This is a genomic window from Streptomyces sp. yr375, from assembly GCF_900110755.1.
Lineage (GTDB): Bacteria > Actinomycetota > Actinomycetes > Streptomycetales > Streptomycetaceae > Streptomyces.
The window spans coordinates 1-114385 of sequence record NZ_FOFF01000012.1 but is presented as its reverse complement, the minus strand read 5'-3'; the positions used below and the strand labels follow the sequence as shown (position 1 = coordinate 114385).

Annotated in this window: 101 protein-coding genes, 1 tRNA gene and 1 riboswitch; of the genes, 18 read left to right on the top strand and 84 right to left on the bottom strand. The window is 71.2% G+C overall.

Features of this window, described 5'->3' with window-relative positions:
- Window positions 1-96: 96 nt before the first annotated feature.
- Window positions 97-1713: an amidohydrolase gene (locus BMZ82_RS15435; RefSeq protein ID WP_093775947.1), complete on the bottom strand. Its 1617-nt coding sequence runs from the start codon at window positions 1711-1713 to the stop codon at window positions 97-99.
- Window positions 1714-1773: 60 nt separating this feature from the next.
- Window positions 1774-2214 carry an Lrp/AsnC family transcriptional regulator gene (locus tag BMZ82_RS15430; RefSeq protein WP_093775945.1) on the bottom strand — a complete coding sequence of 147 codons (441 nt, stop codon included), beginning with the start codon at window positions 2212-2214 and terminating at the stop codon, window positions 1774-1776.
- A 229-nt stretch (window positions 2215-2443) separates the two neighbouring features.
- Here BMZ82_RS15430 and BMZ82_RS15425 point away from each other — a divergent pair, with 229 nt between their 5' ends.
- A complete protein-coding gene (locus tag BMZ82_RS15425; protein WP_093775943.1) occupies window positions 2444-2905 on the top strand; it encodes a hypothetical protein in 462 nt (153 codons plus the stop codon).
- Between the two features lie 412 nt (window positions 2906-3317).
- Here the strand turns inward: BMZ82_RS15425 and BMZ82_RS15415 are convergent, their stop codons facing one another.
- From BMZ82_RS15415 to BMZ82_RS15405, 4 genes are all read right to left on the bottom strand, one after another.
- Window positions 3318-4490, bottom strand: a complete 1173-nt coding sequence (locus BMZ82_RS15415; protein ID WP_093775939.1) for an acyl-CoA dehydrogenase family protein — start codon at window positions 4488-4490, stop codon at window positions 3318-3320.
- Between the two features lie 97 nt (window positions 4491-4587).
- The gene (locus BMZ82_RS15410) at window positions 4588-5247 is read right to left on the bottom strand and encodes a TetR/AcrR family transcriptional regulator (protein ID WP_093775937.1); all 660 of its coding nucleotides are present in this window, start codon (window positions 5245-5247) and stop codon (window positions 4588-4590) included.
- A gap of 74 nt (window positions 5248-5321) precedes the next feature.
- Window positions 5322-5480 (bottom strand): SCO1431 family membrane protein, encoded by a 159-nt coding sequence (locus BMZ82_RS39415; protein ID WP_107487668.1) that lies wholly within the window; start codon window positions 5478-5480, stop codon window positions 5322-5324.
- Window positions 5481-5603: 123 nt separating this feature from the next.
- The gene (locus BMZ82_RS15405; protein WP_093775935.1) at window positions 5604-7004 is read right to left on the bottom strand and encodes a peptidase C39 family protein; all 1401 of its coding nucleotides are present in this window, start codon (window positions 7002-7004) and stop codon (window positions 5604-5606) included.
- Between the two features lie 278 nt (window positions 7005-7282).
- On the opposite strand from BMZ82_RS15405, the gene BMZ82_RS15400 reads away from it, so the two are divergent.
- Window positions 7283-7903: a uridine kinase family protein gene (locus BMZ82_RS15400; RefSeq protein ID WP_093775933.1), complete on the top strand. Its 621-nt coding sequence runs from the start codon at window positions 7283-7285 to the stop codon at window positions 7901-7903.
- 461 nt (window positions 7904-8364) lie between these two features.
- Window positions 8365-10251: an AAA family ATPase gene (locus BMZ82_RS15395; protein ID WP_093775931.1), complete on the top strand. Its 1887-nt coding sequence runs from the start codon at window positions 8365-8367 to the stop codon at window positions 10249-10251.
- A gap of 82 nt (window positions 10252-10333) precedes the next feature.
- Here the strand turns inward: BMZ82_RS15395 and BMZ82_RS15390 are convergent, their stop codons facing one another.
- From BMZ82_RS15390 to BMZ82_RS15350, 9 genes are all read right to left on the bottom strand, one after another.
- The gene (locus BMZ82_RS15390; RefSeq protein ID WP_093775929.1) at window positions 10334-11425 is read right to left on the bottom strand and encodes a hemolysin family protein; all 1092 of its coding nucleotides are present in this window, start codon (window positions 11423-11425) and stop codon (window positions 10334-10336) included.
- A complete protein-coding gene (locus tag BMZ82_RS15385; protein ID WP_093775927.1) occupies window positions 11422-12747 on the bottom strand; it encodes a hemolysin family protein in 1326 nt (441 codons plus the stop codon). Before BMZ82_RS15385 ends, BMZ82_RS15390 begins: the two co-directional genes overlap by 4 nt.
- A 206-nt stretch (window positions 12748-12953) precedes the next feature.
- The gene (locus BMZ82_RS15380) at window positions 12954-13436 is read right to left on the bottom strand and encodes a PH domain-containing protein (protein ID WP_093775925.1); all 483 of its coding nucleotides are present in this window, start codon (window positions 13434-13436) and stop codon (window positions 12954-12956) included.
- A 75-nt stretch (window positions 13437-13511) separates the two neighbouring features.
- Window positions 13512-14369, bottom strand: a complete 858-nt coding sequence (gene hisG / locus BMZ82_RS15375) for an ATP phosphoribosyltransferase (RefSeq protein ID WP_093775923.1) — start codon at window positions 14367-14369, stop codon at window positions 13512-13514.
- 66 nt (window positions 14370-14435) lie between these two features.
- Window positions 14436-14708: a phosphoribosyl-ATP diphosphatase gene (locus BMZ82_RS15370; RefSeq protein ID WP_093775921.1), complete on the bottom strand. Its 273-nt coding sequence runs from the start codon at window positions 14706-14708 to the stop codon at window positions 14436-14438.
- A 33-nt stretch (window positions 14709-14741) separates the two neighbouring features.
- On the bottom strand, window positions 14742-15227 hold the full coding sequence (gene ribH / locus BMZ82_RS15365; protein ID WP_093775919.1) for a 6,7-dimethyl-8-ribityllumazine synthase: 486 nt from the start codon (window positions 15225-15227) through the stop codon (window positions 14742-14744).
- Between the two features lie 69 nt (window positions 15228-15296).
- Complete coding sequence (locus BMZ82_RS15360) at window positions 15297-16586, bottom strand: bifunctional 3,4-dihydroxy-2-butanone-4-phosphate synthase/GTP cyclohydrolase II (RefSeq protein WP_093775917.1); 1290 nt, start codon at window positions 16584-16586, stop codon at window positions 15297-15299.
- Window positions 16583-17224, bottom strand: coding sequence for a nicotinamide riboside transporter PnuC (gene pnuC, locus BMZ82_RS15355; RefSeq protein ID WP_093775915.1), 642 nt, complete (start codon window positions 17222-17224; stop codon window positions 16583-16585). Before pnuC ends, BMZ82_RS15360 begins: the two co-directional genes overlap by 4 nt.
- Window positions 17221-17826: a riboflavin synthase gene (locus tag BMZ82_RS15350; protein ID WP_093775913.1), complete on the bottom strand. Its 606-nt coding sequence runs from the start codon at window positions 17824-17826 to the stop codon at window positions 17221-17223. The genes pnuC and BMZ82_RS15350 overlap by 4 nt, the downstream gene beginning before the upstream one ends.
- A gap of 146 nt (window positions 17827-17972) precedes the next feature.
- Window positions 17973-18103: riboswitch (FMN riboswitch) on the bottom strand.
- A 279-nt stretch (window positions 18104-18382) separates the two neighbouring features.
- Here BMZ82_RS15350 and BMZ82_RS15345 point away from each other — a divergent pair.
- Window positions 18383-19126: an SDR family oxidoreductase gene (locus BMZ82_RS15345; RefSeq protein ID WP_093776034.1), complete on the top strand. Its 744-nt coding sequence runs from the start codon at window positions 18383-18385 to the stop codon at window positions 19124-19126.
- An 82-nt stretch (window positions 19127-19208) separates the two neighbouring features.
- Here BMZ82_RS15345 and BMZ82_RS15335 read toward each other — a convergent pair whose 3' ends face one another.
- Window positions 19209-20396: an ROK family transcriptional regulator gene (locus tag BMZ82_RS15335; protein ID WP_093775911.1), complete on the bottom strand. Its 1188-nt coding sequence runs from the start codon at window positions 20394-20396 to the stop codon at window positions 19209-19211.
- Between the two features lie 140 nt (window positions 20397-20536).
- Between BMZ82_RS15335 and BMZ82_RS15330 the strand changes: the two genes are divergently transcribed.
- The 3 genes from BMZ82_RS15330 to BMZ82_RS15320 all read left to right on the top strand — a co-directional run bounded on the left by BMZ82_RS15330 (window position 20537) and on the right by BMZ82_RS15320 (window position 24120).
- Window positions 20537-21769, top strand: coding sequence for an MFS transporter (locus BMZ82_RS15330; protein WP_177244507.1), 1233 nt, complete (start codon window positions 20537-20539; stop codon window positions 21767-21769).
- Between the two features lie 164 nt (window positions 21770-21933).
- Complete coding sequence (locus BMZ82_RS15325) at window positions 21934-23313, top strand: uracil-xanthine permease family protein (protein ID WP_093775907.1); 1380 nt, start codon at window positions 21934-21936, stop codon at window positions 23311-23313.
- Between the two features lie 87 nt (window positions 23314-23400).
- Entirely contained in the window at window positions 23401-24120 is a 720-nt protein-coding gene (locus BMZ82_RS15320; protein WP_177244506.1) for a DUF5995 family protein, read from the top strand.
- Window positions 24121-24122: 2 nt separating this feature from the next.
- Here BMZ82_RS15320 and BMZ82_RS15315 read toward each other — a convergent pair whose 3' ends face one another.
- The 8 genes from BMZ82_RS15315 to rpe all read right to left on the bottom strand — a co-directional run bounded on the left by BMZ82_RS15315 (window position 24123) and on the right by rpe (window position 32514).
- On the bottom strand, window positions 24123-25823 hold the full coding sequence (locus BMZ82_RS15315; RefSeq protein ID WP_093775905.1) for a flavin monoamine oxidase family protein: 1701 nt from the start codon (window positions 25821-25823) through the stop codon (window positions 24123-24125).
- Window positions 25824-25864: 41 nt separating this feature from the next.
- Window positions 25865-26653, bottom strand: coding sequence for a carbon-nitrogen hydrolase family protein (locus BMZ82_RS15310; protein WP_093775903.1), 789 nt, complete (start codon window positions 26651-26653; stop codon window positions 25865-25867).
- A 188-nt stretch (window positions 26654-26841) separates the two neighbouring features.
- Window positions 26842-27996 (bottom strand): MFS transporter, encoded by a 1155-nt coding sequence (locus tag BMZ82_RS15305; RefSeq protein WP_305729209.1) that lies wholly within the window; start codon window positions 27994-27996, stop codon window positions 26842-26844.
- Window positions 27997-28100: 104 nt separating this feature from the next.
- Complete coding sequence (locus BMZ82_RS15300; RefSeq protein ID WP_093775899.1) at window positions 28101-28553, bottom strand: Lrp/AsnC family transcriptional regulator; 453 nt, start codon at window positions 28551-28553, stop codon at window positions 28101-28103.
- Between the two features lie 170 nt (window positions 28554-28723).
- Entirely contained in the window at window positions 28724-30166 is a 1443-nt protein-coding gene (locus BMZ82_RS15295) for a GuaB1 family IMP dehydrogenase-related protein (RefSeq protein ID WP_218159034.1), read from the bottom strand.
- Window positions 30167-30297: 131 nt separating this feature from the next.
- Window positions 30298-30603, bottom strand: a complete 306-nt coding sequence (locus BMZ82_RS15290; RefSeq protein WP_093775895.1) for a barstar family protein — start codon at window positions 30601-30603, stop codon at window positions 30298-30300.
- Between the two features lie 90 nt (window positions 30604-30693).
- Window positions 30694-31737, bottom strand: a complete 1044-nt coding sequence (locus BMZ82_RS15285; RefSeq protein WP_093775893.1) for a sugar-binding transcriptional regulator — start codon at window positions 31735-31737, stop codon at window positions 30694-30696.
- Window positions 31738-31827: 90 nt separating this feature from the next.
- A complete protein-coding gene (rpe, locus tag BMZ82_RS15280) occupies window positions 31828-32514 on the bottom strand; it encodes a ribulose-phosphate 3-epimerase (RefSeq protein ID WP_093775891.1) in 687 nt (228 codons plus the stop codon).
- A 134-nt stretch (window positions 32515-32648) separates the two neighbouring features.
- On the opposite strand from rpe, the gene BMZ82_RS15275 reads away from it, so the two are divergent.
- Together BMZ82_RS15275 and argG are read left to right on the top strand one after the other, a co-directional pair.
- Window positions 32649-34784 carry an MMPL family transporter gene (locus tag BMZ82_RS15275; protein ID WP_093775889.1) on the top strand — a complete coding sequence of 712 codons (2136 nt, stop codon included), beginning with the start codon at window positions 32649-32651 and terminating at the stop codon, window positions 34782-34784.
- A gap of 65 nt (window positions 34785-34849) precedes the next feature.
- Window positions 34850-36304: an argininosuccinate synthase gene (gene argG / locus BMZ82_RS15270; RefSeq protein WP_093775887.1), complete on the top strand. Its 1455-nt coding sequence runs from the start codon at window positions 34850-34852 to the stop codon at window positions 36302-36304.
- Window positions 36305-36405: 101 nt separating this feature from the next.
- Here the strand turns inward: argG and BMZ82_RS15265 are convergent, their stop codons facing one another.
- Window positions 36406-37833 (bottom strand): RsmB/NOP family class I SAM-dependent RNA methyltransferase, encoded by a 1428-nt coding sequence (locus BMZ82_RS15265; RefSeq protein ID WP_093775885.1) that lies wholly within the window; start codon window positions 37831-37833, stop codon window positions 36406-36408.
- A 200-nt stretch (window positions 37834-38033) separates the two neighbouring features.
- On the bottom strand, window positions 38034-38966 hold the full coding sequence (gene fmt, locus BMZ82_RS15260) for a methionyl-tRNA formyltransferase (RefSeq protein WP_093775883.1): 933 nt from the start codon (window positions 38964-38966) through the stop codon (window positions 38034-38036).
- A gap of 313 nt (window positions 38967-39279) precedes the next feature.
- Here fmt and BMZ82_RS15255 point away from each other — a divergent pair, with 313 nt between their 5' ends.
- Complete coding sequence (locus BMZ82_RS15255) at window positions 39280-39828, top strand: hypothetical protein (RefSeq protein ID WP_093775881.1); 549 nt, start codon at window positions 39280-39282, stop codon at window positions 39826-39828.
- Between the two features lie 132 nt (window positions 39829-39960).
- On the opposite strand, the gene BMZ82_RS15250 is transcribed toward BMZ82_RS15255, so the two are convergent.
- The 14 genes from BMZ82_RS15250 to pyrR form a co-directional block, all read right to left on the bottom strand.
- Window positions 39961-42150, bottom strand: a complete 2190-nt coding sequence (locus tag BMZ82_RS15250) for a primosomal protein N' (protein ID WP_093775879.1) — start codon at window positions 42148-42150, stop codon at window positions 39961-39963.
- 116 nt (window positions 42151-42266) lie between these two features.
- The gene (metK, locus tag BMZ82_RS15245; protein ID WP_093775877.1) at window positions 42267-43475 is read right to left on the bottom strand and encodes a methionine adenosyltransferase; all 1209 of its coding nucleotides are present in this window, start codon (window positions 43473-43475) and stop codon (window positions 42267-42269) included.
- 240 nt (window positions 43476-43715) lie between these two features.
- Window positions 43716-44918 carry a bifunctional phosphopantothenoylcysteine decarboxylase/phosphopantothenate--cysteine ligase CoaBC gene (coaBC, locus tag BMZ82_RS15240; RefSeq protein WP_093775875.1) on the bottom strand — a complete coding sequence of 401 codons (1203 nt, stop codon included), beginning with the start codon at window positions 44916-44918 and terminating at the stop codon, window positions 43716-43718.
- A 121-nt stretch (window positions 44919-45039) separates the two neighbouring features.
- Window positions 45040-45312 (bottom strand): DNA-directed RNA polymerase subunit omega, encoded by a 273-nt coding sequence (gene rpoZ / locus BMZ82_RS15235; protein ID WP_003988945.1) that lies wholly within the window; start codon window positions 45310-45312, stop codon window positions 45040-45042.
- Window positions 45313-45384: 72 nt separating this feature from the next.
- Window positions 45385-45978: a guanylate kinase gene (gene gmk, locus BMZ82_RS15230; protein WP_093775873.1), complete on the bottom strand. Its 594-nt coding sequence runs from the start codon at window positions 45976-45978 to the stop codon at window positions 45385-45387.
- Window positions 45979-46039: 61 nt separating this feature from the next.
- Complete coding sequence (locus tag BMZ82_RS15225) at window positions 46040-46363, bottom strand: integration host factor (RefSeq protein WP_093775871.1); 324 nt, start codon at window positions 46361-46363, stop codon at window positions 46040-46042.
- 277 nt (window positions 46364-46640) lie between these two features.
- The gene (gene pyrF, locus BMZ82_RS15220) at window positions 46641-47483 is read right to left on the bottom strand and encodes an orotidine-5'-phosphate decarboxylase (protein WP_177244505.1); all 843 of its coding nucleotides are present in this window, start codon (window positions 47481-47483) and stop codon (window positions 46641-46643) included.
- Window positions 47480-48586 (bottom strand): quinone-dependent dihydroorotate dehydrogenase, encoded by a 1107-nt coding sequence (locus tag BMZ82_RS15215; RefSeq protein ID WP_093775869.1) that lies wholly within the window; start codon window positions 48584-48586, stop codon window positions 47480-47482. The genes pyrF and BMZ82_RS15215 overlap by 4 nt, the downstream gene beginning before the upstream one ends.
- A 65-nt stretch (window positions 48587-48651) precedes the next feature.
- Window positions 48652-51963 carry a carbamoyl-phosphate synthase large subunit gene (gene carB / locus BMZ82_RS15210; RefSeq protein WP_093775867.1) on the bottom strand — a complete coding sequence of 1104 codons (3312 nt, stop codon included), beginning with the start codon at window positions 51961-51963 and terminating at the stop codon, window positions 48652-48654.
- A complete protein-coding gene (carA, locus tag BMZ82_RS15205) occupies window positions 51956-53110 on the bottom strand; it encodes a glutamine-hydrolyzing carbamoyl-phosphate synthase small subunit (protein ID WP_093775865.1) in 1155 nt (384 codons plus the stop codon). Before carA ends, carB begins: the two co-directional genes overlap by 8 nt.
- Window positions 53107-53691 (bottom strand): PH-like domain-containing protein, encoded by a 585-nt coding sequence (locus BMZ82_RS15200; RefSeq protein WP_093775863.1) that lies wholly within the window; start codon window positions 53689-53691, stop codon window positions 53107-53109. The genes carA and BMZ82_RS15200 overlap by 4 nt, the downstream gene beginning before the upstream one ends.
- A complete protein-coding gene (locus BMZ82_RS15195) occupies window positions 53688-54974 on the bottom strand; it encodes a dihydroorotase (RefSeq protein WP_093775861.1) in 1287 nt (428 codons plus the stop codon). Before BMZ82_RS15195 ends, BMZ82_RS15200 begins: the two co-directional genes overlap by 4 nt.
- Before the next feature lie 5 nt (window positions 54975-54979).
- A complete protein-coding gene (locus tag BMZ82_RS15190; protein ID WP_093775859.1) occupies window positions 54980-55957 on the bottom strand; it encodes an aspartate carbamoyltransferase catalytic subunit in 978 nt (325 codons plus the stop codon).
- 98 nt (window positions 55958-56055) lie between these two features.
- Window positions 56056-56640 (bottom strand): bifunctional pyr operon transcriptional regulator/uracil phosphoribosyltransferase PyrR, encoded by a 585-nt coding sequence (gene pyrR / locus BMZ82_RS15185; RefSeq protein WP_093775857.1) that lies wholly within the window; start codon window positions 56638-56640, stop codon window positions 56056-56058.
- 239 nt (window positions 56641-56879) lie between these two features.
- On the opposite strand from pyrR, the gene bldD reads away from it, so the two are divergent.
- On the top strand, window positions 56880-57380 hold the full coding sequence (gene bldD, locus BMZ82_RS15180; RefSeq protein WP_009313753.1) for a transcriptional regulator BldD: 501 nt from the start codon (window positions 56880-56882) through the stop codon (window positions 57378-57380).
- Window positions 57381-57598: 218 nt separating this feature from the next.
- Here the strand turns inward: bldD and nusB are convergent, their stop codons facing one another.
- From nusB to BMZ82_RS15085, 18 genes are all read right to left on the bottom strand, one after another.
- Window positions 57599-58027 (bottom strand): transcription antitermination factor NusB, encoded by a 429-nt coding sequence (nusB, locus tag BMZ82_RS15175; protein WP_093775855.1) that lies wholly within the window; start codon window positions 58025-58027, stop codon window positions 57599-57601.
- 2 nt (window positions 58028-58029) lie between these two features.
- Window positions 58030-58596, bottom strand: coding sequence for an elongation factor P (gene efp, locus BMZ82_RS15170; RefSeq protein WP_093775853.1), 567 nt, complete (start codon window positions 58594-58596; stop codon window positions 58030-58032).
- A gap of 49 nt (window positions 58597-58645) precedes the next feature.
- Window positions 58646-59752: an aminopeptidase P family protein gene (locus BMZ82_RS15165; protein ID WP_093775851.1), complete on the bottom strand. Its 1107-nt coding sequence runs from the start codon at window positions 59750-59752 to the stop codon at window positions 58646-58648.
- A 165-nt stretch (window positions 59753-59917) separates the two neighbouring features.
- Complete coding sequence (locus tag BMZ82_RS15160; RefSeq protein WP_093775849.1) at window positions 59918-60784, bottom strand: Pro-rich N-terminal domain-containing protein; 867 nt, start codon at window positions 60782-60784, stop codon at window positions 59918-59920.
- A 186-nt stretch (window positions 60785-60970) separates the two neighbouring features.
- Entirely contained in the window at window positions 60971-62065 is a 1095-nt protein-coding gene (aroB, locus tag BMZ82_RS15155; RefSeq protein WP_093775847.1) for a 3-dehydroquinate synthase, read from the bottom strand.
- The gene (locus BMZ82_RS15150) at window positions 62062-62577 is read right to left on the bottom strand and encodes a shikimate kinase (protein WP_093775845.1); all 516 of its coding nucleotides are present in this window, start codon (window positions 62575-62577) and stop codon (window positions 62062-62064) included. The genes aroB and BMZ82_RS15150 overlap by 4 nt, the downstream gene beginning before the upstream one ends.
- The gene (gene aroC, locus BMZ82_RS15145) at window positions 62574-63758 is read right to left on the bottom strand and encodes a chorismate synthase (RefSeq protein ID WP_093775843.1); all 1185 of its coding nucleotides are present in this window, start codon (window positions 63756-63758) and stop codon (window positions 62574-62576) included. The genes BMZ82_RS15150 and aroC overlap by 4 nt, the downstream gene beginning before the upstream one ends.
- A gap of 206 nt (window positions 63759-63964) precedes the next feature.
- A complete protein-coding gene (locus BMZ82_RS15140; RefSeq protein WP_093775841.1) occupies window positions 63965-64804 on the bottom strand; it encodes a shikimate dehydrogenase in 840 nt (279 codons plus the stop codon).
- Window positions 64785-66590: an endolytic transglycosylase MltG gene (mltG, locus tag BMZ82_RS15135; protein ID WP_093775839.1), complete on the bottom strand. Its 1806-nt coding sequence runs from the start codon at window positions 66588-66590 to the stop codon at window positions 64785-64787. Before mltG ends, BMZ82_RS15140 begins: the two co-directional genes overlap by 20 nt.
- A gap of 126 nt (window positions 66591-66716) precedes the next feature.
- Window positions 66717-67181, bottom strand: coding sequence for a Holliday junction resolvase RuvX (gene ruvX, locus BMZ82_RS15125; protein ID WP_093775835.1), 465 nt, complete (start codon window positions 67179-67181; stop codon window positions 66717-66719).
- An 8-nt stretch (window positions 67182-67189) separates the two neighbouring features.
- Entirely contained in the window at window positions 67190-69862 is a 2673-nt protein-coding gene (alaS, locus tag BMZ82_RS15120) for an alanine--tRNA ligase (RefSeq protein WP_093775833.1), read from the bottom strand.
- Window positions 69862-70188 carry a hypothetical protein gene (locus tag BMZ82_RS15115; RefSeq protein ID WP_093775831.1) on the bottom strand — a complete coding sequence of 109 codons (327 nt, stop codon included), beginning with the start codon at window positions 70186-70188 and terminating at the stop codon, window positions 69862-69864. Before BMZ82_RS15115 ends, alaS begins: the two co-directional genes overlap by 1 nt.
- 7 nt (window positions 70189-70195) lie before the next feature.
- Window positions 70196-70636 carry a DUF948 domain-containing protein gene (locus BMZ82_RS15110; protein ID WP_093775829.1) on the bottom strand — a complete coding sequence of 147 codons (441 nt, stop codon included), beginning with the start codon at window positions 70634-70636 and terminating at the stop codon, window positions 70196-70198.
- 177 nt (window positions 70637-70813) lie between these two features.
- Window positions 70814-71428, bottom strand: a complete 615-nt coding sequence (rpsD, locus tag BMZ82_RS15105) for a 30S ribosomal protein S4 (protein ID WP_093775827.1) — start codon at window positions 71426-71428, stop codon at window positions 70814-70816.
- A 321-nt stretch (window positions 71429-71749) separates the two neighbouring features.
- Entirely contained in the window at window positions 71750-73105 is a 1356-nt protein-coding gene (locus tag BMZ82_RS15100) for a replication-associated recombination protein A (RefSeq protein ID WP_093775825.1), read from the bottom strand.
- Between the two features lie 61 nt (window positions 73106-73166).
- Entirely contained in the window at window positions 73167-73835 is a 669-nt protein-coding gene (locus tag BMZ82_RS15095) for a vitamin K epoxide reductase family protein (protein ID WP_093776028.1), read from the bottom strand.
- A gap of 155 nt (window positions 73836-73990) precedes the next feature.
- Complete coding sequence (gene hisS / locus BMZ82_RS15090) at window positions 73991-75253, bottom strand: histidine--tRNA ligase (protein WP_093775823.1); 1263 nt, start codon at window positions 75251-75253, stop codon at window positions 73991-73993.
- Between the two features lie 12 nt (window positions 75254-75265).
- Complete coding sequence (locus tag BMZ82_RS15085; protein WP_093775821.1) at window positions 75266-75982, bottom strand: MBL fold metallo-hydrolase; 717 nt, start codon at window positions 75980-75982, stop codon at window positions 75266-75268.
- A gap of 177 nt (window positions 75983-76159) precedes the next feature.
- Here BMZ82_RS15085 and BMZ82_RS15080 point away from each other — a divergent pair, with 177 nt between their 5' ends.
- Both BMZ82_RS15080 and BMZ82_RS15075 read left to right on the top strand, forming a co-directional pair.
- Entirely contained in the window at window positions 76160-76981 is an 822-nt protein-coding gene (locus tag BMZ82_RS15080; RefSeq protein WP_093775819.1) for a peptidylprolyl isomerase, read from the top strand.
- A 179-nt stretch (window positions 76982-77160) separates the two neighbouring features.
- The gene (locus tag BMZ82_RS15075) at window positions 77161-78390 is read left to right on the top strand and encodes a DUF349 domain-containing protein (RefSeq protein ID WP_093775817.1); all 1230 of its coding nucleotides are present in this window, start codon (window positions 77161-77163) and stop codon (window positions 78388-78390) included.
- Window positions 78391-78467: 77 nt separating this feature from the next.
- Here BMZ82_RS15075 and BMZ82_RS15070 read toward each other — a convergent pair whose 3' ends face one another.
- The 15 genes from BMZ82_RS15070 to pgsA all read right to left on the bottom strand — a co-directional run bounded on the left by BMZ82_RS15070 (window position 78468) and on the right by pgsA (window position 93769).
- Complete coding sequence (locus BMZ82_RS15070) at window positions 78468-80978, bottom strand: RelA/SpoT family protein (protein WP_093775815.1); 2511 nt, start codon at window positions 80976-80978, stop codon at window positions 78468-78470.
- A gap of 202 nt (window positions 80979-81180) precedes the next feature.
- On the bottom strand, window positions 81181-81729 hold the full coding sequence (locus BMZ82_RS15060; protein ID WP_093775813.1) for an adenine phosphoribosyltransferase: 549 nt from the start codon (window positions 81727-81729) through the stop codon (window positions 81181-81183).
- Entirely contained in the window at window positions 81726-82838 is a 1113-nt protein-coding gene (secF, locus tag BMZ82_RS15055; protein ID WP_093775811.1) for a protein translocase subunit SecF, read from the bottom strand. Before secF ends, BMZ82_RS15060 begins: the two co-directional genes overlap by 4 nt.
- Before the next feature lie 3 nt (window positions 82839-82841).
- Window positions 82842-84647 (bottom strand): protein translocase subunit SecD, encoded by a 1806-nt coding sequence (gene secD, locus BMZ82_RS15050; RefSeq protein WP_177244504.1) that lies wholly within the window; start codon window positions 84645-84647, stop codon window positions 82842-82844.
- A 140-nt stretch (window positions 84648-84787) separates the two neighbouring features.
- Window positions 84788-85306, bottom strand: a complete 519-nt coding sequence (yajC, locus tag BMZ82_RS15045; RefSeq protein ID WP_093775809.1) for a preprotein translocase subunit YajC — start codon at window positions 85304-85306, stop codon at window positions 84788-84790.
- A gap of 251 nt (window positions 85307-85557) precedes the next feature.
- On the bottom strand, window positions 85558-86628 hold the full coding sequence (gene ruvB, locus BMZ82_RS15040; protein ID WP_093775807.1) for a Holliday junction branch migration DNA helicase RuvB: 1071 nt from the start codon (window positions 86626-86628) through the stop codon (window positions 85558-85560).
- A gap of 10 nt (window positions 86629-86638) precedes the next feature.
- Window positions 86639-87244: a Holliday junction branch migration protein RuvA gene (ruvA, locus tag BMZ82_RS15035; RefSeq protein ID WP_093775805.1), complete on the bottom strand. Its 606-nt coding sequence runs from the start codon at window positions 87242-87244 to the stop codon at window positions 86639-86641.
- Complete coding sequence (gene ruvC / locus BMZ82_RS15030; protein ID WP_093775803.1) at window positions 87241-87807, bottom strand: crossover junction endodeoxyribonuclease RuvC; 567 nt, start codon at window positions 87805-87807, stop codon at window positions 87241-87243. The genes ruvA and ruvC overlap by 4 nt, the downstream gene beginning before the upstream one ends.
- Before the next feature lie 120 nt (window positions 87808-87927).
- Window positions 87928-88680 carry a YebC/PmpR family DNA-binding transcriptional regulator gene (locus BMZ82_RS15025; protein ID WP_093775801.1) on the bottom strand — a complete coding sequence of 251 codons (753 nt, stop codon included), beginning with the start codon at window positions 88678-88680 and terminating at the stop codon, window positions 87928-87930.
- Window positions 88681-88728: 48 nt separating this feature from the next.
- Window positions 88729-89334 (bottom strand): pyridoxal 5'-phosphate synthase glutaminase subunit PdxT, encoded by a 606-nt coding sequence (gene pdxT, locus BMZ82_RS15020; RefSeq protein WP_093775799.1) that lies wholly within the window; start codon window positions 89332-89334, stop codon window positions 88729-88731.
- Window positions 89335-89340: 6 nt separating this feature from the next.
- A complete protein-coding gene (pdxS, locus tag BMZ82_RS15015; RefSeq protein ID WP_093775797.1) occupies window positions 89341-90252 on the bottom strand; it encodes a pyridoxal 5'-phosphate synthase lyase subunit PdxS in 912 nt (303 codons plus the stop codon).
- Between the two features lie 145 nt (window positions 90253-90397).
- The gene (locus BMZ82_RS15010; RefSeq protein WP_177244503.1) at window positions 90398-90949 is read right to left on the bottom strand and encodes a LemA family protein; all 552 of its coding nucleotides are present in this window, start codon (window positions 90947-90949) and stop codon (window positions 90398-90400) included.
- Window positions 90950-90984: 35 nt separating this feature from the next.
- The gene (locus BMZ82_RS15005) at window positions 90985-92172 is read right to left on the bottom strand and encodes a glycosyltransferase family 4 protein (protein ID WP_093775793.1); all 1188 of its coding nucleotides are present in this window, start codon (window positions 92170-92172) and stop codon (window positions 90985-90987) included.
- Window positions 92169-93086 (bottom strand): phosphatidylinositol mannoside acyltransferase, encoded by a 918-nt coding sequence (locus tag BMZ82_RS15000; RefSeq protein WP_093775791.1) that lies wholly within the window; start codon window positions 93084-93086, stop codon window positions 92169-92171. The genes BMZ82_RS15005 and BMZ82_RS15000 overlap by 4 nt, the downstream gene beginning before the upstream one ends.
- Window positions 93083-93769: a phosphatidylinositol phosphate synthase gene (pgsA, locus tag BMZ82_RS14995; RefSeq protein WP_093775789.1), complete on the bottom strand. Its 687-nt coding sequence runs from the start codon at window positions 93767-93769 to the stop codon at window positions 93083-93085. The genes BMZ82_RS15000 and pgsA overlap by 4 nt, the downstream gene beginning before the upstream one ends.
- 316 nt (window positions 93770-94085) lie before the next feature.
- Here pgsA and BMZ82_RS14990 point away from each other — a divergent pair, with 316 nt between their 5' ends.
- Together BMZ82_RS14990 and BMZ82_RS14985 are read left to right on the top strand one after the other, a co-directional pair.
- The gene (locus BMZ82_RS14990) at window positions 94086-96281 is read left to right on the top strand and encodes an elongation factor G-like protein EF-G2 (RefSeq protein ID WP_093775787.1); all 2196 of its coding nucleotides are present in this window, start codon (window positions 94086-94088) and stop codon (window positions 96279-96281) included.
- A 187-nt stretch (window positions 96282-96468) separates the two neighbouring features.
- Window positions 96469-98133, top strand: a complete 1665-nt coding sequence (locus BMZ82_RS14985) for a hypothetical protein (RefSeq protein WP_093775785.1) — start codon at window positions 96469-96471, stop codon at window positions 98131-98133.
- A gap of 150 nt (window positions 98134-98283) precedes the next feature.
- On the opposite strand, the gene BMZ82_RS14980 is transcribed toward BMZ82_RS14985, so the two are convergent.
- A complete protein-coding gene (locus tag BMZ82_RS14980; protein WP_093775783.1) occupies window positions 98284-98847 on the bottom strand; it encodes an HIT family protein in 564 nt (187 codons plus the stop codon).
- A 67-nt stretch (window positions 98848-98914) separates the two neighbouring features.
- Between BMZ82_RS14980 and BMZ82_RS14975 the strand changes: the two genes are divergently transcribed.
- Window positions 98915-99577, top strand: coding sequence for a potassium channel family protein (locus tag BMZ82_RS14975; protein WP_093775781.1), 663 nt, complete (start codon window positions 98915-98917; stop codon window positions 99575-99577).
- Between the two features lie 28 nt (window positions 99578-99605).
- On the opposite strand, the gene thrS is transcribed toward BMZ82_RS14975, so the two are convergent.
- From thrS to BMZ82_RS14960, 3 genes are all read right to left on the bottom strand, one after another.
- Window positions 99606-101582: a threonine--tRNA ligase gene (gene thrS / locus BMZ82_RS14970; protein WP_093775779.1), complete on the bottom strand. Its 1977-nt coding sequence runs from the start codon at window positions 101580-101582 to the stop codon at window positions 99606-99608.
- A gap of 99 nt (window positions 101583-101681) precedes the next feature.
- Window positions 101682-102899, bottom strand: coding sequence for a hypothetical protein (locus BMZ82_RS14965; RefSeq protein WP_093775777.1), 1218 nt, complete (start codon window positions 102897-102899; stop codon window positions 101682-101684).
- Window positions 102896-103462 (bottom strand): DUF4365 domain-containing protein, encoded by a 567-nt coding sequence (locus BMZ82_RS14960; RefSeq protein WP_093775775.1) that lies wholly within the window; start codon window positions 103460-103462, stop codon window positions 102896-102898. The genes BMZ82_RS14965 and BMZ82_RS14960 overlap by 4 nt, the downstream gene beginning before the upstream one ends.
- A 168-nt stretch (window positions 103463-103630) precedes the next feature.
- Here BMZ82_RS14960 and BMZ82_RS14955 point away from each other — a divergent pair, with 168 nt between their 5' ends.
- Window positions 103631-104356: a 3'-5' exonuclease gene (locus BMZ82_RS14955; RefSeq protein ID WP_093775773.1), complete on the top strand. Its 726-nt coding sequence runs from the start codon at window positions 103631-103633 to the stop codon at window positions 104354-104356.
- 38 nt (window positions 104357-104394) lie between these two features.
- On the opposite strand, the gene BMZ82_RS14950 is transcribed toward BMZ82_RS14955, so the two are convergent.
- Both BMZ82_RS14950 and BMZ82_RS14945 read right to left on the bottom strand, forming a co-directional pair.
- A tRNA-Val gene (locus BMZ82_RS14950) sits at window positions 104395-104466 on the bottom strand.
- A gap of 39 nt (window positions 104467-104505) precedes the next feature.
- Window positions 104506-104952, bottom strand: coding sequence for an SRPBCC family protein (locus BMZ82_RS14945; RefSeq protein WP_093776024.1), 447 nt, complete (start codon window positions 104950-104952; stop codon window positions 104506-104508).
- A 135-nt stretch (window positions 104953-105087) separates the two neighbouring features.
- Here BMZ82_RS14945 and BMZ82_RS14940 point away from each other — a divergent pair, with 135 nt between their 5' ends.
- A complete protein-coding gene (locus tag BMZ82_RS14940; protein ID WP_093776022.1) occupies window positions 105088-107439 on the top strand; it encodes an SCO7613 C-terminal domain-containing membrane protein in 2352 nt (783 codons plus the stop codon).
- A gap of 7 nt (window positions 107440-107446) precedes the next feature.
- On the opposite strand, the gene BMZ82_RS14935 is transcribed toward BMZ82_RS14940, so the two are convergent.
- The 5 genes from BMZ82_RS14935 to BMZ82_RS14915 form a co-directional block, all read right to left on the bottom strand.
- Window positions 107447-110182 (bottom strand): exo-rhamnogalacturonan lyase family protein, encoded by a 2736-nt coding sequence (locus BMZ82_RS14935; RefSeq protein WP_093775771.1) that lies wholly within the window; start codon window positions 110180-110182, stop codon window positions 107447-107449.
- Between the two features lie 101 nt (window positions 110183-110283).
- Window positions 110284-110901 (bottom strand): hypothetical protein, encoded by a 618-nt coding sequence (locus BMZ82_RS14930; RefSeq protein WP_093775769.1) that lies wholly within the window; start codon window positions 110899-110901, stop codon window positions 110284-110286.
- 13 nt (window positions 110902-110914) lie between these two features.
- Window positions 110915-111835, bottom strand: coding sequence for a carbohydrate ABC transporter permease (locus tag BMZ82_RS14925; protein WP_093775767.1), 921 nt, complete (start codon window positions 111833-111835; stop codon window positions 110915-110917).
- Window positions 111832-112797, bottom strand: a complete 966-nt coding sequence (locus BMZ82_RS14920; RefSeq protein WP_093775766.1) for a carbohydrate ABC transporter permease — start codon at window positions 112795-112797, stop codon at window positions 111832-111834. Before BMZ82_RS14920 ends, BMZ82_RS14925 begins: the two co-directional genes overlap by 4 nt.
- A gap of 21 nt (window positions 112798-112818) precedes the next feature.
- Window positions 112819-114105 carry an ABC transporter substrate-binding protein gene (locus tag BMZ82_RS14915; RefSeq protein WP_093775765.1) on the bottom strand — a complete coding sequence of 429 codons (1287 nt, stop codon included), beginning with the start codon at window positions 114103-114105 and terminating at the stop codon, window positions 112819-112821.
- Window positions 114106-114385: the final 280 nt, after the last annotated feature.

Below are 114385 nucleotides of genomic sequence, written 5' to 3'. Positions count from 1 at the left end.
TGCAGGTCTTTCGTCAATGCGCTGGTCAGCGGGGAGGAGACGCAGGTCGCGCGACGGCGGGCGGACGGGTGATCTTCGCCGCGCCGCCCCGGGAGATCACTCGCTCGGCCGTACGAACACGGTCCGGCCGCCCACCACCGTGCGCAGGCACACCGGGAGGTCGTTGCCGGGGGTCAGGTCGGGCAGTCCTGGGGTGCCGGAGCGGGGGTCGGTGGACCAGCGGGCGACCCGGTCGTCGGGGGCCTGGACGACCAGTTCGGCCGTGTGCCAGAGCGCGTAGTCGGCGGGTGCGCCCGGGACCAGGACGCCCGCGTCGTCGCGGCCGACCGCCCGCCAGCCGCCGCGGGTGTGGGCCGTGAACGCGGCGCGTACGGAGACCCGGTGCTCGGGGGTGCGGTGGAAGGCGGCGGCGCGGACCGTGCCCCACGGGTCGAGCGGGGTGACCGGGCTGTCGGAGCCGAAGGCGAGCGGGACGCCGGCCCGCAGCAGGGCCGCGAACGGGTTCAGGGTGCGGGCCCGCTCGCCGCCCAGCCGCTGGGCGTACATACCGTCCGCGCCGCCCCACAGGGCGTCGAAGGCGGGCTGGACGGAGGCGGTGAGGCCGAGTTCGGCGAAGGCGGCGATGGTCTCGGGCGTGAGCATCTCGGCGTGCTCCACGCGGTGCCGGGCGGCGCGGATCCGGCCGAGGCCGACCTTCTCCGCGGCGGCGCGGATGCCGTCCACGACAGCGGTCACGGCGGCGTCGCCGATGGCGTGGAAGCCCGCCTGGAGGCCGGCCTCGGTGCAGGCCGCGACGTGCGCGGCGACCTCGGCGGCGCCCAGGTAGGCGGTGCCGGTGTGGTCGGCGTCGGTGTACGGGGCGTGCAGGCAGGCGGTGTGCGAACCGAGGGCGCCGTCGACGAACAGGTCGCCGGCCGCGCCGAGCGCGCCCAACTGCCGTGCCTTGTCGACGTCCTGCTCGGCCCAGTAGCCGACGACCCGCGGCCCCGGCTCCCCGGCGGCGAGCCGCAGCAGGTCCGTGAAGTCGTCCTCGGAGGAGATCTCCGGGCCCGCGCACTCGTGGACGGAGCCGATGCCCAGGGAGGCGGCGTGCGCGAGGGCGGTCCGCTGCGCCTCGGCGCGCTGGGCGGGCGTCACGGCTGCGAACGCGGCGGCGCGCACGGCGTGGTGGGCGTCGCGGGTGAGCGGCTCCCCGTCCGTGTGGCCGGGAGCGGTCCGGGCCCGGGGCGCCAGGTCCAGCAGGGCGGTGGTGACCGCGGCCGAGTGGACGTCGATCCGGCTGAGGTAGAGCGGCCGGCCGCCGGTGGCCTCGTCGAGTTCGTCGCGTCGGGGCGGGCGGCCCTCCGGCCAGCGGGAGGCGTCCCAACCGTGTCCGAGCAGCACTTTGTCGTGCGGTCGGGCCGTCGCGAAGGCCCGTACGCGGGCCAGGGCCGCGCCCAGGGAGGGGGCGGCGGACAGGTCGAGGCCGGTCAGCGCGAGGCCGGTGGAGGTGGTGTGCACATGGGCGTCGGTGAACGCCGGGGTGACCAGCGCGCCGTCCAGGTCGACCACCTCGTCGACGCCGTCCGCGAAGGCGTCGGCGGCGCCCTCGGAGCCGACCCAGGCCACCTGGCCCCGCTCGACGACCATCGCGGTCGCGAACGGGTCGGCGGGGCTGTGGACCTCTCCTCGGCGGAGCAGGACGGTCTTCGGCTCGGGGGCGCGCTCACTCATGGGGAACAGTCTCGCGCCTCGCCCCGGCCGCCCCGCACCGGACCCCCGGCCCGGGGCCCCTCAGATCCGCGGCGGCCGGGCCTCGTACGGGGTGGACAGGACGACCGTCGTGCGCGTCGACACGCCCGCGAGCGCCCGGAGCCGCCCGAGCAGTTCCTCCAGCTCGTGCGGGGTGGAGACGCGCACCTTGAGGATGTAGTTCTCGTCGCCGGCCACGCTGTGGCAGGCCTCGATCTCGGGTACGTCGGCCAGGCGTTCGGCGATGTCGTCGGGGGCGCTGGGGTCGAACGGTTTCACCGAGATGAAGGCAGTCAGGGGCAGCCCGATGGCCTCGGAGTCGACGACGGCCGCATACCCGCGGATGACGCCCCGCTGTTCCAGCCGGCGCACCCGTTGGTGCACGGCCGACGTGGACAGGCCCGTCGCCTTGCCCAGATCGGTGTAACTCATGCGCCCGTCCTTGACGAGCCGCTGCACAATTTGTCGGTCCAGCTCCTCCATGACGCAAGAACCTACCGTGCGGTCGATCGTCGCGTATACCTATGCAGCGCAGGTCATAGCCGGTTCGTAGGGTTGCCGCCACGGGCACCTGCATGCGGCATGTGACGAAGGCCACAGCACTCGTCAAGGCTTCGTGATGTCCTCGTGATTACCGCCGAGACGGGGTGGGAAGTGCTTGCTGTGGTCGAGGCCGCAGTGCCTTACGGCCCAGCCCGAGGGGGAGAATCCCATGCAGAGTCTTAAGCGCCCTGGTCGCACCGCGCCCAAGCGGCTCCAGTCGGTCGTCGATCCCGAGCCGGAGGGTGTCGAACCCGCCGATCTGGACTACTCCGACAGCTTCGACGCCGACGAGGGCGACGGCTTCGACGCGTACGACACCTTCGAGATGTACCGGGTGATCTGCCCGGACTGCGCGCAGCCCATCGCACTGCTGGCGGACGAGGAGATCCTGCCGGAGCACGCGCTGTGCGCCTCGCCGTGGAACCCGTTCGGGCTCACGGTCTGCGCCGGGACGGGACGCGGCGCGTCCGAGGCGCGGCCCGCGGACGAGTCCGTGGAGCCCCAGGAGCAGGACACCGCGCTCCTGTTGACGCTTCCTCAGGGACTGGACTGGCGTACCCAGCCCTTCTCGCACGTCGGCGGCCCGGCCTCGCGCCCGATGCGCGTGCCGGCGATGCGCCGCGCCGCCTGAGCCCCGTTCCGGCGCTCACTTCAGCGGCTCGACTCCGGTGACTCCGGTGACTGTCCTGCGCCATGGCCCGCAGACCGCCATGGCGCAGGGCGGTTGCGCGCGCTCGTCCAGGTTGCACACCCCGAACTGACGCTCGGCCGCGCCCGCCGGTGACGTGTCGTCGCGTCTCCGCGTTGCCCCGGTATGACCCCCATCTCTTCGGTTGCGCCCGGGCGTCACCGCCAGCACTTCGGCGCTCCGCGCCCGGGATCCGGCTACGCAGAATCGGTTCCGCCGGCTCCGTCGCCCCCGCAGGATCCGCCCATCTACCGTGACCTGCTGCGCACGTGGGCCGACCGGGGCCGCACCCTGCCGGGGCGTCACGACGCGGAGTGGGTGCGGCTGGTGGCCCCGCAGGTGCGGCCGGGGCAGTTCAGCGGGTTTGCGGACCCAGCAGGTGACGGGCGATGACCATCCGCTGGATCTGGTTCGTGCCCTCGACGATCTGCAGGGCCTTCGCCTCGCGCAGGTAGCGCTCGACGGGGAAGTCGGCGGAGTAGCCGTACCCGCCGAGGACCTGGACGGCGTCGGTGGTGACCCGCATGGCGGCGTCGGTGCAGTGGAGCTTGGCCATGGCGGCCTGCGGGGCGAACGCCCGGCCGGCGTCCCGCAGCCGCGCGGCCGCGAGGTAGAGCGCCCGGCCCGCCTCGATCCGGGTCGCCATGTCGGCGAGCAGGAAGCGCAGCCCCTGGAAGTCGGCGATCGGCCGCCCGAACTGCCGTCGCCGCCGCGCCCAGGCAACGGCCTCGTCCAGGGCCGCCTGGGCGACACCGACCGCGCAGGCGGCGATGCCGAGCCGCCCGGAGTCCAGCGCGGCCAGGGCGATCGCGAAGCCCTGCCCTTCGTCCCCGATGCGGCGCGCGTCGGGGATCCGTACGCCGTCGAAGTGGATCTGGGCGGTGGGCGAGCCCTTGAGGCCCATCTTGCGTTCCGGGGGCGCGGCGCTGAGGCCCTCGGCGTCGCCGGGCACCAGGAACGCCGTGATCCCCGCCGGGCCCGCGCCGCCGGTGCGGGCCATGACGGTGTAGAAGTCGGCGATCCCGCCGTGGGTGGTCCAGGCCTTCGTGCCGGTGATCACCCAGTGGTCGCCCTCCCGTACGGCCCTGGTACGCAGCGCGGCCGCGTCCGAGCCTGCGGACGGCTCGGACAGGCAGTACGCGCCGAGCAGCCCGCCGCCGAGCATGGCGGGCAGGTGCGCGGCCCGCTGCTCCCGCGTGCCGTGGGCGGCGAGGGCATGGACGGCCAGGGTGTGCACGCTGACACCGAGCCCGACGGTGAGACGGGCCGCGGCGAGCTCTTCGAGAACCTGGAGGTAGACCTCGTACGGCTGGTCGCCGCCGCCGTACGCGGAGTCGTACGGCAGACCGAGCAGCCCGGATGCGGACAGCAGGGTGAACAGCTCACGCGGGAAACGGCCCGCTTCCTCTTCCTCGGCGGCGGACGGCACGATCTCGCGGCGGGCGATGGCGCGGACGAGCGTCATGAGGTGCCGGGCCTCGGCCGTGGGCAGCGAGCGGTCCACCGGGGTCGGCGGGCGATCGGGCATGACGGCTTCCTCCTCCCTGACCGGTCGGCGGCTCCGCGCTGTGAGTATGCGCGCGGGACGCCGTCGCCGCACGGGCGGAAGGAGGGGAGAGCGGGCGTCAGTCCTCGCGGCGGGCCGGCTTCGGGGCCGGGAAGGAGGGGTCGATCTCCTCGATGGCTCGCATCGAGCCGCCCAGGGTCTTCACCAGCAGGTCGCCCATGACCTCGCGGGAGAGTTCGGGGCGGTCGATCCATTCGAGGGTGGCCCCCTCGACGCTGCACAGCCAGGCGAGCAGGCCCATCCTCGGCAGCGGCGGAATGTCGCTGTGGCCGTACGCGCCCTCGGCGATGGTCGCGACGATCGCCGCACGCACCCCGTCCCGGATCGCGTGCACCTCGGTGTCGAAGCCGACGCCGCCGCTGACGATCGTGCGGTAGGCGGCCTGGTTGTGCTCGGCGTAGCGCAGATAGCTGTCGATGGTGCGGTGCACCCGGTCCACCTGGGGCAGTTCGATGCCGCTCGCCGCGAAGGTGACCAGGTCGGCGACGGCGTCCTGGATGATCGCCAGGTAGTAGCCGCGCTTGGACTGGAAGTAGTAGTAGATCAGCCCCTTGGCGACGTGCGCCTGCCGGGCGATGTCGTCCATCGACAGCGCGTCGTAGGACGTGTCGGCGAACAACTTCCGTCCGATGGAGATGAGTTCGGCGCGGCGCGCCAGTGAGCGCTCGGTGCCGCGTGCCCGGGGACGGGCAACTTCGCGCTGTTCGCTGATATTCAATTTCGACCCTGGTCTCGGGCGGTCTGCGGGATGTTCGCAGTATGTCAGGTCAACCGTGCGTCAGGTCACGCCCGTCACAGCAGCCCAAGCCGGGTGACCAGCATCGCGACGACCGCGACGAGGACCCAGCCCATGACGTGCTCGATGATCTTCGGGCCGTCGGTCTCGGGGCCGCCGGTGCGGGTGGCGCCGCGGGTGCGGGTGGCGGTGGCTATGGCTGTCTGTACGGTCATGGTTTCTCGCTGAGGTCGGATGTCTGGGTGGAATTGCCCCACCGATCCGTCCACCTTGCCACCCGCCGGGGCTTTTGCGGCCGAGATCTTGCTCACATGACCTTGGTCAGCGGGCCGCCCTGCTCACGCGCGGACGCCCACCGCCTGGAGCGCCGTGCACTGGCGTGCGGTCGGACGCGCCGGGAAGTAGAGGTAGCAGACGCCGCCGGTGCCGGACGTGACCTTGCCGCTCGCGTTGTACCGCTTGGTCCTGAGCCAGATGTTCTCGAACTCCCGCCGCGCGTACACGCGCCGCACCGCGCCGTCGTCCGCCGAGAACGGATCGTTGGCGATCACGTCGCCCTCGGCCGTGAAGCCGATCACGGTCATCAGGTGCCCGGAGGTGCCGTACCCCGCCCCCGTCAGCTCCCCCTTGAGGAAGGACTGCGAGGTCATGGCCGGGATCCCGGCCGCGATCAGCGTCTCCAGGTCGGTGAGGGAGCCGAGCCGGGTGACCACGCCCTGGAGGTCGGCGAAGGTGGCCGCGTAGGCGGCGTTGAACGGCCAGTTGCCGCAGCCTGCGTACTGGTGGTCGTAGGTGTGCCTGGCCGCGTGGCACACCTGCGGGTCGGCGTAGGACGGGTCGACCCACGCCAGTTGCTTCGGCGTGAGCCGGCCGCCCCAGTACTCGATGATCATCTGCGAGGAGGTGGGGCTGCACCAGGCCTCGCCGCCGCTGTCGTACTCGGGGTACTGGCCCCGGTGGATCTCCTGCGAGTAGCGCGGCACGGCCAGCTCGCCCGCGAGGCCGGGCACGGAGGCCGGGACGGTGAAGCGGTCCGGGACGTCGGAGCCCGTCGCGCCCAGCCGCCACACCGTCGGGGTGAGCTCGGTGCCGGGGCGCCGGTACAGGGTGAGGCGCAGGCGGTACGCGGCGAGGCGCAGGCCCGTCGAGGCGTCGTCGATCGCGAAGGTGTCGGTCCAGACGGTGCTTCTGCCGTCGGTCTGGCCGTCGACCGAGGTCCGTTTGATGTCCTGGTCGCCGGAGGCCCAGCGGCCCATCACGTACCAGGGGGCAGCTGCGCCGTCGGAGTACGTGCCCGTCAGCTCGACCTGGAGCCAGGTCCCGGCCGGGGTGCTCGCGTTCCAGGAGGCGATGACCTCGGTCGCGGGGACGGCGAGCGGCTGGAGCGGGGACGTCCAGGTCGCGTACTCCCAGGCCGCGGTGGTCTTGGTGTGCGGGTCGGTGTAGTCGACGGTGCCGAGCGGGGCGGCGACGGCGACGCCCGGGCGGACGCCCGCCACGGCACGGGTGCCCTGGGTGGTGCCGGCGCGCCAGTCGTCGTACGTGGTCCAGGCGTGGTGGTCGACGGGGCGGGCGGCCGGGGCCGGGGCCGATTCGCCGTCCGTGGTGTCCACCGTGTCCGTGGTGTCCGTGGCGGCAGCCACGGCGGCCGGGGCCGAGCCCCCTGCCATCGCTGCGGCGACCGCGGTGACCGCGGCGGCGAGGACCGTTCTGCGGGACGACTGATCGGCTCTGCTCATGGGCGGAGGCCCCCAAGGTGTCGGCGCAACTGTGCGCCCACTATGAACGGCGGCGACCACGCCTTCCAGCACCTCCGCCCGTGCCACGCCCACGACTACCGGTCTGCGCCACTGGGACGGGCACGGTGAGCGGCGAGCGGTGAGGGGCGAAGGACGAGCGGCGAGCGGCGAGCGGCGTCCGGCCGTAGACTTTCGCGCCGAACAGATGCCCCCCCTTCTCCGTCCCCCTCCATCCCTCTCCGTCCTTCTTTGTCCTTCTCCGCACCCCGGGACCCGTCATCCGCCAGCTCGCCGCCCGGCTCCGCCGTCTGCCACCGTCCTGTGGGCCGGTGCGTCTGATCGGGGTCGACGGGCATGCCGGGTCGGGGAAGTCCACGTTCGCCGGGAAGCTGGCCGAGGCGCTGGGGGGCGTGCCGGTGCTGCGCCTCGACGACATCGCGAGCCACGACGAGCTCTTCGGGTGGACCGGGCGTCTGCTGACCCAGGTGATCGAGCCGTTCCGCCGCGCCGAGACCGCGCACTACGCCCCCTACGACTGGCGCGCCCGCCGCTTCGGCCCGCCCGTGCCGCTGCCCGCCGCCCCCGTCGTCCTGGTCGAGGGGGTCGGCGCGGGCCGTCGCGCCCTGCGGCCGTTCCTGGCGTGCCTGCTGTGGATGGACGTGCCGCCAGAGGAGGCCTGGGCACGGGGACGGTCGCGGGACGGGGAGGAGCAGCGGGAGTTCTGGGACGGGTGGGTTCCGGCGGAAGTCCGCCATTTCGCCGAGGATCCCTCGCGCCCCCATGCGGCCCTGCTGGTACGGCAGTTGAAGCCGGGGTACGAGGTGCTGCCGGGGCCGGCGGGAGAGCTTGGTCCGCACCGGGATGTCACCCACCGTGAGGGTCCACCCGCGGTGTGGTGAACCCGTGAAGGGCCGTGCACGCGAACTTCGCCGAGTGCTTCAACTGCGCTTGACCGACTGCCCGTACAGGACTTACGTTCTGAATGTGCGGCAATGGAAGCCGCCCTCGGACGCGAAGCCCCCGGTTGTTCCCCCGTGATCGGGGGCTTCGTTCTGCCCTCGACGCGCTTTCCGGCCCTCGCGCGGCCCTTTTCCGGCCGTTTTCCGGACGCGACGCGACACGAATCGCTCACCCAGGGTCACCGTGCGGGATGCGCCCCGTCTGCTCCCACCTCACCGGACGACCGATACGGCACCCTACGGCAGGCACCGCTCACGCAGGTACGATGCCCTCGGTGCGACCTGGAAAGTTGCTGCGCGCACCTTGCAACTCCGGTCCGCGGCACAGCGGTTCGACCAAGGCAGCCGACGGGCGACGACTCGGCGGCATACCGACGGGGGCACGGTTTGTGGGGGACGTGATGGACTTCGGCACGCAGGGTCCCGAGGCCCCGGCCGACGCGGCCGACCTCGCCTGGCTGCGCGGCGTGGACGCCTACACGATGGGCGCCTATCCACAAGCGGAGGACGAGTTCCGCGCCGCGGTGCGGATCGATCCCGGGATGGCCGACGGCTGGCTCGGGCTGCACGCGCTGCGCGTCGACACGACGACCGCGCTGCTGCGGATGTTCCGGCACCGCGAGCGCTTCGGCGAGCAGCGCACCCGGCACCGCCGCACGCTCAACTCCTGGTACTGGCTGGGCTGGTGGGTGCAGCCGGTGCTGGAGAGCCCGCGCGATCTGCTCCTCGCGCACGCCTCGCACTGGCTGGACGGCCGCCATGTGCCCGAGCTGGACCGGGCGCTCGCGGGGCTGCCGCCCGTCGACACCGATCACCAGGTCCGCTTCCTGCACGCCTGCCGCTCCTACCTGGTCAAGGACTGGGAGCAGTTGGTCCGGCACACCGACCCGCTGCTCGACGACGCGCTGCTGGGCATCGAGGCCGGCCTGTTCGGCGGGATGGCCCGGGTGCGGCTGGAGATGTACGGGCAGGCCGAGCCGCTGCTCGCGGCGGCCCTGATGCGCTGCCGCAGCGAGCAGCCGCAGCGCAAGGAGCTGCGGTACTGGCTGGCCCGGGCCCATGAGGGCACCGGCCGCTCGGCGGCGGCCCTCCCCCTGTACCGGGCGGTGCACCGCGTCGACCCCGCCTTCATGGACACCTCGGCCCGGCTGGCCGCGATCGCCGAGAGCGACGGGTACGACGACACGGCCGACCTCGCGGCGATCACGCTCACCGGGGTCGGGCAGGACATGGTGGACGGGCCGGACGGCTTCGATCCGCTGTTCGGCACGGAGGGCCGGGACCTGCGGCTCAGCGAGCCCGCCGAGCTGCCGCCGGACCTGCCGCCCGTCGTGCCGCTGCCGTCGGTGACCGACCCGGCGGTGCGGGAGAAGTTCGTCGTCCCCTCGGTGCTGCCTGCCGGACCCACCGACCCCGTGTTACTCGAGGAGGCACTCGCCGAGCTGGAGCGCATGGTGGGGCTGGAGCCGGTGAAACGCCAGGTCAAGGCCTTGTCCGCGCAGCTCAACATGGCCCGGCTGCGGACCGGGCAGGGCCTTCCGGTGCAGCCGCCGAAGCGGCACTTCGTGTTCTCCGGGCCCTCCGGCACCGGCAAGACGACGGTGGCCCGCATCCTGGGCCGCGTGTTCTACGCCCTCGGGCTGCTGGGCGGGGACCATCTCGTGGAGGCCCAGCGGGCCGACCTGGTCGGCGAGTACCTCGGCCAGACGGCCGTCAAGGCCAACGAGCTGATCGACTCCGCCCTCGGCGGCGTGCTCTTCGTCGACGAGGCGTACTCGCTCTCCAACTCCGGTTACGGCAAGGGCGACGCGTACGGCGACGAGGCGTTGCAGGTGCTGCTGAAGCGGGCCGAGGACAACCGGGACCATCTGGTGGTGATCCTGGCCGGCTATCCGGAGGGCATGGACCGCCTGCTCACCGCGAACCCCGGACTGTCCTCCCGCTTCACGACCCGCGTCGACTTCCCCTCCTACCGGCCGCTCGAACTCACCTCCATCGGCGAGGTGCTGGCCGCGGAGAACGGTGACGTGTGGGACGAGGAGGCCCTCGACGAGCTGCGCTCGATCGCCGGGCACGTCGTCGACCAGGGGTGGATCGACGAGCTGGGCAACGGGCGGTTCCTGCGGACGCTGTACGAGAAGAGCTGCGCGTACCGCGATCTGCGGCTGTCGACCTACCCGGGCACGCTGACCCGGGACGACCTGTCGACACTGCGGCTGGCGGATCTGATGCAGGCGTACGGCGAGGTGCTGTCGGGGCGGGGGCCGCAGGGTCCGTCGTCGATGTGACGGACCCCGCGGACCCAACGAGTCCCAGAAGTCCCAGGAGTCCCATGGCTCACGCCGGTCCCACGGCTTCCCCGGGCCCGGGTCAGCGTGCCAGCGCCTCCTCCGGTTCGTCGCTGGCCCTCGGCTCCGCGAGCCGGACCTCGGGCTCGGACAGCTCCCGGTGCGCGGGGTCGGTGACCTCGCCCACCAGCAGCTCCAGGACGTCTTCCAGCGCGACCAGGCCGAGCACCCGGCCGGACGCGTCGGCGACCTGCGCCAGATGGGTCGCCGCCCGGCGCATCACCGTCAGCGCGTCGTCCAGCGGCAGTTCAGAGCGCAGCGTCGTCATCGGACGCCATACCTGCTGCGGCACCGCCCGCTCGGAGTTCTCCACGTCGAGGACGTCCTTCACGTGCAGGTAGCCCATGAAGGCGCCGTTCTCCGCGGCGACCGGGAAGCGGGAGTAGCCGGTGCGGGCGGTCAGCTCGACGATCTCGCCGGGGGTGACCGCCGGGCTGACCGTGACCAGTGACTCGCGCTTCAGCAGGACGTCCGTCACCGGGCGGGAGCCCAGCTCCAACGCGTCCTCCAGCCGCTCCTGCTCCTCGCGGCCGAGAAGACCGGCCTGGCCGGAGTCCTCCAGCAGCCGGTTGAGCTGCTCGCTGGTGACGACGGCCTCCACCTCGTCCCTCGGCTCGACGTGGAAGAGCCGCAGGATGCCCCGGGCGCAGGCGCCGAGGGCCACGGTGATCGGCCGGCACACGCGGGCGAAGGCGACCAGACCGGGGCTGAGCCACAGCGCGGCCTTCTCCGGGGCCGCCATGGCGAGGTTCTTCGGGACCATCTCGCCGATGACGAGGTGGAAGAAGACCACCGCGGCCAGGGCTATGACATAGCCCAGGGGATGGATCATGCCCTCCGGGAGGTGGATCCACTCGAAGAGCGGTTCCAGCAGCTCGGCGACCGTCGGTTCGGCGACCGCGCCCAGGGTGAGCGAGCAGACGGTGATGCCGAACTGCGCCGCCGCCATCATCTGGGGCAGCCGCTCCAGGCCGTAGAGGACCTGGCGGGCGCGGGCGGTGCCCAGGGGTTCGATCTGGCTGCGGCGGACGGAGACGAGCGCGAACTCGGCGCCGACGAAAAAGCCGTTGGCGAGCACGAGGAGCGAGGCGAAGGCGAGTTGGAGGACGCTCATCGGGCGGCCTCCACGACCGCGGCGGTCCGCACCAGGCGGATCCGTTCGGCCCGGTAGTGGCCGACCCGGCGCACCGAGAGCCGCCAGCCGGGCAGCTCGGTCCGGTCGCCGACGGCCGGGATCCGGCCGAGCAGGTCGGCGACGAGGCCCGCGACCGTCTCGTACGGGCCCTCGGGGACCTCCAGGCCTATGCGCTGGAGGGTGTCGACGCGGCAACTGCCGTCCACGTCCCAGGCGGGCTTGCCGTCCTCGGGCGGGGCCGCGGCGAGTTCGGGCGTGTCGTGGCCGTCGTGTTCGTCGCGGACCTCGCCGACGAGTTCCTCGACGATGTCCTCCAGGGTGACCACGCCGGCCGTGCCGCCGTACTCGTCGACGACGACGGCGATGGGCTGTTCGCTGCGCAGCCGGGCCAGCAGGGGCTGGACGGGCAGGGTCTCGGGGACCAGCAGCGCGGGGCGGGCGATCCGGCCGAGCGGGGTGCGCAGCCGGTCGTGGACGGGGATCGCCAGGGCGTCCTTGAGGTGGACCATGCCGACGATCTCGTCGATCTTCTCGCGGTAGACGGGGAACCGGGACAGGCCGGTGGCGCGGGTCAGGTTGACGACGTCCTCGGCGGTGGCCGACGACTGCAGGGCGCTGACCTTCACGCGCGGGGTCATGACGTGCTGCGCGGTCAGCTCGGCCAGCGACAGGGTGCGGACGAACAGGTCGGCCGTGTCCTGTTCGAGGGCGCCGGCGCGGGCCGAGTGGCGGGCCAGGGAGACGAGCTCGCCGGGGGTGCGGGCGGAGGCCAGCTCCTCGGTGGGCTCGACGCCCAGGGCGCGCACCAAGCGGTTGGCGACCGTGTTGAGGGCCGAGATCACCGGCCGGAAGAGGCGGGAGAAGGCGGCTTGCGGGCCCGCGACGACCCGCGCGACCTGCAAGGGCTTGGACACCGCCCAGTTCTTGGGCACGAGCTCGCCGATCACCATCTGCACGGCGGACGCCAGCAGCATGCCGACGACCACGGTGACACCGGAGACGGCGCCCTCGGGGATGCCGATCGCGGTGAACGGGCCGTGCAGCAGCTCCGCGAGCGCCGGCTCGGCGAGCATGCCGACGACGAGGGAGGTGATGGTGATGCCGAGTTGGGTGCCGGAGAGCTGGAAGGACAGTTCCTTCAGCGACTCGACGACCGTGAGGGCTCGCTTGTCGCCCTCGGCGGCGGCCTTCTCGGCCTCCGGGCGTTCGACCGTGACGAGGCCGAACTCGGCGGCGACGAAGAAGCCGTTGGCGAGGATGAGCAGGAACGCGGCTGCCAGGAGCAGCAGGGGGATGGTCATGATGCCGCCGCCTCCGAACCAGGTCGGGTGGGGGCGGCGCAGGTACTACAGGACGAACCGTCCATCGCCGGAGGGAGTCACTCCTCGGGTAGCAGGAACCCCTGTGCACCGGGCAGGGCACATCAGGGGCGGAGGCGGCAAGGGGACGCCTCCGTCACCAGATTAATCAAGACATGGGCTCCAGCGGCAGGGTGGACGGCCCTGAGTCAGCCCTGATCTTGCCCTGTGGACGCTTCGGGGTCCCGGACGGACCGGGTTTCCACGAGGGCGTGCAGGGTGCGCGCGTCGGTGATGGCCTGCTGCACGTCCATGCCCGGCTGGATGCCGAGCGCGGGCAGGCTGGTGCCGTCGCTGAGGTCGAGGAACACCCAGGGGTCGCCGGTGCGGAGGTTCACCTGGAGGATCTCAGCCCATTCCAGGCGCCGTCGGCTCGCGATGTTCACGACGGTGACGCCGGAGTCCTCGGCGACGACCCGCACCCGGGCGAGCCGGGTCAGCACCCAGAAGAGGAGGGCGCCGGTGAGGACGAAGGTGAGCCGCTCCCCCGGGCCGAGCTGTTCGAGCAGCATGGCCACGGCGGAGATGACGAGGAAGATCGCCGCTCCGGCCGTGAGCAGCACCGCGCGGGTGCGGCCCGGCCGGAGGGTGACGGGGAGGGTGGGCAGGTCGCTGCCCTGCTGCTCGGACATGTTCCCGGAGGTTTCTCGGCTGGGGCTTCGGAGGCTTGCGGCTTCAGAGGCCTTGGGCTTCGGAGGCCTTGGGCTTCAGAGGCGGCAGGCGTGGATGGCCGTGGTGAGGATGGCGCGGGCGCCGATGTCGTACAGGTCGTCCATGATCCGCTGGGCCTCCTTGGCGGGGACCATGGCGCGGACGGCGACCCAGCCCTCGTTGTGCAGCGGGGAGACGGTCGGCGACTCCAGGCCCGGGGTCAGCGCGACGGCCTTCTCGAGCTGCTCGACGCGGCAGTCGTAGTCCATCATCACGTAGGTGCGGGCGACCAGGACGCCCTGGAGGCGGCGCAGGAACTGCTGCACCTTCGGTTCGGCGGCCTCGTCGGTGTCCGCGCCGGTGCGGCGGATGACGACGGCCTCGGACTTCATGATGGGGTCGCCGAACACCTCCAGGCCCGCGTTGCGCATCGAGGTGCCGGTCTCGACGACGTCGGCGATGACCTCGGCGACGCCCAGTTCGATCGCGGTCTCGACGGCGCCGTCGAGGTGGACGACGGCGGCGTCGATGCCGTGCTCGGCGAGGTACTTGGCGACGATGCCCTCGTAGGAGGTGGCGATCGTCTTGCCGGCCAGGTCGGCGAGGCCGGTGGCCGTGCCGGGCTTGGCGGCGAAGCGGAAGGTGGAGCGGGCGAAGCCGAGCGGCAGGATCGTCTCGGCGTGGGCGCCGGAGTCGATGAGCAGGTCGCGGCCGGTGATGCCGATGTCGAGCTTGCCGGAGGACACGTAGATCGCGATGTCGCGGGGGCGGAGGTAGAAGAACTCGACCTCGTTCACCGGGTCGACGATCCGCAGTTCCTTGCTCTCCCGGCGCTGCTGGTAGCCGGCCTCATGCAGCATGTCCGCCGCAGGTCCGGACAGGGAACCCTTGTTGGGGACGGCGATGCGCAGCATGAGGCGAGCTTCCTTCGCGTGGAACGTGGAACGTGGGAAAAGGGGGCGGCTTTGTCTGGAAACGGTTTACAGGTGGGCGTACACGTCGTCCAGCGAGATTCCGCGGGCGACCATCATCACCTGGACGTGGTAGAGCAACTGCGAGATCTCCTCGGCGGCTGCTTCCTTGCCCTCGTACTCGGCGGCCATCCAGACTTCGGCGGCCTCTTCGACGACCTTCTTGCCGATGGCATGGACGCCCTTCCCGACCAGTTCGGCGGTGCGGGACGTGGTGGGGTCGCCGGTGGCGGCCTTCTGCTGGAGCTCTGCGAAGAGCGCCTCGAAAGTCTTGTTCGACATGGTGAGGTCAGACTAGTTCAAATGGCGGCTTCGTCAGCGCCAGGGTTCAGATACTGAGCGGAGGGTGGCCGCGGTCGCCACCGCCGCCGTCACCGCCTCGTGTCCCTTGTCCTCGTGGGAGCCCTCGATGCCCGCCCGGTCCAGGGCCTGTTCCTCGGTGTCGCAGGTCAGGACGCCCATGCCGATGGGGACGCCGGTCTCGACGGAGACCTGGGTGAGGCCCTGGGTGACGCCCTGGCACACGTACTCGAAGTGCGGGGTGCCGCCGCGGATGACGACCCCGAGGGCGACGATCGCGTCGTAGCCCCGCCCGGCGAGCACCTTGGCGACGACCGGGAGCTCCCAACTGCCGGGGACCCGCAGCAGGGTCGGCTCGTCGATGCCGAGGTCGTGCAGGGCGCGCAGGGCGCCGTCGACCAGACCGTCCATCACCTTCTCGTGCCACTGTGCCGCGATGACGGCGACCCGGAAGTCACCCACATTGCGTACGGACAGTTCCGGTGCACCCTTGCCGCTCACGTCTCTCCTCAGTGCTGTTCTGTGCCGCTGTACTTGTTGCCGTGCTTGCTGCTGTTCCTGCTGCTGCTCTTACTGGTTGCCGCAGGGGGACACCGGGGCCGGGTCCAGCCAGGGCAGGTCGTGGCCCATCCGGTCCCGCTTGGTGCGCAGGTAGCGGATGTTGTGCTCGCCCGCCTGTACGGGCATCGGCTCGCGCTCGGTGACCTCGATGCCGTGCCGGACGAGCGCGTCGGTCTTCTCGGGGTTGTTGGTCATCAGGCGCACGCTGTGCACGCCGAGGTCGTCGAGGATCTGCGCGCCGGCCCCGTAGTCGCGGGCGTCGGCGGGCAGGCCGAGTTCCAGGTTGGCGTCGAGGGTGTCGTGGCCCTGCTCCTGGAGCTCGTACGCCCTGAGCTTGGACAGCAGGCCGATGCCCCGGCCCTCGTGGCCGCGCAGGTAGACCACCACGCCCCGGCCCTCGCTCTGGATGCGCTCCAGGGACGCGTCGAGCTGGGGGCCGCAGTCGCAGCGCAGGGACGCGAAGACGTCGCCGGTGAGGCACTCGGAGTGGACGCGGACCAGGACGTTGTCGCCGTCGCCGAGGTCGCCGTGGACGAGGGCGACGTGCTCGACGCCGTCGGCGACGGAGCGGTAGCCGTACGCGGTGAAGGTGCCGTGGACGGTGGGCAGCCGGGTCTCGGCCTCGCGCCGGACGGTGGGCTCGGCGGAGCGGCGGTAGGCGATCAGGTCCTCGATGGAGATGATCGTCAGGCCGTGCTTGCGGGCGAACGGGATCAGTTCGGGCAGCCGGAGCATCCGGCCGTCCTCGCCGGCGATCTCGACGATCGCGCCGGCCGGGCGCAGGCCCGCGAGGCGGGCGAGGTCGACGGCGGCCTCGGTGTGGCCGTTGCGGGTCAGCACCCCGCCGGGCTGGGCGCGCAGCGGGAAGACGTGCCCCGGGCGGACGAAGTCGTCGGCCTGTGCCGCGCCGCCCGCCAGCAGGCGGAGGGTGGCGGCGCGGTCGGCGGCGGAGATGCCGGTGGTGACGCCGTGGGCGGGACCGGCGTCGACGGAGACCGTGAACGCGGTCCGCATCGACTCGGTGTTGTCCTCGACCATCTGCGGCAGGCGCAGCCGCTCCAGTTCGTCGCCCTCCATGGGGGCGCAGATCAGGCCGCGGCACTCGCTCATCATGAAGGCGACGATCTCGGGGGTGGCCTTCTCGGCGGCGACGACGAGGTCGCCCTCGTTCTCGCGGTCCTCGTCGTCGACGACCACGATGGGGCGGCCGGCCGCGATGTCGGCGATGGCCTGCTCGATCGGGTCGAGCGAGAAGTCCTCGATGCCGTCCGTGCGGTAGAGGATCGGTGCCGTACTCATGCCGGCGCTCCTTCCAGAGCGGGCTGCGAGGCCTTGCGGGAGCGCAGCCACCAGTCGCGCATGCCCCACAGGACGAGCGCGCCGTAGATGACGTAGACGAAGCCGGAGAAGGCGTAGCCGTTGGCGAAGTTGAGGGGGACGCCGACGACGTCGACGAGGAGCCAGGCGAACCAGAACTCGACCATGCCGCGGGCCTGGGCGTACATGGCGACGATGCTGCCGACGAAGATGTAGGCGTCCGGCCAGGGGTCCCAGGACAGGGCCGGGTAGGCCGTGAAGAGGAGGGCGACGGCGACCGTGCCGACGGCTGCGGCGCCGACCATGGCCGCACGCTCGCGCCAGGTGGCGAAGCGCGGGGTGATGGCGCCGTCCGTGGCGCTGCCCTTGCTGCGGTTCCACTGCCACCAGCCGTACAGGGCGACGGCCATGACGACGACCTGCTTGCCGGCGCTGCCGGTCAGGTGGCCGTAGAAGGCGACGAAGAGGACGAGTCCGGAGAGGAACTGCACCGGCCAGGTCCACAGGGAGCGCCGCCAGCCGAGGGCGAGGGTGATCAGGCCGAGGATGTTGCCGATCATGTCGGACCACAGGATGTGCTGGTCGAACAGGACGAAGGCCTCGGAGTTCAGCGAGTTCACCGCGCCGCTCCCTGCGTGGTGGTCAGCAGGCGCTCGACGTACTTGGCGACGATGTCCACCTCGAGGTTGACCGGGTCGCCGGGCTGTTTGAGGCCGAGCGTGGTCAGGGCGAGGGTGGTGGGGATGAGGCTGACGGTGAAGTGGTCGAGGCCGGCGTCCACGACGGTGAGGCTGATGCCGTCGACGGTGATGGAGCCCTTCTCCACGACGTACCGGGCGAGGCCGGCGGGGAGGGAGATCTTGATGATCTCCCAGTTCTCGGAGGGGGTGCGGGCCAGCACGGCGCCGGTGCCGTCGACATGGCCCTGCACGATGTGCCCGCCGAGGCGGGCGCCGACGGCGGTGGGGCGTTCGAGGTTGACGCGGGAGCCGACGCCGAGGGCGCCGAGGCTGGAGCGGTTCAGGGTCTCCGCCATGACGTCGGCGGTGAACTCGTCGCCCTCGTGCTCGACGACGGTGAGACAGACACCGTTCACGGCGATGGAGTCGCCGTGCTTCGCGCCGTCGGTGACGACGGGGCCGCGCAGCCTGAAACGGGAGGCGTCGCCGAGGTTCTCGACGGCGGTGACCTCACCCAGTTCTTCGACGATTCCGGTGAACACTTCCCGGGTCCTCCTGCCTCTTCGGGCACGGACTCCGGGGCCTGTCGATGACGACAGTTTGTACGGGCAACGGCACTGGGGGCGACGCCGGACAGACCCGCCCGCGGACGGGTACGTATACGGCGGCGCGCACGAATGCCCGCCCGCCGCGCACTGCCTCCCATCCGGACTTTAACCGTCGGTCCAGGAATTTCACCTGGTCAACCGGCCGCTGGAAGCGGCCGGGTCGCGGACTGTAACCGCCGGTTCGGACTTTCACCGACCCCGGAGTGCGCTGCTATAGGTACAGGCTCAGTGTGCCACGGCCGACACTCGTCCATACAGGTGAAGGATGTGGGGTGGCTCACAGGCCGTCACCCCCAAATCGACGCGCACCGCTGCCCCTACGGGGAGATCACCGGGGTGCGGTCGGTGTCGAATCCGGACAAGCTGGACTTCGTGGCGCGTCAGCTCGGGCGGGTGCGGCGAGGCTGTCACATTCCGCGGGGCTGCGGGGTCTTAGGTGTCGGAGGGCGCTTCGGCCTGGAGCGTCCGGTGTGTGAAGGGGCTGAGCGGCATGACCACGATCCTGGTGACCGGCGGCAGTGGAACCCTGGGCCGGCTCGTCACCCAGCGGCTGCGGGCGGCGGGGCACGAGGTACGGATGCTGAGCCGGCACAGCGAGCCGTACGCCGTCGACCTGCGGGAGGGCGGCGGCGGGCTGGACGCGGCCGTCGCCGGTGTGGACACGATCGTGCACTGCGCGAGCACGCCGCGCGGGGGTGACGAGCAGGCGGCCGCGAACCTGATCGCGGCGGCGCGCCGGGCCGGGGTGGGGCACCTGGTCTACATCTCGATCGTCGGGGTGGACCGGGTCCCGTTCGGCTACTACAAGACGAAGCTCGCCGTGGAGAGGCTGGTGGCGGATTCGGGGCTGGGCTGGACCGTGCTGCGGGCGACCCAGTTCCACGACCTGCTGGTCCAGGTGCTCCAGGGGCTGGCCAAGGTGCCGGTGCTGGTCCTGCCGGCCGGGGTGAGCGACCAGCCGGTGGAGGTGGCGGAGGTCGCGGACCGGCTGGCGGAGCTGGCGACGGGCGCGCCCGCGGGGCGGGTAGACGACATGGCCGGGCCCGAGGTGCGTACGTTCGAGTCGCTGGCCCGCGCGTTCCTGAAGGCGAGCGGCCGGCGGTGCGCGGTGGTGAACGTGCCGCTGTGGGGGGCCGCTTACCGGGGCTTCCGGGCGGGCGGTCACCTCGCGCCGGAGCGGGCGGTGGGCAAGGGCACGTTCGAGGGGTACTTGGCGCAGCGCACCCGCCACTGACCCACGTCCACGTCCACGTCCACGTCCACGTCCACGTCCACGTCCACGTCCACGTCCACGTTCGCGTCCCGGGACAGCAGACCTACCGCGTCCCGAACAGCTCCTCCTGGGCGGACTCGCGGGCCGTCAGCAGTGCCCCGCGCAGTACCGCCGCGCCGCCCAGGGCGCTGGGGCGGACCTCGGTGGGGAGGGGCGCCATGCGGCGCAGCCGCTCGGCCACCCGGTCGGCGAGCGCGTCGCCGCCGGCCTGTCCGACCTCGCCGCCGAGGACCACGCAGCCGGGGTCGAGGACGGCGACGACGGAGGCCGCGCCGAGGGCGAGCCGGTCGGCGAGGGCGTCGAGGAAGCGGTCGGCGCCGCCACCGGCGGCCGGTCGCACCGCTGCCCGCACCAGCGCCGCCGCCACCGGCTCGGCGGCCCGCGCGCCGGCCGCCGTCAGGCCGCACTCCCCCGCCAGTGCGGCGATCGCCGCCGAGCCGGCCAGAGAGTGGAAGCCGCCCTCGCAGTCCGTCGCCGAGGGCAGGCCGCCGGTGCCGGGGACCGGCAGGAAGCCGATCTCGCCGGTGCCGCCGGAAGCACCGCGGCGCAGGGCGCCGTCCAGGACGACGGCCGCGCCCGTGCCGTGGCCCAGCCACAGCAGCACGAAGGTGTCGCGGTCGCGGGCCGCGCCCTCGCGCTGTTCGGCCAGGGCGGCGAGGTTGGTCTCGTTCTCGACGTGCGCGCGGGCCTGCGGGAACCGTTCCTGGAGGGCGGCCACCAGGCTGCGGTGCCAGGCGGGCAGGCCGCTGGAGTCGCGCAGTTCGCCGGTGGCCGGGTCGATGAGGCCGGGCGCGCCGATGCCGAGGGTGTGCAGCCGGTCGGCCCCGGCCTCCTTCGCCGTCCGCTCGACCAGCGTGACCGCCTGCTCCACGGCCGTCCCGGTGCCCGTGTCGCCGCCGATCGGCACGGCCGCCTCGGCGAGCACCCGGCCGACCAGGTCGGAGACGAGCACGGCGACGCCCTCCGTGCGCACGTCCAGCGCGGCCAGGTGGGCGCGGTCGGCGACGATCCCGTAGAGCTTCGCGTTCGGCCCGCGGCGCTGCTCGCCCGCCTCGCCTGCGACCTCGATCAGGCCGCCGGCGGTGAGGCGTTCGACGAGGTCGGCGACCGTGGGCCGGGACAGGCCGGTGAGCTGCTTCAACTGCCCTGCCGTCAACGGGCCTTCGTGTTGCAGCAGGCGCAGGGCGAGGCGGTCGTTGATGGCCCGGGCGGTGCTCGGGGATGCGGGCATGGCGGGAATCCTCCCACGGCGGTCGAGGGCGCCTGGCGGCCGTCGAGACGCCCTCGACGCCCCCTATTTATCAGGCAGGGTTCCTGATAGTTTACGGCGGCGGCGCGACGGCGCGGCACGGAGTCGGAGGGGGCGGGAGAATGGGCGGAGTGGGTGAGGTGAGCCACGCACCGACGGAGGTAAGGCGCGCCCGGTATGCCGTGGCGGCCGTGTTCACCGTGCACGGCGCGGTCACCGGTTCGTTCGCCACCCGCGTGCCGTGGATCCAGGACCACGCCGGCGTGTCCACCGGCCAGCTCGGGTTCGCGCTCGCCTTCACGGCGTTCGGGGCGGCCTGCGCGATGCCGCTGGCCGGCTCGGTCACCCATCGCTACGGCAGCCGGGCGGCCCTGCGCGGCCTGCTCGCGCTGTGGACGCTGGCGCTGACGCTGCCCGCCCTCGCCCCGAACCTGCTCACGCTGTGCCTGGCGATGTTCGCCTACGGCGCGACCTCGGGCATGTCCGACGTCGCGATGAACGCGCTCGGCGTCGAGGTGGAGCGGCTGCTGGGCAGGTCGATCATGTCGGGGCTGCACGGCATGTGGAGCGCGGGCGCTCTGCTGGGCTCGGCTGGCGGGACGCTCGCCGCGCACCTGGGGTCGGACGCGCGCGTGCACCACGCGCTGGCGGCGGCCGTGCTGACCGGTCTCGGTCTGCTGGCCTGCCGCTGGGTGCTGGACCTGCGGCCGGCCGAGGACGAGGAGCCGCCGCCGCGGTTCGCGCTGCCGCCGCGCTCGGCGCTGCTGATCGGCGCGGTCGGGTTCTGCGCGGTGTTCGCGGAGGGTGCCAGCCTGGACTGGTCGGCCGTCTACCTGCGCGACCAGCTCGGCTCGTCGGCGGGGGCGGCGGCGGCCTGCACGACCGGCTTCATGTTCACGATGGCGGTTGCCCGGATCGCGGGCGACGCGGTGGTGAACCGGTTCGGCGCGGTGCGAACCGTCCGGGCGGGCGGTGCGCTGGCCGCGCTCGGCGGGCTGCTGATCGTCGTCGCGGGGCATCCGGCGGTGGCGATGGGCGGGTTCGGGCTGATGGGGCTGGGCATCGCGGTCGTCGTACCGCTGTGCTTCGCGGCGGCCGGACACAGCGGCCCGAGCCCCAGCCAGGCCATCGCGGGCGTCGCGACGATCACCTACACCTCCGGCCTGATCGCCCCGAGCCTGATCGGCGGAGTGGCCCAGGCAACCAGCCTGACGGTGTCATTCGGCGTGGTGACGCTGCTGGCATGCGGGCTCATGGCATTCGCGGGCGTGCTGCGGAGCAGCGGCGGCGCGCGGACGGGCACGAAGGCCGAGGCCGGCGCGCAGGTAGCGACGGTGCCCGGGCCACGGCCCTGAGCCGACGTCGGGCGGTCGATCACCCTCCGGGCTGATCGCCCCGAGCCTGATGCCCGGCCACGGGCCTGAGTCGGCGGCGGGCAGGGGCAAGCGGTCGGTCGGCTTTCGGACAGCCGGGAGAATGATCGTGACAGCCGCAACCCTGATGAAAGCGAAACCGCACCATGGATCTTGGCGTCCGCTGGAAACTGCACGGCGACGGACGCACCCCGGCGCCCGGTGCGGTGGTCCGGCCCGACGAGCGGCTCTCCTGGCCGCGTACCGCCGGGCTCGGCGCGCAGCATGTGGTGGCGATGTTCGGGGCGAGTTTCGTGGCGCCCGTCCTGATGGGCCTGGACCCGAACCTCGCCATCATGATGTCCGGCGTCGCGACCGTGATCTTCCTGCTCGCGACCCGTGGCCGGGTGCCCAGCTATCTCGGGTGCTCCCTGTCCTTCGTGGGCGTGGCCGCCGTCATCCGGGCGCAGGGCGGGACGAGCGCCACGGTCACCGGCGCGGTGTTCGTCGTCGGGTTCGCCCTGTTCCTCGTCGGACTGGCCGTGCAACGCTTCGGGGCTCGGATCATCCACGCCGCGATGCCGCCGATCGTCACGGGCGCGGTGGTGATGCTGATCGGGTTCAACCTCGCCCCGGTCACCGCCACCACCTACTGGCCGCAGGACCAGTGGACGGCCCTGCTGGTGATGCTGGTCACCGCGCTGGCGGTGGTCTGTCTGCGCGGTTTCTGGTCCCGGATCGCGATCTTCCTCGGCCTCGTCTTCGGATACGCCGTCTCGTGGGCGTTCGACCGGATCTTCGGCCGGATCCACTCCGCCGACGCGAGCGGCAAGGTCACCGACCACTGGCGCCTCGACCTGTCCGGGGTCGCTCACGCCGACTGGGTCGGACTGCCCGCCTTCCACGGCCCGTCCTTCGAGTGGTCGGCGATCCTGGTCGCGCTGCCCGTCGTCATCGCGCTGGTCGCGGAGAACGCCGGGCACGTCAAGGCGGTCGGCGAGATGACCGGCGACGACCTGGACGGCAAGCTCGGCACGGCGATCTCCGCCGACGGCGTCGGCTCGATGCTGTCCACGGCGCTGGGCGGCCCGCCCAACACCACCTACTCCGAGAACATCGGCGTGATGGCCGCGACCCGCGTCTACTCGACGGCCGCCTACTGGGCCGCCGCCGGGTTCGCCCTCCTCTTCGGCCTGTGCCCCAAGTTCGGCGCGATCGTCGCCGCGATCCCCGGGGGCGTCCTGGGCGGCATCACCGTCATCCTCTACGGCATGATCGGCCTGCTCGGCGCGCAGATCTGGCTCAACGCCGGCGTCGACCTGCGCAACCCGCTGAACCTGGTGCCGGCCGCGGCGGGCATCATCATCGGCATCGGCGACGTCACGATGAAGTTCACCGACACCTTCTCGCTGAGCGGCATCGCGCTCGGTACGGTCGTCGTCATCACCGGCTACCACGCGCTGCGCGCCTTCGCCCCCGCCCACCTCAAGACCCAGCGGCCCCTGCTGGACGGCGGTACCAGCAGCTACGACGAGGCCGACGCGTAGGCGAGCGCGGCGGGCTCGTTACCCCGTTCCGGGGAAGCGTCGGGCTCGCCGACCCGCGGACCGGTCCGGGGCTGCGACCCTGCCCCCATGCCGCAAACGGAACAGTTCACCGCTCCCGTCGAGACCGGCGTCCGCCCGGTCGGTACGAGCGTCGACGATGTGCTCGCCCGGATGTACGCCCTCGACGCGACGCTGCCGCCCTTCGACGGGGTCGCGGTCTTCAACCGGGTCTACCTGGCGGTGACCCGGGAGGTGGACCGGCGCATCGACACCGGCCGGTTCCCGGACGCGCGGGCCGCCGTCACGCTGGACGTGCGGTTCGCACAGCGCTACTTGGACGCCGTGGACCCGGTGCCGGGCGGCCGGCGCGCACCGGCCTGCTGGCGCCCGCTGCTGCAGTTTCGCCGCCATCCCGGCGTACGACCACTCCAGTTCGCCCTCGCGGGCATCAACGCGCACATCGGGCACGACCTCGCGCTCGCCGTGGTGGACGCCTGTCGTAGCCTCGGCTGCGAACCGGCCGATCTGGAGGACGAGTTCGACCGCGTCGGCGATCTTCTCGTCTCGCTGGAGGAACGCATCCGCGAGGAACTGATGCCGGGCCCCGACCTGTTGCAGATCGCCGACCCCCTCACCCACCTGCTCGGCTCCTGGAGCCTGGAGCGGGCCCGGGACGCCACCTGGACGGCGGCCCGGGCGCTGTGGGCGCTGCGCCGACTCCCCGACGTCGCCGAGGAGTTCACCGAGCGGCTCGACACGGCCGTCGGCTTCGCGGGCCGCATGATGCTCACCCCGCTCCCGAACTGACCTCAGTCCTCGGGGAGTTCCACCGGCGCGATCGCGTCGTACACGTCACCTGGGCCCGGGTTGGCCGCGTCGGTGGTCCCGCCGAAGTGGTGCATGACGCCCCAGACCGCGTTCAGCGCGGTCTGGACGGCGCCCTCGGCCCAGCCGGCCGTCCAGGAGATGTCGTCGCCGGCGAGGAACACGCCCCGCTTGTCCTCGGGCAGCCGGTCCTGCATGAAGTGGGTGAACAGGCGCCGCTGGTAGCGGTAGTGGCCGGGCAGGTTGGCCTTGAACGCGCCCATGAAGTAGGGCTCGTTCTCCCAGGAGACGGTCACCGGGTTGCCGATGACGTGCTTCCTGATGTCGACCTTCGGGTAGATCTCGCCGAGCGACTTCAGCATGACCTCCATCCGCTCGTTCGCGGACAGCGGCAGCCACTTGAGGCTGTCGTCGCACCAGGTGTAGGAGAGGCAGATGACGGCGGGCCGGTCGAGGCCGTCGTCGAGGAGGTAAGTCCCGCGCGTCATACGGTCGGTGAGCGTCATCGACATGACGTCCCGCCCGGTCTCCTCGTCCTTGTCCAGCCAGAACGGCCGGTCGACGGGCACGAAGAGCTTGCTGGACTCCATGTAGTGGGTGCGCTCGATGGCGGTCCAGTGGTCGATCGGGAAGAGCGAGTCGTCGCAGGCGATCTTGGAGAGCAGCATCCAGGACTGGGCGGTGAAGACGGCCGCCCGGTAGGTGCGGATGTCGCCGTCGGCGTCCGTCACGGTGATCCGGTTGCCCGCGGTGCGGTGCAGCCGGGTCACGGCCGGTCGCGGCTCGCCGCCCTCGTGCAGGCTCGCGAGCGAGGTGCCGTACGGCCAGTGGACGAGTTTCTCGGGCTCGCGTTCCCAGAGCCGCAGCGGGAGTTGCTGGGAGCCGCCGACGATGCCGCGATGGTGGTCGTCGGCCTCGCTGTAGACGACGCGCAGGATCTCCAGGATGGAGTTCGGGAAGTCGGTGTCCCAGCCGCCGGTGCCGAAGCCGACCTGGCCGAAGATCTCGCGGTGCCGGAAGGACTTGAACGCCGCGGAGTCGCAGAGGAAGCCGTAGAAGGTCTGGTTGTCGAGCTTCTCGACGAGCTTCGCCCAGATCTCGCGGATGCGCGGCACGTCCCGCTCGCGCATCGCGCGGTTCATGTCGGAGAAGTCGGCGCCCTCTTCGAGGCAGGCGTTCCAGGCGTGCATCACATCGCGGTAGACCTGCGGCAGGTCGTCGACGGTGGTCGCGTAGTGCGACTCGCCCTTGAGGTCGACGACGGTCGAAGGGGTCACGTCGGCAAGGGGGTTGGGGAACGGCCGGGTCTCAAGGCCCACCAGGTCGATGTAGTGCTGGAGGGCCGTGGAGGACGGCGGGAAGCGCATCGCGCCCATCTCGGCGGTGAGGGAGGGGTCGCAGCCGTCGAAGCCCACGGTCCGCAGCCGCCCGCCGATCCGGTCGGCCTCGTAGACGACCGGCTTGAGGCCCATCTTCATCAGCTCGTAGGCGGCCACGATGCCGGACAGCCCGCCGCCGATCACCGCGACCTCGGCGCCGTGCTCGGTCGCCGGTATCTGGCCGAGCCCCGCCGGATGGCCGAGGAAGTCGTCGTAGGCGTACGGGAAGTCCGGGCCGAACATGGTGATCGGCGGCCGGTGCCGCTCGTCTGCGTGCTCGACGGCGTTGGGCACGGTGGACGTCATGGGGTACGGACTCCTTGCACAGGAAATTGAGCGTGTGGGCTTCAGACCAGGGAGCCGTACAGGCCCGGGCGGCGGTCCTTCAGGTACGGGTTCGCCTCGCGGGAGGCGGCGAGGGTGACGGGGTCGGCGTCGGCGAAGAGCAGTTCCTCGCCGCGTCCGGCGCGGGCCCGCGCGACCCCGTCGGGACCGGCCAGGGTGGACAGCCCGACGAACTCGAACTCCCCTTCCCGGCCGACCCGGTTGACGTACGCGACATACATCTGGTTCTCGAAGGCGCGCACCGGGATCATCGACTCGGCGACGAACTGGAAGGGGTGCATCTGCGCGGTCGGCACGACGAGGAGGTCGGTGCCGGCCAGGGCGTGGGCGCGGACGTTCTCCGGGAACTCGACGTCGTAGCAGATCATCAGGCCGACGGTGAGGCCGTTCAACTCGGCCTGGACGACCGGCTGGTCGCCCGGGTGGAAGTGGTCGTGCTCGAAGCAGCCGAAGAGGTGGGTCTTGCGGTAGTTGGCCAGTCGGGTGCCGTCCGCGCCGATGAGCTGGGCCGCGTTGTACACCGCGTCGCCGGCGCGCTCCGGGTAGCCGTACGCGACGGCCAGCCCGTGCCGGCCGGCGAGTTCGGCGATCGCGTCCGCGGAGTCCCCGTCGGCGGGCTCGGCGAGACGGGCGACGTCGTCGCCGATCGCGTACCCGGTGAGGAACAGCTCCGGCGCGACCAGGAGCCCGGCGCCCGTGGCGGCGGCCCGGGCGGCGGCCTCGTCGAGGACCTTGAGGTTCTCGACGACGGAGCCGGGGCGGCCCGAGCTCTGGAGCAGGGCGGTGCGCATGCGTGATCCTCACCGGTACGAGGGGGTTCGGGGGCCCTTCCGGGGAACCTTCCGAGGAACCTTCCGGGGGCCAGATAGACGGTACGGTCGACCGCGCGCGGCGGACAAGGAGGAGCCGTTGCGCGCCGGTGAGCGGTTCGTTGCGTGCGCCGGGGGTGCAACGGCGATTCGTTGCGCGCCCCTCCCCCTCACCCTCGCCGCCCTCCCCCTCGCCCTCTCCGTACGACCGCCAGCGCCGTCACCAGGTACGGCACCGCGCACACCGCGAAGACGGTGCCATGGGCGAAGGACGAGCCGAGGACGCCGTACGCGCCGTAGACCGCGATGGTCAGCAGCTCGGTGCCCAGGCCCGCGACGGAGGTGACGGTGGCCCGGCCGGTGCCCTCGATGCGCTGCTGGAGCCGGACGTCGGCCAGGACGGTCGCCAGTTGGAAGCCGCCGAAGGCGAGGGCGACGAGGACGACACCGGCCGGCCGCTCCGTCAGCGCGCCGGCCGCCAGGGCGAGCGCGGCGCCCGCGAGGAGCGCGGCGAGGCCGGTGCCGCCGAGGCGCTCGGCCCGCCCGGACAACAAGCTGCCGGCCGTGACGCCGGCCCAGATCACCATCAGCAGGTAGGGGACGGCGGCGTCCGGTACGCCGGTCTCCCTGACCAGCAGCGAGGTGTACTCGTCGAGCGCGCCCCACACCGCCGTGACGGCCGGGACCAGCAGCACGGCGCCCAGCACGCGCCGGTCCCGGTGGACGTCGGCGAGTCCGGCGCGCAGTGTGGCGGCCCAGCTTTCGTGGCGCTCGGCGGCCGGGGTGCGGTGCTCGGGGAAGCGGGTCGCCGCGGCGGCGCAGAGCAGGCACGCCAGCACGCTGGCCGCGCCGACGGCCGGGTAGCCGCCGGCCGCGAAGACCGGCCCGGCCAGGCCCGTCGCCGACATGACGGCCGCCTGGCCCACCGCGTGCGCGCGGCCCATGACCCGGGCGTACCGGTCCGCCGCGCCGACCCGGTCCAGCTCCTCGTACACCAGCGCCTCCAGGGCGCCGGAGCTCAGCGCGCCGCGCGCACCCCACAGGACGAAGCCGGCCGCGAAGGCCCAGTACGACGGGACGAGCACCCACAGCGCGAAGCCGGCCGCGCCGAGCAGCGGGCCGATCCACAGCAGCAGCCTGCGGGAGACGGCGTCGGCCCAGGCGCCGGAGGGGATCTCCAGCAGGACGCCGGTCAGCGACCACAGGACGAAGAGGGAGGAGATCTGCCCGACCGACAGGCCTCGGTCCGCGAACAGCAGCGCGTACACCGGGTAGAGCAGCACGAACTCGTCGAGGAACGCGTACGCGTACAGCGTGGCGGTCAGTCGACGGGTGTCGGGGCCGGTGAGGGATCAATGTCGCCAGGTCATGCGACCGAGGGTAGCCGCCGGACGGCCGATGCGCACCGGTCGGGCCGGTACCGCTCGGGTCAGGTCGGTGAGCCCGAGGAGAAGCGGCGCAGCAGGGGCGACAGCACCAGGACCGACTTGGTGCGTTCCACGAACGACTCCCCCGCGATGCGTTCCAGGACGCGCTCGAAGTGGCGCATGTCGGCGGCGAAGACCTGGGCGACGGCGTCCGCCTCGCCGGTGACGGTGGACGCGGCCACGACCTCCTGGTAGCGCTCCAGGCCCCGTTGGATGGTCTCCGGGGAGGTGTTGCGCCGGCAGTAGATCTCGACGAACCCCTCGGTCTCCCAGCCGAGGGCCGCCGGATCGACGCGGACGGTGAAGCCGGTGATGGCGCCGGTGGCCCGCAGCCGGTCCACGCGGCGTTTCACGGCGGGCGCGGACAGGCCGACCTGTTGCCCGATGTCGGCGTAGGAGCGGCGGGCGTCCTCGGCGAGGGCGTGCACGATGCGTTCGTCGAGATCGTTCAGCACAGTGGGTTGATCACTTTTCGGATGTTGCGAGTCGGGAGCGGCGGTGGCCGCAACTGAAGTAGAACACGAGCCCGACGGCCGTCCGGACGGTCCGGCGGGGCGCCACGAGGAGAGCGCGGGTGACGCGAACGGCCCCCGTTTTCAACGGGGGCCGCCGGGAAGGGAGTTGGTCAGCTCCAGCTCGAGTGCAGGGGCTTGCCCTCCGCGTAGCCGGCCGCGCTCTGGATGCCGACGACGGCCTTCTGCGCGAACTCCTCCAGGGAGGCCGCGCCCGCGTAGGTGCAGGAGGAGCGGACGCCGGCGATGACCGAGTCGACCAGGTCCTCGACGCCCGGGCGGGCCGGGTCGAGGAACATCCGGGAGGTGGAGATGCCCTCCTCGAACAGGGCCTTGCGGGCCCGGTCGTACGCCGACTCCTCGGAGGTGCGGTTGCGGACGGCGCGGGCGGAGGCCATGCCGAACGACTCCTTGTAGGGGCGGCCGTTCGCGTCGTGCTGGAGGTCGCCCGGGGACTCGTAGGTGCCCGCGAACCAGGACCCGACCATCACGTTGGACGCGCCGGCGGCCAGTGCCATGGCGACGTCACGGGGGTGGCGGACACCGCCGTCGGCCCACACGTGCTTGCCGTACTTCTTCGCCTCGGCGGCGCACTCCAGGACGGCCGAGAACTGCGGCCGGCCCACGCCGGTCATCATCCGGGTGGTGCACATGGCGCCGGGGCCGACGCCGACCTTGATGATGTCGGCGCCCGCGTCGATCAGGTCCTTGACGCCCTCGGCGGAGACGATGTTGCCGGCCACGATCGGCACCTGCGGGTCCAGTGCGCGCACGGTGCGGATCGCGCCGATCATCGACTCCTGGTGGCCGTGCGCGGTGTCGATGACGAGCGTGTCCACGCCCGCGTCGAGCAGTTGCTTGGCCTTGGCCGCGAAGTCGCCGTTGATGCCGACGGCGGCGGCGATGCGCAGCCGGCCCTGCGCGTCGACGGCCGGCGCGTACAGCGTGGCGCGCAGGGCGCCCTTGCGGGTGAGGATGCCGGCGAGCTTGCCGTCCTTGCCGACGGCGGGGGCGTAGCGCCGGTTGGCGGCGTCGAGGGTGTTGAAGGCCTCGCGCGGGTCGATGTCGGCATCGAGGAGGAGCAGGTCGCGGGACATGACGACCTCGAGCTGCGTGAAGCGGTCGACGCCGGTCAGGTCCGCGTCGGTGACGACACCGACCGGCCGGAGGTCCTCGTCGACGACGACACCCGCGTTGTGCGCCCGCTTGGGCAGCAGGGCCAGCGCGTCGGCCACGGTCTGGTGGGGGGCGAGGACGATCGGGGTGTCCAGCACCAGGTGACGGCTCTTGACCCAGGTGACGACGTCGGTGACGACGTCGATCGGAATGTCCTGCGGGATGACGACGAGGCCGCCGCGGCGGGCCATGGTCTCGGCCATCCGGCGGCCGGCGACGGCGGTCATGTTGGCGACGACCAGCGGGATCGTGGTTCCCGTGCCGTCCGGGGCGCTGAGGTCCACGGCCTGGCGCGACCCGACGGCGCTGCGGCTCGGCACCATGAAGACGTCGTCGTAGGTGAGGTCGTAGGCGGGCTCGATGTCGTTGAGGAAACGCACGTGCTGCACATCCCGGTCGATCAGAGGTGACCCCCCGACAGGACAGCCAGGGGGAGAAGCACGTACTTCATTCTCCCACGCGGCCCCTGATGCGATGCCCGGACGGAACGTCCAAGCAGCTCACGGGGGCCTTAGGAGGATCCTCCGAGGGCGAGCAGCACGGACAGCTCCGGCACCGAGTCCACGGCCTGCGAGAACACGTCCTCGGCGATCTCCCACTCCTCGCGCCGCGCGTCGGCGTACGGCCGCCAGTTCCGTACGACGATCCGCAGCCCTTCGTGGCCGGGCGGGACGGGGAGGTCGGTGAGGCTGTCGACGAGGGCGTCCCAGTTGCGCCCGAACCAGTCGGGCAGGCCGAGGGCGTCGGCGCAGCGGTCCATGAAGGCCGCCTTGTCGGCGACCCCGGCGAGGTCCAGGGTGAGCACGTGCTCGGTCATCCGGAAACCGTCCTGAGGTGGTGGTCGTGTGGTGGCGGCAGAAGCGGAGGGGGTGGTCCGGGCGACCACCCCCTCCCTTCCGATCCGGCGTCAGATCCCGTCCGGGTCCGCCCGGTTGAGGGCCGGCTTCGGTGCCGGTCCGGCCGTCATCAGGTAGTCGGCCGCCGAGGTGTCCGTCACCAGGCTGGTGACGAGCCCGGAGCGCAGGACCGCGTCGATCGCGGCCGCCTTGCGCTGACCACCCGCTATGGCGACGACCTCGGGGACGCGGCGCAGTTGGTCGGTCTTGACCGTGATGCACCGCTCGCCCAGGTCGCGGCCGACCCTGCGGCCCTCGGCGTCGAAGAGGTGCGCGGACATCTCGGCGGCGACGCCGAGCGAGGCGTAATGGGCCCGCTCCTCGTCGCTGAGCATGTCGTGCACCGTCGAGATGCCGGGCTCCCAGGAGCCGATGGAGACACAGGCGACCGTGACCTTGTCGAAGTACTCGAAGGCCCGGGCGATCCCGGTCTGGTGGCGCAGGGCCTGCGCGGTGGCCGCGTCCGGCAGCAGCATCGGCGCGTAGATGGGGTGCGCGTCGCCGCCGGACACCTGGGCGGCGCGGCGGACGGCCTCGACCGAGCCGCGTTCGGCGGTCCCGGCGTCGTACACGCCCGTCAACTGCACGACCGTGCAGGGCGGCAGCCGGTCCAGCGCCGCCGCCATGTGGATGGTGGAGCGGCCCCAGGCCAGCCCCAGCACATCCCCCTCGGCGACCAGTTCGCCGAGCAGGTCGGCGGCCACTTCCCCGAGGTTCTCGGGGTCCGTGGCCTCCTCGGCCTCGGCCGGGGACTCGACCACGACGGCGTGCCTGAGGCCGTAGCGGGCGCGGAGCGCGTCGGAGCGCTCGGCGTCCAGTTCGGCCGGCACGCGGATCTCGATCCGCACGAGATCCCGTTCGAGGGCGGTCTCCAGGACCCGGGCCACTTTGAAGCGGCTGACGCCGAACTCCTCCGCGATCTGGATCTTGGATTTTCCCTCGAGGTAGAAGCGGCGGGCCATGGCCGCCGCCTGCACCAGCTCTGCGGGTCCCATCCGCATGGCTGACCGGCCCGCCGACATACCCGACACGGCGATCTCCTCACTGCTGTTCACACTCTGGATACGCCGTTCATCCTCGCAGATCCGGCGCAGTTGATCAGCTCTGATGGGAGCCGTTCACATTCCTGTCGGTCAGTGGTCGATTCAGTGTCGGCATCCCCACGTGGCCGCCGCGGTCGCCGCCTCCGCCTGAGCCCGCAGACCGCGCACCGCCGCGGCCGGGTCGTCCGCGCCGTATACGGCCGAGCCGGCCACGAACACGTCGGCGCCCGCGTCGGCGCATCGCTCGATGGTGGTGGCCGAAACCCCGCCGTCGATCTGAAGCCACAGGTCAAGCCCGTGCTTGCTGATCAACTCGCGGGTGCGGCGGATCTTGGGGAGCATGATGTCGAGGAAGGCCTGGCCTCCGAAGCCGGGCTCGACGGTCATGATCAACAGCATGTCGAGTTCGGGCAGCAGGTCCTCGTACGGCTCGATCGGCGTCGCGGGCCGCAGTGCCATGGAGGCACGGGCGCCCTTGGCGCGGATCTCGCGGGCGAGGCGCACGGGGGCGGCGGCCGCCTCGACGTGGAACGTGACGGACGAGGCACCCGCCTCGACGTACTGCGGGGCCCAGCGATCGGGGGCCTCGATCATCAGATGGCAGTCCAGCGGGGTGTCCGTCGCACGGGCCAGCGCCTCTACGACCGGCACCCCGAGCGTGAGGTTGGGGACGAAATGGTTGTCCATCACGTCGACGTGGAGCCAGTCGGCTCCTTCGACCGCTTTCGCCTCGTCCGCGAGACGGGCGAAATCGGCGGACAGGATGCTGGGGTTGATCTGCACGGCCATGCCCCAAGCCTGCCATGCCCTCCGGGGGGTGGCCGCATCGGTCCGTTGTGGCTGGGGTCCGTTGTCGTCCTCGGGCCGTGTGTGGCCGGTCGCGCAGTTCCCCGCGCCCCTGAGGTATCAGGCCGGAGGTGGGCATGACAGGGCGCCGTGGGGTCGCGCATCTCGTCTGTGGGCGGCGGGCCAAGTGGCTGGTGTTGGGGTTGTGGGTGGTGGTGCTGTTCCTGACGGCGCCGTTCGCCTCGAAGCTCGCCGACGCCCAGGACAACGACGCGGCGTCGTGGCTGCCGGGGTCGGCCGAGTCGACCCAGGTGCTGGAGGTGTCGAAGGGCTTCCGGCCGGAACAGATCCCCGCGGTCGTCGTCTACGCCCGCGACAGCGGGCTCACGGCGCAGGACCGGGCACGGATCGCCGCGGACGCGGGCCGCCTGAGGGAGCTCACCGACCACGGCATCCGGGGCACCGAGACCCGCGCCCCGGTCTACGACCGCCGGACCGACCCCCGGGCCGCCCAGATCTACGTGCCGATCACCATGGACGAGAAGGGCTGGTCGCGCATCGCCCCGGCCGTCGACTCGATCCGTGACGTCGTCGGCGACGGCGGTGGCGGACTGGCCGTGCACATCACCGGGCCCGGCGGCACCTCCGCGGACTTCTCCAAGGCGTTCGAGGGCATCGACTCGACCCTGCTGCTGTCGGCGATGACCGTCGTCATCGTCATGCTCCTGATCACCTTCCGCAGCCCCACGCTCCTGCTGGTCCCGCTGCTCGGCGTGGTCGTCGCCCTGTTCACCGCCCAGGCCCTGATCTACTTCCTGGCCCAGCACGCGGGCCTGACCGTGAACGGCCAGAGCGCCGGCATCCTCACGGTCCTGGTCTTCGGCGCGGGCACGGACTACGCCCTGCTGCTCGTCGCCCGCTACCGCGAGGAGCTGCGCCGGCACGAGGACCGCCACGAGGCGATGGCCCTGGCCCTGCACCGGGCGGGCCCGGCGGTGCTGGCGTCCGGGGCCACGGTGGTGCTGAGCATGCTCGTGCTGATGGCCGCCGAGATGAACTCCACCGCCGGACTCGGCCCGGTCGCGGCCATCGGCGTGGCCGTGGCCCTCCTCGCCATGATCACGCTCTTCCCGGCCCTGCTGGTGATCTGCGGCCGCTGGATCTTCTGGCCGGTGATCCCGCACAACGGCTCCGCAGAACCGACCGAGCGGGGCTTCTGGGCCCGCATGGGCCACTCGTTCGCCCGCCGGCCGCGCATGATCTGGGCGGTGACCGCCCTGGTCCTCGCGGTCTGCTCGCTGGGCCTGATCCAACTGCGCGCGGAGGGCATCAGCAACGCGGACGCCTTCACCGGCAAGCCGGACTCGATCACCGGCCAGGAGGTCTCCGAGCGGTACTTCCCGGCGGGCAGCGGCGACCCGCTCGTCATCGTCACCGACCAGAACCAGTACCGGCAGGTGAACCAGGCGGTCGCACGGACGGAGGGCGTCGTGCCGACGTCCCTCGGACTGCCGCCGGGCACGAAACCCGCCCACGACGGCAAGGTGCTCTTCGAGGCGACCATGACCGCCCCGTCGGACAGCGAGGCCGCGAAACACACCGTGCAGCGGGTCCGGGACGCCGTGCACGCGGTGCCCGACGCCGACGCGCAGGTGGGCGGCGGCACGGCGGCCCTGCTGGACGCGGACCGGGCGACCACCCACGACAACATCCTGATCATCCCGCTGGTCCTGGCCGTCGTCCTGCTCATCCTCTGCGGCCTGCTGCGCGCGCTGATCGCCCCACTGCTGCTGATCGGCACGGTGATCCTGTCCTTCGCGGCGGCCCTCGGCCTCAGCGCGCTCGCGTTCCGCCACGTCTTCGACTACGCGGGCGAGTCGACGGACTTCCCGCTCTTCGTCTTCGTCTTCCTGGTGGCGCTGGGCATCGACTACAACATCTTCCTGACCACCCGCATCCGCGAGGAGGCCACCCGCCAGGGCACCCGGCGGGGCGTGGTGACGGGCCTGGCGGCGACCGGCGCGGTGATCACCTCGGCGGGCCTGGTCCTGGCCGGCACCTTCGCGGCGCTCGCCACACTCCCGATGGTCGCCTTCGCGGAGATCGGCTTCGCGGTGGCCCTGGGCGTCCTGATCGACACCTTCATCGTGCGGTCGGTGCTGGTCACGTCCCTGTTCCTGGACATCGGCCCGAGGGTGTGGTGGCCGCACCGGCTGTCCCTGGACGAGGGCGCCGACGAACCCCCGCCGAAGGAGCCCGCGCAGCCCGCCTAGGCCGCGCATACGGGGTTTCCGAAGAGCCCTTTGCATGACCATGCGAGTTCATGCATAATCTTCCCATGTCCAAGGTCCTCACCTCTCTTCCCGCCGGCGAGCGCGTCGGCATCGCCTTCTCCGGCGGGCTCGACACCTCGGTCGCGGTCGCGTGGATGCGCGACAAGGGCGCCGTCCCGTGCACCTACACCGCCGACATCGGCCAGTACGACGAGCCCGACATCGCGTCGGTGCCCGGCCGCGCCAAGGCCTACGGCGCCGAGATCGCGCGGCTGGTCGACTGCCGTGCCGCGCTGGTCGAGGAGGGCCTGGCCGCGCTCACCTGCGGGGCGTTCCACATCCGCTCGGGCGGGCGCGCCTACTTCAACACCACACCGCTCGGCCGCGCCGTCACCGGCACGCTCCTCGTGCGGGCGATGCTCGAGGACGACGTCCAGATCTGGGGCGACGGCTCCACCTTCAAGGGCAACGACATCGAGCGGTTCTACCGCTACGGCCTGCTCGCCAACCCGCACCTGCGGATCTACAAGCCCTGGCTGGACGCGGACTTCGTGACCGAGCTCGGCGGCCGCAAGGAAATGTCGGAGTGGCTGCTCGCCCACAAGCTGCCCTACCGGGACTCCACGGAGAAGGCGTACTCCACCGACGCCAACATCTGGGGCGCCACCCACGAGGCCAAGACCCTGGAGCACCTGGACACCGGCGTCGAGACCGTCGAGCCCATCATGGGCGTGCGGTTCTGGGACCCGACGGTCGAGATCCCCGCCGAGGACGTCACGATCGGCTTCGACCAGGGCCGCCCGGTCACGGTCAACGGCAAGGAGTTCGCCTCTTCCGTCGACCTGGTGATGGAGGCCAACGCCATCGGCGGCCGGCACGGCCTGGGCATGTCCGACCAGATCGAGAACCGGATCATCGAGGCGAAGAGCCGCGGCATCTACGAAGCGCCCGGCATGGCCCTGCTGCACGCGGCCTACGAGCGTCTCGTCAACGCGATCCACAACGAGGACACCGTCGCCCAGTACCACAACGAGGGCCGTCGGCTGGGCCGCCTCATGTACGAGGGCCGCTGGCTTGACCCGCAGGCGCTGATGATCCGGGAGTCGCTCCAGCGCTGGGTCGGCGCGGCCGTCACCGGCTCGGTCACCCTGCGGCTGCGGCGCGGTGAGGACTACTCGCTCCTCGACACCACGGGCCCGGCGTTCAGCTACCACCCGGACAAGCTGTCCATGGAGCGCACCGAGGACTCCGCGTTCGGTCCGGTGGACCGGATCGGCCAGCTCACCATGCGCAACCTCGACATCGCCGACTCCCGCGCCAAGCTGGAGCAGTACGTCGGCCTCGGCCTGATCGGCACCGGCAGCCCCGTCATCGGCGCCTCCCAGGCCGCCGCGACCGGCCTCATCGGCACCATGCCGGAGATGCCGGAGGGCGGCGCGGAGGCCATCGCCTCCCGCGGCGAGGTCTCCGACGCCGACGAGCTGCTGGACCGCGCCGCGATGGAGTTCGGCACCGACTGATCCCCCTAAGGGACGCACCCCACCACGGCGAAGGCCGCCCGACACCGTCACACACGGCATCGGGCGGCCTTCGCCGTTTACGGGGGGGGTGGGGGGGAGCGTCAGGCGGTCTTCCGGATCAACGCCAGATACATGGCGTCGGTGCCGTGCACGTGCGGCCAGAGCTGGACGTCGGGCCCGTCGCCGAGCGCCGGTACGCCGGGCAGCAGGGGCCGGGCGTCGATCAGTTCGGCGGCCGGGAACTGCTTGAGCAGGTCGGCGACCACCGCCCGGGTCTCGGCGAGGTGCGGCGAGCAGGTGGCGTACCCGACGACGCCCCCGACCCGGACGGACTCCAGCGCGGTCCGCAGCAGCCCGCGCTGGAGCGGAGCGAACCCGTCGAGATCCTCCGGCCGACGCCGCCAGCGCGCCTCGGGCCGCCGCCGCAGCGCGCCGAGCCCTGTGCACGGTACGTCCATCAGTACCCGGTCGAAGGAGCCGGGCCGCCACGGCGGCCGGGTCCCGTCGGCGGCGATGACCTGGTAGGGCCCGGGGTTGCCGGCCAGGGTCTTGGCGACCAGCCCCGCCCGGTGCGGCTGCTTCTCGGACGCCAGCAGCACGGCCCCCCGCTCGGCGGCGAGGGCGGCGAGCAGCGCGGCCTTGCCGCCGGGTCCGGCGCAGCCGTCCAGCCACTTCGTGTCGGGCCCGTCGAGCGGCGCGTTGGCCAGCGCCAGCGCCACGAGCTGACTGCCCTCGTCCTGCACGCCCGCCCGACCGTCCCGTACGGCGTCGATGGCGCCGGGCTCACCGCCCTCGGTGAGCCGCACGGCGTACGGCGACCAGCGCCCGGCGACCGCGGCCTCCTCGCGGAGCAGCTCGTCGGTGGTGGCCCGCCCGGGCCGGGCGACGAGGGTCACCTCGGGCCGCTCGTTGTCGGCCTCCAACAGCTCCTCGATGCCGGCCCGCCCGCCGCCGAGGGAGTCCCACAGCGCGGAGACGACCCAACGGGGGTGCGAGTACACGACGGCGAGGTGGTCCTCGGGGTCGTCGTCGTAGGGCGGGGCGACCTTCTCGATCCACTCGTCGAGCTCATGCTGGGCGACCTTGCGCAGCACCGCGTTGACGAACTTGGCCCGCCCGTCGCCGAGCACGACCCGGGCGAGCTCGACGGAGGCGGACACGGCCGCGTGGGTCGGGATGCGCGTCCCGAGCAACTGGTGCACACCGAGGCTCAGCACATCGAGCACCGGCGGATCGACCTCGCGCAACGGCCGGTCGACACAGGCCGAGATGACGGCGTCGTACGTCCCCTGGCGGCGCAGCGTCCCGTAGACCAGCTCGGTGGCGAGAGCCGCGTCCCGCGCGTCGAACTTCGTGGGGCCCTCCTTCTCCCGCGCCTTGCGCAGCAGCGGCGGCAGCACGAGGTTGGCGTAGGCGTCCCGCTCGTCCACCGCCCGCAACACCTCGAACGCGAGGAGACGGACAGGATCCTTCTGGGGCCGCCGGTAGGGCTTGCCCGGCTTGGGGGAACGCTGGGGCTGATCACTCACGAAAAGGTGCTCCGGATTACAGGATGGGGACCACAGACCGACAGACACAGACCGACAGACACGTCTGGAAGGCAGGAGTCTCGAAATTACGTCCAGCGTACGACGACGGGACAGCGGGTACGGCGGGCCGGTGGGGACGGCGGGCGGGCTCGCTCGGTGCTCGCGCAGGAGCGTCACGCCCCGGCGCTCACGCCCGCCAGTCACGCCCCGACGGTCTCGCCCTCCCCGATCCGCACGCCCCGCGCCCAGTCGGCGGCCCGCATCGGCTTCTTGCCCTGTGCCTGCACCCACACCAGCTCGACCGCGTACGAGCCGGTGCCGACGTGCACGCTGTTCTTGCCGACGGACAGCGCGCCGGGGGCGAGATCGGTCCGCTCGGGAGCCGGGTGGACCTGGATGAGCTTGAGCCGCTCGCCCCGGAAGAGGGTCCAGGCGCCGGGGGCGGGCGTACAGCCGCGTACGACGCGGTCGACGCGCAGCGCCGGCGTGGCCCAGTCGACCTGGGCGTCCTCGACGGTGATCTTCGGCGCGAGGGTGATCCCCTCGCCCGGCTGCGGTACGGCCTTCAGGGTGCCGTCCTCGATCCCGTCCATGGTCGCGGCGAGCAGCCCGGAGCCGGCGAAGGCGAGCCGGGTGAGCAGGTCGCCGCTGGTGTCGGTGGACCGGATCACCTCGGTGACCGTCCCGTAGACCGGCCCGGAGTCGAGCCCCTCCTCGATGAGGAAGGTGGCGGCGCCGGTGATCTCGTCGCCCGCCATGAGGGAGTGCTGCACGGGAGCGGCGCCCCGCCACGCGGGCAGCAGCGAGAAGTGCAGGTTGACCCAGCCGTGGGCCGGGATGTCCAGCGCCACCTTGGGCAGCAGCGCCCCGTAGGCCACGACGGGACAGCAGTCGGGCGCGATCTCCCGCAGCCGCTCCAGGAACTCCGGATCCCGGGGCTTGGCGGGCCTCAGCACCTCGATGCCCGCCTCCTCCGCCCGCTGGGCGACGGGAGAGGCGACCAGCCGCCGCCCCCGCCCGGCCGGCGCGTCGGGCCGCGTGACGACGGCTGCCACCTCGTGCCGCCCGGAGGCGAGCAGAGCGTCCAGAGCGGGAACGGCGACCTCGGGGGTACCGGCGAAGACGAGCTTCATAAGGGGGCGGGGCCTCTCGGACGGGTCGAATGACGGGCAACACACAAGTTTATGGGCCGGGAAGAGCGAACGCCGCAGCCGCCGACGACGAGGACCCCCACAGGAAACCCGCACTTCTCCGTCCAAGTGGAAACAGGCGGTGCCCGGGTGGGAGACAAACCCGGAGAGGGCCGAAGGCCGAGCCGCGACACCCCGCCCGGGGGGCGTACGCATATGCCCATACGCCCCCACACCGTGACCAGCGGAGCGAACCCGCGTTGGTCAAGAAAGAGTTGACCACACCTACTTCAACGCCGGTTCGAGAGGCTTGTTCATGGCCGACCATGCAACCCACGACGCCCAGGCCCGGGCCAGCCTGCACTTGCTGGTGCGGGACATCGAGCGCGTCCGCCGGCAGGTGGACGCACTGCGTACCCTCACCGCCCAGTTGGGCAACGTCTACCGCCCCCGCCGCTCCGGCCCCTCCACGGGCTTCGTCGTCTACGGACGCGCCCCCGCCCCCACGGTCCGGCTGGCCCAGGAACTGCGGGACAGCGTCGAGACCCTGGTGACCGCGGCGGTGGACTTCGACCGTTCGCTCGGCTTCTCGTGGGACGCGGTGGGCTCCGCACTCGGGGTCACCAAGCAGGCCGTCCACCGCCGCTACGGCGCCCGTCGCGCCACGGCCCAGGCGACTGCGACCACCGAGGCCGAGCGACCGACGGAACCGTCGGCCGCCCGCACGGTCGGCGTGGCCTCGGGCCTCCCGGCGGTTCCCACGGTCCCCGCCGCCCGCTCGATGCCGACCCAGCCGACGGCCGGCAGCCCGGCCCTGCGCGAGGAGGCAAGGCCGACCGCCTTCCCCGGCCCACGCAACGGCTGACGCCCCCACCACCACGGCCACCGAGCACCACCCCACCCAGCACCACCCACCCTGCCCTCTCGGCCCGCCCCGAGAGGGCAGCCGCATACCCGGCACCACGCAGGCGCGCCCCCTCACCCACCTGACCAGACCTCACCCGATGTCCGGCGGATCGATCCGCACCCACACGACTTCCTCCCCTCCCCGCCCCGCCCGAGCCATCCGAGCCGCCTGCGCCGCCTTCAACGCGGCGGCCAGCGCCGCGCCCCGCCCCGGCGGCACCCGGATCAACGCCCGCTCCCACTGCTCCCCGGGCGGCGGCGCCCCCGCCCGCCGAGGCCGCCCCGGCGGACCGGCCGACACCGGAACCGGGCCCAACACCTCCGCCTCCCGAGGCAGTTCGGCGGCCTCAAGGAACGCGGCCACCGCCTCCGCCGTCCCCGACACCGCCGCCATCCGCGACACGGGCGGAAACCCCAGCTCGGCCCGCTCGGCGAGCTCCCGCACCGCGTGCCCCACGGGATCCCACCGCACCAGCGCCTGCACGGGCCGCAGGGTCGGCTCGGCAACGACGACGACGGTCCCGCCGTCCCCCTGCGGCCGTACGAGCGCGGCGGCCGCGAGCCAGCGGCGCAGCGCCTCCTCCCCGGCGCGCAGGTCGGGCCGTCCGAGCATGGCCCAGCCGTCGAGCAGCAGCGCGGCCGCGTACCCGCCGTCGGCGACCGGCTCGGCCCCGGGCGTGGACACGACGAGCGCGGGCGCCCCCGGCACGGTGTCCAGCACCTGTTCCCGCCCCGACGTCCGCACCGGGACGGCGGGAAACGCCCGCCCCAGCTCCTCGGCGGTCCGCCGCGCCCCCACCACCTGCGCCCGCAACCGGAACGCACCGCACTCCGGACAGTGCCAGCCCCCCTCCTCACGCCCGCACCACCCGCACCACAGCACACTCCCCGCGCCCCCAGCGCTCCCCGCGCCCCCGTCGCGCGCCTCCAGCGGCCCGGAGCAGTGCCGGCACCGGGCGGCGGCGCGGCACTGCGCACACGCCATCCGCGGCACGTACCCGCGGCGGGGCACCTGCACGAGCACCGGTCCGTGCCGCAGTCCTTCCCGGACCGCCTGCCAGGCGAGGGTGGGCAGCCGGGCGGCGCGGGCGGCCTCGTCCCGCGCGAGGTCCTGGTCCCCCACGGTCCGCACCAGCGGCGCGGCCCGCCGCACCTGCTCCCGCTCGGCGACCAGGGGCCGCGCCCACCCGCTCTCGACGAGTTGGGCGCCCTCCACGGTGCAGCCCCAACCCCCCATCAGGAAGCCGCACTTGTCCTGCGCGGCACGGAGCAGCAGCACCTCCCGCGCATGCGGCTGCGGCGCGTGCTGTTCGCTGTGGCTGTCGTCCCCGTCGTCCCAGAGCGCGACCAGCCCGAGATCCTGGACCGGCGCGAACATCGCGGCACGTGTCCCGACGACCGCCCGCACGGACCCGCGCCGCACGGCCAGCCACTCCCGATACCGCTTCTCGGGCCCGGCATCCGCCGTGAGCAGCGCATGCCGCCCCTCCCCCAGCAGCGCCGTCAGCGCGGCGTCGACCCGCGCGGCGGCCCGCCCGTCCGGTACGACGACCAGCGCCCCGCGCCCCGAGGCGAGCGTCGCGGCGACGGCCCGCGCCAACTCGCCGCTCCACTCGGGCCCCGGCAGCGCGTTCCACACCGCCCGCGGCGCGCCCCCGGACGCCAGCGACTCCAGGAACCCGCCGCCGCGCTCGTACCGCCCCCAGGACCCGGCCTCCGGCGCCCTGGGCGGCGGCAGCGGCGCGGGCGAGGGCCGCTGCTCGGCACGCGCGTTGCGCGGCGGCACGGCGAGCTGCAGCACATCGGCGAGGCTCCCCGCGTACCGGTCGGCGACGGCCCGCGCCAACCCCAGCAGCTCCGGGCTCAGCACCGGCTCGGGCGACACCACCTGGGCGAGCGCCGCGAGCGGCCCCGCGTAGTCCGACGCGGCGAGCCGCTCGACGAGGAACCCGTCGATGAGCCCGCCGCCCTCGCGCCGCCCTTCCCGGACCCGCCCCCGCCCGGCCCCGAACCGCACCCGCACCCGCACCCCCGGCTGCGCGTCCGCGGCCAGCTCGGCCGGCACCGCGTAGTCGAAGTACCGGTCCAGATGCAGCACGCCCTTGTCGACGAGCACCCGCGCGACCGGCAACTCCTCGGCCAGCGCGGCCCCCCGCCAGGTCCGGGGCTTGGCCCGCGGCGTCTTGGCCTGCCGCACGCTCTCCCGGATCAGCGCGAGCTGCTCCGGCGGCGCGCCCTCCCCGGCCGCACCACCGCCCCCCTGCCCGTTCTCGCTGCTCACGCTTGCATTCTTACCAAACCCCACTGACAACGGCCGCGCCACAGTCGTCCCCCAACGACGTCGGCTCCCGGAACCACCAGGTTCCGGGAGCCGACGTCACACGCAGAATGCTGGAACTACAGCCCTGCGGCCTTCCGCAGCGCGTCCACACGGTCGGTGCGTTCCCAGGTGAAGTCGGGGAGTTCGCGGCCGAAGTGGCCGTACGCTGCGGTCTGGGCGTAGATCGGGCGCAGGAGGTCGAGGTCGCGGATGATGGCGGCCGGGCGCAGGTCGAAGACCTCGTCGATGGCCTTCTCGATCTTCTCGGCGTCGACCTTGGCGGTGCCGAAGGTCTCCACGAAGAGACCGACCGGCTCGGCCTTGCCGATCGCGTACGCCACCTGCACCTCGCAGCGGGCCGCCAGACCCGCCGCCACCACGTTCTTCGCCACCCAGCGCATCGCGTACGCGGCCGAACGGTCCACCTTCGACGGGTCCTTGCCCGAGAACGCGCCGCCGCCGTGGCGGGCCATGCCGCCGTACGTGTCGATGATGATCTTGCGGCCCGTCAGGCCGGCGTCGCCCATCGGGCCGCCGATCTCGAACCGGCCGGTCGGGTTCACCAGCAGCCGGTAGTTCTCCGTGTCCAGCTTGATGCCGTCGTCCAGGAGCGCCTTCAGCTCCACCTCCACGACGAACTCACGGATGTCGGGCGTCAGCAGCGAGTCCAGGTCGATGTCGCTCGCGTGCTGCGAGGAGATGACGACCGTGTCCAGGCGGACCGCCTTGTCGCCGTCGTACTCGATGGTGACCTGGGTCTTGCCGTCGGGACGCAGGTAGGGGATCGTCCCGTTCTTGCGGACGTCCGACAGCCGCTTCGACAGCCGGTGCGCCAGGAAGATCGGCAACGGCATCAGCGTCGGCGTCTCATCGGAGGCGTAGCCGAACATCAGGCCCTGGTCGCCCGCGCCCTGCTTGTCCAGCTCGTCCTCATCGCCCTCGACACGCGACTCGTACGCCGTGTCCACACCCTGCGCGATGTCCGGGGACTGCGCCCCGATCGACACCGACACACCACAGGAAGCCCCGTCGAAGCCCTTCTTCGACGAGTCGTAGCCGATCTCGAGAATCTTGTCCCGCACGAGTTGCGGGATCGGCGCGTACGCCTTGGTCGTGACCTCACCGGCCACATGCACCAGACCGGTCGTGATCAGAGTCTCGACCGCGACCCGGGACGCCGGGTCCTCACGCAGCAGAGCATCGAGAATGGTGTCACTGATCTGGTCAGCGATCTTGTCGGGGTGACCCTCGGTCACAGACTCCGAAGTGAACAGGCGACGGGACACAACGCTCCCTGGGGTTGCAGCGGCTGCTGGCTGATCATTGGCGGACGCGACGGGAGCTGCGCCCGGCGTCGTCCGAGAACAGTTTATCGGTCATGCCCCACCACCGGCCCACCCGTCTCGCCTCTCGGGAGTCCTGTGACCTGCGGCACGGGCATTCTGTCGAATGCCCGGCACCCTTGGCCAGGGACGCCGCACCCGAATCGGGCGGGGCGGTGGAGCACGGCGCAGCGCATCAAACAGTCAGCCCAGTCGCTCTGTCACCAGGTCCCACACGATTTCGGCCAGAGCCTCCTTGGGGCCGTGTGCCACGGGCGTTTCACTGCCGTCGGCGCCCAGGACGACGGCTTCGTTCTCCTCCGAGCCGAACGTTCTGCGCTCCCCCACCTCGTTCACCACCAGCAGGTCGCAGCCCTTGCGGCGGAGCTTCGCGCGGCCGTTGGCGAGGACGTCGTCGGTCTCGGCGGCGAAGCCGACAACCACCTGGTTGGGGCGCGCCCGGTCGGCGGAGAGCTCCGCGAGGATGTCCGGATTCCGTACGAGAACGATGGGGTCCGGTTCCCGGCCGTCCTGCTTCTTGATCTTTCCGGTCACATACGTCTGTGGCCGGAAGTCGGCGACCGCGGCGGCCATGACGACCGCGTCGGCGTCCGCGGTCGCCTTCAGGACCGCCTCGCGCAGTTGTACGGCCGTGCCGACCTGGACGACGTCGACCCCGGCGGGGTCGGGCAGGCCGGTGTTCGCCGCGATCAGCGTGACGCGGGCGCCGCGGGCGGCGGCGGTGCGGGCGAGGGCGTAGCCCTGTTTGCCGGAGGAGCGGTTGCCGAGGAAGCGGACCGGGTCGAGGGGCTCGCGGGTGCCGCCGGCGCTGACCACGACATGTCGGCCCACGAGGTCGGGTTCGCGCACCCCTCTGGCCAGGACGCGGCGGCAGACCTCGAAGATCTCGGCAGGGTCGGGCAGTCGCCCCTTGCCGGTGTCGACGCCGGTGAGGCGGCCGACGGCCGGTTCGATCACGAGGGCGCCCCGGCGGCGCAGTGTCGCCACGTTCTCCCGGGTGGCGGGGTGCTCCCACATCTCGGTGTGCATCGCGGGGGCGAAGACGACCGGACAGCGGGCGGTGAGGAGGGTGTTGGTGAGGAGGTCGTCGGCGAGGCCGTGGGCGGCCTTGGCGAGCAGGTCCGCCGTGGCCGGGGCGACGACCACCAGGTCGGCGTGCTGGCCGATGCGGACGTGCGGGACCTCGTGGACGCCGTCCCAGACCTCTGTGGAGACGGGGTGGCCGGAGAGGGCGGACCAGGTGGCGGCGCCGACGAAGTGCAGCGCGGATTCGGTGGGGACGACGCGGACGTCATGCCCCGACTCCGTCAGTCTGCGCAGCAGCTCGCAGGCCTTGTAGGCGGCGATGCCCCCACTGACGCCCAGTACGACCCTCGGCTTGTCCACCGGCTCTCCCCGCACCTCGACCCTGTACGCCGCGGCTCCCGGCGCATGGGTCCATCAGACACCACAGGCCCGGCAGTCGTGCTGCCGGGCCTGTGGAAAAACCAACTGCGAACCGAAAATACTACTGCGCGGGACCCTCGACGGCCTCGGACGTCAGCAGTCCGGCGTTGATCTCGCGGAGGGCGATCGAGAGCGGCTTCTCGTGGACGTGGGTGTCCACCAGCGGACCGACGTACTCGAGGAGGCCCTCGCCGAGCTGCGAGTAGTACGCGTTGATCTGGCGGGCCCGCTTGGCCGCGTAGATCACGAGGCTGTACTTCGAGTCGGTGGCCTCGAGGAGCTCGTCGATCGGCGGGTTGATGATGCCCTCGGGCGCGGAGATGGAAGAGGACACGCTCTACCTTCCGATGGATGGGAAAAGACAGGTCGTGATCACAGAACCGTCAAGAAATCGGACAACCCGTGATCACACAACATCCATCAAGGCTAGCAGCTCACGCGCCACGTCCTCGACGGAGGTGTTGACCAGGGTGACGTCGAACTCCGGCTCGGCCGCGAGTTCGATCTTCGCGGCGTCCAGCCGGCGCTCGATGACCTCGGGCGGTTCGGTGCCCCGCCCGGTGAGCCGGCGGACCAACTCCTCCCAGGAGGGCGGTGCCAGGAACACCAGCCGGGCCTCGGCCATGGACTCGCGGACCTGCCGGGCGCCCTGGAGGTCGATCTCCAGGAGGACCGGCTCGCCCGACTCCAGGCGCTCCAGCACCGCCGCGCGCGGGGTGCCGTAGCGGTTCCCGGCGAACTCGGCCCACTCCAGCAGCTCGCCGTTGGCGATCAGCTTGTCCATCTCCTCGTCGGTGACGAAGAAGTAGTGGACTCCGTGCTTCTCGCCGGGGCGGGGCCTACGGGTCGTCGCCGACACCGAGAGCCAGACCTCGGGGTGTTCCTTGCGCATATGGGCGACGACCGTGCTCTTGCCGACCCCTGAGGGGCCGGAGAGCACGGTCAGCCGCGGACGTACGTCCGGGGGCTCGGGGGTCGTCCCCCGGAATGTTGCAGCCATGCAGCGATTATTCCAGCAATCCCGGAGTACCCGGGACTCCCTTCCCCGCAGGACCCGGGAATCAGGAGCCGGTGCTGCCGAACTCCCGCTCCAGGGAGGCGATCTGGTTGGACCCGAGACCGCGCACGCGGCGGCTCTCGGAGATGCCGAGTCGCTCCATGATCTGCTTGGCGCGGACCTTGCCCACGCCCGGAAGCGACTCCAGGAGGGCGGAGACCTTCATCTTGCCGATGACGTCGTTTTCCTGACCCTGCTTGATGACCTCGTGAAGGGAGGCGCCGGAGTGCTTGAGTCGATTCTTGACCTCGGCCCGCTCCCGGCGAGCCGCGGCGGCCTTTTCGAGCGCGGCTGAGCGCTGTTCGGGGGTAAGGGGCGGAAGAGCCACGCCTACGTCACCTCGGATGTCGAACTGTCGGATACGGACCGGTGAGGAACCTAGTCGCCCCACACGCGGTGAGCTACGAGCAACACGCTGCCCGTTCACTCTCCGTCGGAGACTAGCGGCCAACTCCGCCGGAGTCAGCGAGAACAGAGGAAAAGTCCTGGTCAGCCTCCGTAGGGCCGGACATTTAACGCATAGTGCCCCGGATTTGAGGATGTATCCAGACTCAAGTCGACCAACGGCCGCCCGACCGAGCCCCCGGTCGGGCGGCCGGAGCCCCTCAGGCGGAGGTCACCGCGTCGCGGACCGCTCGCGCGAACCGATCCACGGCGTCACGCAGAGCGACGATGTCGGGGCCGTGACGCAACACACCCCGACTGACGTTCGGCACGACATTGCGCACCGCGGAGCCGAAGACCCGGGGAAGGTCGGCCGGGGTCGCCCCCTGGGCGCCGACGCCGGGCGCGAGGAGCGGGCCGTTGATGTCGAGGTCGTACGCCGAGAGGTCGCCCAGGGTGGCACCGACGACCGCGCCGAAGGAGCCCAGCGGCTCCTCGCCCGCGTTCTCGGCGGCCAGGTGCGCCAGCATCGTCGCGCCCACGGTGCGCCCGTCGGCCCGCACCGCGTGCTGGACCTCGCCGCCCTCCGGGTTGGAGGTCAGGGCCAGCACGAACAGCCCGGCGCCGCTCTCCCGGGCCAGCGCCACCGCCGGCGACAGGGATCCGTAGCCGAGGTACGGCGAGACCGTGAGCGCGTCGGAGAACAGCGGGGCGTCCTTGTGCAGGAAGGACTCGGCGTAGGCGGCCATGGTCGAGCCGATGTCGCCGCGCTTGGCGTCCATCACGACCAGCGCGCCGGCCGCCCGCGCCTCCTGGACCGACTTCTCCAGGACGGCGACCCCGCGCGAGCCGAACCGCTCGAAGAAGGCGCTCTGCGGCTTCAGCAGGGCGACCCGGTCGGCCGTCGCCTCGACGACCGTGCGGCTGAACCGCTCCAGTCCTGCGACGTCGTCGTTCAGCCCCCACTCGGCGAGCAGGGAGGCGTGCGGGTCGATGCCGACGCACAGCGGGCCGCGCTCGTCCATGGCGCGACGCAGCCGCGCGCCGAAGGGCTCCAGGGTCATGCCGTCTTCCTCACGTCGGCGCCGACCGCGTCGGCGAGGGTGGCGTAGGGGCTCGTCCGCAGGCGGGCGGCCAGCCCCTTGTGGATGGCGCGGCTCCAGAAGGGCCCCTCGTAGACGAAGGCGCTGTAGCCCTGCACCAGCGTGGCTCCGGCCAGGATGCGCAGCCAGGCGTCCTCGGCGTTCTCGACGCCGCCGACGCCCACCAGGGTGATGCGGTCGCCCACGCGCGCGTAGAGCCGGCGCAGCACCTCCAGGGAGCGGGCCTTGAGGGGCGCCCCGGACAGACCGCCGGTCTCCTTCACCAGGGTGGGTTCGGATGTCAAACCGAGTCCCTCGCGCGCGATGGTGGTGTTCGTGGCGATGATCCCGTCCAGGCCGAGTTCGACGGCCAGGTCGGCGACCGCGTCGACGTCGGCGTCGGCCAGGTCCGGGGCGATCTTCACCAGCAGCGGGACGCGGCGCGAGGTCACCGTACGGTCGGCGGCCTCCCGGACGGCGGTCAGCAGCGGCCGCAGCGCCTCGGTGGCCTGGAGGTTGCGCAGCCCCGGCGTGTTCGGCGAGGACACGTTCACGACCAGGTAGTCGGCGTACGGCGCGAGCCGCTCGGTCGACTTCACGTAGTCGCCGACGGCCTCCTCCTCCGGTACGACCTTGGTCTTGCCGATGTTGACGCCCACCACGGGCCGGAAGACCGGCTCACGGGACGCGAGGCGGGCCGCCACGGCGAGCGAGCCCTCGTTGTTGAACCCCATGCGGTTGATGAGCGCGCGGTCCTTCACGAGCCGGAACAGCCGCTTCCTGGGGTTGCCGGGCTGCGGCTCCCCGGTGACCGTGCCGATCTCGACGTGGTCGAAGCCCAGCATCGACATGCCGTCGATCGCGACGGCGTTCTTGTCGAAGCCCGCGGCCAGTCCGAAGGGGCCGTGCATGCGCAGCCCGAAGGCCTCGGTGCGCAGTTCCGGGTAGCGGGGGGCGAGGGCGGCGGCGACGAACGTGCGCAGGCCCGGGACGCGGACGGCCAGCCGGATCCAGCGGAAGGCGAGGTGGTGGGCCTGCTCCGGGTCCATCCGCTTGAAGACGAGGTTGAAGAAGATCTTGTACATCTTGGGAGTCCTCAGGGGTCCTCATGAAGAGGGGGACACCGTTTCCGGTGTCCCCCTCAGGGCTGCTAGTCGCGGGCCGCGGTCAGTTGCTGCGCGTGTTCCTGGAGTGAGCGGACGCCCACGTCCCCGTGGGTGAGGGCGTCGATGCCCTGGACGGCGGCGGCGAGCGCCTGGACCGTCGTCAGGCACGGCACGGACCGCGCCACGGCCGCCGTACGGATCTCGTAGCCGTCGAGGCGGCCGCCGGTGCCGTACGGGGTGTTGACGATGAGGTCGACCTCGCCGTCGTGGATGAGCTGGACGATGGTCTTCTCGCCGTTCGGGCCGGTGCCCTCGGACTGCTTGCGCACGACCGTGGCGTTGAGGCCGTTGCGGCGCAGCACCTCGGCCGTGCCGGAGGTGGCGAGCAGTTCGAAGCCGTGGGCGACCAGCTCGCGCGCCGGGAAGATCATCGAGCGCTTGTCGCGGTTGGCGACCGAGATGAACGCGCGGCCCTTGGTGGGCAGCGGGCCGTACGCGCCCGCCTGCGACTTGGCGTACGCCGTGCCGAAGACGGAGTCGATGCCCATGACCTCGCCGGTGGAGCGCATCTCCGGGCCGAGGACGGTGTCGACGCCGCGCCCTGAGGTGTCGCGGAAGCGGCTCCACGGCATCACGGCCTCCTTGACGGAGATCGGCGCGTCCAGCGGCAGTTCGCCGCCGTCGCCGGTGGCCGGGAGCAGCCCCTCGGCGCGCAGTTCGGCGACGGTCGCGCCCAGCGAGATCCGGGCGGCGGCCTTCGCCAGCGGCACCGCGGTCGCCTTCGAGGTGAAGGGGACCGTACGGGACGCGCGCGGGTTGGCCTCCAGCACGTAGAGGATGTCGCCGGCCATCGCGAACTGGATGTTGATGAGACCGCGGACGCCGACCCCGCGCGCGATGGCCTCGGTGGAGGCCCGCAGGCGCTTGATGTCGAAGCCGCCGAGGGTGATCGGGGGCAGGGCGCACGCCGAGTCGCCGGAGTGGATGCCGGCCTCCTCGATGTGCTCCATGACACCGCCGAGGTACAGCTCCTGGCCGTCGTAGAGCGCGTCGACGTCGATCTCGATGGCGTCGTCGAGGAAGCGGTCGACGAGGACCGGCCGGGTGGGGCTGATCTCGGTCGACTCGGCGATGTAGGACGACAGCCGGGTCTCGTCGTAGACGATCTCCATGCCGCGCCCGCCGAGGACGTACGACGGCCGGACGAGGACCGGGTAGCCGATCTCGTCGGCGATGGCCTTGGCCTCGGCGAAGGTGGTGGCCGTGCCGTGCTTGGGGGCCGGGAGGCCGGCCTCGGCGAGCACGCGCCCGAACGCGCCCCGGTCCTCGGCCGCGTGGATGGCCTCCGGGGGTGTGCCGACGATCGGCACGCCGTTGTCCTTCAGCGCCTGCGCCAGGCCCAGCGGGGTCTGGCCGCCGAGCTGGACGATCACTCCGGCGATCGGCCCGGCCTGCGCCTCCGCGTGGACGATCTCCAGCACGTCCTCGAGGGTCAGCGGCTCGAAGTACAGGCGGTCGGAGGTGTCGTAGTCGGTGGAGACGGTCTCCGGGTTGCAGTTGACCATCACGGTCTCGTACCCGGCGGCGGAGAGCGCGAAGGAGGCGTGGACGCAGGAGTAGTCGAACTCGATGCCCTGGCCGATGCGGTTCGGGCCCGACCCCAGGATGATGACGGCCGGCTTCTCGCGCGGGGCGACCTCGGTCTCCTCGTCGTAGGACGAGTAGAAGTACGGCGTCTTCGCGGCGAACTCGGCGGCGCAGGTGTCGACGGTCTTGTAGACCGGGCGGATGCCCAGCGCGTGCCGGACCTCGCGGACGACGTCCTCGCGCAGGCCGCGGATCTCGGCGATCTGCTGGTCGGAGAAGCCGTGCCGCTTGGCCTCGGCGAGCAGGTCGACGTCCAGCCGGTCGGCGGCGGCCAGGTCGTCGGCGGTCTCCTTGATCAGGAAGAGCTGGTCGACGAACCAGGGGTCGATCTTCGTGAACTCGAAGACCTCCTCCGGCGTGGCGCCCGCGCGGATGGCCTGCATGACGGTGTTGATCCGGCCGTCGGTGGGCCGGACCGCCTCGCGCAGCAGCTCGCCCTTGTCACCGGGGTCGCCGACGAAGGTGAACTGGCTGCCCTTCTTCTCCAGCGAGCGCAGCGCCTTCTGGAAGGCCTCGGTGAAGTTGCGGCCGATGGCCATGGCCTCGCCGACCGACTTCATGGTGGTGGTGAGGGTCGAGTCGGCGCTCGGGAACTTCTCGAACGCGAAGCGCGGGGCCTTCACGACCACGTAGTCGAGCGTCGGCTCGAAGGAGGCCGGGGTCTCCTTCGTGATGTCGTTCGGGATCTCGTCCAGGGTGTAGCCGACGGCGAGCTTGGCCGCGATCTTCGCGATCGGGAAGCCGGTCGCCTTGGAGGCCAGCGCCGAGGAACGCGACACGCGCGGGTTCATCTCGATGACGATGACCCGGCCGTCCTCGGGGTTCACCGCGAACTGGATGTTGCAGCCGCCGGTGTCGACGCCGACCTCGCGGATCACGGCGATGCCGATGTCGCGCAGGATCTGGTACTCGCGGTCGGTCAGCGTCATCGCGGGCGCGACGGTGATCGAGTCGCCGGTGTGCACGCCCATGGGGTCGAAGTTCTCGATGGAGCAGACGACCACGACGTTGTCGTGCTTGTCGCGCATCAGCTCGAGCTCGTACTCCTTCCAGCCGAGGATGGACTCCTCCAGGAGCACCTCGGTGGTCGGGGAGAGCGTGAGGCCCTGGCCGGCGATGCGGCGCAGCTCGTCCTCGTCGTGGGCGAAACCGGAGCCGGCGCCGCCCATGGTGAAGGAGGGGCGCACGACGACCGGGTAGCCGCCGCCGAGCGTGTCGACGCCGGCGAGCACCTCGTCCATGGTGTGGCAGATGACCGAGCGGGCGGACTCGCCGTGGCCGATCTTCGCGCGGACGGCTTCCACGACGCCCTTGAACAGGTCGCGGTCCTCGCCCTTGTTGATGGCCTCCACGTTGGCGCCGATCAGCTCGACGCCGTACTTCTCCAGGACGCCGTTCTCGGCGAGGGAGATCGCCGTGTTGAGGGCCGTCTGACCGCCCAGGGTGGGCAGCAGGGTGTCGGGCCGCTCCTTGGCGATGATCTTCTCGACGAACTCGGGGGTGATCGGCTCGACGTAGGTGGCGTCGGCGATCTCCGGGTCGGTCATGATCGTCGCCGGGTTGGAGTTGACCAGGATGACCCTGAGGCCCTCGGCGCGCAGGATGCGGCACGCCTGGGTGCCGGAGTAGTCGAACTCGGCGGCCTGACCGATGACGATCGGGCCGGAGCCGATGACCAGGACGGACTGGATATCGGTGCGCTTAGGCACGCTGGCCCTCCATCAGGGATACGAAGCGGTCGAACAGGTAGGCGGCGTCGTGCGGGCCCGCTGCCGCTTCGGGGTGGTACTGGACGGAGAAGGCCGGCTGGTCGAGCAGCCGCAGCCCCTCCACGACGTCGTCGTTGAGGCAGACGTGGGAGACCTCGGCGCGGCCGAACGGGGTGTCGCTGACCTTGTCGAGCGGCGCGTCCACGGCGAAGCCGTGGTTGTGCGCGGTGACCTCGACCTTGCCGGTCGTACGGTCCTGGACGGGCTGGTTGATGCCCCGGTGGCCGTACTTCAGCTTGTAGGTGCCGAAGCCGAGGGCGCGGCCGAGGATCTGGTTGCCGAAGCAGATGCCGAACAGCGGCGTCCTGCGCGCGAGGACGGCGGTCATCAGGGCGACGGGGCCGTCGGCGGTGGCCGGGTCGCCGGGGCCGTTGGAGAAGAAGACCCCGTCGGGAGCGACGGCGTAGACGTCCTCCTCGGTGGCGGTCGCGGGCAGCACGTGCACCTCGATGCCGCGCTCGGCCATGCGGTGCGGGGTCATGCCCTTGATGCCGAGGTCGACGGCGGCGACGGTGAACCTCTTCTCGCCGACCGCCGGTACGACGTAGGCCTCCTTGGTGGCGACCTCCTCGTACAGGCTCGCGCCCTTCATGTGCGGCTGAGCCTGCACGCGCGCGAGGAGCTCGGGGTCGGCGGCGAGCGCCTCGCCGGAGAAGACGCCGGCGCGCATCGAGCCGCGCTCGCGCAGGTGGCGGGTGAGGGCGCGGGTGTCGATGCCGGAGATCCCGACGATGCTCTGCGCGACCAGCTCGTCGTCCAGGGAGCGCTTGGCGCGCCAGTTGGACGGCACGCGCGCGGGGTCGCGCACGACATAGCCGGAGACCCAGATGCGGCTGGACTCGTCGTCCTCGTCGTTCCAGCCGGTGTTGCCGATCTGGGGGGCGGTCGCGACGACGATCTGGCGGTCGTACGACGGGTCGGTCAGGGTCTCCTGGTAGCCGGTCATGCCGGTGGAGAACACCGCTTCGCCGAAGGTCTCCCCCACGGCCCCGAAGGCACGGCCCCGGAAGATCCGGCCGTCCTCCAGGACGAGTACGGCGGGAGTCACCCTCTTTTCAGAAGCGATTCCCCTGGTGGAGGTCGTCATCGTGCGCCTTCCGTCGTGTTGTTCTTGCTGGTGCTGTTCTTGATCATGGAGTTGACGGCGTCGACCCACGCGGTGTGCTCGGCCGCCGTGTCCGAGCGGAAGCCGGAGTCGATCAGCCGGTCGCCGTGCGCCCAGGTCACCACGAGCAGGCCGCCCTCGGTGAGGACCTTGCCGGCGATGCCCTTGCCGAGCAGCGCCTCGCGCAGCGCGCCGACGGGGATGAAGAAGTCGCTCGCGCCGGGGCGTACGACGTCGATCCCCGCGTCCGTCAGGGTGAGCTCGACCCGGCTGCGGGTGCCCAGGCCGTGCGCCACCAGGCGGTCGAGCCACTGCCCGGCGGTGGTGGAGCCGTGGTAGCGGCCGCTCATCGTCAGTCTCGCCTCGCCGGGCTCTTCCGGCGCGGCGGGCAGCTCGGGCAGGTCGCCCTGGAGCGTGCCGCGCCACTTCCAGCCCTCGCGCATCAGCCAGTAGACGAGCGCGACGAACAGGCCGAGGCCGACCACCCAGCCGATGCGCGCGGCCCAGTCGGTCACCGCGGCCGATTCCTTCTCGGCCGCGAGCAGAAGTGCAGCAGATGTCACGTGAGCTTCCCGTCGACGAGCGTGGCCTTGCCCCGGAGCCAGGTGTGCGTGACACGGCCCGGCAGCTCACGCCCCTCGTACGGGGTGTTCCGGCTGCGCGAGGCGAAGCCCGCGGGGTCCACGGACCCACGGTATGCCGTGTCGACGAGCGTGAGGTTGGCGGGCTCACCAGCCGAGACGGGACGCCCGTGCCCCGTCGCCCGGCCGATCTCGGCGGGCTTGAACGACATGCGCGCGGCGACCCCGGCCCAGTCCAGCAGGCCCGTCTCCACCATCGTCTCCTGGACCACTGACAGCGCGGTCTCCAGGCCGACCATGCCCATGGCGGCCGCGGCCCACTCGCAGTCCTTGTCCTCGTGCGGGTGCGGGGCGTGGTCGGTGGCGACGATGTCGATGGTGCCGTCGGCGAGCGCCTCGCGCAGGGCGTGCACGTCGCGCTCGGTGCGCAGCGGCGGGTTCACCTTGTAGACGGGGTTGTAGCTGCGCACCAGCTCATCCGTGAGGAGGAGGTGGTGCGGGGTGACCTCGGCGGTGACGTCGATGCCGCGGGACTTGGCCCAGCGGACGATCTCGACGGACCCGGCGGTGGAGAGGTGGCAGATGTGCACCCGCGAGCCGACGTGCTCGGCGAGCAGGACATCTCGGGCGATGATCGATTCTTCGGCCACCGCGGGCCAGCCCCCGAGCCCCAGCTCGGCGGAGACGACGCCCTCGTTCATCTGGGCGCCCTCGGTCAGCCGCGGCTCCTGCGCGTGCTGGGCGACGACCCCGCCGAAGGCCTTCACGTACTCCAGCGCGCGGCGCATGATCACGGCGTCGTCGACGCACTTGCCGTCGTCGGAGAAGACGGTGACCCCGGCGGCCGACTCGTGCATGGCGCCCAGCTCGGCGAGTTTCCGGCCCTCCAGGCCGACGGTGACCGCGCCGATGGGCTGCACGTCGCAGTAGCCGTGGTCGCGGCCGAGCCGGTAGACCTGCTCGACGACGCCGGCGGTGTCGGCCACGGGGAAGGTGTTGGCCATGGCGAAGACGGCCGTGAAGCCGCCGGAGGCCGCCGCGCGGGTACCGGTGAGGACCGTCTCGGAGTCCTCGCGGCCGGGCTCGCGCAGATGGGTGTGCAGGTCGACCAGGCCCGGCAGCAGCACCTTGCCGCCGGCCTCAATGACCTCCGCGCCCTCGGCGCCGAGACCGACGCCGACCTCGGCGATCGTCCCGCCGTCGATCAGGACGTCCTGGGGCTCGCCGCCGAGCACCTTCGCACCACGGATCAGGATCTTGCTCATGTGACTTACTTCTCCTCGGTACGGGTGTGGCTGACGGCGGGTTCGTTGCCGCCCAGGAGCAGGTAGAGGACGGCCATCCGGATGGACACGCCGTTGGCGACCTGTTCGATGACGGTGCAGCGCTCGGAGTCGGCGACCGCGGCGGTGATCTCCATGCCGCGGACCATCGGGCCGGGGTGCATCACGATGGCGTGCTCGGGCATCCGCGCCATCCGGTCGCCGTCGAGGCCGTAGCGCCGGGAGTACTCGCGCTCGGTCGGGAAGAACGCGGCGTTCATCCGCTCGCGCTGCACGCGCAGCATCATCACCGCGTCGGACTTCGGCAGCGTGCTGTCGAGGTCGTACGACACCTCGCAGGGCCACGACTCGATGCCGACCGGCACCAGGGTGGGCGGGGCGACGAGGGTGACCTCGGCGCCGAGGGTGTGCAGCAGGTCGACGTTGGAACGGGCGACCCGGCTGTGCAGGATGTCCCCGACGATCGTGATGCGCCGGCCTGAGAGGTCCTGCCCGATCCCGGCGTCCCGGCCGATGAGCCGGCGGCGCATGGTGAAGGCGTCCAGGAGGGCCTGGGTGGGGTGCTGGTGGGTGCCGTCGCCCGCGTTGATGACGACGGCGTCGATCCAGTCGGAGGTGGCCAGCCGGTAGGGCGCTCCGGAGGCGCCGTGCCGGATGACGACCGCGTCGACACCCATGGCCTCCAGGGTCTGCGCGGTGTCCTTCAGGGACTCGCCCTTGGACACCGACGACCCCTTGGCGGAGAAGTTGATGACGTCCGCGGAGAGGCGCTTCTCGGCCGCCTCGAAGGAGATACGCGTGCGCGTGGAGTCCTCGAAGAAGAGGTTGACGATGGTGCGGCCGCGCAGGGTCGGCAGTTTCTTGATGGGCCGGTCGGCGACCCGGGCCATCTCCTCGGCGGTGTCGAGGATCAGGACGGCGTCGTCGCGGGTGAGGTCGGCGGCCGAGATGAGATGACGCTGCATCTGTCAGGCTCCGTAAGGCAGTTCACGTATGGGGAGATCACGGGCGGGCAGGGGCACGACGGCGGGACGTAGGGCACACAGGGCCGTACGCGCGCGTGCTACTGCTGGGCGGTCTGCTTCACACCGAGCAGCACGGTGTCGCGACCGTCCTCCTCGGCGAGCAGGACCTTGACCGTCTCCCGCAGCGACGTGGGGAGGTTCTTGCCGACGTAGTCGGCGCGGATGGGCAGTTCCCGATGGCCTCGGTCGACGAGGACCGCGAGCTGCACCGCGCGGGGGCGCCCGATGTCGTTCAGGGCGTCGAGGGCGGCGCGGATGGTGCGGCCCGAGAAGAGCACGTCGTCGACGAGGACGACCAGCCTGCCGTCGATGCCGTCACCGGGGATCTCGGTGCGGGCCAGCGCACGCGGCGGGTGCATGCGCAGGTCGTCGCGGTACATCGTGATGTCGAGGGAGCCGACCGGGATCTTGCGGTCGGTGATCTCCGCCAGCTTGGCCGCGAGCCGCTGGGCGAGGAAGACGCCCCGGGTCGGGATGCCGAGGAGCACCACGTCGTCGGCGCCTCTGGCGCGTTCGACGATCTCGTGGGCGATGCGGGTCAACACGCGCGCGATGTCGGGGCCTTCGAGAACGGGCCGCGCATCGACTTGCCGGGGATCCTGCGGAATGTCCTGCTTGTCCATAAGAAACGGACCTCCTTCTCCGCCTCACGGGACGGACCTTAAAGGACGTCGGATTTGCGCCATCCACGGTAGCAGGCCGGGAGGACACCCTGATCACCCCCTTGGCGTAACCGGCCACGGATACCACGGAAGAGTCGGTGTGGACCATTCGGCTTGACGCAGAAGAATCACGCTGCGTAACCTCACAGTGAGTCACCAGCACGCGGCCCAGCCGCGTCTACCCAGTGCCGGGGAGCTATATGTCCAGCGAATACGCCAAACAACTCGGGGCCAAGCTCCGCGCGATCCGCACCCAGCAGGGCCTTTCCCTCCACGGTGTCGAGGAGAAGTCCCAGGGACGCTGGAAGGCGGTCGTGGTCGGGTCGTACGAGCGCGGTGACCGCGCCGTGACCGTGCAGCGCCTCGCCGAGCTGGCGGATTTCTACGGCGTTCCCGTGCAGGAGCTGCTGCCGGGCACCACGCCGGGCGGAGCGGCCGAGCCGCCGCCGAAGCTGGTCCTGGACCTGGAGCGACTGGCCCATGTGCCGGTCGAGAAGGCGGGCCCGCTCCAGCGGTATGCCGCCACGATCCAGTCCCAGCGCGGTGACTACAACGGCAAGGTGCTGTCGATCCGCCAGGACGACCTGCGCACCCTCGCGGTCATCTACGACCAGTCGCCTTCGGTCCTGACCGAGCAGCTCATCAGTTGGGGCGTCCTGGACGCGGACGCGCGCCGCGCCGTCTCCCACGAGGAGAGCTAGCCGCTCGGCGGCTGAGCAGAAACGTACAAGCAGGGGTGGCCGGAACCGAACGGTTCCGGCCACCCCTGTCTGGTGCCGGTACCTCTGAGGGCCCACAGCACATGCTGTGGGCCCTCAGAGGTGGTCCGCGCCTACGGGGGCGCGGGGAACTGCGCGACACGCCACAGACGGCCCGCAGGCCGCGTACGGCCCGCAGTCCCCCGGCTCCCCCTGCGGAGCTAGTCGCGACGCAGGGACGGCTTGAGTTCCTTGAGGCGGCCGAGCAGGCCGTTGACGAACGAGGGCGACTCGTCCGTGGAGAACTCCTTGGCCAACTGCACCATCTCGTCGAGGACGACCGCGTCCGGGGTCTCGTCGGCCCAGATCAGCTCGTAGGCGCCGAGCCGGAGGATGTTGCGGTCGACGACCGGCATCCGGTCCAGCGTCCAGCCGACCGAGTACTGGGAGATCAGCTCGTCGATGCGCCGCGCGTGCTGCGCGTAGCCCTCGACGAGCTGCATCGTGAACTCGCTGACCGGCGGCTGCCGGGTGTCGGCATGGGAGAGCCTGATCCAGTCCGCGAGGACGGTCAGGACGTCGGCTCCGCGCTGGTCGCCCTCGAAGAGGATCTGGAAGGCGCGCTTGCGGGCCGTGTTGCGGGCAGCCACGGTTAGCTGTTCACCCGGCCGAGGTAGTCGCTGGTGCGGGTGTCGACCTTGATCTTCTCTCCGGTGGTGATGAAGAGCGGGACCTGGATCTGGTGGCCGGTCTCCAGGGTCGCGGGCTTGGTGCCACCCGTGGAGCGGTCACCCTGGAGACCCGGCTCGGTCTCCTGGACGACGAGCTCGACGGCGGCCGGCAGCTCGACGAAGAGCACCTCGCCCTCGTGCTGCGCGACGGTGGCCGTGAAGCCCTCGATCAGGAAGTTGGCGGCGTCGGCGACGGCCTTGCGGTCGACCATGAGCTGGTCGTAGGTCTCCATGTCCATGAAGACGAAGTACTCGCCGTCCATGTAGGAGAACTGCATGTCACGCTTGTCGACAGTGGCCGTCTCGACCTTGACGCCGGCGTTGAACGTCTTGTCGACGACCTTGCCGGAAAGCACGTTCTTGAGCTTGGTGCGCACGAAGGCCGGGCCCTTGCCGGGCTTGACGTGCTGGAACTCGACGACGGACCAGAGCTGGCCGCCTTCGAGCTTGAGCACCAGGCCGTTCTTGAGGTCGTTCGTGGAAGCCACGGTTGCGGAATCTCCTGGACTGACGTGGACGACCCCGGGGCACGCACTCCTACAGCGCGAGCAGCTCCTTGGTCGTGATGGTGAGTAGCTCGGGTCCGCCGTCCGCCTCTGGGCGCACGACGAGCGTGTCATCGATCCGGACGCCGCCCCGGCCCGGGAGGTGGACCCCGGGTTCGACGGTGACCGGCACGCAAGCGTCCAGTTTACCCATGGCCGCGGGAGTCAACTGCGGGTCCTCTTCGATTTCGAGTCCGACACCGTGTCCCATGAGCCCCGGAAGGCCCTCCGCGTACCCCGCGGAGTCCAGCACCTGGCGGGCCGCGCGGTCCACGTCACGGTAGGCGGCGCCGGGTGCCAGGGCCTCGCGTCCGGCGCGCTGAGCGGCGAAGACGAGGTCGTAGAGCTCGATCTGCCAGTCGGCCGGGGACGTCCCGATCACGAAAGTACGGCCGATCTCACACCCGTAGCCGCGGTAGGCCGCCCCCAGGCAGACCGTGAGGAAGTCGCCTTCCTCGACCCTCCGGTCGGTGGGCCGGTGGCCGCGCCGGCCGGAGTTCGGTCCGGAGGCGACGGACGTGGCGAAGGCGCGGCCGTCGGCGCCGTGGTCGACGAGGCGTCGTTCCAGTTCGAGGGCGAGGTGCCGTTCCGTCCGCCCGACCAGGATGGATTCCAGCAGCTCCCCCAGGGCCTGGTCGGCGATCTCGGCGCCGATCCGCAGGCAGGAGAGCTCCTCCTCGTCCTTCACCACCCTGAGCTGCTCGACCGCGCCGCCCAGGTCGCCGAGGCGCAGGCGCGGGGCGACCGAGCGCAGCGCCCGGTGGCGGGCGACCGTGAGGTGGTGTTCCTCGACCGCGAGGGAGTCTCCGCCCTGGGCCGTGAGGAGGTCCGCGGCGGCGACCGCCGGATCGCCTCCGGCGCGGGAGAGGGAGTGCACGCGCAGGGCGTCGTCCGGCCGTCCTTCGCTCGGACGATCGTCCGGCGGGCCGGTGCACACGAGGAGGTCCTCGCTTCTGCCCAGCAGCAGGACCGCGCCGTGCGGGTTCGCTCCGGCGAGGTATCTCACGTTGGCGGGGCGCGAGATCAGCGCGGCGGCGGTGCCGGCCGCGTTGCAGCGCTCCCATAGGCGGGCTCGGCGGGACGCGTAGACCTCTGACATGAGACGAGCGTAGGAGGGGTGGCCGGATTGTGCTGGTTGGGAGGGCGTTCGGGGGAACGGGGGGTGTGCGCATGGTTGTGTGCCGACTGCCGGCCGGTGGGGGCTTGTCGCGCAGTTCCCCGCGCCCCTACGGGGGCGCTGCCCCCTCGGGCGATGCGGAAGGGTCTACCACTTAGGGGGGCTTGCTATGGCCCTTGCCAAGACGTCGTCCAGGAGTCTTGCCGTGGTGGGGACGTCGAGTTGGGTGTTGTCGATGATGGGGAGGCCCGAGCCGTACCAGCCGGCCATGCGGCCGTGGATGCGGGCGACCTCCTCGTCGGTGAGGCGGCGGTTGCCGGAGCGTTCGGCGTTGCGCTCCAGGACGACTTCGAGGCCGGGGAGGAGGACGACGGGCAGCAGGCCGGGGCCGACGTGTCGTTTCCAGCCACCCAGGCCCACGGCCGGGCGGTCGGGGAAGATCGCGTCGTCCAGGATGCACGAGATGCCGTTGGCCAGGAAGTTGCGCGCGGCGAAGCCGCAGGTGCGGCGGGCCAGCCGGTACTGGGCCTCGGAGTGGTCGTTCCACCCGGACTGCGGGTCGGCGAAGCCCGAGCGGACCCATTCGCGTACGTCGTCGAGGCTGACGTGGGCGGTGGGCACTCGGCGGTGGTCGGCCCAGTACTTGGCGACGCTGGTCTTGCCCGCGCCCGCGGGGCCGATCAGCAGGACCGCGAGCGTCGTGGCCGTCGGGTCGGGGGCGGTCGGCGCGGGCGGTGCGCTGGGCATGGGGACGGGGCCGCCGGGCGGCAGCGGGACGTGCCCGGTGGCGTCGGCGCCCGGGACGGGGGCGTGCTGCGGGGCGGGCGGGACCAACGCGTGGGGCGCGGGCGGGACCGGGCCCGAAGGGGCGCCGAGGTATCCCGGCTGCGGCTGCTGGGGGGTGCTGCCCGGCTGGTGCGGGCCCGGGTGTCCCGGGGCCGGCGACCAGCCTGCGGCCGGACCGTGCCCCGGCTGGTGGGGCGGCGGCAGCGGAGAACCCACTGCGTGCTGCATCCGGTGCCACTCCGTCTCGTACAGGCAATGGGTGCTGGCTGTAGGGGGCGGACCCCTGTTCGCTACTGAACGGTACCGCCCCCGGCCGTCGTTTGGTGAACGGCCGGGGGCGGTCCGAAGTGCCCGCCGCTGAAGGCGAATCGGGCGGAAGGGAACCTGGCGGACGTACCCGCCCGTCCTACGGTCCTACTCGCCCACCTCGCCGTACGCGGCGAGCAGGACGGCCGGGTCGGGACCCTCCAGGACGGTCGGCTTGGCCAGACCGTCCAGGACGATGAAGCGCAGCAGGTCGCCGCGGGACTTCTTGTCGACCTTCATGTTCTCCAGCAGCTTGGGCCACTGGTCGTGTCGGTAGTGCAGCGGGAGGCCCACCGACTGAAGGACCGTGCGGTGGCGGTCGGCCGTGACGTCGTCCAGCCGGCCTGCCAGGCGGCCCAGTTCGGCGGCGAAGTGCATGCCGACGGAGACGGCCGCGCCGTGCCGCCACTTGTAGCGCTCGTTCTTCTCGATGGCGTGCGCGAGCGTGTGCCCGTAGTTGAGGATCTCGCGCAGCCCCGACTCCTTCAGGTCGGACGACACGACGTCCGCCTTGACCCTGATGGAGCGCTCGATGAGCTCGGCGGTGTGCGGCCCGGCCGGGCTGCGGGCGCCCTCGGGGTCGGACTCGACGAGGTCGAGGATCACCGGGTCGGCGATGAAGCCGGCCTTGATGACCTCGGCGAGCCCGGAGACGTAGTCGTTGACCGGGAGGGAGTCCAGCGCCGCCAGGTCGCACAGCACACCGGCCGGCGGGTGGAAGGAGCCGACGAGGTTCTTGCCCTCGGCGGTGTTGATGCCGGTCTTGCCGCCGACGGCCGCGTCGACCATGGCGAGCACGGTGGTCGGGACGGCGATCCAGCGCACCCCGCGCAGCCAGGTCGCGGCGACGAACCCGGCGAGGTCGGTGGTCGAACCGCCGCCCACGCCCACGACGACGTCGGTGCGGGTGAAGCCGGACTGGCCGAGCGCCTTCCAGCAGTAGGCGGCGACCTCGGCGGTCTTGGCCTCCTCCGCGTTCGGCACCTGGATGGCGACGGCCTCGTAGCCCTGTCCGGCCAGGTCCGCGCGCAGCGCCTCCCCGGTCTCGGCGAGCGCCTCGGGGTGGATCACGGCGACCCGCTTGACGCGGTCGCCGATCAACCCGCCCAGCTCACCCAGCAACTGACGGCCGACCAGGACCTCGTACGGCTCCGACCCCGCGCTGCCGCCGACCCGGATCCGTGTTACCGACTCGCTGCTCATGCTTCCTTCAACTCCAGTGCGTCCAGGGCGATTTGGGCCACCTCTTCAGGCGTACGGCCGTCCGTCGCGACCACGGCCGTGGCGACGCCCTCGTACAGGCCTCGGCGGGCCTCCATCAGTTCGCGCCACTGTCTGCGCGGGTTGACGGCGAGCAGCGGGCGGGCCGTGTTGAGGCCGGTGCGCTTGACTGCTTCCTCGACGTCCATGGCGAGGTAGACCACGCGCTGCCCGGCCAGCAGGCCGCGGGTGTCCGCGTCCAGGATCGAGCCGCCGCCGAGCGCCAGGACGCCGCCGTGCTCGGCGAGCGCGCGGTGCACGGCCTGCTTCTCGAGGGCGCGGAAGACGTCCTCGCCCTCGTCGACGAAGATCTCGGCGATGCTGCGGCCCTGTTCGGCGACGATGTCGTCGTCGGTGTCCCGGTAGCCGACGGCGAGCCGCTCGGCCAGCAGCCGTCCGACGGTGGACTTGCCGACGCCCATCGGGCCGACCAGGACGACCAGCGGGCCGCTCATCGGATGCGCAGGTTGTCGAGGTACGACCGCACGTTGCGGCGGGTCTCGGGGACGCTGTCGCCGCCGAACTTCTCCGCCACCGCGTCCGCCAGCACCAGCGCGACCATCGCCTCGGCGACGATCCCGGCGGCCGGCACCGCGCACACGTCGGAGCGCTGGTGGTGCGCCTGGGTCGCCTCGCCGGTGACGACGTCCACCGTCTGCAGGGCCCGCGGCACGGTCGCGATCGGCTTCATCGCCGCCCGGACGCGCAGCAGCTCGCCCGTGGTCAGACCGCCCTCGGTGCCGCCGGAGCGGCCGGTGGCCCGCCGGATGCCCTCGGGCGTGGTGACGATCTCGTCGTGCGCCTTCGAACCCGGCACGCGCGCGAGGTCGAAGCCGTCGCCGACCTCGACGCCCTTGATCGCCTGGATGCCCATCAGGGCGGCGGCGAGCCGGGCGTCCAGCCGGCGGTCCCAGTGCACGTGCGAGCCGAGGCCGACCGGGACGTCGTACGCCAGCACCTCGACGACGCCGCCGAGGGTGTCGCCGTCCTTGTGGGCCTGGTCGATCTCCGCGACCATCGCCTTCGACGCGTCGGCGTCCAGGCAGCGCACCGGGTCCGCGTCCAGCTTCTCGACGTCGGCCGGGGTCGGGTAGACGCCGTAGGGCGCCTTGGCGGCGGCCAGCTCCACCACGTGGGAGACGATCTCGATGCCGGCCGTCTCCTTGAGGTAGGACCGGGCGACCGCGCCGAGCGCGACCCGGGCGGCCGTCTCACGGGCGGAGGCGCGCTCCAGGATCGGCCGGGCCTCGTCGAAGCCGTACTTCTGCATTCCGGCGAGGTCGGCGTGGCCGGGGCGGGGGCGGGTCAGCGGGGCGTTGCGGGCCAGGCCGGCGAGGATCTCCGGGTCGACCGGGTCGGCCGCCATGACCTGCTCCCACTTGGGCCACTCCGTGTTGCCCACCATGACGGCGACCGGGGAACCCAGGGTGAGGCCGTGCCGGACGCCGCCGAGGAAGGTGACCTCGTCGCGTTCGAACTTCATCCGCGCCCCGCGGCCGTAGCCGAGCCGCCGCCGCGCGAGGTGGTCGGCCACCATGTCCGTGGTGATCGGCACGCCGGCGGGAAGGCCCTCCAGCGTGGCGACAAGTGCGGGACCGTGGGACTCCCCCGCGGTCAGCCAACGCAGCCTGCTCAACGATGCTCCTCAGTACTCGCGCCCTGGTACTGCCTACGCGCGTCCTCGCGTACGTCGTCGGCGGACCGGGTGCGCGGCTCCGGCCAGCCGCCTTCGATCCTCCCACGTCCGCGCGCCGACCCCGGCCGCCGGTCCACGAAGCGGACGGGCTTTGTCACATCGGGCGGCCCGGCACGGCGTCTCGCACGGGGCTCAGGGGGCTGCGCTCAGCGGGCGGCGAGGGCGTGTTCGCCCGCCGTGCGCATGGCCTCCACGGGCGCCGGGGCGCGGCCGGTCATCCGCTCCACCTGGAACACCGCCTGGTGCACGAGCAGGTCGAGGCCGCTGACGACCGCGCCGCCGAACATGGACCAGCGGGCGGCCAGCTCGGTCGGCCAGGGGTCGTAGAGCACGTCGAAGAGGGTGGCGGGGCGCTCCGGCACCGAGGCGGCGAGGGCGTCGGTGGCGCCGGCCGGGGTCGTCGCGACGACCAGCGGGAAGCGCAGGGCGTCGGCGGCGTCCGCCCAGTCGGCGATGCGGATCCCGACGTCGAGGCGCTCGCCCCACTCCCGCATCTCGGCGGCGCGGGCCGCGCTGCGGACGTAGGCGACGATCTCGCCGGTGCAGACCCGGGCCAGCGCGGCCAGCGCGGACGAGGCGGTGGCGCCGGCGCCGAGGATCGCGGCCGAGTCGACCTGTTCGACGCCGCGCTCGCGCAGCGCGGCGACCATGCCGGGGATGTCGGTGTTGTCGCCGACCCGGCGGCCGTCCTCGGCGAACACCAGGGTGTTGACCGCCTCGACGGAGGCCGCCGTCTCGCTGATCTCGTCGAGCAGCGGGATGACCGCCCGCTTCAGCGGCATGGTCAGCGACAACCCCGCCCACTGCGGCCCGAGTTCGGCGAGGAACCCGGGCAGGCCGGCCTCGTCGACCTCGAAGCGGTCGTACGTCCAGCCGGTGAGCTCCAGCGCCTCGTACGCCGCGCGGTGCAGCGCCGGGGAGAGGGAGTGCGCGATGGGCGAACCGAGTACGGCGGCCCGGCGGACGTCAGTTGCCCGAACTCTCATTGAACTTGTCCTTGAGTTTCTGGAACTCCACGTGCGTCTTGGCGAATTCGGTCTTGCTCACGCCGTCGGTCGCCACGAAGTAGTACCAGCCGTCGTCGGTCGGATTCAGCGTCGCCTTCATCGCCACTTCGCCCGGATTTCCGATCGGGCCGGGCGGCAGACCCTTGTTCGTGTACGTGTTGTACGGGTCCTTGTTGCGGTTGATCTCCGACTCACTGATATGGATCTTGCTCTCGCTCTTCAGGTAATTGAAGGTCGAGTCGAACTGCAGGAAACCATAGGTCTCGGGATTCGCGCGATCCAGCCGGTTGTAGACGACCTCGGCCATCTTGCGGTAGTCGTCGGCCGTCTTCCCCTCGGCCTGGACGAGGCTGGCGACCGTGATGACCTGCAACGGACTGTCCAGCTTGAACGCCTTGGCCTTGGCTTCGAGGTCGTACTTCTTGTACACGTCGTCGGCGTGGGCGACCATCGCCTTCAGGACCGCCTCCGGCTTCATGCCCTTGGCGGCGGGATAGGTGCCCGGGAAGAGGAAGCCCTCCAGTGGGTCCTTGATGTCGCTGTTACTGTTCGCCCAACTGGGCAGCCCGAGGGTCTTGTACTCCTTCTCGGCAACCTTCTTGGTGGTTCCGGAGGAAAGGGCGAGTTTCTCGTCGATGACCTTGTAGACCTCGATATTGCGCTGCCCGGGTTTGACCACCACATTGGCCTGGCTGCTCGGGTCGAGCAACATCGCGACGGCGCTTTTGGCGGACATTTCCTTTTTCAGGATGTACGCGCCCGCCTGGATCGAGTCGCCCTCGGGGTTGCTCGTGAACGCGGACACGAAGGCGTCGACGCTCTTGACGACGCCGGCGTCCTTCAGGAGCCGCCCGATGTCCGCGCCGCCCGCCCCCTTGGGGACCTCCACGTTCACGCTCTGGCTGGTGCCGTTGCCCGCGTAGTCGGGAGCCGAGCCGTAACGATTCTTGTAGAAGTGGTAGCCGAAGTAACCGACGCCGCCGATACCGCCGACGAACACCAGTACGACGACCAGGCAGGCGACGCCGTTGCGGCTCTTCTTGGTCTTCGTGCCCTTGGAGCCGTTGCCGCCTTTGCCGCCCCGGCCCCGCCGGTTCCCGCGGCCCTCCGGCTCGTCGTCGTCCGCGTCGTCCTCGGCGGCGTCGCCCGCGAAGAAGGCGTGCTCGCCCTGGTCGGGTCCGGGATCCCAGTCGGGCTTCTGCTCGGCCTCCGGGTCCACGTCCGACGCCGCCGGTTCGGGCTCGGTGCGCCGCCGGGCGGGGGGCTCCGGCGGCGGATACGCGTCCGGGGTGCCGTAGAAGTCGGGCTGCTCCGCGCCGTACGCCACGGCCTGCTGCCCGTAGGGGTCACCGGGGTCGGCCGCGTACGGGACTTGGGCATGGGTGCCCGCGCCGTCCCAGCCGCCCTCCTGGTAACCCTCGTGGTACGCCTGCGGGTTCTGGACGTTCTGCTGGTTCTGGAGGTTCTGGGGGTCGTGCTGGTTCTGGTGGTTCTGGTGGTTCTGCTGGACGTACTGCTGCTGCCCCTGATCGACGTACTGCTGCGGGTCGTAGCCCTGGTACTGCGGGTCGTACTGCTGCGCCTGTCCTTGACCCCAGTCGCCGTACTCCTGCTGCGGCTGCTGCGGGTACTGGTGCTGCTGCTGGCCGCCGTAGGCAGGCTGATGACCCACGTGGGCCTGCTGCCCTTCCCATCCGCCGTCCCCGTACAACGGGTCCTCCGGATGCCACGGTTCGGAGCCTGGGCCCCGGCCATACTCAGTCATCGATCCCCTAGAGCCGCGAGGCGGCGGTCGCGCGGCGGCTTGGCGGAGCCGGCTCCGTTTCCGTCTCTCACTGTGCGGTGGCTGTTCGAACACCCCCGCATCGCGCGGAACGTTACCGTACCGCGATCAGATGACCACTTCGACGCCCTCGCCCGGTGCTTTACCTGACACCCGTTCGGATTCCAGGGCCTGCTGAAGGATGATCACAGCGGCTGCCTGGTCGATCACCGAGCGGCCCTTCTTCGCCTTCACCCCCGAGGCACGCAGTCCCTGACTGGCCGTCACGGTCGTCATCCGCTCGTCGACCAGACGTACGGATACAGGAGCGATTTTGTTCGCCAGCTCCTGGGCGAATCCCCGCACCTTCACCGCCGCCGGGCCCTCGCCCCCCTTGAGGGAGCGAGGGAGACCGACGACGACCTCGATCGGTTCGTACTCCTCGACCAGTTGTCCGAGCCGGCGGTGCGCCGCCGGGACGTCCCGGCCGGGGACCGTCTCCACCGGGGTGGCGAGGATCCCGTCGGGGTCGCACGAGGCGACCCCGATCCGGGCGTCCCCGACGTCGATCGCGAGTCGACGGCCCTTCCTCATCTGCTGGCTCACTTGGCCGTTTCGGCCACGAGCCGCTCGACGGCGTCGACGGCCTCGCCGATCGCGGCCGGGTTCTGGCCGCCGCCCTGGGCGACGTCCGGCTTGCCGCCGCCACCGCCGCCGAGGGTCTTGGCGGCCGTACGGACCAGCTCGCCGGCCTTGAGGCCGCGCTCGCGGGCGGCCTCGTTGGTGGCGATGACCGTCAGCGGCTTGCCGTTGTTGACCGTGAACAGGGCGACCACGGCGGCCCGTCCGCCCTGGATGCGGCCGCGCACGTCGAGGACCAGCCTGCGCAGGTCGTCCGGGGTCGTGCCGTCCGGCACCTGGCCGGTGACGACGGCCATACCGCGGACGTCCTTGGCGGACTCGACGAGACCGGCGGCGGCCTGGAGCACCTTCTCGGCGCGGAACTTCTCGATCTCCTTCTCGGCGTCCTTCAGCTTGCCGAGCATGGCGGAGACCTTCTCCGGAAGCTCCTCGGGACGCCCCTTGATCAGCTCCTGGAGCTGGGCGACGACCGTGTGCTCACGGGCCAGGAAGTTGTAGGCGTCGACGCCGACGAGAGCCTCGATACGGCGCACCCCCGAGCCGATCGACGACTCGCCGAGCAGCTTCACCAGGCCGAGCTGGGAGGTGTTGTGGACGTGCGTGCCGCCGCACAGCTCCTTGGAGAAGTCGCCGATGGTCACGACGCGGACCCGCTCGCCGTACTTCTCGCCGAACTCGGCGATGGCGCCCTGCTTCTTGGCCTCGTCGAGGCTCAGGATCTCGGCGTGCACGTCCAGATCGCGGGCGAGCACCTCGTTGATCTTCTGCTCGACGTCGGTCATCACGGCCGTCGGCACGGCGGCCGGGGAGCCGAAGTCGAAGCGGAAGCGGCCGGGCTGGTTCTCCGAACCGGCCTGGGCGGCCGTCGGGCCGAGGGCGTCGCGCAGGGCCTGGTGGGTCAGGTGGGTGGCCGAGTGGGCGCGGGCGATGGCCGTACGGCGGCGGATGTCGATCGAGGCGTGGGCCTTGGCTCCGACGGTGACCTCGCCGAACTGGACGACGCCCTTGTGGACGTACACCCCGGGCACCGGCTTCTGGCAGTCGCGGATCTCGATCACGGCACCGGACTCGACCTTGATCCGGCCGGTGTCGCCGATCTGGCCGCCGCCCTCGGCGTAGAACGGGGTGCGGTCGAGGACGATCTCGACCTCGTCGCCCTCGGTGGCGGCCGGCGAGGAAGCGCCGTCGACGAGGATGCCGACGATCGTCGACTCGCCCTCGGTGTCCGCGTAGCCGATGAAGTCGGTCTCGCCGGACCGGTCGGCGATCTCACGGTAGGCGCCGGTGCCGGCGTGGCCGGTCTTCTTGGCCTGGGCGTCGGCCTTGGCGCGCTCCCGCTGCTCCTTCATCAGACGGCGGAAGCCGTCCTCGTCCACGGAAAGGCCCTGCTCGGCGGCCATCTCGAGGGTGAGGTCGATCGGGAAGCCCCAGGTGTCGTGGAGCAGGAACGCCTTGTCGCCGGCGAGGACCTGGCCGCCGGAGGCCTTGGTCTCGGTGACGGCGGTGTCGAGGATGTTGGTGCCGGCCTTCAGCGTCTTGAGGAAGGCGTTCTCCTCGGCGACGGCGACCTTCTCGATCCGCTCGCGGTCGGTGACCAGCTCCGGATACTGCTGGCCCATCATCGCGATGACCGTGTCGACGAGGTCCTTGACGACCGGACCCGTGGCGCCGAGGAGGCGCATGTTGCGGATGGCGCGGCGCATGATGCGGCGCAGGACGTAACCGCGGCCCTCGTTGCCGGGAGTCACGCCGTCGCCGATGAGCATCACCGACGTACGCATGTGGTCGGTGACCACGCGCAGGGAGACGTCGGAGTCGTGGGAGTCGCCGTACTCGACGCCGGTCAACTCGGTGGCCTTCTTGATGACGGCCATGGAGGTGTCGATCTCGTACAGGTTCTGCACGTCCTGCAGAATCATCGCGAGGCGTTCCAGGCCGAGGCCGGTGTCGATGTTCTTGCTCGGCAGGTCGCCCAGGATCTCGAAGTTGTCCTTGCCGATGCCCTCGCCGCGCTCGTACTGCATGAAGACGAGGTTCCAGATCTCGACGTACCGCTCGTCGTTGACGGCGGGGCCGCCCTCGACGCCGAACTCGGGGCCGCGGTCGTAGTTGATCTCGGAACACGGTCCGCAGGGGCCGGGGACGCCCATGGACCAGTAGTTGTCCTTCATGCCCAGGCGCTGGATGCGCTCGGCGGGGACGCCGATCTTGTCGCGCCAGATGGTCTCGGCCTCGTCGTCGTCGAGGTAGACCGTGATCCACAGGCGCTCGGGGTCGAGGCCGTAACCACCCTTGTCCTGGGGCGTGGTGAGCAGCTCCCAGGCGTAGGTGATGGCGCCTTCCTTGAAGTAGTCGCCGAAGGAGAAGTTGCCGCACATCTGGAAGAACGTGCTGTGGCGGGTGGTCTTGCCGACCTCTTCGATGTCGGGCGTGCGCACGCACTTCTGCACGCTGGTGGCGCGCGACCACGGCGGTTTGATCTCACCGAGGAAGTACGGCTTGAAGGGGACCATGCCGGCGGGGACCAGGAGCAGAGTCGGGTCGTCCGCGATGAGCGACGCCGAAGGGACGACGGTGTGCCCGCGCTCCTCGTAGAAGCTCAGCCAGCGGCGGCGAATCTCGGCCGACTCCATCAGTGGTCCTCATTCCGGTTGTGCGAGTACGTGGGGTTGGTGCGGTTCTCGAGGGCGGCGTACCGCCTGGGTGCGGGGAGTTCGGGGTCGTCGTGGATCCCGAGTGCCTCCCCGAGTTCGGCCTCCCGCCGGGCCATGTTGTCGCGGACGTCGACCGCGAAGTCCAGCGCGCGGTCCTTGAGGCGGGCGCCCGTCTCGAGTGCCTTGTTGGCCGCGGTCGCGGCCAGGCTCTCGGGGGTCAGTTGCCTCAGCTTGCGGTTGACCTTGGTGGTGGCCCACACACCGGCGGCGACGCCCGTGCCGAACCAGAACGTACGACGGAACATCGCCGGCTCAGTCCCTCTTTCCACGGGGCTTGCGCTTCTCCCGCCGGGAGACCGTACGGCCCACGATCACGGTACGCCGGGGCTTCCCGGCGGGCAGGTCGTCCTTGCCGCCGCCGAGTGCCCGGCGCACGCCGTAGCCGAAGGCGGCGACCTTCACCAGGGGGCCGCCGAAGGTGGAGGCGACGGTGCTCGACAGCGCCGACGCGTTCGACGTGACCTCCTGGACGTCCGAGGCGATCGCGTCGACCCGGTCGAGCTGGGTCTGCGCGGAACGCACCGCCGCGGAGGCGTCGGCCAGCAGCGGGACGGCCTGTTCGGTCACGTCCGCGACCAGTCGGGTGGTCGCCCGCAGCGTCTGGGCCAGCCTCGCCAGCGCGACGGCGAGGAAGGAGACCAGGATCGCCCAGAAGACGGCCACCAGGATTCCGGCCACCTCTCCACCGGACACCGTGCACCTGCTCTCATGAACACCTGTTGACAGCCATGTGCAGACACCTGCTGATGGCTGCGCTGAGCCTATCGCGCCCCGCGCGCCCCGCCGAACCGGATTAGGGCGCGCGAAAGCCCGCCGCCCCGCCCGCCGAAAGAGGCGGGGGAACGACGGGCTCTCAGATCCGGGAGGGGATCAGCGGGCGTAGTACTCGACGACGAGCTGCTCGTCGCAGATGACCGGGATCTCCTTGCGGTTCGGCTCGCGGTCCAGGCGGAACGCCAGGGCGCCGAGGTTCACCTGGAGGTAGCGCGGGGTCTCGCCGTCGGGGGCGAAGCCACCGGCGCGGGAGACCTCGAACAGCGTCTTGCTGCGGCTGCGCTCGCGGACCATCACGACGTCGTCCGGCTTGACGCGGAAGGACGGCTTGTCGACCTTCTGGCCGTTGACCTCGATGTGGCCGTGCACGACCATCTGACGGGCCTGGTAGATGGTGCGGGCGATGCCCGAACGCAGGACCAGGGCGTCGAGACGACGCTCGAGCTCGATGATCAGGGCCTCACCGGTCTTGCCCTGGACCTTGGAGGCACGCTCGTAGGCGCGGACGAGCTGACGCTCGGACACGTCGTACTGCGCGCGCAGACGCTGCTTCTCGAGCAGACGGACCTTGTAGTCCGAGTTCTGCTTGCGGCCGCGGCCGTGCTCGCCCGGCGGGTAGGGGCGGGCCTCGAAGTACTTGACGGCCTTCGGGGTCAGCGCGATGCCGAGGGCACGCGACTTCTTGACCTTGGGACGGGGCTGATTCGCCACTGTCTATGTCTCTTTCGTGGGTTTCGGCTCACCAGAGTTAAGGGAGGTCGCATCCGCAGCCTGGGAAACCCGCTTCCGTCCTCGCGGACGGACCGGGCAGCCGCTCCCTGGTCTGGGCACAACGTGCAGCACGCGAGTGGCCCACCGACCGCTCCCGGAGACCCGGGTGGTGGTGGGCTGCCCGCGACACCGATCGACGGTGCGCGACGCTCCTGGAAACCCCTGCCCGAGGGCCGGGTCTCCGGCTGGATGTCCCGTTCTGGTGAACCGGCCCTGAGGCCGGACACGGGACGCAGCACTTCGGGCGAGTCTACAGGGTGCTCACGGCCCCTTTCGACCGAGGTGCTGTCTGGTCCACTCGACCGCGTCCGCGTAGCGGGCCTCGGCGCCGTGCCGGGTCGGCGTGTAGTACTCCCGGCCGTGGATCGCGTCCGGCGCGTACTGCTGCGCGGCGATGCCCTCGGGCAGGTCGTGCGGATACACGTACCCCTGCGCGTGCCCGAGCTTGGCGGCGCCCTTGTAGTGCCCGTCGCGCAGATGCGGCGGGACGGGCCCGGCCAGCCCCTTGCGTACGTCGTCCAGGGCGGCACCGATCGCCGTCGTCGCGGCGTTGGACTTGGGGGCCAGGGCGAGGGCGATGGTGGTGTGGCTGAGGGTGAGGGCGGCCTCGGGGAAGCCGATCATGGCGACGGCCTGGGCGGCGGCGACCGCGAGGGGCAGCGCGGTGGGGTCGGCGAGGCCGATGTCCTCGCTCGCGGAGATCATCAGGCGGCGGGCGATGAAGCGGGGGTCCTCGCCGGCCTCGATCATGCGGGCCAGGTAGTGCAGGGCGGCGTCGACGTCGGAGCCCCGGATGGACTTGATGAGGGCGCTGGCGACGTCGTAGTGCTGGTCGCCGTCGCGGTCGTACTTCACGGCCGCGCGGTCGACCGTCTGCTCCAGGGTCTGGAGGGTGATCTCGGTCTCGTCCTGGTCGAGGGCGGCGCCTGCGGCGGCCTCCAGGGCGGTGAGGGCGCGGCGGGCGTCGCCGCCGGCGATGCGCAGGAGGTGGGCCTCGGCGTCCTCGGGGAGGGTGACGGCGCCCTTGAGGCCGCGGTCGTCGGCCAGGGCGCGCCGGACGAGGTCGCGGAGGTCGTCGTCGGTGAGGGGTTCGAGGGTGAGCAGGAGGGAGCGGGACAGCAGCGGCGAGATCACGGAGAAGTACGGGTTCTCGGTGGTCGCGGCGATCAGCGTGACCCAGCGGTTCTCGACGGCGGGCAGGAGGGAGTCCTGCTGGGCCTTGCTGAAGCGGTGGATCTCGTCGAGGAAGAGGACGGTCTCCTTGCCGTAGCCGCCGATGGCGCGGCGCGCGCCGTCGATGACCGCGCGGACCTCCTTGACGCCCGCGGTGATCGCCGACAGCTCCACGAACCGCTTGTTGGTGGCCTTGGAGACGACGTACGCCAAGGTCGTCTTCCCCGTGCCGGGTGGGCCCCAGAGGATCACGGACGACGGCCCGGCCGGGCCCTTGGCGCCGTCGCCGACCAGGCGGCGCAGGGGTGAGCCCGGTTTCAGCAGGTGCTGCTGGCCCACCACCTCGTCGAGAGTGCGCGGGCGCATCCGGACCGCCAGGGGGCTCCCTGCGGGGTCCTTCTCCTGGCGGTCTTCGGCTGCGGCGGTGAACAGGTCGGGCTCCACACTCGGGAGCCTACGTCAGGGCTCTGACAGTCCTGCTCGGGGCGGTGCGCCCGGGGTGGGGTCAGGCCCAGAGGCTGGCGCCCCAGCGGGTCAGGATCAGCATGGCGATGACGCCGACGTGGGTGACCGGCAGGACCCAGGTGAACTCGCCGAAGAACCGCTTCAGCCAGCCCGGCGCGGGCAGGAAGCCGTTGCGCACGTTGAACGAGGTGACGTACCAGAACATGGTGATCGTGGCGACCCAGGCCAGCGAGCACCACAGGCACAGGGCGTTGATCTCGTACAGCGACTGGTACTGGAGCCAGGTGCAGAAGGCGACGCCGAACAGCGTGCCGAAGTTGAAGGTCAGCCAGTACCAGCGGGGGAAGCTCGCCCGGGTCAGCAGGCTCATGCCGACGCAGATCACGATGCCGTAGGCGACGAGGCCGAGCATCGGGTTGGGGAAGCCGAAGGCCGCGGCCTGCTTGCTCTCCATGACGCTGCCGCAGGAGATGATCGGGTTGATGCTGCAGCTCGGGGTGAACGTCTTGCCGTCCACCTTGCCTTCGAGGATCTTGAACTTGTCGATCGTGATGACCCACGCGGCGAGCAGACCGGCCGCGCCGGTGATCAGCAGCAGGATCGCGAAGGCACGGCTGCCGCCCACCGTCCGGGGCTCGGTCGCGGCGACGCGCTCCGGCTCGGGCTCGGACTCCGTGGAGACGTCTTTGACTGTCGTCGTCTTGCTCATCACGCCGATTCCGTCACTGGGGAGTTGGACCATCTTCGGGCAGGGGCCATTGTGCCGCACGAGGCCGTCCGTCCACCGTTCGATGGACATAAGGAAGTCCGTGCGACGTATGACGAAGGGCGCCGGGTCACCGCCCCGGCGCCCTTCGCGACGCACTAGCCCAGCCTCGACTCCAGCTCGGCCACGATCTCGTTCACACCGATCGACGTCTGCTCGCCGGTCGTCATGTCCTTGAGCTGGACGACGCCCTCGGCGAGGTCGCGTTCGCCGGCGACGAGCGTGTAGCGGGCCCCGCTGCGGTTGGCGTTCTTCATGGCCCCCTTGAGCCCCTTGGCGCCGTAGGAGAAGTCGGCCGCGATGCCCACCTTGCGCAGCTCGGTGACCTTGGCGAAGAGCACCCGGCGGGCCTCCTCGCCGAGCGGGACGGCGAACACGGAGGTCGAGGCCGGGAGCTCCAGGGTCACGCCCTCCGCCTCCAGCGCCAGGACCGTACGGTCGACGCCCAGTGCCCAGCCCACCGACGGCAGGGCTGGGCCGCCGATCATCTCGGAGAGCCCGTCGTAGCGGCCGCCGCCGCCGACCGCGGACTGGGAGCCCAGTCCGTCGTGGACGAACTCGAAGGTCGTACGGGTGTAGTAGTCCAGGCCGCGGACCAGCTTCGGGTCGTCCTCGAAGGCGACGCCCGCCGCCGTGATCAGCTCGCGGACCTCCTCGTGGTACGCCTTGCAGGCGTCGCAGAGGTAGTCGCGCAGCAGCGGGGCGTCGCCGAGCTGCTTCTGCACCGACTCGCGCTTGTCGTCCAGGACGCGCAGCGGGTTGATCTCCGCGCGGCGCAGGGTGTCCTCGTCGAGGTCCAGGCCCCGCAGGAAGGTCTGGAGCGCCTCCCGGTACACCGGACGGCACTCCTTGTCGCCCAGGCTGTTGAGCAGGATGCGGAAGTTGCGCAGGCCCAGGGAGCGGTACGCCTGGTCGGCCAGGATGATCAGTTCGGCGTCCAGCGCCGGGTCCTCGGCGCCGATCGCCTCCGCGCCGACCTGGGAGAAGTGGCGGTAACGGCCCTTCTGGGGGCGCTCGTAGCGGTAGTACGAGCCCGAGTACCAGAGCTTGACGGGGAGGTTGCCCGCCTTGTGCAGGTTGGCCTCCAGGGCGGCGCGCAGGACGGACGCGGTGCCCTCGGGGCGCAGGGCGAGCCGGTCGCCGCCCTTGGTCTCGAAGGCGTACATCTCCTTGGTCACGATGTCGGTCGACTCGCCGACACCGCGCGCGAACAGCTCCACGTTCTCGAAGCCGGGCGTCTCGACGTAGCCGTAGCCGGAGTTGCGCAGGGGCGCGGCGATGGCCTCACGGACGGCGAGGTAGGTGGCGCTGTCCGGCGGAATCAGGTCGTACGTGCCCTTGGGGGCCTGGAAGGTACTCACGGAGGTCTCTCGTCACATTCCTCGTCGGGGAGGGGTGTTCGATCCCGCTCCCTGGCCGCCGGGCGCCACCCGCCGCAGATACGGGTTGGTGGCGCGCTCCTGGCCGATGGTCGTCTGGGGGCCGTGGCCGGACAGCACCACGGTCGAGTCCTCGAGGGGCAGGCACACGCGGGCCAGCGAGTCGAGCATCTCGGCCATGTCACCGCCGGGCAGGTCGGTGCGTCCGATGGAGCCGGCGAACAGCAGATCCCCGGAGAAGAAGACCGACGGGATGTCGGCCTGCTCGGGCATCCGGAAGGTCACCGACCCCTTCGTATGGCCCGGGGCGTGCGCGACGGAGAACTCCAGGCCCGCCAGGTCCAGCCGCACGCCGTCGGTCAGCTCCCGGACATCGTCGGGCTCCCCCACGGTCAGCTCGCCCATCAGCGGCATCCCGATGGACCGGCCGAGCGCCTTCTCGGGGTCGCTCATCATGAAGCGGTCCTCGGGGTGGATCCAGGCCGGCACGTCGTGCGCGCCGCACACCGGGACGACCGAGGCCACATGGTCGATGTGGCCGTGGGTGAGGACGACGGCGACGGGTTTGAGCCGATGCTTCTTCAGCGTCTCCTCGACTCCTGGGGCCGCCTGGTGGCCCGGGTCGATGATCACGCACTCCTCACCGGCGGCGGGGGCGACGAGATAACAGTTCGTCCCCCAGGCCCCGGCGGGGAACCCGGCAATGAGCACGATCGTCCTTCGTTTGTGTCGATACGCGTGGGCTTCTGGCGGCTGCGCCAGTGGTCAGAGCCTACCGGCGCTGCCGTTTCCTCAGCGAACCCATATACGGTACGGGGCACACGCAGGCGGTCGGCTCACAAGACGCACGCGTCCCAGTCGACGTACGAGACGCACGAGGAGAAACCGGTGGTCACCCAGGAACAGCGGAAGCGTCAGCTCGCTCGGGAGAAGTTCTTGCGGCAGCAGCAGCGACGCACCTCCGCACGACGCAAGGCGCGGGTTCGCAACTCGGTGATCGCGTCGGTGCTCGGCGTGATCGTCATCGGCAGTGTGGCGCTCTACACGACCGGCGTCCTGAAGAACGACGACAAGGCGAACGCGAGCGCGGAGACGAGTGCCTCTCCGTCCGCGGCGCCCAGCAAGGCGAAGGACCCGTGCGAGAAGCCGGCCGCGGGCTCGATCAAGAAGCTGACCTGGAAGAAGGAGCCGGCGGTCACGATCGACACGTCGGCGAAGTACACGATGACGCTCGCGACGACGTGCGGTGACATCGGCATAGCGCTGAAGGCGAAGGCCGCGCCGCACACGGTGAACTCGTTCGACTTCCTGGCCGGCAAGGGCTACTTCGACCACACCAAGTGCCACCGGCTCACCACCAACGGCATCTACGTGCTGCAGTGCGGCGACCCGACGGGCGCGGGCAGCGGCGGCCCCGGCTACACCATTCCGGACGAGAACCTGAAGGACGCCAGCCTCAAGAGCAACATCTACCCGGCGGGCACCATCGCTATGGCCAACACCGGGCAGGCGCACACCGGCGGCAGCCAGTTCTTCCTCGTCTACCAGGACAGCCAGCTCCCGCCCAGCTACACGCCGTTCGGCACGGTGTCGGCCGACGGCATGAAGGTCCTGAAGAAGATCGCCGCCGCGGGCGAGAGCACGGGCGCCGGTGACGGAGCCCCGAACGCGACGGTCGTGATCAACAAGGCGACGGTCACGAAATCCTGACGACAACCCGACAACAACCCGACGACATTCCGACGACTAAGGCGCGGTCAACTGCGCAATTTCGGTCGCGCTGGATGCGGACAGGCGGCCCGCCGGTCGCCTATGTTGGCCGTGACGAAACTGTGGAGGATGCCCAGGGGCGCTGAAGCCCCTCGGAGGCATCATGTGGAGGAGGCGCTGTGAGCAGCGACCCGTGGGGCCGCGTCGACGAGACGGGGACCGTGTACGTGCGTACCGCCGACGGCGAGCAGGTGGTCGGTTCCTGGCAGGCAGGCTCCCCTGAGGAAGCCCTGGCCTACTTCGAGCGCAAGTACGAGGGCCTGGTTGTCGAGATCGGCCTCCTCGAGAAGCGAGTGCAGACCACCGATCTGTCGGCGAAGGACGCCCAGGTCGCCATCGACCACATCCGCGACCAGGTGGACGCGCATCACGCGGTCGGCGATCTCCAGGCCCTGCGGGAGCGGCTGGACAAGCTCGTGGCGACCGTCGAGTCGCGGCGCGAGGAGCGCAAGCAGCAGCGTGCCAAGCAGTCCGACGAGGCCCGCAAGGCCAAGGAGGACCTGGTCGTCGAGGCGGAGCAGTTGGCGGAGTCCGACCAGTGGCGGGCCGCCGGTGAGCGGCTGCGCTCCCTGGTGGACACCTGGAAGAGTCTGCCGCGTCTGGACCGCAAGTCGGACGACGAGCTGTGGCACCGGTTCTCGCACGCGCGCTCGGCGTTCTCCAAGCGCCGCAAGGCGCACTTCGCGCAGTTGGACGCGCAGCGCGAGGACGCCCGTCGGGTCAAGGAGCGGCTGGTCTCCGAGGCCGAGGCGCTGTCCGGTTCGGCGGACTGGGGTCCGACGGCGGCGCGCTACCGCGAGCTGATGGCGGAGTGGAAGGCGGCGGGCCGCGCCCAGCGCGAGCACGAGGACGACCTGTGGAACCGCTTCCGCGGCGCCCAGGACGTCTTCTTCGCCGCCCGCAGCTCGGTGTTCGCCGAGCGGGACGCGGAGCAGACGGAGAACCTGAAGCTCAAGGAGGAGCTGGCCGAGGAGGCCGAGAAGCTCCTGCCGATCGGTGACCTGAAGGCGGCGCGTGCCGCGTTCCGCTCGATCAACGAGCGCTGGGAGGCCATCGGCCACGTCCCGCGCGACGCCCGGCCCAAGGTCGAGGGCCGGATGCACGCGGTGGAGCGGGCGATGCAGGAGTCCGAGGAGACCGAGTGGCGCCGGACGAACCCGGAGGCACGCGCGCGTGCCGAGGGGCTGACCGGCCAGCTCCAGGCCGCCGTGGACAAGCTGCGCACGCAGATCGACCAGGCCCGCGCCCAGGGCAACGCGTCCCGCGCGGACAAGCTGGAGCGCGAGCTCGAGGGCCGTCAGGCGCTGCTGGACCAGGCGCTGAAGGGCCTGCACGAGTTCGGCGGCTAGACAGAGGCGGCCGATACTGACACCGGCATGAGGAAGCCCCCCGTACGTCACGTACGGGGGGCTTCCTCATGCCTGGTCTACGGTCGGCGCGCCGAGGTCACCCGGTAGACGTCGTAGACGCCCTCGACGCCTCTGACGGCCTTCAGGACGTGGCCCAGGTGTTTGGGGTCGCCCATCTCGAAGGTGAAGCGGGAGGTGGCCACGCGGTCGCGGGAGGTCTGGACGGCGGCGGAGAGGATGTTGACGTGCTGGTCGGACAGGACGCGGGTGACGTCCGACAGGAGGCGGGAGCGGTCCAGGGCCTCGACCTGGATGGCGACCAGGAAGACCGAGGACTGCGTGGGCGCCCACTCGACCTCGAGGATGCGCTCCGGCTCACGGGACAGTGACTCCACGTTGACGCAGTCGCTGCGGTGAACCGATACGCCACTACCGCGGGTGACGAAGCCGATGATCGGGTCGCCGGGCACGGGCGTACAGCAGCGGGCCAGCTTGACCCACACGTCGTCGACGCCCTTGACGACCACGCCCGGGTCCTGGTTGCTGCGCCGCTTGCGGCCGCGGCCGTGGGACGGCGGGACCGACTCGTCGATCTCCTCGGTGGCCGCCTCCTCGCCGCCGAGGGCCTGCACCAGCTTCTGTACGACGTTCTGCGCGGCCACATGACCCTCGCCGATCGCCGCGTACAGCGAGGAGATGTCCGGGTAGCGCATCTCGTGCGCGAGGGTGACGAGCGAGTCGCCGGTGAGGATGCGCTGGATCGGCAGGTTCTGCTTGCGCATCGCGCGCGCGATGGCGTCCTTGCCCTGCTCTATGGCCTCGTCCCGGCGTTCCTTGGAGAACCAGGCCCGGATCTTGTTGCGGGCGCGCGGCGACTTGACGAAGTTCAGCCAGTCCCGGGACGGCCCGGCCCCGGCGGCCTTGGAGGTGAAAACCTCGACCAGGTCGCCGTTGTCCAGGGTGGATTCCAGCGGCACGAGGCGGCCGTTGACCCGGGCTCCTATGGTGCGGTGGCCCACCTCGGTGTGCACCGCGTACGAGAAGTCCACGGGCGTGGCGCCGGCCGGCAGCGCTATCACGTCACCCTTCGGCGTGAAGACGAAGACCTCGTTGCGCGACAGGTCGAAGCGCAGGGACTCCAGGAACTCGCCGGGGTCCTCGGTCTCCTTCTGCCAGTCGAGGAGCTGGCGCAGCCACGCCATGTCGTTGAGGTGGTCGTCCTTGCCGGTGGTCCGGGGCGCGTCGGAGCGCACCTTGGAGGCGCCGGCGACGGCCTCCTGCTTGTACTTCCAGTGCGCGGCGATGCCGTACTCGGCGCGGCGGTGCATGTCGAAGGTGCGGATCTGCAGCTCGACGGGCTTGCCGTTGGGGCCGATGACCGTCGTGTGCAGCGACTGGTACATGTTGAACTTGGGCATCGCGATGTAGTCCTTGAACCGGCCGGGGACCGGGTTCCATCGCGCGTGGACGGTGCCGAGGGCCGCGTAGCAGTCGCGGACGGTGTCCACGAGGACGCGGATGCCCACCAGGTCGTAGATCTCCGCGAAGTCGCGGCCTCGTACGATCATCTTCTGGTAGACGCTGTAGTAGTGCTTCGGGCGGCCGGTGACGGTCGCCTTGATGCGGGCGGCGCGCAGGTCGGCCTGGACCTCGTCGGTCACTATGGCCAGATACTCGTCACGCTTCGGTGCCCTTTCGGCCACCAGCCGGACGATCTCGTCGTACATCTTGGGGTAGAGGATCGCGAAGGCGAGGTCCTCCAGTTCCCACTTGATGGTGTTCATGCCCAGGCGATGGGCGAGCGGCGCGTAGATCTCGAGGGTCTCGCGCGCCTTCTTCTCCTGCTTCTCGCGCTTGAGGTAGCGCATGGTGCGCATGTTGTGCAGGCGGTCGGCGAGCTTGATGACCAGGACGCGCGGGTCCTTGGCCATGGCGACGACCATCTTGCGCACGGTCTCGGCCTGCGCGGCCTCCCCGAACTTGACCTTGTCGAGCTTGGTGACGCCGTCGACGAGCAGGGCGACCTGGTCGCCGAAGTCGCGGCGCAGGTCCTCCAGGCCGTACTCGGTGTCCTCGACCGTGTCGTGCAGCAGGCCCGCCATGAGGGTGGCCGGGTCCATGCCGAGCTCGGCGAGGATCGTGGTCACCGCGAGCGGGTGCGTGATGTACGGGTCGCCGCTCTTGCGCTTCTGGCCGCGGTGCCAGCGCTCGGCGACCTGGTAGGACTTCTCGATCTGGCGCAGCGTCGCGGTCTCGATCTTGGGGTCGTTGCTGCGCACTATCCGCAGCAACGGTTCCAGGACCGGGTTGTACGGGTTCTGGCGCTGGACGCCGAGGCGGGCGAGGCGGGCCCGGACGCGGTTGGAGGAACCGGAGCGGGCCGGCTGCTGCGCGGTGGCCGGGCGGCCGGCGGGCGCGGGGTGCTCGGCCGGGGCCGGCTTGGGGCGGGGCTGCTCGGCCGGCTTGTCGACGGGCGCGGAACGGTCGTGCTCGACCGGCCCGTGAGAGTCGCTCTTCGCGGGCGTGGCCGCGGGGCCCGAGGTGGACTCGGGCTTGGCGGCGGTCAGGTGCTGGGCCTCGTCTGGCAAGAGGACTCCTCGTGCGCGATCCGGGTCCCCGGTCAGGCTCCGGAGCACCCATCGTAGCGATCCCGGGCTCCGGCATCGCCTTCAGGCCGCTGTGAGCGCCGTCCACCGGGGAGAACGCAAGGGGCGGGCACCGGAATCTCCGGGCCCGCCCGCTTGCGTACGGCGTTTTTCAGACTGTCCTCGGACCGTCCTCAGACCGTCCTCAGATGGTGAGGAGAGCTTCCAGGGGCGCCCCGCCGAGGGCCGCTTCCAGTCGTGGCCTGCCGGCGAGGAAGCTCAGTTCCATCAGGACGGCGACGCCCGCGACCCGGGCGCCCGCGCGGTGGATGAGCCGGATCGACGCCTCGGCGGTGCCGCCGGTGGCGAGCACGTCGTCGACGACGAGGATCCGGTCGTCGGCGGTGAGGTCCTCGGCGTGCACCTCGATCTCGGCCGAGCCGTACTCCAGGTCGTAGGCCTGGGCGAGGGTGGCTCCGGGGAGCTTGCCCGCCTTGCGTACGGGGATGAAGCCGAGGCCGGTGCGGACGGCGACGGGGGCGCCGAGGATGAAGCCCCGGGCCTCCAGGCCGACGATCTTGGTGGCGCCGGTGCGCTCGGCGATCTCCGCGAACGCGTCGGTGAGCGCGGTGAACGCCACCGGGTCCGCCAGGAGCGGGGTGATGTCCTTGAACATCACGCCCGGCTCCGGGTGGTCCGCCACGTCACGGATGCGGCTGAGGAGCAGCGTGGTGACGTCGGTGAGCTCCGTCATCGGCGCTTGCCCGACGGCCGGCCACGGCCCCGGCCGCGGGCCGCGGGCTGGGTGCGCGGGCCGACGACCGCGTGTGCGGTGTCCTGCGGCTCGTCGTCGTAGCCGTCGTCGCCGCGGGTCTCGGCGGTGTCCTCGTCGGCGCTCGCCTGGGCGCGCTTGGCCAGGACGCGCTTCTTCAGCGCCTTCATCTGCGGCTCGATCTCCTTGAGGTCGGCGACGAGCGGCGTGGCGATGAAGATCGAGGAGTAGGCGCCGGCCGCGAGGCCGACGAACAGCGACAGCGAGATGTCGTTGAGCGTGCCCGCGCCGAGGACGCCGCCGCCGATGAACAGCAGGCCGGCCACCGGCAGCAGCGCGACGACCGTGGTGTTGATGGACCGCACCAGGGTGCCGTTGATCGAACGGTTGGCGACCTCGCTGTAGGTGAAGCGGGTCTGCTTGGTGAGGTCCTTCGTCTGTTCCTTGAGGGAGTCGAAGACGACGACCGTGTCGTACAGCGAGTAGCCGAGAATCGTCAGCAGACCGATCACCGTGCCGGGCGTGACCTCGAAGCCGACGAGGGCGTAGATGCCGACGGTGATGGTGATGTCGTGGATCAGGGCGACGAGCGCCGCGATCGCCATGCGCCACTCGAAGGCGATCGCCAGGTAGATCACGACCAGCACCATGAAGATCGCCAGGCCCTGCCAGGCCTTGTTGGCGATCTGGTCGCCCCAACTGGGACCGACCAGCTCGGCGGTGATCGACTCGGTGTCGGCCTTGAGGTCCTTGGCGAGGTCGTCCTTGATCTGGTTGGACTGCTTGATGTCCATACCGGCGATCTGGATGCGCAGCGAGCCGTTGCCGAGCTTCTGCACGACCGCGTCGTGGCCGGACGCGTCCTTGGCGTACTCCTCGGCCTGGGAGACCGAGACACTCGTCTTCTCCGTGGTGAAGACGGCGCCGCCCTGGAAGTCGATGCCCATGTTCAGGCCGCGCACCGCCAGGCCGACGATGGCCGTGATGGTGATCAGGATGGAGATGCTGTACCAGAGCTTGCGGTGGCCGATGAAGTCGTAGCTGATCTCGCCACGGTGCAGTCGGGCGCCGAGGTTACCGAGTTTCGACATCGCTCAGGCCTCCTTCGTCTCGACAGGGCCGGCGGCGGGACCGGCGGGACGGCGGGTGCGCCGGATCGGCGGCTGAGCGCCCAGGCTCTTCGGATCGAGCCCGGACCACTTGTGGCCGTCCGCGAAGAACTTGCGCCGGGCGATGAGCGACATCAGCGGCTTGGTGAAGAAGAAGACCACGACCACGTCGAGGACGGTGGTCAGGCCCAGCGTGAACGCGAAGCCCTGGACCTTGCCGACCGTGACGATGAACAGCACGGCGGCGGCGAGGAACGACACGAAGTCGGAGACCAGGATGGTGCGCCGGGCGCGCGGCCAGGCCCGCTCCACGGCGGGGCGCAGGGTGCGGCCCTCGCGGATCTCGTCCCGGACCCGTTCGAAGTAGACGATGAACGAGTCCGCCGTGATGCCGATGGCGACGATGGCGCCGCAGACCGCCGGCAGGTTCAGCGCGAAGCCGATGGCCGGGCCGAGCAGCGACATGAGTACGTAGGTGAGGGCCGCGGAGACCAGCAGCGAGGCGAGCGCGATGAGCGCGAGACCCCGGTAGTAGGCCACCAGGTAGATGACGACCAGGGCGAGGCCGATCGCGCCGGCGAGCAGACCCGCGTGCAGTTGGTCACCGCCGAGCGCGGCGGTCACCGTGGTCACGCTCTGCTCCTTGAAGGAGAGCGGGAGCGCACCGTAGGACAGCATGTTGGCGAGGCTCTGGGCCTCCTCCTGCGTGAAGCTGCCGGAGATCTGGGCCTGGCCACCGGTGATGGAGCTCTGCACGAACGGGCTGGAGACGACGTTGCCGTCGAGGACGATGCCGAACTCGTTCTGCGGCTGCTGGTTCTGCGCGAGCTGGGCCGTGATGGCGGCGAACTTCGCGGCGCCCTTCTTGGTGAACTCCATGGTGACCTGCCAGCCGGAGGCACCCTGGGTGTCGAAGACCGCCTGGGCCTTGTCGACCTCGGTGCCGTCGACGCCGGCCGGGCCGAGCAGGTACTTGTACCAGACCTTGTCGATCTCGCCGCAGGCCACGGTGGCGTTCTGGGGCTGGACGCCCTCGCCGGCCGTGGTGCGGACCTCCTCCTTGGAGCAGTCCAGGGCCGCGTACTTGGCCTGGAGCGCGGCGTCCTGCGGCGTGACGGCTGCGCCGCTCGCGGCGGCCGACGGGCTGGCGGAGGCGCTCGCCTTGGCGCTCGCCTTCGTGCTCGCCGAGGCGGACGGGGTGGAGTCGGCCTTCAGCGCGTCGGTGACGGCGCGGCCCTGCGAGGTCGCGGTGGCCGACGGGGAGGACGACGAGGTCGCCTTCTCACCGGTGGAACCGGACCCGCTCGGCGAAGGGCTCGTCGACGCCTTCGGCGAGGCGCTGGACGAGCCACTCGTGGAGGCGCTCGGCGAGGGGACGGCGGCGGAGCCGGTGGCCTCCTGGGCCAGGACCGGACGGAAGTACAGCTTGGCGGTGGTGCCGACCTGCTCCCGGGCCTTCTCCGAGTTGGTGCCCTTGGGGATGTTCACGATGATGTTGCGGTCGCCCTGGGTCTGCACCTCCGCCTCGGAGACGCCCAGCCCGTTGACACGGCGGTTCATGATCTCGACCGCGGTGTCCATGTTGGCCTTGTTGATCGCGGATCCCTGGTCGCCCTTCGCCTCCAGCGTGATGCTGGTACCGCCGGCAAGGTCGATGCCGAGACGCGGAGTCGTGTGACCGGAGACGAACATGCCTCCGGTGAGCGCCACGATGGCGATCAGGATCAGGGCCAACGAGCGCCCTGGCTTGCTCTGGGCGCTCGCGCTCCGGCCCTTCTTAGGTGCTGCCACCTTCTCGTACTCCCTCTCGGGCCGCCTGGCGCCGGGTCAGCGCGGCAGCGGCCATGACATGGTGTCGGGATCCCCTGGCGAGATGCGCGCGCCCCGGCACGGACGGGTGTGGTGCGACCCGTGTCTGGCCGGGGACGTGACTACTTCTTCGCGTCGGAGTCGCCTTCGGTCTTCTTCGGCTCTTCGGCGGCCTCGGCGAGGTCGGCCTGCTCGGCCTCGTCGGCCTTCTCCAGGACCTCGTCGGGTCCGTCCTTCTTGCCGAGGTCGACGGCCTTGTCGCCGGAGGCGGCGGCAGCTTCGTCGGCGGACTCGTCGCTCTCGGTGAGGGAGGAGGCGTCGTCGGGGACGACGTCGGAGTCGGACTTCAGGTCGTGCTCGATGCCGTGGACGATGCGGTTGTACTCGTCGTCGGTCAGGACGGCGCCGATCGCGTTCTTCGCGAAGAGCAGTTCCACGCCCGGTCCCGCGTCGAGGAGAAGCGTGTCGTCGCCGACCTCCTTGACCGTCGCGTACATGCCCCCGATGGTGCGGACACCGCTTCCGGGCTGCAGTTGGTTACGCATGTCGGCCGCTTGCTGCTGCTTCTTCTTGGCCGACCGGGTCATCAGGAACATGGCCCCGATGAGCACGATGAACGGGAGGAGGGTCAAAGGACTCACGGGACGGAACTTCCTTCAGACGACCGCGATGGTGGAGCGGCCTGATGGATGGGGGGTATGGATGGGGGTGGTGCATGGGGGTGGTGTGCTGCCGACAACGGCGGCATCGGCGGAGTCTAAGCGAGTCCGCATGCAGGGAACAACGCTCAGCATGGCACCTGGGTTCCTGACCCGGCCAATGTCCCCGCCGCAGCTCTCCGTGTCCACGGGCCGGGTCACATATCGGGTCATGTCCTGGGTCACATACCAGGTTATGTACCGAAAAGGTCCGGTTGTCCGTTTCCCTGGCCGGGGGCGCGGGCCGGGGTGAGGCCGAGGTGCGTCCAGGCGGCCGGGGTGGCCACCCGCCCGCGCGGTGTACGGGCCAGCAGCCCCTCCCGTACGAGGAAGGGTTCGGCGACCTCCTCCACGGTCTCGCGCTCCTCCCCCACCGCGACGGCGAGTGTGGACAGGCCGACCGGGCCGCCGCCGAACAGCTTCAGCAGGGCGTGCAGGACCGCGCGGTCGAGCCGGTCCAGCCCCCGGCCGTCCACCTCGTAGACCTTCAGGGCGGCCGCCGCGATCTCGCGGTCGATGATCCCGTCGGCCTTGACCTGCGCGTAGTCGCGTACGCGGCGCAGCAGGCGGTTGGCGATCCGGGGGGTGCCGCGGGAGCGGCCGGCGATCTCGGCGGCGCCGGCGGTGTCGATCTCGACGTCGAGGAGGTTCGCGGAGCGGTGGATGACGCGCTCCAGCTCGGCGGGCTCGTAGAACTCCATGTGCCCGGTGAAGCCGAAGCGGTCGCGCAGCGGGGGCGGCAGCAGGCCCGCGCGCGTGGTGGCGCCGACCAGGGTGAAGGGGGGCAGTTCGAGGGGGATCGCGGTGGCGCCGGGGCCCTTGCCGACGATGACGTCGACGCGGAAGTCCTCCATCGCCATGTAGAGCATCTCCTCGGCGGGGCGCGACATGCGGTGGATCTCGTCGAGGAAGAGGACCTCGCCCTCCTGGAGGGAGGAGAGGATCGCCGCGAGGTCGCCTGCGTGCTGGATGGCGGGGCCGCTGGTGATGCGGATCGGGGCGCCCATCTCGGCGGCGATGATCATCGAGAGGGTGGTCTTGCCGAGGCCGGGTGCGCCGGAGAGCAGGACGTGGTCGGCGGTCGCGCCACGCGCGCGTGCGGCGCGCAGGACGAGGTCGAGCTGTTCGCGGACCTTCTCCTGGCCGATGAACTCGCCCAGGTCCTTGGGGCGCAGCGCGGCCTCGACGGCCTGGTCCTCGCCGTCGGCGACAGAGCCCACCAGCCGCTCGGGGGCGGTCTCGTCGGTCGTGTCGTCCCAGTTCACTCACGTTCTCCTAGCGGGCGCGGTTCAGGGTCTGCAGGGCGGCCCTCAGCAGGTGGCCCACCTGGGGTGTGCCGCCGGCGGCCTCGGCCTGCGGGGTCACGGCGGTGACCGCCTCGTCGGCCTCGCGGGTGGCGTAGCCGAGGCCGATCAGGGCGGCGTGCAGTTGGTCGCGCCAGCCGCCGGTGACCGGGGCGCCGACCGCGGGTGCGCCGACCGGCGCGCCGAGCCGGTCCTTGAGCTCCAGCAGCAGCTTCTGCGCGCCCTTCTTGCCGATGCCCGGGACGGCGATGAGCGCCTTCTCGTCGCCCGTGGCGACCGCTCGGCGCAGGGCGTCCGGCGCGTGCACCGCCAGCATGGCCTGTGCGAGCCGGGGGCCGACCCCGCTCGCGGTCTGCAGCAGCTCGAAGACCTGGCGTTCGTCGTCGTCCACGAAGCCGTACAGGGTCAGGGAGTCCTCCCGGACGACGAGGGAGGTGGCGAGCTTGGCGGGGCGGCCGAGGCGGAGCGTGGACAGGGTGTTGGGCGTGCACTGGACGGCCATGCCGACGCCGCCCACCTCGACCACCGCGGTGTCGGGAGCGAGTGCGGCGACGGTGCCGCTGACGAAGGCGATCATGCCGTCCGGCCTTTCGAAGTCATCGGTGCCCGGGGGGCTTTGCGGGCCTGGGCCGTGTGCAGGGCGACGGCCTGCTGGAGTCGGTTCTGCGCGGGGGCGCGCCAGATGTGGCAGATGGCGAGGGCCAGGGCGTCGGCGGCGTCGGCCGGTTTCGGGGGTGCGTCGAGCCGCAGCAGGCGGGTGACCATCGCGCCGACCTGCGCCTTGTCCGCGCGCCCGCTGCCGGTGACGGCGGCCTTGACCTCGCTGGGCGTATGCAGGGCGACGGGGATGCCGCGGCGGGCGGCGCACAGCATGGCGACGGCGCTGGCCTGGGCGGTGCCCATGACGGTGCGCACGTTGTGCTGGCTGAACACCCGCTCCACGGCGACGCATTCGGGCCGGTATTCGTCCAGCCAGGCTTCGATGCCCTGCTCTACGGCGACGAGGCGCAGCCCCAACTCGGCGTCCGCGGGCGTCCGTACGACACCGACGCCGACCATGGTGAGCGGTCGGCCGGCGACGCCCTCGACGACCCCGACGCCACACCGTGTCAGTCCGGGGTCCACCCCGAGTACGCGCACGCCCAACCCCTCCCTTCGGCCACCTGTTTGTGCAGGCTATCCGCTGCCACCGACAACAGCGGCGGGCCGGGGGACGTGTGTCCCTCCCGGCCCGCCGACACCGCGTCGCTCGCGGCAGCGTTACGCGTCGACCTTCTCCATGACCTCGTCGCTGACGTCGAAGTTGGCGAAGACGTTCTGCACGTCGTCGCTGTCCTCGAGCGCGTCGATCAGCTTGAAGATCTTCCTGGCGCCCTCCTCGTCCAGCTCGACCTGCATGGTCGGGACGAAGTTGGCGTCGGCGGAGTCGTAGTCGACGCCGGCTTCCTGGAGGGCGGTGCGGACCGCGACCAGGTCGGTGGCCTCGGAGATGACCTCGAAGGACTCACCGAGGTCGTTGACCTCCTCGGCGCCCGCGTCGAGGACCGCGCCGAGCACGTCGTCCTCGGTCAGCTCGCCCTTGGGGACGAGCACGACGCCCTTGCGGTTGAAGAGGTACGACACCGAGCCCGGGTCGGCCATCGAGCCGCCGTTGCGGGTCATGGCGACGCGGACGTCGGAGGCGGCGCGGTTGCGGTTGTCGGTGAGGCACTCGATGAGCACCGCGACGCCGTTCGGGCCGTAGCCCTCGTACATGATCGTCTCGTAGTCGGCGCCACCGGCTTCGAGACCGGCGCCGCGCTTGACCGCGGAGTCGATGTTCTTGTTCGGGACCGAGCTCTTCTTGGCCTTCTGGATGGCGTCGAACAGCGTCGGGTTGCCGGACACATCGGCGCCACCGGTGCGGGCCGCGACCTCGATGTTCTTGATCATCTTCGCGAAGAGCTTGCCGCGTTTGGCGTCGATCACGGCCTTCTTGTGCTTCGTCGTAGCCCATTTAGAGTGGCCGGACATCTGCCTGTCTCCTTCGCGTAACCCGTCTATGAACCAACGGCAGAGATCCTACAAGGACTCCGCCGCGCGGCTCGCGCGCACCATGTCGACGAACAGGGCGTGCACGCGGTGGTCGCCGGTCAGCTCCGGGTGGAACGACGTGGCGAGCGCGTTGCCCTGGCGGACCGCGACGATGTGGCCGCCGTGCTCGGCGAGCACCTCGGTCCGGGCGCCGACGGACTCGACCCAGGGGGCGCGGATGAAGACGCCCTCCACCGGATCGCCCTCGATGCCCCGCACGTCGAGCGCGGCCTCGAAGGACTCGTTCTGGCGGCCGAAGGCGTTGCGGCGGACGATCATGTCGATGCCGCCGATGGTCTCCTGGCCCGAGCGCGGGTCGAGGATCTTGTCGGCGAGCATGATCATGCCCGCGCAGGTGCCGTAGACGGGCATGCCGGCGCGCACGCGCGCGCGGAGGGGCTCCATCACGCCGAAGAGGACGGCCAGCTTGGAGATGGTCGTGGACTCGCCGCCGGGCAGGACGAGGCCGTCGACCTCGGCGAGTTCCTCGGGACGCCTGACCGGCCTGGCCACGGCGTCGGCCGCGGCCAGGGCGATGAGGTGTTCCCGTACGTCGCCCTGGAGGGCCAGGACGCCTATGACAGGGGTGTTCACAGGGGTCTACCAGCCGCGGTTGGCGTAGCGCTCGGACTCGGGGAGGGTGTCGCAGTTGATGCCGACCATGGCCTCGCCCAGGTTGCGGGAGGCGTCCGCGATGATCTTCGGGTCGTCGTAGAAGGTGGTGGCCTTCACGATGGCGGCGGCGCGCTTGGCCGGGTCACCGGACTTGAAGATGCCGGAGCCGACGAAGACTCCCTCCGCGCCGAGCTGGCGCATCAGCGCGGCGTCGGCGGGGGTGGCGACGCCACCGGCGGAGAACAGCACGACCGGGAGCTTGCCGAGCTCGGCGACCTCCTTGACGATCTCGTACGGGGCGCGCAGCTCCTTGGCGGCGGCGTACAGCTCGTTGTTGTCGTAGCCGCGCAGGCGGGCGATCTCGTTCTTGATCTGGCGCAGGTGGCGGACGGCCTCGACGACGTTGCCGGTGCCGGCCTCGCCCTTGGAGCGGATCATCGCCGCGCCCTCGGCGATGCGGCGCAGGGCCTCGCCCAGGTTGGTGGCGCCGCAGACGAAGGGGGTGGTGAAGGCCCACTTGTCGGAGTGGTTGACCTCGTCGGCCGGGGTGAGGACCTCGGACTCGTCTATGTAGTCGACGCCGAGGGACTGCAGCACCTGCGCCTCGACGAAGTGGCCGATCCGGGACTTGGCCATCACCGGGATGGACACGGCCTCGATGATGCCCTCGATCATGTCCGGGTCGGACATCCGGGCCACGCCGCCGTCCTTGCGGATGTCGGCCGGGACCCGCTCCAGTGCCATGACGGCGACAGCGCCCGCGTCCTCGGCGATCTTCGCCTGCTCCGGCGTGACGACGTCCATGATCACGCCGCCCTTGAGCTGCTCGGCCATGCCGCGCTTCACGCGCGCGGTGCCGGTCGCGGGGGTCTGGTTTTCGGAGATCGTGCTGGACACAGGGGGACCTCACTTGTCGAAAGAGGATCTCTACGCCACCGAGGAAACGCGAAGGACCAGTCCACAGCAAGGGCCAATGAACAGCCGGTGGATCCTTTTGGCCCGGTGCGGGGCCCAGTGCCGGGCGTCTTCGGCGGGCGGCGGGTCAGGCCGTGCGGTCCGCCAGGGTCGTCGGGGGTTCGTCGTCCATCTCGAAGGCCATCGGGAACGGGGCATGGCCGGCCAGGCGGAACCAGCGGACCTTGCGGTGTTCGCGGAGGCGGCGGGCCGCGCCCACCGCGTCGTTGTGGAAGCGGCGGGCCATGGGGACGCGGCGGACGGCCTCGGTGAGCTCACGGGCCGCCGCGTCCCCGCCGGGCGCCTCGCGTACGACGTCCAGTTGCCGCGCGTCCGCGAACACGGCGCGCAGGGCCTGGCTGAGCTCGCTCTCGGCGACCTCCCGCTGCTCCTCCTCGGCCTGCCGGGCGGCGTGCGCGGCCTCGTACAGGACGATCGACGCGGCCGGGTCCAGGACCTTCGAGGTGGCCAGTTCCTGGGCCACGGACGCCCGGCGCAGCAGTTGTGCGTCGAGCGCGGCGCGGGCGGCGTCGATGCGGGCGTGCAGCCGGTCCAGCCGTCCCGCCGTCCAGCTCAGGTAGAGGCCGATGGCGACGAGGACGACCAGGGTCCAGATCAGGGTTGCGGTCACGGGCGGCAAGGCTACCGGGGCGCCCTACGGCGACGGGGCAGCGGTCAGTCGCGCGCCAGCCCGAGCCGGGCCCGCAGGCCGGCCCCGCCCGTCCCGCCCGCCGATCCCCGGTCGTCGTCGGCCGCCACCGCCGCCGCGCCGTCCGTCACCGTTTCGTACACCGACAGGATGTCCGCGCCGACGGTCGACCAGTCGAAGCGCCGTACGTGGGCGCTGCCGCGCTCGCGCAGTTCGGCCCGGCGCTCCGGGTCGCCCAGAAGGCGTACGGCGGCCTCGGCCAGCGCGTCCGCGTCCTCGTTGGCGAACAGTTCGCCCGCCGCTCCCTGGTCGAGGACCTGGGCGAAGGCGTCGAGGTCGGCGGCGAGCACGGCGGCCCCGGCCGACATGGCCTCGACGAGGATGATGCCGAAGCTCTCGCCGCCGGTGTTGGGCGCAACGTACAGGTCGACGCTGCGCAGGAAGCGCGCCTTGTCCTCGTCGCTGATCATGCCGAGGAACTCCACGCGCGCGTGCAGCTCCTTCGGGAGGTTCGCCACCGCCTCCTCCTCGTCGCCCCGGCCCGCGACCAGCAGGCGGGCGTCCGGCCGCTCGGCGAAGATCCTCGGCAGCGCCTTCATCAGCACCGGCAGGCCCTTGCGGGGCTCGTCGATGCGCCCGACGAAGCCGATGGTGCCGCCCTGCCAGGCGGGGTTGGGCTCGGCCCTCGCGAAGAAGTCGACGTCGACGCCGTTGGGGATGACGACCGCGTCCCCGCCGAGGTGCTCCACCAGCGTGCGCCGGGCGTACTCGCTGACCGCGATCCGCGCGCTGATCTTCTCCAGGGCGGCCTGGAGGATCGAGTACGCGGCGATCATCGCGCGCGAGCGCGGGTTGGAGGTGTGGAAGGTGGCCACGATCGGCCCGGACGCCGCCCAGCAGGTCAGCAGGCCCAGCGACGGCGAGGTCGGCTCATGGATGTGGACGACGTCGAACGCGCCGTCGTGCAGCCAGCGCCGCACCCGCGCGGCGGACAGGAAGCCGAAGTTGAGGCGGGCCACCGAGCCGTTGTACGGCACCGGGACCGCGCGGCCGGCCGAGACGACGTACGGCGGCAGCGGGGTGTCGTCGTCGGCCGGGGCCAGCACGGACACCTCGTGGCCGAGCCGGATGAAGTACTCGGCGAGGTCGCGGATGTGGAACTGGACGCCGCCCGGCACGTCCCACGAGTACGGGCAGACGATGCCGATTCTCACCGGAGGTCCCCGTCCGCCGGGCGGGGTTCCAGGTCCGCGAGCCACAAACGCTGGAGCATGTGCCAGTCCTCCGGGTGGTCGGCGATGCCGGTGGCGAAGGCGTCTGCCAGCGCCTGTGTCATGACAGACGTCTGCTCCGCGCGCGTACCTGTCTCGGGTACCTCGATCGGGGGATGCACGCGCCCCTGCATGACGGGCGAGTCGTCGTACCAGAGCGTGACGGGCAGCAGGAGCGCGCCGGTCTGCTGGGCGAGCAGGGCCGGGCCGGCCGGCATCCGGGTGCGGTCGCCGAAGAAGTCCACCTCGACGCCGGAGGCGGACAGGTCGCGCTCGGCGACCAGGCAGACCAGGCCGCCGTCGCGCAGCCGCCGGGCCAGGGTGGCGAAGGCTGCGCCGCCGGTGTGCGGCAGCACCTCCATGCCGAGGCCCTCCCGGTAGGCGACGAAGCGGTCGTACAGCGTCTCCGGCTGGAGGCGTTCGGCGACCGTGGTGAACGGTGTGTCCAGCGCGGTCGTGACCCAGGCGCCGGCCAGGTCCCAGTTGCCCATGTGCGGCAGGGCGAGGACGACGCCCCGGTCGGAGGCGATGCCGTCGATCAGGTGGTGCGCGTCCTTGCAGTCGAAGCCGTTGCGGATCCGCTCGGGGCTCCAGGCCGGCAACCGGAAGGACTCCATCCAGTAGCGCAGGTAGGAACGCATCCCCGCGCGCGAGAGCTCCGCCAGTTGTTCGGGGCTCGCGTCCGGCACCACGCGCGCGTAGTTGCTCTCCAGCCGCCGCACGCCCTTGCCGCGCCGCTTCCACGCGAGGTCGGCGACGGCGCGCCCGAGACGGACGGCGACGGGCTCGGGCAGCTTCTTGACGGTGCTCCAGCCGAGGCCGTACAGCGCGTCGGTCAGGCGCTCCTGGGCGCTCACTGCGCGGCCTCGCTCCCCTGGGCCTCCTGCTGCGCTTCGCCGGCCTCGGCTGCCGCCTCGGCCTCCGCGGACTCCCGCCGGACCGTGACGACGCGCTGGATCAGCGTGACCAGGCTGCCGACGGCGACGATCCACAGCGCGATCGGCAGCAGCACCTGGACGCCGGGCACGCCGAACGTGTGCAGGCCCGCCAGACCGGCCGCGACCAGCGAGATCACCAGCCGCTCGGCCCGCTCGACGAGCCCGTTGACGGCGACCGGCAGCCCGATCGACTCACCGCGCGCCTTGGTGTACGACACCACCTGGCCGCTGGTCAGGCAGAAGATCGACACGGCGCACAGGACGTTGTCGTCGCCGTGGCCCGCGTACCACAGGGCGAAGCCGCCGAAGATCGCGCCGTCGGCGACCCGGTCGAGCGTGGAGTCCAGGAAGGCGCCCCAGCGGCTGGTGCGGCCCAACTGGCGCGCCATGTTGCCGTCGACGAGGTCGGAGAACACGAACAGCGTGATGACGATCGTGCCCCAGAAGAACTCCCCCCGGGGGTAGAAGACCAGCGCGCCCGCCACCACTCCGGCGGTCCCGAGGAGCGTGACCGTGTCGGGGCTCACCCCCCGGCGGATGAGGAACGCGGCGAACGGTGTGAGGACACGCGTGAAGAATGCACGCGCGTACTTGTTCAGCATGGCCTTCCCGAGGGTCGGTGTCGCCGCGCGGCCCTGCTGGCCACCGGCTGGCCCATCGTAGCCACGCGCGTGTGTGTGCGACGGTCGGGCACCCGGACCCCCGTGTCACGGCCTGACGGCATCCGGGTCACGGCCGGGTCGCGTTCGCGGCCCGTGCGCCGTCGCCGGCCGCCGACCGCCGTCGTCCGCCGTATGGACGCGCGGTGACGGGAGTGGAAAGCTCGAAGGACCGCGGGCGTCGCCGGAGCCGCCATCGCACGCGGGGCCGCCGTGCCCGCGCCCCCAGTGACCTCACCGTGCACGGGAGGCAAGGAAAATGGGCGACAAGGCGAACACACACCCCGGAGCCGCCGGCAGGGCTACAGCGGCCGACCACCCCGCGTCCGTACGGAATGTGGTGCTGGTCGGCCACTGCGGATCGGGCAAGACGACCTTGGTGGAGGCTCTCGCGCTCACGGCGGGAGCGGTGAACCGCGCGGGCCGCGTGGAGGACGGCACCGCCGTCTCCGACTACGACGAGATCGAGCACCGCCAGCAGCGCTCGGTACAGCTCTCCCTGGTGCCCTTCACCTGGGACGGCATCAAGATCAACCTTCTGGACACCCCCGGATACGCCGACTTCGTCGGGGAACTGCGGGCCGGTCTGCGCGCGGCGGACGCGGCCCTGTTCGTCGTCTCGGCGTCGGACGGCGTGGACGGCTCGACGCGCATGGTGTGGGAGGAGTGCGCGGCCGTCGGCATGCCCCGCGCGATCGTGGTCACGCATCTGGAGGCCGCCCGCGCGGACTTCGAGGAGATGACCCGGATCTGCGCGCAGGCCTTCGGCGGCGACGACCCCGACGCGGTCCTCCCGCTGTATCTGCCGCTGCACGGTCCCGAGGGCCCGGACGGGCACGCGCCCGTGACCGGACTGACCGGGCTGCTCTCCCGCACGCTGTTCGACTACTCCTCCGGCGAGCGCAAGGAGACCGAGCCGGACGAGGAGCAGCTCGCGCACATCGAGGAGGCCCGCAACCGGCTGATCGAGGGGATCATCGCCGAGAGCGAGGACGAGACCCTCATGGACCGCTATCTCGGCGGCGAGCAGATCGACGTCCCGACCCTGATCGACGACCTGGAGCGGGCCGTCGCACGCGGCACGTTCTTCCCGGTCCTGGCGGCCGCCCCCGCCGCCGAGGGGGCCCGCCAGGGCCTCGGCACGGTCGAGGTGCTGGAACTGCTCACCAGGGGCTTCCCGACGCCCCTGGAGCGCGCTGCGCCCCCTGTGACGACCGTCGACGGCGTCCCGCGCGAGCTGAAGCCGTGCGATCCGGACGGGCCGCTCGTCGCGGAGGTCGTGAAGACCTCCTCCGACCCCTACGTCGGCCGCGTCTCGCTGGTCCGCGTCTTCTCCGGCACCCTGCACCCCGACGAGACCGTCCACGTGTCCGGCCACGGCCTCGCCGACCGGGGCCACGAGGACCACGACGTAGACGAGCGCATCGGCGCCCTGTCCGCGCCGTTCGGGAAACAGCAGCGGGTCCTGACGCACTGCATCGCGGGCGACCTCGCGTGTGTGGCGAAACTCGGCCGCGCGGAGACCGGCGACACGCTCTCCGCCAAGGACGACCCGCTCCTCATGGCGCCCTGGCGGATGCCCGACCCGCTGCTGCCGCTCGCCATCGAGGCGCACAGCAAGGCCGACGAGGACAAACTCTCGCAGGGCCTGGGCCGGCTCGTCGCCGAGGACCCGACGATGCGCCTGGAGCAGAACCAGCACACCCACCAGGTCGTCCTGTGGTGCCTGGGCGAGGCCCACTCGGACGTCGCCCTGGAGCGGCTGCGCTCCCGCTACGGCGTCCAGGTCGACGTCGTCCCGCACAAGGTCTCCCTGCGGGAGACGTTCGCGGCGCCGTCCGCCGGGCGCGGCCGGCATGTGAAGCAGTCCGGCGGGCACGGCCAGTACGCGATCTGCGAGATCGAGGTGGAACCGCTGCCGGGCGGCTCGGGCATCGAGTTCGTCGACAAGGTGGTCGGCGGCTCGGTGCCGCGCCAGTTCATCCCGTCCGTCGAGAAGGGCGTACGGGCCCAGGCGGCCAAGGGGCTGGCGGCCGGGCATCCGCTGGTCGACGTCCGGATCACGCTGCTCGACGGCAAGGCGCACTCGGTGGACTCCTCCGACGCCGCGTTCCAGACGGCCGGCGCGCTCGCGCTGCGGGAGGCGGCCGCCGACGCCCGGATCCATCTCCTGGAGCCGGTGGCCGAGGTGACCGTGCTGGTCGGCGACGACTACGTGGGCGCCGTGATGAGCGACCTGTCGGGGCGGCGCGGCCGGGTGCTGGGCACCGAGCAGACCGACGGCGGGCGCACGCTCGTACGGGCCGAGGTGCCCGAGATCGAGATCGGCCGGTACGCGGTCGACCTGCGTTCCGTCTCGCACGGCACGGCCCGCTTCGAGCGCGCCTACGCCCGGCACGAGCCGATGCCCCCGCAGGTCGCCGAGCGGCTCCGTCAACAGGCGGAGGCCGGTTAGGGGTTGCCGACCGGGCCCACTCAAGTGACCGGCGCGGAAGGCGATCGTCCGGTTCGGCGGGCGGCTTCGGCCGTCCGCCGACGGATGTCGGTGGCTGGAGATACGCTGATGACCTGATCAACAGGTGTGCGGAGTACGGAAGTCGGGAAGGCCGCAGAAGCGACAGTGGCGGCGATCGGGGGCGGGAATGACCGTTGACAGCGGTTACGCGGACATCTTCGGACCACAGGTGCCGCGCACGGGCGGCGAGGGGCAGGCCCCGACGAACGCCCTGGCTTCGGCGGCCTACCGGGACACCCCTATGGAGGAGATCAAGAAGGCCGACAACGAATGGCACCAGTCGACGGTCAACGACGGCCGCAAGTGGGCGAAGATCTTCCGCCCCAACTTCGGTGAGGCGTACTCCCAGGCGGTGATCGACCGCATGCTGGGCGTCGGCCGCAAGCCGCTCATCCAGTCGTTCGGCAGCGAGCCGCAGGTCGTCGTCGAGCACTGCCTCGCGGCCACCCGCATCCGCCGGGAGCGCGACAAGAAGCTCACCGGCCTCATGCTGCTGTGCGGCGTGCTCTTCCTGCCGGGCCTGCTGGTCTGGCTGCTCGTCTTCCAACTCCGCGCCACCATGGGCAAGACGGACAACAAGCGGATATCCGGCCTCGGCACCGGCCTGCTGGTCGCCGTCGGCGCCCTGGCCGTGCTCTTCCTGGTCAAGATGCCGTTCATCGGCCTGGTCGGGTGGTACGCGCGCGGGAGCATCGTCGCCCCCGTGGTCGGCTGGTTCCTCGCCAAGCGGATCTGCGAGTCCACCGCGAAGGACCTGCGCGAACGCTGGGACGGCCTGCTGTCCGGCGGCAGCGTCGGCGCGAAGGTCCCCGAGGCGGTGCCCACCAGCCCCGACCAGGCCGCCGCCGAGCAACTGCGCCAGTCCCTGGCCCGGCTCAGCGCCGAGCAGCAGTCCAACTCCGTCTTCTACGCCGGCCCCAAGGGCATCCTCGGCATGGGCACCCGCTGGGGCGCGTGGCATCTCGCGGAGGAGCTCAAACCGCTGGACCCCGTCAAGGGCGTCCACGAGTTCCGCAGTTGGACGGTCATACGGGCGATCCACGACGAGTTGTCCGTGCTGCACCGGCAGCGCCTCAAGACCGGCGGCTTCCCCGCCCCTTCGGTACGGCACTGGATCGTCACGCACGTCGGCGAGAAGGCCACGGCGGTCGCCCGGCCCGAGGGCATTGACGTCGAGGCGTACCAGGTCAAGCCGAGGGCCGTCGAGGACATCTGCAACAGCCAGCAGTTCGACAGCGGCGACCGGCACTACCTGGGCGTGCAGTGGGCGCACCTGTGGGGCGGCGATCTGATCCTCACCATGCTGATCACCGTGACCGTGCTGAAGGAGACCCTCCGCATCGAGGTCACCGGACACGCCCTGGGCCCGGTCAACGGACTGTTCAGCGGCAAGCCCGAGGCCCCGACCAAGGAGGTCGCCAAGACCGTCCGGTTCTGGGAGACCCGCACCATCAAGCTGCCGCTGATCACCCCCGACGAGGTGGTCCGGCTCGCCGCGCGGGCCACGATCAGTTGGTATCCGCCGGTCCTGAAGTGGCTCGGCGGCTCCCTGGGCCTGCCCGAGCCGTTCGGCCTGCGGCACGCCTGGGCCGACCAGCCCTGGCGGCACCGCTTCATGGCCGACGACGCGCTGCGCGCGGCCACACCGGTGCTGCGGGCGGTGCACACGGCCGCGCTCAAGGTGCTCAAGGAGCACGACGTGGACACCGAGAAGTTCAGCTCGCGGTCGTCGGCGCTCAGTGGGGCGGTGCAGGAGGTCTCGCCTCGGAAGGCGGACACCTACGACGCGTGAGCCTCCGGCGGGGGGCCGGTATTCGTGCCGTGCGTGGTGGGGGCGGACGTCTTCTGGGGGCTGCCGCCCCCAGGCCCCCGCTATCGGCCCTTAAGGGGCCTCGTCCTCAAACGCCGGACGGGCTGGATGCACCGGCCGCGGCTGAAAATGTCACGAAGTGGTCGGCCAGGCCTCTGCCAGCATCTTTCTCGTGTCTGCCAGTAGTTGTGGGAGTACGCGCGTGTGGCCCACCACCGGCATGAAGTTCGTGTCGCCGCCCCAGCGGGGGACGATGTGCTGGTGGAGGTGGGCGGCGATGCCGGCGCCCGCTACCGTCCCCTGGTTCATGCCGATGTTGAAGCCGTGCGCGCCGGACGCCGTGCGCAGGGCCGTCATCGCCTGCTTCGTCAACTCGCCCAGCTCGGCCGTCTCGGGCAGCGTCAGGTCGGTGTAGTCGGCCACGTGCCGGTACGGGACGGTCATGAGGTGGCCGCCGTTGTACGGGTACAGGTTCAGCACCGCGTACACGTGCTCACCGCGCCGGACCACCAGGCCGTCCTCGTCGGACTTCGCCGGGATCGAGCAGAACGGGCAACCGTCGTCGGCCCCCGGACCGGTCGGCTTGTTCTCACCCTGGATGTAGGCCATCCGGTGGGGCGTCCACAGGCGCTGGAACGCGTCCTGCGTCCCCACTCCGATCTGCTGCTCCGGCTCACTCGTCATGCAAGGCAGCATATGGCTTCGCCCGTTCGCGGCGTGTCGTCGGGGTTGCGGACGATGCCCTCCGGGCCAAGCTGGGCCGATGGACGCCAACAGCCGCACGGCCCGCTGGGAGGAGCACGTCGAGCTGCCGCTCGCGCTCGCCTCGCTCCTCTACCTCGCCGCGTACGCCGTCCACGTCCTCGTCCCGGGCATGTCCGCCGGCTGGCACACCGTCTGCCTCACCGTGCTGTTCACCATGTGGGCGGCGTTCGGCGTCGACTACGCGGTCCGCTGGCGGCTCAGCGGACGCCGCCTGGGCTTCGTACGCACGCACTGGCTGGACACCCTCGTCCTGTTCCTGCCACTGCTGCGCCCGCTGCGGATCGTGAAGGTGTACGAGTCCATGGAGCGCCGGCGCGGGACGCCCCGGCTCTCGCTGCACGCGCGCGTGGCCGCCTACGCCGGGCTGGCCACCCTGCTGCTCGGCTTCTCCGGGGCCCTCGCCGTGTACCAACAGGAGCGCTACGCCCCGGGGGCCAGCATCCGCACCTTCGGGGACTCCCTGTGGTGGACCTGCTCCACCCTCGCGACCGTCGGCTACGGCGATGTCGTCCCGGTGACGGAGAAGGGCCGGATCATCGCGGTCGGCATGATGGCCTGCGGACTGGCCCTGCTGGGCGCGGTCACCGGCTCCTTCTCGTCCTGGCTGGTCCAGGTGTTCGCCCTGGAGAGCGACAAACAGGAAGGGCCCCCGGGGAAGTGACTCCCCTGGGGCCCCGCGCCGCACGGCGTCAGACCTGGGACCGCTCCTCGACGACCTTCGCGATCTTCGCGATGGCCTCGTCGAAGGGGATGCCGTTCTCCTGCGAGCCGTCGCGGTAGCGGAAGGACACCGACCCGGCCGCCATGTCCTCGTCACCCGCGATGACCATGAACGGCACCTTCTGCTTCTGGGCGTTCCTGATCTTCTTCTGCATACGGTCGGACGAGGAGTCCACGTCCACCCGCAGCCCCTGCTTCTTCGCCGCCGTGGCGAACTTCTCCAGGTACTCCACGTGTCCGTCGCCGATCGGGATGCCGATCGCCTGGACCGGGGCCAGCCACGCCGGGAACGCGCCCGCGTAGTGCTCCAGGAGCACCGCGAAGAACCGCTCGATGGAGCCGAACAGGGCGCGGTGAATCATCACCGGGCGCTGCTTGGAGCCGTCGGGGCCGGTGTACTCCAGGTCGAAGCGCTCCGGCAGGTTGAAGTCGAGCTGCACGGTCGACATCTGCCAGGTGCGGCCGATGGCGTCCTTGGTCTGGACGGAGATCTTCGGACCGTAGAACGCGGCGCCGCCCGGGTCGGGGACGAGGGGCAGGCCCTGCTTCTCGGCGACCTGGCGCAGCGTCTCCGTGGCCTCCTCCCACACCTCGTCGGAGCCGACGAACTTTTCCGGGTCCTTGGTGGAGAGCTCCAGGTAGAAGTCGGTGAGGCCGTAGTCGCGCAGCAGGTTCAGGACGAAGGTGAGCGTCTTGTCGAGCTCGTCCGCCATCTGCTCCTTGGTGCAGTAGATGTGCGCGTCGTCCTGCGTGAAGCCCCGCGCGCGGGTCAGTCCGTGCACGACGCCCGACTTCTCGTAGCGGTAGACCGTGCCGAACTCGAAGAGCCTCAGGGGCAGTTCACGGTACGAGCGGCCGCGCGCGTCGAAGATCAGGTTGTGCATCGGGCAGTTCATGGGCTTGAGGTAGTAGTCCACGCCCTCGTCGAGCTGCATGGGCGGGTACATGCCGTCGGCGTACCAGTCCAGGTGCCCGGACGTCTCGAAGAGCTTCCCCTTCGTCGCGTGCGGGGTGTAGACGAACTCGTAGCCCTCCTCCTCGTGGCGGCGGCGCGAGTAGTCCTCCATGACCCGGCGGATGACGCCGCCCTTGGGGTGGAAGACGGCGAGGCCGGAGCCGATCTGCTCGGGGATCGAGAAGAGGTCCAGCTCGCTGCCCAGCTTGCGGTGGTCGCGCTTCTCGGCCTCGACGAGGAAGTCGAGGTGGGCCTTCAGCTCCTCCTTGGAGGGCCAGGCGGTGCCGTAGATGCGCTGCAACATGGGGTTCTTCTCGCTGCCGCGCCAGTAGGCGGCCGCGTTGCGCATCAGCTTGAACGCCGGGATGTTGCGGGTGGTCGGCAGGTGGGGACCGCGGCAGAGGTCCTTCCAGCACAGGTCGCCGGTCTTGGCGTCGAGGTTGTCGTAGATCGTCAGCTCGCCGCCGCCGACCTCGACGTCCGCGCCGTCGTCGGTCGACGCGGAGCCCTTGATGCCGATCAGTTCCAGCTTGTACGGCTCGGCGGCCAGCTCCTCACGGGCGGCCTCGTCGGTGACCACCCGGCGGGAGAAGCGCTGACCCCGCTTCTGGATCTCCTGCATCTTCTTCTCGACGGCCTTGAGGTCCTCGGGCGTGAACGGCTTCTCGACGTCGAAGTCGTAGTAGAAGCCGTCCTTGACCGGCGGGCCGATGCCCAGCTTGGCCTCGGGGAACAGCTCCTGCACGGCCTGGGCCATCACGTGCGCGGTGGAGTGGCGCAGGATGTTGAGGCCGTCCTCGGACGAGATCTCGACGCCCTCGACCTCCTCGCCGTCGGCGAGCACGTACGACAGGTCCTTGAGCTCGCCGGCCACGCGTGCGGCGATGATCGAGCGCTCGCCGGCGAAGAGGTCGGCGGCCGTGGTGCCCGTCGTCACCGTGCGCTCTTCCCGCTCGGAATCGCGTTGGATGATCACACGGACGTCTGACACCGGTCTCTCCTGACTGAAGGGGGTGCGGCGCCATACCGTGAGCGCGCGCAGGTGAGGATCGTACCGACCCGCACCCGTCGACCGCGAAACGGTTAACTTTCAGTCCTCGCCTCCGCACGCCTCCTCGAAGAAGTCGAGGTTCTCCTGGAGGGACTTCATCAGCCGGTCCCGCTCGGCCTCGTCCACCTGTACGGGGACGACACCGCGGGCGCCGGTGAGTCTGCGGAAGCCGCCCCTGCTCTCCAGCCGGCCCTGCACCCGCACCGGCAGTCCGACCAGGTGGGCCTGGCCGGCGATGCGGTAGTCCTCCTCGTCGAGGGTGAGGCGGACGTGCGGGATCTCGGCGCCGGCCAGCACCCGCAGCCGTACGCTGCCCTCGCCGCGCGGCCCCGACCTGCGCATCCGGACGACCGTGCCGGTGACCCGTACGGGCACGGAGGGCTCCTCGCGCAGATAGCGGGCGCCGGCCTCGCGCAGCACGGGCAGGTCGCCGGGCGAGAACTCGACGGGTTCGTCGCTCGCGGCGCAGTCCTCGGGGACGCCGGCCGCGGGCGACCACTCGACGGCGATCCGGGCGCCCTCGGCACCCCGCACGAGGGCGATCAGCGCCTCGGTGAGCTCGCGGCTGGCGCCGGCCTCGACGGCGCCGTCGAAGGCGTCCATGCCGCCGGTGGCCCGCTGGTAGTCGATGGCCTCGCGGACGGCGTACAGGGCCTGGTGGAGGCGGACGGCGAGGGGGCGGGCGGCCGCGACGGGGGCGAAGGCCGTCAGTCGGCGGCCGCCGGCCGCGGAGCCGACGAGGACGCTCTCCAGGGTGGTGAGGGCCGCGCGGCGGTGGCGGGCGCCGTAGTAGCCGGCCCGCGCGCGGGTGGCGAGCGCGCCGGCGACGAGCAACTGGCGGGCGGCTGCGCGCAGTTGTTCCTCGACGGCCCAGGACGCGGCCCCGGCGGGCCCGGTCGGCGCGTCCCGCCACCAGCAGATCTCGTCGCTGGGTACGGCGAGCCCGAGGAGCACCTCGCGGGCGGCGGGCGTGCCGCTGCGGGCCAGCGCGAGGAGCGCCTCGCCGAGCAGGTCGTCGCTGTCGGGGAAGGCGCGGCTCTCGGGCACCAGGAGGCTGGTGCCGCCGCCGCCCGGGCCGGGCGGGGTCCAGCGGCCGTAGCGTCCGGCCGCGCCGCCGCGCCGCTGCCAGCCGTGGCGGCGCAGCAGGGCGGCGAGGACGGCCGGGTCGACCTCGTCGGGTTGCGGGGACTGGTTCCAGTGGATCTCGGGGTGCGGCCGTACGGTGCGCAGTGGCTCGCCCAGGGGGCGGTGGGTCATGGTCTGCCTCCCGTCCCGGCCCGCGTCATGATCTCGCACAGCGCCCGGTCGTCGAAGATGCGTGTGGTGGGTATCCGCACGGTGGTCCGGGTCCGGCCGGTGATCGGGTGGCCGGCGAGATTGACCCAGTAGCAGCAGTGCCGCAGGTCGAGGCGGTCGTGGCTGGCGCGCAGCCAGTCGTCCTGGGATCTGGGGACGAGCATCACGACGAGGATCTTGTGCACCGACACCGGGGTGCGGGCGAGCTTGCGCAGGTGGTCGTTGTCGAGGGTGAAGGAGAAGTAGCGGCCCGGCGGGTTGGGCCGTATCTGGTAGGTGGCCTTGAGCTGCACCTTGATGGTGACCTCGTCGTCGACGGTGTGGCCGGGCGCGCTGTGGCTGACGTGCCAGTCGATGCCGTTGTCCGGGAACGGCTGGGACAGCGAGCACCCGGCGGCCGCCGCGACGGCGTGCAGATAGCCCACCTGCAGTGTCTCCATGCAGGCGGTGGTGGCGAGGGTGCCGCGATGAATGCCCGCGCTTTCGGGCAGCAGCCCGCCCCGCTCGGGCTGCGCTATCGCCATGACCAACAGCCTTCCACGCAAAGCCAGTCCCCGTGACGGGCCGCTGAACTGCAAAGACCCGTACTCGTGTTGTGTCCTTCCGGCGTACGGCGCAAACAGCCCGGGTATCACCAAACAGGCAGAAGACGGTGCGTTAGCTGCCGTGGGTGAACGAGGGGTTGAGTAGGTATGACGTACTGGTACGAGGGGCCGTTGGCCGCCTTTGACACGGAGACGACGGGCGTCGACGTGGAGACCGACCGGATCGTGTCGGCCGCCCTCGTCGTCCAGGACGCGCCGGGGGCACGGCCGCGGGTGAGCCGCTGGCTGGTGAACCCGGGCGTGCCGGTGCCCGCCGGGGCGACGGAGGTGCACGGGCTGACGGACGACCACCTGCAGCGCAACGGCCGCTGGCCGGCGCCGGTGATGTTCGAGATAGCCGAGCTGCTCGCCGAACAGGCCGCCGCGGGGCGTCCGTTGGTGGTGATGAACGCGCCGTTCGACCTGACGCTGCTCGACCGTGAGCTGCGCAGGCACCGCGCGTCGGCGCTGGGCGACTGGCTGGACGCGACGCCGCTGCGGGTGCTGGACCCGCGGGTCCTGGACAAGCATCTGGACCGCTATCGCAAGGGCCGGCGCACGCTCACCGACCTGTGCGGGCACTACGGCGTGACGCTGTCCGAGGCGCACGACGCGGCGGCGGACGCGCTGGCCTCGCTGGAGGTCGTCCGGGCGCTGGGCCGACGGTTCGCGACCCGTCTGGAGCGCCTGTCGCCGGCCGATCTGCACGCGCTGCAGGCGACCTGGCACGCGGCGCAGGCGCGGGGCCTACAGGCGTGGTTCGCGCGCAGCGGCACCCCGGAGACGGTGGACACGTCGTGGCCCCTGCGCCCGGAACTGTCGGAGGCGGCATGAAAAAAGTCGGCCCGCGTGACGCGGACCGACTTTCCCGGTGGGCGATACTGGGTTCGAACCAGTGACCTCTTCGGTGTGAACGAAGCGCTCTCCCACTGAGCTAATCGCCCGGGAACGCAGTGAACAATACAGGTCCCCGCGCGCTTCGTTCAAACCGCTTGCAGGTAGGCCGTGAGACCGCGCCTGCCGGACCGCATCATCAGCCGGTGGTTCAGGCGGAACACCGGCCGCCCGGCGACGGCGAACCGCCTGAGCAGCGGCTTGTTGACGTCGACCAGTTGGTCGTAGCGGGCGAGGGTGCCGGGGCCGCCGGCGGTGAGGGTCCAGCGTGCCCAGCCGTCGAGGTCGCCGGTCATCGCGATCTCCAGCACCCCGGCCGCCGGATCGCGCCGCACCTCGCGCGCGGTGATGGTCAGGTCGTACGGGAAGAGGGAGCGGATGCGGACGACGCCGGTCGTGTCGTCGATCCGGTGCACCTCGCGGACCTGGGGCCACCAGCGCGGGTAGTCCTCGGCCTGTTCCAGCGTGTCGTAGACGCGGGCGGGCGGCGCGGGCAGGGCCCACAGGCTGCGGAAGCGGTATCGGGTCCAGTCCATGGGCCGAGTGTGCCCGCGCGGGCGGGCGAGCGGCGGCATTGGAGCTCGTCCGGCAGACGGGTACGTGCGGCAGATGAGTACGTTCTGAGTACGTGCGCTCATGCCGTCGTGCGTGACGCGGGCCACACTCCGGGCATGACGCATATTCCGCCCCCGGCCGAGGAGCTGCGGCTCCTCGACACCGAGTTGCGGCAACTGGACGCCCGCCGCGCCCAGTTGCTGGACCGCCGCGCCTGGCTGGTCGCCACGCTTCAGCAGGCGCTGCGGCCGATCCCGCCGGTGCCTGCCGGGCCGGTCGCCCGGTCCGAGGCGACCGCGCCGGGTGTGCAGAACGTGCTGCTCCTGCTGGGCGGCGTCCTGCTCACCGTCGCGGCGATGGTGTTCACGCTGGTTAGCTGGGGTCACCTGGGGATCGCCGGGCGGTCGCTGGTGCTGGGCGCGGTCACGCTGGCGGTGCTGGGCGCGCCGGTGGCGCTGCTGCGGCGGGGGTTGCGTTCGACGGCCGAGTCGGTCGCGGGTCTGGGTCTCGCGCTGACGGTGCTGGACGCGTACGCGCTGTATGCGGCGGCGTTCCCGGCGGCGGACGGCACGATGTACGCGGCGGTCGCGTCGACGGTGCTGGCGGCGCTGTGGACGGCGTACGGCACGGCGCTCGCCGCGCTGCCGGGTTCGGTCACGGTGCGGCTGCCCCTGCCTGCCGCCCTGACGGTCACTCAACTTCCGTTGCTGCTCTGGGTGATGGCGGCCGGTGGCGGAGTGTACGCCGTCACGGCCGCGGTGTTGCTGACGGCGGCGTTCGACGCGGTGGTCGCGCTGCGGGTGGCCGACCGGCCGGTGCGTCTGGTCGCGTTGGTGTGCGCGTTCGGCACGGGCGGCTGGGGTGTTCTGACCGCCGGGCTGCTCTCCCTGGAGGCGGCCGGTTCGGGCACGGCCGTCCGTGCGGCGGCGCTCCTCGCCCTCGCGGCGGCGATCGCCCTGGGCGTGGCCCGGTTCGCCCCGCACCCGGAACTCGCTACGGCGACGGCGTCGACCGCCGCCCTGTGCGGGGTCGCGGGCCTCGGCGGTGTCCTGCGGGTGCCGGTGCCCGGTGACTGGGTGGTGCCCGTGTATCTGGCGTGCGGGATCGCCCTGTTGGGCGCGGTGCGGGGGCAGGAGGCGGTGCGGCGGGGTGTCGCCTGGGCCTCCGGTGTCGTCCAGGCGGGGGCGGTACTGTGGGCGGTGCCGGCCGTCGGCGTGACGCTGCTGGGTCCGGCTGGGTGGCTGCGGCACGCATGGTCCGGGGCTCCGGCCGACGCCCGCGCCGCGGCGACGGTGGACGCCTTCTGGCCGCCGTACGCCGTCACGGCTCCGCTGCTCCTCGTCGCGGTGGCCGCCGTGCTGGCGACGGCGGTCCGCGGCGAGGAGTGGCGCCCGCAGGCGCTGACCGGCGCGCTGACGTTGACGTGGGCAGCGCTCCTCGTCACCCCGGCGGCGCTGCAACTGCCTTACACCGTCGGCCTGTTGATGCAGGGGCTCACGGCGCTGGCGCTCCTGCTGCCGGTGACGCGGACGGCGACCGGGCTCGCCCTGGTCACCTCCCTCGGCCTCGTCTTCCTGTCCCTGGCCAGCGAACCGGCGACCCTCACCGTGCTCGCCTCGCTGACCGTGGTGTGCGCGGTGGCCGCGTGGCGCGAGCGCCTGGCACCGGTGTCGGCGGCCGCCGCGCTCGGCTGTGCGACGACCCTGGCCTGCGCCGTGGGCGCTTCCGCCGACTGGCGGCCGGAGCACATCGCGCTGCTGGTGCTGGTGGTCCCGGCGGTCGCGGCCCTGGTCGCACCCCGGATCGGCGACTGCGCGACGACGGTCGCCGTCGAGGTGACGGGGGCCGTGGCCGGCCTGGTCGCGATCGGTCTGGCGGTGTCGGATCCGCCGCTGCTCGCGCTGGTGCTGTCCCTGTGCGCGGTGATCGCCGCGGGCACGGCGCTGCGCCCGGAGCGCCGTGCCGTCGGCTACGCGGCCGTCGTGCTCTTCGTGGTGGCCGCATGGGTGCGGCTGGCGGCCTGGCGGGTGGGGCTCCCGGAGGCGTACACCCTGCCGGTCACGGTTCCGGCGCTGGTCGTCGGTGCGCTGCGCCGCCGCCGCGACCCCGCGGCGTCGTCCTGGACGGCGTACGGTCCCGGGCTCGCCGCCACGCTGCTGCCGAGCCTGGCCACGGCCTGGGCCGACGTCGAGTTCACCCGCCCCCTGCTGCTGGGCGCGGCGGCGCTGGCGCTCACCCTGCTGGGCGCCCGGCACCGGCTCCAGGCGCTGCTGGTGCTGGGCGGTTCGGTGCTGGTCCTGGACGCGCTGCACGAACTGGCCCCGTATCTCGTCCAGATGACCGACGCACTCCCCCGCTGGGTGCCTCCCGCCCTCGCCGGACTGCTGCTGCTCGCACTCGGCGCGACGTACGAGCGGCGGCTGCGGGACGTCCGGAAGGTGCGGGAGGTCCTGGGGAGGATGAACTAGCCGTCGGCTACGGCATCTTGTCGCCGAGGAGGGCCAGGTTCTCGATGGCGGCGAGGCCGTAGAGCGCGGTGTCGTTGGAGGACACCCAGGGGGCCTCGCTGCCCGCGACCAGGGTGGCGGGGCCGCTCAGCGGTTCCGTCTTCCAGGGCGCGGACTCCAGGTAGCCGTCGGAGCCGTAGAACTTGGTCCACGCCCGCTTGGCGAGCGCCGCGTCGCCGGTCTGGACGGCGGCGTACGCGTCGAGCCGCGAGTGGCCCTGGAACAGCAGCAGGGAGCCGAAGTTGGAGCCGTAGCGCGCCGCCTGCTCGGCCTTGGTGGCGTTGAAGTAGCGGCAGTAGTCGAAGTACGCCTCGTTGAAGGCCGGCATGTCCACCAAGTGGATGAGTTCGGCGCACAGTTCGTTGAGGCCGAACACGGCGGAGAGATGGGAGACGCTCACCACGGGGGCGGGGGCGACGGCGAACCTGCCGGTGTCGAGGTCGTACAGCCCGCTGCCCTGCACGAAGCCGTTGGGCTGGGCGGCGATCGTCTCCATGGTGGACAGGACGCGCGCCTTGGCCTTCTCCCACTTGGGGCCCTTGCGTTCCCACTCGGTCAGCCACGCCGAGACGAGGCCGCTCCAGTCGGTGCCGAAGCCGATCGACAGGGCGTGCCGGTCGGGTGTGTACGGCTCGGTGCGGATCTTGCGCAGCGGGTCCAGGGCGAGGAACGTCTCGTCGGAGTCGACGTTGGCGTGCATGAGGTCGCCGACGCGTTCGTCGGCGGTGAGGAAGTAGTAGTAGCGGCGATAGGTGGTGTTGGCGATGCGCTGCTGTTTGGCGCTGTCGGCGTAGTGCTGGACGCCGTGCCGGGTGCCGAGGCCCGCCCACTGGCCGAGGTGGTAGACGTCGACCTCGCCGGTGTGCCGGGTCATCGCCTCGGCGAAGCGGAAGATGTCCGCGCGGCCGGAGCGCAGGTACGCGAACCACAGCCAGAGGTCCGGCGACAGCTCGGAGTTGTCCCAGGCGTAGCCGCCGATGTCGTACCGCCACTGGTGCCGGACGCTGTCGTACGTGTGCATGATGTCGCCGTAGTCCCAGAAGCCGTACCAACGGCGTTGCTCCACCTGGTCCTTGTAGTACGTGAAGAGGAAGTCGAGGTGGTCCTCGATCTTCGCCTTGGCCGGGGTGGAGCGGTCCGGCTCGGAGTAGAGGCCGGGGCCGAAGACCTTGGCCTTGACGAGTTGCCCGGGTGGGGCGGCGAGTTGCGGCAACACCCGTACGGCTGCGACCTGTTCGGCGAGTTTCTCGGGCGTGGGCGTCGACTCGTTGGCCCAGAAGAGGAGTTCGGAGGTACGGGCGATGCCGTAGGGGGTGCCGAAGCCGGGCTCGTAGTCCTCGTAGGTGATGTTGAGGCCTTCGAGCTGTTCGGGGAAGGTGTCCTGGCCCATGCCGTCGTGGTAGAAGCGCAGGTCCATGGGCTGTGCCTCGGGCGACCAGAGCCAGAGGGTGACCTCGGCCGCGTCGGTGTGCGCGTCACGGATGTCGAGCTGGCTCGGGTGTTTCTCCCAGAAGTCCCGTAGCCCGAAGGAGAGTCCGCCGCTCGCGCCGCCGACGTACCCGAAGCCGGAGGCGCGCCTGCCGCCGCCGGCGCCGATCCAGCCGTAGCCCTTCTTGGTGCGCTTGCGGAGGGTGAAGCCGTCGGCGGAGAGCTGGGAGAGGGTGTAGTCGCCCCACTCGGGGATGTATTGGAGGCGGGTGGTGACCCGTTGGTCCCAGGTGGCCGGGTCGGGCAGCTTCTGCCCCGCGTACTGGGCGGCCTGGACGGCCGCGCCCGGGTCGCGGCGCAGTCCGGTGATGCCTTTGACGGCTTCCCTCAGCAGGCCGGTGCCCTCGCCGCCGATGCGGATGTGGCGGTCGTAGGACGCGTCGCGCATCGGGACGGTGAAGCGGACGCCGAGGCCGCGGATGAAGTCGCCGCTCGCCTTGCCGGGTTCCTGTTTCCCGTCGTAGGTGATGGTGTGCACCATGCGGAAGGAGTCGGCGCCCGCGTAGAAGTAGAGGCGGAGGGAGAACGGGAGCCAACTGCGGCTGCCCTTGCGGTGCTTGCCGTCGATGCGGACCACCGCGCGGACGGGGCCCGCCTGTTCGACGGTGACGGCGTCGATGGCGCCCTCGAACCGCTCGGTCTTGACGGTGCCCTGGTCCTCGTCCTCGATCTCGGGCTGGCGGATCAGGACGAGGCGGCCGTCCCTGGCGATCTCGGTGGAGCCGCGGGTGACCGACTTAATGAGCGTGGCCCCGGACTTGCCGATCCGCGCGGTGATGACGCCGGTGGAGACGTCGATGGTGCCGCCGCTCTTGCCGACGGTGACCCTCTGGGCGGGGGCGGCGGGCGCGCCGGGGGCGAGGGTGAGCTTTCCGGTGCCCGAACTCACCGCGTGCGCGGTCCACTTGAGCGATCCGTCCGGCCAGTACGCGAGCGGCCAGGACTGTACGGGGACGTCCTTGCCGGCGGTGTCCGTCAGCGCGAAGGTCTGGTCCTCCCGGTGGGCGCCCATGGGCCAGGGCACGCCGAGCGTGGTGCCGGGGGCGGCGCCGAGACCGCCGTCCTCCAGCCAGTCCAGGGTGACCGGATCGGCGTCCGCCGCCTCGGTTCTCGGCGCGGCCTCGGCGTCCTTCGCACCCAGCGCCCAACTGAACTGCGCGGCGGCGCCGGCGACGGCCGCCGCCTTGAGGAGGGACCTGCGGGGGATGGGAGACATGGGTTGCGGCCTTCCTTTGCGTGCGGGATGCGATCCGTGCGGTTGGTCAGGGGCATGACAGAGAAGAATTACGGTGCCGTTCAGGGCGCCGACCAGGGTGTTCAACGGTCGCGGTAGCGCTGCTCCACGGCCACGGCCGCCGCCGCCACCGCCCCCAGGACGGGGACCGCGAGCGGTACGACGACCCAGCCGGACAGGGCCACCATGGCCAGCCCGGCGATGAGCAGGAACGATCCGGCGGGGTCGAGCACCGTACGGCGGCCGGCCTGCGCGAGCAGGGCGCGCCAGGAGTCGCCCGGCGTCCAGACCGCCGCCGCGCGCAGTCCGGCGACCATGAGGCCGATGAGCGCGAACAGGCCGACGGCCCCGACGAACGGCCCGCCGGGAATCCCGGCCCGCGCGGCCTGGACGTCCACCCACACGGCGGCCACCGCCAGCCATCCGACCACCCCGGCGACCCAGCCGCCGCGCACGGCGGACCGGAAGTCGGCGACGAACTCCCGCCCGCCGCCGCGCTCATGGGCGATACGGCGGCGCAGATGCCGGGACCCGGCGGCGAACGCGGCCGGATACGTGACCACGCCGACCGAGGCCACCGCGATCCACACACCGGTGAGCAGACACTCGGCGAACACCCCGAACCGCTCGGCGAGGACGGACTCCTCGCGCTGCGTGCGGCGCTCTTTACGACCACGGGCTTTCACGCGTGCTTCGGCCATGACGTGACCCGCCTCAGCCCTTCAGTCCGGAGGTCGCCATTCCGTCGATGAGGTACCGCTGGAAGGCGAGGAAGAAGAGCACCACCGGCAGCAGCGCCACCAGCGACATGGCGATCAGTCCGCCGTAGTTGGAGGCGACGCCGTCGGAGTCGCGGAACATCGTCAGCCCGAGGGAGACGGTGTACTTGCCGGGCTCGTTGAGGTAGATCAGCGGGCCCATGAAGTCGTTCCAGGCGTTGATGAAGGTGAAGATGGCGCTGGTGATGAGCGCGGGCCGGCACAGCGGCAAGACGATCGACCAGTAGATGCGCAGGTGCCCGCACCCGTCGAGGCGGGCGGCCTCGTCCAGCTCCCGGGGCAGGTTGCGCATGAACTGCACCATCAGGAAGACGAAGAACGCCTCGGTGGCCAGGTACTTGCCGATGAGCAGCGGCACGTAGGTGTTGATCAGCTCCAGCTTCTGGAACATCACGTACTGCGGGATGAGCAGCACGTGGTAGGGCAGCAGGAGCGTGCCGATCATCAGCGAGAACAGCAGGTTCCGGCCGGCGAACCTGATCTTGGCGAAGGCGTACGCGGTCAGCGAGCAGGAGACGAGGATGCCGACGACGGAGCCGAGCGCGTAGAAGAGGGAGTTCTGGAAGAACGTCCCGATGCTGATGTCCGCTATGCCGTCGGCCAGGCCCTTGAAGTTGCCGAGGACGGGGTGGGTGGGGAACAGGTCGAGACTGTTGATGATCTGCTTACTGGGTTTGAACGAGGCGCCGACGACCCACAGCACCGGGTAGAGCACGACCGCGAGGACGAGCAGCGAGCCGACGTGCCAGCCGAGCGAGCCGGCCCGTCTGCGGCCGAGGCCGGCCGACTTGTACGCGGCGGGCGGGCCGGGGGGTGGACCGGCGGGTGCGGCGGTGGGCGTGGTGGTGGCGCTCATCGGGCGTCCTCCGCGTCGTTTTCGTAATGCACCCACTTCTTCTGCGACCAGAAGAGGACGGCCGTCACGAGGGCCACGGCCAGCAGCAGCATCCAGGCCATCGCGGAGGCGAAGCCCATCTGCGCGTTCTTGAAGCCCTGCTGGTAGAGGTAGCAGGTGTAGACGAGCGTGGCGTCGGCCGGGCCGCAGTAGGTGTTGGAGACGACGTAGGCCGAGCCGAAGATCTGGAAGGAGTGGATGGTCTCCAGCAGCACGTTGAAGAAGAGCACCGGGGAAATCATCGGGAGCGTGATGCTCCAGAACCGGCGGAACGGCCCGGCGCCGTCCAGCGCGGCCGCCTCGTACAGGTCCCTGGGCACCTGCTTGAGGCCGGCCAGGAAGATGACCATGGGCGCGCCGAACTGCCAGACGGTGAGCGCGACCAGGCAGTACAGGATCCAGTCGGGGTTGCCGACCCAGCCGCCGGCATGGACGCCGAAGACCGACATCGCCCGGTCGACGATCGCGTCGTCGGAGAACATGGACCGCCAGACGAAGGCGATCGACACGCTCGCGCCGATGAGCGAGGGAGCGTAGAAGGCGGCCCGGTAGAAGGCCTGGCCGCGTCGGCTCTGGGCGAGCAGGAGGGCGACGCCGAGCGCGAGCAGCAGTTTCAGGGGCGTGCCGATGACGACGTACTTCGCCGTCACTTCGACCGACTTCTGCCAGCGCGGATCGTCGAGCGTCTTCGTGAAGTTGTCGAAGCCGATCCACTTCGGGCTGTTGAAGAGGTTGTAGTCGGTGAAGGCGAAGTAGAGCGACGCCGCCATGGGGCCCGCGGTGAGCAGGACGAAGCCGGCGATCCACGGGGACATGAAGAGGTAGCCGGCGAGGTTCTCCCGGCGCCCCCGCCGCTTGCCGACGGCGGGGGCTGTGGAGCGGGCCTTCCGGGTGGTGGGCGGAGATTCCTTGACGAGCGTCACAGTTGGGTTCCCCATCAGGCGTCAGGCTTGGAAAGCGGCCTCGGACTCGTCGAAGAACTGCTTCACGGCGTCGGAGACCTTGGTCTTTCCCAGGCTCATGTCACCGGCGATGCGCAGGAACGCCGCCTCGATGGTGTCTGCGCCGGAGGGGTGCGGGGTGATCGTGCCGAGGACGCCCGCCTTCGCGGTGTCGGCCTCGTACTGGGCGATCTCCTTGGCGACCGCGTCGGTCGGCTTGAACGCCGCGTACTGCTCGGTGCTGGCGAGGATGCCCCGGTCGTAGCCCATGATCCTGCCGACCTCGGGGTCGTGGACCATGAAGTCGATGAACTGGGCGACCTCCTTGGGATGCGCGGTGCGCGCGGAGGCGCTGAGCATCAGGGAGGCGAGGTACTGGCCGGTGTTCTTGCCGTCCATGGTGGGGATCGGGGCGAGGCCGTACTCGCTGTCGCCCTCGGCGGTGTAGCGGACGGTGAAGTTGTCCCAGGTGAACTCCGAGGCGGCGTGCCCGGCCGAGAGGGAGGACTTGGGTCGGTCCTGGGCGACGGTCTTCGGGTCGGTGACGACTCCGGCCTTGGTGCGGTTGTAGCCGTCCTGCCACCACTCCGTCAGATCGGCCTTGTCGAAGCCGAGTCCGTCCTTGGTGAAGAACGCCTTTCCGTTCTGACGGAGATACAGGTCGTACAGGTACATGATGCTGAAGTAGCCGGTGTCCCCGGGGACCTTCGTCTTGTCGTAGATGGTCTTCAGGGCCTTGAAGTAGTCGTCCCAGGTCCAGCCGGGAGTGGCCGTGACGCCCGCCTTCTGGAACGCCTTCTTGTCGATGACCAGCGCCATGGTATTGGAGCCCACCGGAACACCGAGCTGCTTGCCGTCGACCTCGCCGACCTTGGTGACGCCCTCGCGGAAGTCGTCGAGTCTCAGATGACCCGCGTCCACCTGGGACTTGAGGTCGAGGAGGATTCCTCTCTTGTCGTACTTCCGAAGAAATCCGACGGCATTCTGGAATACGTCCGGCGGATTTCCGCCGGCCGCCTGTGTCTGGAACTTCTCCCAGAATGCGACGTAGTCCTGAAAGTCACCTTGAACCTTGATCTTCGGGTACTTCTTCTCGAAGAGCGCGATGCTCTGGTTGATCCTCTTCGTGCGCTCCTCTGCGCCCCACCACGCATAACGGATCGTCACCGTCCCGTTCCCTGAACCGCTGTCGCCCCCGCATCCCGTCGTCGCGGCCAGCCCGAGCGTGGCCGCCGTCGCTCCGGCCGCCTTGAGGATCGTTCGCCTCTCAACATTCCTGCTAGTTCCCACAGTCGGGCCCTCCCCGGAGCGTCGTTGGCGCCTGCATGAATCGTTTCAAGTAAGCGCTTGCTGGCACAAGGTACGAGGGGGTTGAGGGAGCGTCAATGATTCGGACAGGAATTTCTTGGGGGTGGGATCTGCGGGGAGGGGGGTGGGGGCGGGTGGTGTTGTGTCTGCTGCGCGGCTAACTCGCAGGTGAGGGACGTTTGTTCGGCGTCTCGAACTGGTGAGTGGGGGTTGGGGGATTGAATTGGTGGGCTGGAATCCGGCTGGGGGGAGGGGGGTTGCG

What these genes read in the sequence shown, in the direction of transcription:
- BMZ82_RS15435 (WP_093775947.1), bottom strand. Translation starts at nt 1,713, where the DNA reads ATGAGTGAGCGCGCCCCCGAGCCGAAGACCGTCCTGCTCCGCCGAGGA.
- BMZ82_RS15430 (WP_093775945.1), bottom strand. Translation starts at nt 2,214, where the DNA reads ATGGAGGAGCTGGACCGACAAATTGTGCAGCGGCTCGTCAAGGACGGG.
- BMZ82_RS15425 (WP_093775943.1), top strand. Translation starts at nt 2,444, where the DNA reads ATGCAGAGTCTTAAGCGCCCTGGTCGCACCGCGCCCAAGCGGCTCCAG.
- BMZ82_RS15415 (WP_093775939.1), bottom strand. Translation starts at nt 4,490, where the DNA reads ATGCCCGATCGCCCGCCGACCCCGGTGGACCGCTCGCTGCCCACGGCC.
- BMZ82_RS39415 (WP_107487668.1), bottom strand. Translation starts at nt 5,480, where the DNA reads ATGACCGTACAGACAGCCATAGCCACCGCCACCCGCACCCGCGGCGCC.
- BMZ82_RS15405 (WP_093775935.1), bottom strand. Translation starts at nt 7,004, where the DNA reads ATGAGCAGAGCCGATCAGTCGTCCCGCAGAACGGTCCTCGCCGCCGCG.
- BMZ82_RS15395 (WP_093775931.1), top strand. Translation starts at nt 8,365, where the DNA reads ATGGACTTCGGCACGCAGGGTCCCGAGGCCCCGGCCGACGCGGCCGAC.
- BMZ82_RS15390 (WP_093775929.1), bottom strand. Translation starts at nt 11,425, where the DNA reads ATGAGCGTCCTCCAACTCGCCTTCGCCTCGCTCCTCGTGCTCGCCAAC.
- BMZ82_RS15385 (WP_093775927.1), bottom strand. Translation starts at nt 12,747, where the DNA reads ATGACCATCCCCCTGCTGCTCCTGGCAGCCGCGTTCCTGCTCATCCTC.
- BMZ82_RS15380 (WP_093775925.1), bottom strand. Translation starts at nt 13,436, where the DNA reads ATGTCCGAGCAGCAGGGCAGCGACCTGCCCACCCTCCCCGTCACCCTC.
- hisG (WP_093775923.1), bottom strand. Translation starts at nt 14,369, where the DNA reads ATGCTGCGCATCGCCGTCCCCAACAAGGGTTCCCTGTCCGGACCTGCG.
- BMZ82_RS15370 (WP_093775921.1), bottom strand. Translation starts at nt 14,708, where the DNA reads ATGTCGAACAAGACTTTCGAGGCGCTCTTCGCAGAGCTCCAGCAGAAG.
- BMZ82_RS15360 (WP_093775917.1), bottom strand. Translation starts at nt 16,586, where the DNA reads ATGAGTACGGCACCGATCCTCTACCGCACGGACGGCATCGAGGACTTC.
- BMZ82_RS15345 (WP_093776034.1), top strand. Translation starts at nt 18,383, where the DNA reads ATGACCACGATCCTGGTGACCGGCGGCAGTGGAACCCTGGGCCGGCTC.
- BMZ82_RS15335 (WP_093775911.1), bottom strand. Translation starts at nt 20,396, where the DNA reads ATGCCCGCATCCCCGAGCACCGCCCGGGCCATCAACGACCGCCTCGCC.
- BMZ82_RS15330 (WP_177244507.1), top strand. Translation starts at nt 20,537, where the DNA reads ATGGGCGGAGTGGGTGAGGTGAGCCACGCACCGACGGAGGTAAGGCGC.
- BMZ82_RS15325 (WP_093775907.1), top strand. Translation starts at nt 21,934, where the DNA reads ATGGATCTTGGCGTCCGCTGGAAACTGCACGGCGACGGACGCACCCCG.
- BMZ82_RS15320 (WP_177244506.1), top strand. Translation starts at nt 23,401, where the DNA reads ATGCCGCAAACGGAACAGTTCACCGCTCCCGTCGAGACCGGCGTCCGC.
- BMZ82_RS15315 (WP_093775905.1), bottom strand. Translation starts at nt 25,823, where the DNA reads ATGACGTCCACCGTGCCCAACGCCGTCGAGCACGCAGACGAGCGGCAC.
- BMZ82_RS15310 (WP_093775903.1), bottom strand. Translation starts at nt 26,653, where the DNA reads ATGCGCACCGCCCTGCTCCAGAGCTCGGGCCGCCCCGGCTCCGTCGTC.
- BMZ82_RS15290 (WP_093775895.1), bottom strand. Translation starts at nt 30,603, where the DNA reads ATGACCGAGCACGTGCTCACCCTGGACCTCGCCGGGGTCGCCGACAAG.
- rpe (WP_093775891.1), bottom strand. Translation starts at nt 32,514, where the DNA reads ATGGCCGTGCAGATCAACCCCAGCATCCTGTCCGCCGATTTCGCCCGT.
- BMZ82_RS15275 (WP_093775889.1), top strand. Translation starts at nt 32,649, where the DNA reads ATGACAGGGCGCCGTGGGGTCGCGCATCTCGTCTGTGGGCGGCGGGCC.
- argG (WP_093775887.1), top strand. Translation starts at nt 34,850, where the DNA reads ATGTCCAAGGTCCTCACCTCTCTTCCCGCCGGCGAGCGCGTCGGCATC.
- fmt (WP_093775883.1), bottom strand. Translation starts at nt 38,966, where the DNA reads ATGAAGCTCGTCTTCGCCGGTACCCCCGAGGTCGCCGTTCCCGCTCTG.
- BMZ82_RS15255 (WP_093775881.1), top strand. Translation starts at nt 39,280, where the DNA reads ATGGCCGACCATGCAACCCACGACGCCCAGGCCCGGGCCAGCCTGCAC.
- gmk (WP_093775873.1), bottom strand. Translation starts at nt 45,978, where the DNA reads ATGGCTGCAACATTCCGGGGGACGACCCCCGAGCCCCCGGACGTACGT.
- pyrF (WP_177244505.1), bottom strand. Translation starts at nt 47,483, where the DNA reads ATGACCCTGGAGCCCTTCGGCGCGCGGCTGCGTCGCGCCATGGACGAG.
- BMZ82_RS15215 (WP_093775869.1), bottom strand. Translation starts at nt 48,586, where the DNA reads ATGTACAAGATCTTCTTCAACCTCGTCTTCAAGCGGATGGACCCGGAG.
- carA (WP_093775865.1), bottom strand. Translation starts at nt 53,110, where the DNA reads ATGACGACCTCCACCAGGGGAATCGCTTCTGAAAAGAGGGTGACTCCC.
- BMZ82_RS15195 (WP_093775861.1), bottom strand. Translation starts at nt 54,974, where the DNA reads ATGAGCAAGATCCTGATCCGTGGTGCGAAGGTGCTCGGCGGCGAGCCC.
- BMZ82_RS15190 (WP_093775859.1), bottom strand. Translation starts at nt 55,957, where the DNA reads ATGCAGCGTCATCTCATCTCGGCCGCCGACCTCACCCGCGACGACGCC.
- pyrR (WP_093775857.1), bottom strand. Translation starts at nt 56,640, where the DNA reads ATGGACAAGCAGGACATTCCGCAGGATCCCCGGCAAGTCGATGCGCGG.
- bldD (WP_009313753.1), top strand. Translation starts at nt 56,880, where the DNA reads ATGTCCAGCGAATACGCCAAACAACTCGGGGCCAAGCTCCGCGCGATC.
- BMZ82_RS15165 (WP_093775851.1), bottom strand. Translation starts at nt 59,752, where the DNA reads ATGTCAGAGGTCTACGCGTCCCGCCGAGCCCGCCTATGGGAGCGCTGC.
- BMZ82_RS15160 (WP_093775849.1), bottom strand. Translation starts at nt 60,784, where the DNA reads ATGCAGCACGCAGTGGGTTCTCCGCTGCCGCCGCCCCACCAGCCGGGG.
- aroB (WP_093775847.1), bottom strand. Translation starts at nt 62,065, where the DNA reads ATGAGCAGCGAGTCGGTAACACGGATCCGGGTCGGCGGCAGCGCGGGG.
- BMZ82_RS15150 (WP_093775845.1), bottom strand. Translation starts at nt 62,577, where the DNA reads ATGAGCGGCCCGCTGGTCGTCCTGGTCGGCCCGATGGGCGTCGGCAAG.
- BMZ82_RS15140 (WP_093775841.1), bottom strand. Translation starts at nt 64,804, where the DNA reads ATGAGAGTTCGGGCAACTGACGTCCGCCGGGCCGCCGTACTCGGTTCG.
- mltG (WP_093775839.1), bottom strand. Translation starts at nt 66,590, where the DNA reads ATGACTGAGTATGGCCGGGGCCCAGGCTCCGAACCGTGGCATCCGGAG.
- ruvX (WP_093775835.1), bottom strand. Translation starts at nt 67,181, where the DNA reads ATGAGGAAGGGCCGTCGACTCGCGATCGACGTCGGGGACGCCCGGATC.
- alaS (WP_093775833.1), bottom strand. Translation starts at nt 69,862, where the DNA reads ATGGAGTCGGCCGAGATTCGCCGCCGCTGGCTGAGCTTCTACGAGGAG.
- BMZ82_RS15115 (WP_093775831.1), bottom strand. Translation starts at nt 70,188, where the DNA reads ATGTTCCGTCGTACGTTCTGGTTCGGCACGGGCGTCGCCGCCGGTGTG.
- BMZ82_RS15095 (WP_093776028.1), bottom strand. Translation starts at nt 73,835, where the DNA reads ATGAGCAAGACGACGACAGTCAAAGACGTCTCCACGGAGTCCGAGCCC.
- BMZ82_RS15060 (WP_093775813.1), bottom strand. Translation starts at nt 81,729, where the DNA reads ATGACGGAGCTCACCGACGTCACCACGCTGCTCCTCAGCCGCATCCGT.
- secF (WP_093775811.1), bottom strand. Translation starts at nt 82,838, where the DNA reads ATGTCGAAACTCGGTAACCTCGGCGCCCGACTGCACCGTGGCGAGATC.
- ruvA (WP_093775805.1), bottom strand. Translation starts at nt 87,244, where the DNA reads ATGATCGCCTTCGTCAGCGGCACCGTCGCCGCACTCGCTCCCGACACC.
- BMZ82_RS15025 (WP_093775801.1), bottom strand. Translation starts at nt 88,680, where the DNA reads ATGTCCGGCCACTCTAAATGGGCTACGACGAAGCACAAGAAGGCCGTG.
- pgsA (WP_093775789.1), bottom strand. Translation starts at nt 93,769, where the DNA reads ATGCTGAACAAGTACGCGCGTGCATTCTTCACGCGTGTCCTCACACCG.
- BMZ82_RS14990 (WP_093775787.1), top strand. Translation starts at nt 94,086, where the DNA reads ATGGGCGACAAGGCGAACACACACCCCGGAGCCGCCGGCAGGGCTACA.
- BMZ82_RS14985 (WP_093775785.1), top strand. Translation starts at nt 96,469, where the DNA reads ATGACCGTTGACAGCGGTTACGCGGACATCTTCGGACCACAGGTGCCG.
- BMZ82_RS14980 (WP_093775783.1), bottom strand. Translation starts at nt 98,847, where the DNA reads ATGCTGCCTTGCATGACGAGTGAGCCGGAGCAGCAGATCGGAGTGGGG.
- BMZ82_RS14975 (WP_093775781.1), top strand. Translation starts at nt 98,915, where the DNA reads ATGGACGCCAACAGCCGCACGGCCCGCTGGGAGGAGCACGTCGAGCTG.
- BMZ82_RS14965 (WP_093775777.1), bottom strand. Translation starts at nt 102,899, where the DNA reads ATGACCCACCGCCCCCTGGGCGAGCCACTGCGCACCGTACGGCCGCAC.
- BMZ82_RS14960 (WP_093775775.1), bottom strand. Translation starts at nt 103,462, where the DNA reads ATGGCGATAGCGCAGCCCGAGCGGGGCGGGCTGCTGCCCGAAAGCGCG.
- BMZ82_RS14955 (WP_093775773.1), top strand. Translation starts at nt 103,631, where the DNA reads ATGACGTACTGGTACGAGGGGCCGTTGGCCGCCTTTGACACGGAGACG.
- BMZ82_RS14945 (WP_093776024.1), bottom strand. Translation starts at nt 104,952, where the DNA reads ATGGACTGGACCCGATACCGCTTCCGCAGCCTGTGGGCCCTGCCCGCG.
- BMZ82_RS14940 (WP_093776022.1), top strand. Translation starts at nt 105,088, where the DNA reads ATGACGCATATTCCGCCCCCGGCCGAGGAGCTGCGGCTCCTCGACACC.
- BMZ82_RS14935 (WP_093775771.1), bottom strand. Translation starts at nt 110,182, where the DNA reads ATGTCTCCCATCCCCCGCAGGTCCCTCCTCAAGGCGGCGGCCGTCGCC.
- BMZ82_RS14930 (WP_093775769.1), bottom strand. Translation starts at nt 110,901, where the DNA reads ATGGCCGAAGCACGCGTGAAAGCCCGTGGTCGTAAAGAGCGCCGCACG.
- BMZ82_RS14925 (WP_093775767.1), bottom strand. Translation starts at nt 111,835, where the DNA reads ATGAGCGCCACCACCACGCCCACCGCCGCACCCGCCGGTCCACCCCCC.